The organism is Halomonas salsilacus (assembly GCF_051216275.1).
In the GTDB taxonomy this organism is placed as follows: Bacteria; Pseudomonadota; Gammaproteobacteria; order Pseudomonadales; family Halomonadaceae; genus Halomonas.
In genome coordinates, this window is record NZ_JBPKAQ010000002.1 from 1 (window position 1) to 110,850 (window position 110,850).

General features: G+C 66.8%; 102 protein-coding genes, 1 tRNA gene and 3 pseudogenes (1 of these 106 only partly in view). 48 read left to right on the top strand and 58 right to left on the bottom strand.

Going from position 1 to position 110,850, the window contains the following annotated elements:
* Window positions 1-358: pseudogene (locus ACR80S_RS03335) on the bottom strand (transposase); the annotation flags it as partial.
* A 66-nt stretch (window positions 359-424) separates the two neighbouring features.
* Here ACR80S_RS03335 and ACR80S_RS03340 point away from each other — a divergent pair.
* Together ACR80S_RS03340 and ACR80S_RS03345 are read left to right on the top strand one after the other, a co-directional pair.
* The gene (locus ACR80S_RS03340; RefSeq protein ID WP_435401768.1) at window positions 425-781 is read left to right on the top strand and encodes a transposase; all 357 of its coding nucleotides are present in this window, start codon (window positions 425-427) and stop codon (window positions 779-781) included.
* Window positions 782-1,238: 457 nt separating this feature from the next.
* Window positions 1,239-1,865 (top strand): hypothetical protein, encoded by a 627-nt coding sequence (locus tag ACR80S_RS03345; protein WP_435401758.1) that lies wholly within the window; start codon window positions 1,239-1,241, stop codon window positions 1,863-1,865.
* Window positions 1,866-2,031: 166 nt separating this feature from the next.
* Here ACR80S_RS03345 and ACR80S_RS03350 read toward each other — a convergent pair whose 3' ends face one another.
* Window positions 2,032-3,027 (bottom strand): nuclease-related domain-containing protein, encoded by a 996-nt coding sequence (locus ACR80S_RS03350; RefSeq protein ID WP_435401757.1) that lies wholly within the window; start codon window positions 3,025-3,027, stop codon window positions 2,032-2,034.
* 599 nt (window positions 3,028-3,626) lie between these two features.
* Between ACR80S_RS03350 and ACR80S_RS03355 the strand changes: the two genes are divergently transcribed.
* The gene (locus tag ACR80S_RS03355) at window positions 3,627-4,205 is read left to right on the top strand and encodes a GNAT family N-acetyltransferase (RefSeq protein ID WP_435401756.1); all 579 of its coding nucleotides are present in this window, start codon (window positions 3,627-3,629) and stop codon (window positions 4,203-4,205) included.
* Window positions 4,206-4,311: 106 nt separating this feature from the next.
* On the opposite strand, the pseudogene ACR80S_RS03360 reads toward ACR80S_RS03355, so the two are convergent.
* A pseudogene (locus ACR80S_RS03360) lies at window positions 4,312-4,716 on the bottom strand (transposase); the annotation flags it as partial.
* Window positions 4,717-4,799: 83 nt separating this feature from the next.
* Between ACR80S_RS03360 and ACR80S_RS03365 the strand changes: the two are divergent.
* Window positions 4,800-4,886, top strand: a pseudogene (locus tag ACR80S_RS03365) (hypothetical protein); the annotation flags it as partial.
* Window positions 4,887-4,912: 26 nt separating this feature from the next.
* Here ACR80S_RS03365 and ACR80S_RS03370 read toward each other — a convergent pair.
* Complete coding sequence (locus tag ACR80S_RS03370; RefSeq protein WP_435401769.1) at window positions 4,913-5,344, bottom strand: hypothetical protein; 432 nt, start codon at window positions 5,342-5,344, stop codon at window positions 4,913-4,915.
* A 177-nt stretch (window positions 5,345-5,521) separates the two neighbouring features.
* On the opposite strand from ACR80S_RS03370, the gene ACR80S_RS03375 reads away from it, so the two are divergent.
* From ACR80S_RS03375 to ACR80S_RS03390, 4 genes are all read left to right on the top strand, one after another.
* Complete coding sequence (locus tag ACR80S_RS03375) at window positions 5,522-5,839, top strand: hypothetical protein (RefSeq protein ID WP_435401755.1); 318 nt, start codon at window positions 5,522-5,524, stop codon at window positions 5,837-5,839.
* Window positions 5,840-5,924: 85 nt separating this feature from the next.
* Complete coding sequence (locus ACR80S_RS03380) at window positions 5,925-6,044, top strand: CPBP family glutamic-type intramembrane protease (protein ID WP_435402751.1); 120 nt, start codon at window positions 5,925-5,927, stop codon at window positions 6,042-6,044.
* A complete protein-coding gene (locus tag ACR80S_RS03385; RefSeq protein ID WP_435401753.1) occupies window positions 6,035-6,397 on the top strand; it encodes a hypothetical protein in 363 nt (120 codons plus the stop codon). Before ACR80S_RS03380 ends, ACR80S_RS03385 begins: the two co-directional genes overlap by 10 nt.
* Window positions 6,398-6,696: 299 nt before the next feature.
* Window positions 6,697-8,478, top strand: coding sequence for a serine hydrolase domain-containing protein (locus ACR80S_RS03390; protein ID WP_435401752.1), 1,782 nt, complete (start codon window positions 6,697-6,699; stop codon window positions 8,476-8,478).
* A gap of 108 nt (window positions 8,479-8,586) precedes the next feature.
* On the opposite strand, the gene ACR80S_RS03395 is transcribed toward ACR80S_RS03390, so the two are convergent.
* From ACR80S_RS03395 to ACR80S_RS03405, 3 genes are all read right to left on the bottom strand, one after another.
* Window positions 8,587-9,360 carry a DUF6544 family protein gene (locus ACR80S_RS03395; protein ID WP_435402752.1) on the bottom strand — a complete coding sequence of 258 codons (774 nt, stop codon included), beginning with the start codon at window positions 9,358-9,360 and terminating at the stop codon, window positions 8,587-8,589.
* Window positions 9,361-9,444: 84 nt separating this feature from the next.
* Window positions 9,445-10,134, bottom strand: a complete 690-nt coding sequence (locus ACR80S_RS03400) for a DUF6064 family protein (RefSeq protein ID WP_435401751.1) — start codon at window positions 10,132-10,134, stop codon at window positions 9,445-9,447.
* A 46-nt stretch (window positions 10,135-10,180) separates the two neighbouring features.
* A complete protein-coding gene (locus ACR80S_RS03405; RefSeq protein WP_435402568.1) occupies window positions 10,181-10,333 on the bottom strand; it encodes a DUF4113 domain-containing protein in 153 nt (50 codons plus the stop codon).
* A 442-nt stretch (window positions 10,334-10,775) separates the two neighbouring features.
* On the opposite strand from ACR80S_RS03405, the gene ACR80S_RS03410 reads away from it, so the two are divergent.
* Together ACR80S_RS03410 and ACR80S_RS03415 are read left to right on the top strand one after the other, a co-directional pair.
* Window positions 10,776-10,976 carry a hypothetical protein gene (locus ACR80S_RS03410; protein WP_435402569.1) on the top strand — a complete coding sequence of 67 codons (201 nt, stop codon included), beginning with the start codon at window positions 10,776-10,778 and terminating at the stop codon, window positions 10,974-10,976.
* Window positions 10,973-11,626: a hypothetical protein gene (locus ACR80S_RS03415; RefSeq protein ID WP_435401748.1), complete on the top strand. Its 654-nt coding sequence runs from the start codon at window positions 10,973-10,975 to the stop codon at window positions 11,624-11,626. The genes ACR80S_RS03410 and ACR80S_RS03415 overlap by 4 nt, the downstream gene beginning before the upstream one ends.
* Before the next feature lie 79 nt (window positions 11,627-11,705).
* Here the strand turns inward: ACR80S_RS03415 and ACR80S_RS03420 are convergent, their stop codons facing one another.
* The 3 genes from ACR80S_RS03420 to ACR80S_RS03430 all read right to left on the bottom strand — a co-directional run bounded on the left by ACR80S_RS03420 (window position 11,706) and on the right by ACR80S_RS03430 (window position 14,480).
* The gene (locus ACR80S_RS03420) at window positions 11,706-11,951 is read right to left on the bottom strand and encodes a DUF4113 domain-containing protein (protein ID WP_435401747.1); all 246 of its coding nucleotides are present in this window, start codon (window positions 11,949-11,951) and stop codon (window positions 11,706-11,708) included.
* A 71-nt stretch (window positions 11,952-12,022) separates the two neighbouring features.
* Complete coding sequence (locus tag ACR80S_RS03425) at window positions 12,023-13,183, bottom strand: Fic family protein (protein WP_435401746.1); 1,161 nt, start codon at window positions 13,181-13,183, stop codon at window positions 12,023-12,025.
* A gap of 163 nt (window positions 13,184-13,346) precedes the next feature.
* Window positions 13,347-14,480, bottom strand: a complete 1,134-nt coding sequence (locus ACR80S_RS03430; RefSeq protein ID WP_435402570.1) for an alkene reductase — start codon at window positions 14,478-14,480, stop codon at window positions 13,347-13,349.
* Window positions 14,481-14,718: 238 nt separating this feature from the next.
* Between ACR80S_RS03430 and argE the strand changes: the two genes are divergently transcribed.
* Together argE and ACR80S_RS03440 are read left to right on the top strand one after the other, a co-directional pair.
* Complete coding sequence (argE, locus tag ACR80S_RS03435) at window positions 14,719-15,873, top strand: acetylornithine deacetylase (protein ID WP_435402571.1); 1,155 nt, start codon at window positions 14,719-14,721, stop codon at window positions 15,871-15,873.
* A 20-nt stretch (window positions 15,874-15,893) separates the two neighbouring features.
* Window positions 15,894-16,298: a type 1 glutamine amidotransferase family protein gene (locus ACR80S_RS03440; protein ID WP_435402572.1), complete on the top strand. Its 405-nt coding sequence runs from the start codon at window positions 15,894-15,896 to the stop codon at window positions 16,296-16,298.
* Between the two features lie 114 nt (window positions 16,299-16,412).
* Here the strand turns inward: ACR80S_RS03440 and ACR80S_RS03445 are convergent, their stop codons facing one another.
* Complete coding sequence (locus tag ACR80S_RS03445; protein WP_435401742.1) at window positions 16,413-18,122, bottom strand: DEAD/DEAH box helicase; 1,710 nt, start codon at window positions 18,120-18,122, stop codon at window positions 16,413-16,415.
* A gap of 455 nt (window positions 18,123-18,577) precedes the next feature.
* On the opposite strand from ACR80S_RS03445, the gene ACR80S_RS03450 reads away from it, so the two are divergent.
* Entirely contained in the window at window positions 18,578-19,027 is a 450-nt protein-coding gene (locus ACR80S_RS03450; protein ID WP_435401741.1) for a YaiI/YqxD family protein, read from the top strand.
* A 23-nt stretch (window positions 19,028-19,050) separates the two neighbouring features.
* On the opposite strand, the gene ACR80S_RS03455 is transcribed toward ACR80S_RS03450, so the two are convergent.
* Together ACR80S_RS03455 and ACR80S_RS03460 are read right to left on the bottom strand one after the other, a co-directional pair.
* Entirely contained in the window at window positions 19,051-20,055 is a 1,005-nt protein-coding gene (locus ACR80S_RS03455) for a glutathione S-transferase family protein (RefSeq protein ID WP_435401740.1), read from the bottom strand.
* A 95-nt stretch (window positions 20,056-20,150) separates the two neighbouring features.
* Window positions 20,151-21,068 (bottom strand): LysR family transcriptional regulator, encoded by a 918-nt coding sequence (locus ACR80S_RS03460; RefSeq protein WP_435401739.1) that lies wholly within the window; start codon window positions 21,066-21,068, stop codon window positions 20,151-20,153.
* A 114-nt stretch (window positions 21,069-21,182) separates the two neighbouring features.
* Between ACR80S_RS03460 and ACR80S_RS03465 the strand changes: the two genes are divergently transcribed.
* From ACR80S_RS03465 to ACR80S_RS03475, 3 genes are all read left to right on the top strand, one after another.
* On the top strand, window positions 21,183-22,028 hold the full coding sequence (locus ACR80S_RS03465; protein WP_435401738.1) for a pirin family protein: 846 nt from the start codon (window positions 21,183-21,185) through the stop codon (window positions 22,026-22,028).
* Window positions 22,029-22,255: 227 nt separating this feature from the next.
* Window positions 22,256-23,965 (top strand): peptidoglycan DD-metalloendopeptidase family protein, encoded by a 1,710-nt coding sequence (locus tag ACR80S_RS03470; RefSeq protein WP_435401737.1) that lies wholly within the window; start codon window positions 22,256-22,258, stop codon window positions 23,963-23,965.
* A 124-nt stretch (window positions 23,966-24,089) separates the two neighbouring features.
* Window positions 24,090-25,943 carry an ABC transporter ATP-binding protein gene (locus ACR80S_RS03475; RefSeq protein WP_435402753.1) on the top strand — a complete coding sequence of 618 codons (1,854 nt, stop codon included), beginning with the start codon at window positions 24,090-24,092 and terminating at the stop codon, window positions 25,941-25,943.
* A gap of 17 nt (window positions 25,944-25,960) precedes the next feature.
* On the opposite strand, the gene ACR80S_RS03480 is transcribed toward ACR80S_RS03475, so the two are convergent.
* Window positions 25,961-27,577 (bottom strand): L,D-transpeptidase family protein, encoded by a 1,617-nt coding sequence (locus ACR80S_RS03480; RefSeq protein ID WP_435402573.1) that lies wholly within the window; start codon window positions 27,575-27,577, stop codon window positions 25,961-25,963.
* Between the two features lie 146 nt (window positions 27,578-27,723).
* Here ACR80S_RS03480 and ACR80S_RS03485 point away from each other — a divergent pair, with 146 nt between their 5' ends.
* The 3 genes from ACR80S_RS03485 (at window position 27,724) to ACR80S_RS03495 (ending at window position 31,211) form a co-directional block, all read left to right on the top strand.
* On the top strand, window positions 27,724-28,443 hold the full coding sequence (locus tag ACR80S_RS03485; RefSeq protein ID WP_435401735.1) for a murein L,D-transpeptidase catalytic domain family protein: 720 nt from the start codon (window positions 27,724-27,726) through the stop codon (window positions 28,441-28,443).
* 84 nt (window positions 28,444-28,527) lie between these two features.
* Complete coding sequence (locus ACR80S_RS03490; protein ID WP_435402574.1) at window positions 28,528-29,553, top strand: patatin-like phospholipase family protein; 1,026 nt, start codon at window positions 28,528-28,530, stop codon at window positions 29,551-29,553.
* A gap of 257 nt (window positions 29,554-29,810) precedes the next feature.
* The gene (locus tag ACR80S_RS03495) at window positions 29,811-31,211 is read left to right on the top strand and encodes a PhoH family protein (RefSeq protein ID WP_435402575.1); all 1,401 of its coding nucleotides are present in this window, start codon (window positions 29,811-29,813) and stop codon (window positions 31,209-31,211) included.
* A 78-nt stretch (window positions 31,212-31,289) separates the two neighbouring features.
* Here the strand turns inward: ACR80S_RS03495 and ACR80S_RS03500 are convergent, their stop codons facing one another.
* From ACR80S_RS03500 to ACR80S_RS03545, 10 genes are all read right to left on the bottom strand, one after another.
* Window positions 31,290-33,107, bottom strand: a complete 1,818-nt coding sequence (locus ACR80S_RS03500) for a proton-conducting transporter transmembrane domain-containing protein (protein WP_435402576.1) — start codon at window positions 33,105-33,107, stop codon at window positions 31,290-31,292.
* Window positions 33,104-34,609: a complex I subunit 5 family protein gene (locus ACR80S_RS03505; RefSeq protein ID WP_435402577.1), complete on the bottom strand. Its 1,506-nt coding sequence runs from the start codon at window positions 34,607-34,609 to the stop codon at window positions 33,104-33,106. The genes ACR80S_RS03500 and ACR80S_RS03505 overlap by 4 nt, the downstream gene beginning before the upstream one ends.
* A complete protein-coding gene (locus ACR80S_RS03510) occupies window positions 34,606-36,054 on the bottom strand; it encodes a complex I subunit 5 family protein (protein WP_435401730.1) in 1,449 nt (482 codons plus the stop codon). The genes ACR80S_RS03505 and ACR80S_RS03510 overlap by 4 nt, the downstream gene beginning before the upstream one ends.
* Window positions 36,051-36,692 carry a hydrogenase subunit MbhD domain-containing protein gene (locus ACR80S_RS03515; protein WP_435401729.1) on the bottom strand — a complete coding sequence of 214 codons (642 nt, stop codon included), beginning with the start codon at window positions 36,690-36,692 and terminating at the stop codon, window positions 36,051-36,053. Before ACR80S_RS03515 ends, ACR80S_RS03510 begins: the two co-directional genes overlap by 4 nt.
* A gap of 46 nt (window positions 36,693-36,738) precedes the next feature.
* Window positions 36,739-38,091, bottom strand: a complete 1,353-nt coding sequence (locus ACR80S_RS03520) for a sensor domain-containing diguanylate cyclase (RefSeq protein ID WP_435402754.1) — start codon at window positions 38,089-38,091, stop codon at window positions 36,739-36,741.
* Between the two features lie 40 nt (window positions 38,092-38,131).
* Window positions 38,132-38,800, bottom strand: coding sequence for an alpha/beta hydrolase (locus ACR80S_RS03525; protein ID WP_435401728.1), 669 nt, complete (start codon window positions 38,798-38,800; stop codon window positions 38,132-38,134).
* Window positions 38,801-38,902: 102 nt separating this feature from the next.
* Window positions 38,903-40,672, bottom strand: coding sequence for an SLC13 family permease (locus ACR80S_RS03530; protein ID WP_435401727.1), 1,770 nt, complete (start codon window positions 40,670-40,672; stop codon window positions 38,903-38,905).
* 253 nt (window positions 40,673-40,925) lie between these two features.
* Window positions 40,926-41,132: a cold-shock protein gene (locus ACR80S_RS03535; RefSeq protein WP_435401726.1), complete on the bottom strand. Its 207-nt coding sequence runs from the start codon at window positions 41,130-41,132 to the stop codon at window positions 40,926-40,928.
* A gap of 212 nt (window positions 41,133-41,344) precedes the next feature.
* Entirely contained in the window at window positions 41,345-43,027 is a 1,683-nt protein-coding gene (locus tag ACR80S_RS03540; protein WP_435402578.1) for a GMC family oxidoreductase, read from the bottom strand.
* 17 nt (window positions 43,028-43,044) lie between these two features.
* Entirely contained in the window at window positions 43,045-44,556 is a 1,512-nt protein-coding gene (locus tag ACR80S_RS03545) for a CoA-acylating methylmalonate-semialdehyde dehydrogenase (protein ID WP_435402579.1), read from the bottom strand.
* Window positions 44,557-44,735: 179 nt separating this feature from the next.
* Between ACR80S_RS03545 and ACR80S_RS03550 the strand changes: the two genes are divergently transcribed.
* On the top strand, window positions 44,736-45,644 hold the full coding sequence (locus ACR80S_RS03550) for a LysR family transcriptional regulator (protein WP_435402580.1): 909 nt from the start codon (window positions 44,736-44,738) through the stop codon (window positions 45,642-45,644).
* Between the two features lie 28 nt (window positions 45,645-45,672).
* Window positions 45,673-46,455: a TSUP family transporter gene (locus tag ACR80S_RS03555; RefSeq protein ID WP_435402581.1), complete on the top strand. Its 783-nt coding sequence runs from the start codon at window positions 45,673-45,675 to the stop codon at window positions 46,453-46,455.
* A gap of 2 nt (window positions 46,456-46,457) precedes the next feature.
* Here ACR80S_RS03555 and ACR80S_RS03560 read toward each other — a convergent pair whose 3' ends face one another.
* The 5 genes from ACR80S_RS03560 to ACR80S_RS03580 all read right to left on the bottom strand — a co-directional run bounded on the left by ACR80S_RS03560 (window position 46,458) and on the right by ACR80S_RS03580 (window position 51,240).
* Entirely contained in the window at window positions 46,458-47,240 is a 783-nt protein-coding gene (locus ACR80S_RS03560; RefSeq protein ID WP_435402755.1) for an ABC transporter permease, read from the bottom strand.
* Between the two features lie 31 nt (window positions 47,241-47,271).
* The gene (locus ACR80S_RS03565) at window positions 47,272-48,159 is read right to left on the bottom strand and encodes an ABC transporter permease (RefSeq protein ID WP_435401721.1); all 888 of its coding nucleotides are present in this window, start codon (window positions 48,157-48,159) and stop codon (window positions 47,272-47,274) included.
* Window positions 48,152-49,309, bottom strand: coding sequence for an ABC transporter ATP-binding protein (locus ACR80S_RS03570; RefSeq protein ID WP_435402582.1), 1,158 nt, complete (start codon window positions 49,307-49,309; stop codon window positions 48,152-48,154). Before ACR80S_RS03570 ends, ACR80S_RS03565 begins: the two co-directional genes overlap by 8 nt.
* A 27-nt stretch (window positions 49,310-49,336) precedes the next feature.
* Complete coding sequence (locus ACR80S_RS03575) at window positions 49,337-50,452, bottom strand: substrate-binding domain-containing protein (RefSeq protein ID WP_435402583.1); 1,116 nt, start codon at window positions 50,450-50,452, stop codon at window positions 49,337-49,339.
* Between the two features lie 221 nt (window positions 50,453-50,673).
* Entirely contained in the window at window positions 50,674-51,240 is a 567-nt protein-coding gene (locus ACR80S_RS03580) for an NnrU family protein (protein ID WP_435402584.1), read from the bottom strand.
* 165 nt (window positions 51,241-51,405) lie between these two features.
* Between ACR80S_RS03580 and ACR80S_RS03585 the strand changes: the two genes are divergently transcribed.
* Complete coding sequence (locus ACR80S_RS03585; RefSeq protein ID WP_435401717.1) at window positions 51,406-51,960, top strand: gamma-glutamylcyclotransferase; 555 nt, start codon at window positions 51,406-51,408, stop codon at window positions 51,958-51,960.
* Between the two features lie 100 nt (window positions 51,961-52,060).
* On the opposite strand, the gene epsC is transcribed toward ACR80S_RS03585, so the two are convergent.
* The 3 genes from epsC to ACR80S_RS03600 form a co-directional block, all read right to left on the bottom strand.
* Window positions 52,061-52,981, bottom strand: coding sequence for a serine O-acetyltransferase EpsC (gene epsC, locus ACR80S_RS03590; RefSeq protein ID WP_435401716.1), 921 nt, complete (start codon window positions 52,979-52,981; stop codon window positions 52,061-52,063).
* Window positions 52,982-53,111: 130 nt separating this feature from the next.
* A complete protein-coding gene (chrA, locus tag ACR80S_RS03595) occupies window positions 53,112-54,476 on the bottom strand; it encodes a chromate efflux transporter (protein WP_435402585.1) in 1,365 nt (454 codons plus the stop codon).
* Between the two features lie 143 nt (window positions 54,477-54,619).
* Complete coding sequence (locus tag ACR80S_RS03600; RefSeq protein ID WP_435402586.1) at window positions 54,620-55,456, bottom strand: tellurite resistance TerB family protein; 837 nt, start codon at window positions 55,454-55,456, stop codon at window positions 54,620-54,622.
* A gap of 196 nt (window positions 55,457-55,652) precedes the next feature.
* On the opposite strand from ACR80S_RS03600, the gene ACR80S_RS03605 reads away from it, so the two are divergent.
* The 4 genes from ACR80S_RS03605 to ACR80S_RS03620 all read left to right on the top strand — a co-directional run bounded on the left by ACR80S_RS03605 (window position 55,653) and on the right by ACR80S_RS03620 (window position 60,508).
* Window positions 55,653-56,903 carry a threonine ammonia-lyase gene (locus ACR80S_RS03605; protein WP_435402587.1) on the top strand — a complete coding sequence of 417 codons (1,251 nt, stop codon included), beginning with the start codon at window positions 55,653-55,655 and terminating at the stop codon, window positions 56,901-56,903.
* A gap of 128 nt (window positions 56,904-57,031) precedes the next feature.
* Window positions 57,032-58,765 (top strand): isocitrate/isopropylmalate family dehydrogenase, encoded by a 1,734-nt coding sequence (locus ACR80S_RS03610; RefSeq protein WP_435402588.1) that lies wholly within the window; start codon window positions 57,032-57,034, stop codon window positions 58,763-58,765.
* Window positions 58,766-58,892: 127 nt separating this feature from the next.
* Window positions 58,893-59,138 carry a hypothetical protein gene (locus ACR80S_RS03615; protein WP_435401712.1) on the top strand — a complete coding sequence of 82 codons (246 nt, stop codon included), beginning with the start codon at window positions 58,893-58,895 and terminating at the stop codon, window positions 59,136-59,138.
* 83 nt (window positions 59,139-59,221) lie between these two features.
* The gene (locus ACR80S_RS03620; protein ID WP_435402589.1) at window positions 59,222-60,508 is read left to right on the top strand and encodes a phospholipase D-like domain-containing protein; all 1,287 of its coding nucleotides are present in this window, start codon (window positions 59,222-59,224) and stop codon (window positions 60,506-60,508) included.
* 92 nt (window positions 60,509-60,600) lie between these two features.
* Here the strand turns inward: ACR80S_RS03620 and ACR80S_RS03625 are convergent, their stop codons facing one another.
* Window positions 60,601-60,837: a hypothetical protein gene (locus tag ACR80S_RS03625; RefSeq protein WP_435401762.1), complete on the bottom strand. Its 237-nt coding sequence runs from the start codon at window positions 60,835-60,837 to the stop codon at window positions 60,601-60,603.
* 431 nt (window positions 60,838-61,268) lie between these two features.
* On the opposite strand from ACR80S_RS03625, the gene ACR80S_RS03630 reads away from it, so the two are divergent.
* Window positions 61,269-61,958, top strand: coding sequence for a pirin family protein (locus tag ACR80S_RS03630; protein WP_435402590.1), 690 nt, complete (start codon window positions 61,269-61,271; stop codon window positions 61,956-61,958).
* A gap of 19 nt (window positions 61,959-61,977) precedes the next feature.
* Here the strand turns inward: ACR80S_RS03630 and ACR80S_RS03635 are convergent, their stop codons facing one another.
* The 3 genes from ACR80S_RS03635 to ACR80S_RS03645 all read right to left on the bottom strand — a co-directional run bounded on the left by ACR80S_RS03635 (window position 61,978) and on the right by ACR80S_RS03645 (window position 64,003).
* Entirely contained in the window at window positions 61,978-62,538 is a 561-nt protein-coding gene (locus ACR80S_RS03635) for a cysteine hydrolase family protein (RefSeq protein WP_435402591.1), read from the bottom strand.
* Window positions 62,539-63,110: 572 nt separating this feature from the next.
* Window positions 63,111-63,629, bottom strand: coding sequence for a pilin (locus ACR80S_RS03640; protein WP_435402756.1), 519 nt, complete (start codon window positions 63,627-63,629; stop codon window positions 63,111-63,113).
* A 297-nt stretch (window positions 63,630-63,926) separates the two neighbouring features.
* Window positions 63,927-64,003: transfer RNA gene (locus tag ACR80S_RS03645), tRNA-Ile, on the bottom strand.
* Between the two features lie 264 nt (window positions 64,004-64,267).
* Here ACR80S_RS03645 and ACR80S_RS03650 point away from each other — a divergent pair.
* Window positions 64,268-64,930, top strand: a complete 663-nt coding sequence (locus tag ACR80S_RS03650; RefSeq protein WP_435402592.1) for a hypothetical protein — start codon at window positions 64,268-64,270, stop codon at window positions 64,928-64,930.
* Window positions 64,931-64,967: 37 nt separating this feature from the next.
* Here ACR80S_RS03650 and ACR80S_RS03655 read toward each other — a convergent pair whose 3' ends face one another.
* Window positions 64,968-66,545: an NAD(P)H-dependent oxidoreductase gene (locus tag ACR80S_RS03655; RefSeq protein WP_435402593.1), complete on the bottom strand. Its 1,578-nt coding sequence runs from the start codon at window positions 66,543-66,545 to the stop codon at window positions 64,968-64,970.
* A 304-nt stretch (window positions 66,546-66,849) separates the two neighbouring features.
* Here ACR80S_RS03655 and ACR80S_RS03660 point away from each other — a divergent pair, with 304 nt between their 5' ends.
* Window positions 66,850-67,065: a hypothetical protein gene (locus tag ACR80S_RS03660; RefSeq protein ID WP_435401705.1), complete on the top strand. Its 216-nt coding sequence runs from the start codon at window positions 66,850-66,852 to the stop codon at window positions 67,063-67,065.
* A gap of 67 nt (window positions 67,066-67,132) precedes the next feature.
* Here ACR80S_RS03660 and ACR80S_RS03665 read toward each other — a convergent pair whose 3' ends face one another.
* Window positions 67,133-69,004, bottom strand: coding sequence for an ABC transporter ATP-binding protein (locus tag ACR80S_RS03665; RefSeq protein ID WP_435402594.1), 1,872 nt, complete (start codon window positions 69,002-69,004; stop codon window positions 67,133-67,135).
* Window positions 69,005-69,121: 117 nt separating this feature from the next.
* Here ACR80S_RS03665 and ACR80S_RS03670 point away from each other — a divergent pair, with 117 nt between their 5' ends.
* The 4 genes from ACR80S_RS03670 to ACR80S_RS03685 all read left to right on the top strand — a co-directional run bounded on the left by ACR80S_RS03670 (window position 69,122) and on the right by ACR80S_RS03685 (window position 74,308).
* Window positions 69,122-69,997 (top strand): AEC family transporter, encoded by an 876-nt coding sequence (locus ACR80S_RS03670; protein WP_435402595.1) that lies wholly within the window; start codon window positions 69,122-69,124, stop codon window positions 69,995-69,997.
* Between the two features lie 147 nt (window positions 69,998-70,144).
* Window positions 70,145-71,320, top strand: a complete 1,176-nt coding sequence (locus tag ACR80S_RS03675; RefSeq protein WP_435402596.1) for a PQQ-dependent sugar dehydrogenase — start codon at window positions 70,145-70,147, stop codon at window positions 71,318-71,320.
* 106 nt (window positions 71,321-71,426) lie between these two features.
* Window positions 71,427-72,911, top strand: coding sequence for a sensor histidine kinase (locus tag ACR80S_RS03680; RefSeq protein ID WP_435402597.1), 1,485 nt, complete (start codon window positions 71,427-71,429; stop codon window positions 72,909-72,911).
* The gene (locus ACR80S_RS03685) at window positions 72,899-74,308 is read left to right on the top strand and encodes a sigma-54-dependent transcriptional regulator (protein ID WP_435402598.1); all 1,410 of its coding nucleotides are present in this window, start codon (window positions 72,899-72,901) and stop codon (window positions 74,306-74,308) included. Before ACR80S_RS03680 ends, ACR80S_RS03685 begins: the two co-directional genes overlap by 13 nt.
* Before the next feature lie 224 nt (window positions 74,309-74,532).
* Here the strand turns inward: ACR80S_RS03685 and ACR80S_RS03690 are convergent, their stop codons facing one another.
* Window positions 74,533-74,865: a hypothetical protein gene (locus tag ACR80S_RS03690; protein ID WP_435402599.1), complete on the bottom strand. Its 333-nt coding sequence runs from the start codon at window positions 74,863-74,865 to the stop codon at window positions 74,533-74,535.
* A 358-nt stretch (window positions 74,866-75,223) separates the two neighbouring features.
* Between ACR80S_RS03690 and ACR80S_RS03695 the strand changes: the two genes are divergently transcribed.
* Both ACR80S_RS03695 and ACR80S_RS03700 read left to right on the top strand, forming a co-directional pair.
* A complete protein-coding gene (locus tag ACR80S_RS03695) occupies window positions 75,224-75,649 on the top strand; it encodes a universal stress protein (protein WP_435401698.1) in 426 nt (141 codons plus the stop codon).
* Between the two features lie 51 nt (window positions 75,650-75,700).
* The gene (locus tag ACR80S_RS03700) at window positions 75,701-77,365 is read left to right on the top strand and encodes a BCCT family transporter (protein WP_435401697.1); all 1,665 of its coding nucleotides are present in this window, start codon (window positions 75,701-75,703) and stop codon (window positions 77,363-77,365) included.
* A gap of 124 nt (window positions 77,366-77,489) precedes the next feature.
* On the opposite strand, the gene ACR80S_RS03705 is transcribed toward ACR80S_RS03700, so the two are convergent.
* The 3 genes from ACR80S_RS03705 to ACR80S_RS03715 form a co-directional block, all read right to left on the bottom strand.
* Window positions 77,490-78,212, bottom strand: a complete 723-nt coding sequence (locus tag ACR80S_RS03705) for a 3'-5' exonuclease (RefSeq protein WP_435401761.1) — start codon at window positions 78,210-78,212, stop codon at window positions 77,490-77,492.
* Complete coding sequence (locus ACR80S_RS03710) at window positions 78,212-80,134, bottom strand: DUF294 nucleotidyltransferase-like domain-containing protein (protein ID WP_435402600.1); 1,923 nt, start codon at window positions 80,132-80,134, stop codon at window positions 78,212-78,214. Before ACR80S_RS03710 ends, ACR80S_RS03705 begins: the two co-directional genes overlap by 1 nt.
* A 219-nt stretch (window positions 80,135-80,353) precedes the next feature.
* Window positions 80,354-80,737 (bottom strand): DUF4168 domain-containing protein, encoded by a 384-nt coding sequence (locus tag ACR80S_RS03715; protein WP_435401695.1) that lies wholly within the window; start codon window positions 80,735-80,737, stop codon window positions 80,354-80,356.
* Window positions 80,738-81,062: 325 nt separating this feature from the next.
* Between ACR80S_RS03715 and ACR80S_RS03720 the strand changes: the two genes are divergently transcribed.
* The 3 genes from ACR80S_RS03720 to ACR80S_RS03730 all read left to right on the top strand — a co-directional run bounded on the left by ACR80S_RS03720 (window position 81,063) and on the right by ACR80S_RS03730 (window position 83,755).
* The gene (locus ACR80S_RS03720) at window positions 81,063-81,983 is read left to right on the top strand and encodes a DMT family transporter (RefSeq protein ID WP_435401694.1); all 921 of its coding nucleotides are present in this window, start codon (window positions 81,063-81,065) and stop codon (window positions 81,981-81,983) included.
* Between the two features lie 165 nt (window positions 81,984-82,148).
* Complete coding sequence (locus ACR80S_RS03725) at window positions 82,149-82,280, top strand: hypothetical protein (protein ID WP_435402601.1); 132 nt, start codon at window positions 82,149-82,151, stop codon at window positions 82,278-82,280.
* The gene (locus tag ACR80S_RS03730; protein WP_435402602.1) at window positions 82,280-83,755 is read left to right on the top strand and encodes an FAD-dependent oxidoreductase; all 1,476 of its coding nucleotides are present in this window, start codon (window positions 82,280-82,282) and stop codon (window positions 83,753-83,755) included. The genes ACR80S_RS03725 and ACR80S_RS03730 overlap by 1 nt, the downstream gene beginning before the upstream one ends.
* Here ACR80S_RS03730 and fdhF read toward each other — a convergent pair.
* The 5 genes from fdhF to ACR80S_RS03755 all read right to left on the bottom strand — a co-directional run bounded on the left by fdhF (window position 83,695) and on the right by ACR80S_RS03755 (window position 91,202).
* Window positions 83,695-86,538 (bottom strand): formate dehydrogenase subunit alpha, encoded by a 2,844-nt coding sequence (gene fdhF, locus ACR80S_RS03735; protein WP_435402603.1) that lies wholly within the window; start codon window positions 86,536-86,538, stop codon window positions 83,695-83,697. The two genes, ACR80S_RS03730 and fdhF, sit on opposite strands and share 61 nt — an antisense overlap.
* Window positions 86,539-86,549: 11 nt before the next feature.
* A complete protein-coding gene (locus tag ACR80S_RS03740; protein ID WP_435402604.1) occupies window positions 86,550-88,268 on the bottom strand; it encodes an NADH-ubiquinone oxidoreductase-F iron-sulfur binding region domain-containing protein in 1,719 nt (572 codons plus the stop codon).
* A gap of 35 nt (window positions 88,269-88,303) precedes the next feature.
* A complete protein-coding gene (mtgA, locus tag ACR80S_RS03745) occupies window positions 88,304-89,005 on the bottom strand; it encodes a monofunctional biosynthetic peptidoglycan transglycosylase (protein ID WP_435402757.1) in 702 nt (233 codons plus the stop codon).
* 153 nt (window positions 89,006-89,158) lie between these two features.
* A complete protein-coding gene (gene fghA, locus ACR80S_RS03750) occupies window positions 89,159-90,016 on the bottom strand; it encodes an S-formylglutathione hydrolase (protein ID WP_435401690.1) in 858 nt (285 codons plus the stop codon).
* A gap of 76 nt (window positions 90,017-90,092) precedes the next feature.
* Window positions 90,093-91,202, bottom strand: coding sequence for an S-(hydroxymethyl)glutathione dehydrogenase/class III alcohol dehydrogenase (locus ACR80S_RS03755; protein WP_435402605.1), 1,110 nt, complete (start codon window positions 91,200-91,202; stop codon window positions 90,093-90,095).
* A 127-nt stretch (window positions 91,203-91,329) separates the two neighbouring features.
* Between ACR80S_RS03755 and ACR80S_RS03760 the strand changes: the two genes are divergently transcribed.
* Genes ACR80S_RS03760 through ACR80S_RS03770 form a run of 3 tightly spaced genes read left to right on the top strand, consistent with a single transcriptional unit; the run spans window position 91,330 to window position 93,193 of the window.
* On the top strand, window positions 91,330-92,286 hold the full coding sequence (locus ACR80S_RS03760) for a LysR family transcriptional regulator (RefSeq protein ID WP_435401688.1): 957 nt from the start codon (window positions 91,330-91,332) through the stop codon (window positions 92,284-92,286).
* A 50-nt stretch (window positions 92,287-92,336) separates the two neighbouring features.
* Complete coding sequence (locus tag ACR80S_RS03765; RefSeq protein WP_435402606.1) at window positions 92,337-92,750, top strand: hypothetical protein; 414 nt, start codon at window positions 92,337-92,339, stop codon at window positions 92,748-92,750.
* Between the two features lie 53 nt (window positions 92,751-92,803).
* A complete protein-coding gene (locus ACR80S_RS03770) occupies window positions 92,804-93,193 on the top strand; it encodes a c-type cytochrome (RefSeq protein ID WP_435401686.1) in 390 nt (129 codons plus the stop codon).
* An 18-nt stretch (window positions 93,194-93,211) separates the two neighbouring features.
* Here ACR80S_RS03770 and ACR80S_RS03775 read toward each other — a convergent pair whose 3' ends face one another.
* The 8 genes from ACR80S_RS03775 to ACR80S_RS03810 all read right to left on the bottom strand — a co-directional run bounded on the left by ACR80S_RS03775 (window position 93,212) and on the right by ACR80S_RS03810 (window position 101,048).
* Complete coding sequence (locus ACR80S_RS03775) at window positions 93,212-94,018, bottom strand: ABC transporter permease (protein WP_435401685.1); 807 nt, start codon at window positions 94,016-94,018, stop codon at window positions 93,212-93,214.
* A complete protein-coding gene (locus ACR80S_RS03780) occupies window positions 94,009-94,779 on the bottom strand; it encodes an ABC transporter ATP-binding protein (RefSeq protein WP_435402607.1) in 771 nt (256 codons plus the stop codon). Before ACR80S_RS03780 ends, ACR80S_RS03775 begins: the two co-directional genes overlap by 10 nt.
* Window positions 94,776-95,783, bottom strand: coding sequence for a PQQ-dependent catabolism-associated beta-propeller protein (locus ACR80S_RS03785; protein ID WP_435401683.1), 1,008 nt, complete (start codon window positions 95,781-95,783; stop codon window positions 94,776-94,778). Before ACR80S_RS03785 ends, ACR80S_RS03780 begins: the two co-directional genes overlap by 4 nt.
* Complete coding sequence (locus ACR80S_RS03790) at window positions 95,771-96,988, bottom strand: ABC transporter substrate-binding protein (RefSeq protein ID WP_435401682.1); 1,218 nt, start codon at window positions 96,986-96,988, stop codon at window positions 95,771-95,773. The genes ACR80S_RS03785 and ACR80S_RS03790 overlap by 13 nt, the downstream gene beginning before the upstream one ends.
* A 102-nt stretch (window positions 96,989-97,090) precedes the next feature.
* On the bottom strand, window positions 97,091-97,747 hold the full coding sequence (locus ACR80S_RS03795) for a hypothetical protein (protein WP_435402608.1): 657 nt from the start codon (window positions 97,745-97,747) through the stop codon (window positions 97,091-97,093).
* Window positions 97,744-98,586: a quinoprotein dehydrogenase-associated putative ABC transporter substrate-binding protein gene (locus ACR80S_RS03800; protein ID WP_435402609.1), complete on the bottom strand. Its 843-nt coding sequence runs from the start codon at window positions 98,584-98,586 to the stop codon at window positions 97,744-97,746. Before ACR80S_RS03800 ends, ACR80S_RS03795 begins: the two co-directional genes overlap by 4 nt.
* A 54-nt stretch (window positions 98,587-98,640) precedes the next feature.
* Window positions 98,641-99,120, bottom strand: coding sequence for a c-type cytochrome (locus tag ACR80S_RS03805; protein ID WP_435402610.1), 480 nt, complete (start codon window positions 99,118-99,120; stop codon window positions 98,641-98,643).
* Window positions 99,121-99,224: 104 nt separating this feature from the next.
* Complete coding sequence (locus tag ACR80S_RS03810) at window positions 99,225-101,048, bottom strand: methanol/ethanol family PQQ-dependent dehydrogenase (RefSeq protein ID WP_435401678.1); 1,824 nt, start codon at window positions 101,046-101,048, stop codon at window positions 99,225-99,227.
* 385 nt (window positions 101,049-101,433) lie between these two features.
* Here ACR80S_RS03810 and pqqA point away from each other — a divergent pair, with 385 nt between their 5' ends.
* The 7 genes from pqqA (at window position 101,434) to gfa (ending at window position 108,188) form a co-directional block, all read left to right on the top strand.
* The gene (gene pqqA, locus ACR80S_RS03815) at window positions 101,434-101,505 is read left to right on the top strand and encodes a pyrroloquinoline quinone precursor peptide PqqA (RefSeq protein WP_435401759.1); all 72 of its coding nucleotides are present in this window, start codon (window positions 101,434-101,436) and stop codon (window positions 101,503-101,505) included.
* A gap of 105 nt (window positions 101,506-101,610) precedes the next feature.
* Complete coding sequence (gene pqqB, locus ACR80S_RS03820; protein WP_435402611.1) at window positions 101,611-102,540, top strand: pyrroloquinoline quinone biosynthesis protein PqqB; 930 nt, start codon at window positions 101,611-101,613, stop codon at window positions 102,538-102,540.
* Window positions 102,541-102,613: 73 nt separating this feature from the next.
* A complete protein-coding gene (gene pqqC, locus ACR80S_RS03825; protein ID WP_435401676.1) occupies window positions 102,614-103,393 on the top strand; it encodes a pyrroloquinoline-quinone synthase PqqC in 780 nt (259 codons plus the stop codon).
* Window positions 103,390-103,680, top strand: a complete 291-nt coding sequence (gene pqqD / locus ACR80S_RS03830; protein WP_435401675.1) for a pyrroloquinoline quinone biosynthesis peptide chaperone PqqD — start codon at window positions 103,390-103,392, stop codon at window positions 103,678-103,680. Before pqqC ends, pqqD begins: the two co-directional genes overlap by 4 nt.
* Window positions 103,673-104,824 carry a pyrroloquinoline quinone biosynthesis protein PqqE gene (gene pqqE, locus ACR80S_RS03835; protein WP_435402612.1) on the top strand — a complete coding sequence of 384 codons (1,152 nt, stop codon included), beginning with the start codon at window positions 103,673-103,675 and terminating at the stop codon, window positions 104,822-104,824. Before pqqD ends, pqqE begins: the two co-directional genes overlap by 8 nt.
* On the top strand, window positions 104,821-107,388 hold the full coding sequence (locus ACR80S_RS03840; RefSeq protein ID WP_435402613.1) for an insulinase family protein: 2,568 nt from the start codon (window positions 104,821-104,823) through the stop codon (window positions 107,386-107,388). The genes pqqE and ACR80S_RS03840 overlap by 4 nt, the downstream gene beginning before the upstream one ends.
* Window positions 107,389-107,456: 68 nt before the next feature.
* Window positions 107,457-108,188 (top strand): S-(hydroxymethyl)glutathione synthase, encoded by a 732-nt coding sequence (gene gfa / locus ACR80S_RS03845; RefSeq protein ID WP_435401672.1) that lies wholly within the window; start codon window positions 107,457-107,459, stop codon window positions 108,186-108,188.
* 107 nt (window positions 108,189-108,295) lie between these two features.
* On the opposite strand, the gene ACR80S_RS03850 is transcribed toward gfa, so the two are convergent.
* The 3 genes in view from ACR80S_RS03850 to ACR80S_RS03860 are tightly spaced (at most 58 nt apart) and all read right to left on the bottom strand, a layout consistent with a single transcriptional unit that may run on beyond the window.
* Entirely contained in the window at window positions 108,296-109,249 is a 954-nt protein-coding gene (locus tag ACR80S_RS03850) for a branched-chain amino acid ABC transporter permease (RefSeq protein ID WP_435402758.1), read from the bottom strand.
* Between the two features lie 38 nt (window positions 109,250-109,287).
* Complete coding sequence (locus ACR80S_RS03855) at window positions 109,288-110,175, bottom strand: branched-chain amino acid ABC transporter permease (protein WP_435402204.1); 888 nt, start codon at window positions 110,173-110,175, stop codon at window positions 109,288-109,290.
* Window positions 110,176-110,233: 58 nt separating this feature from the next.
* On the bottom strand, window positions 110,234-110,850 hold the 3' portion of the coding sequence (locus tag ACR80S_RS03860) for an ABC transporter substrate-binding protein (protein ID WP_435402614.1). It continues 604 nt past the right edge of the window; the window shows 617 of its 1,221 coding nt (coding positions 605-1,221); the start codon falls outside the window, past its right edge; the stop codon is at window positions 110,234-110,236.

Below are 110,850 nucleotides of genomic sequence, written 5' to 3' on the forward strand. Positions count from 1 at the left end.
CTTGCTGCTCGAAGCGACACAGGGTGGACTGGCTGGCCAGCACGCCGTCGGTATCGACGGCGGTCTGCAGGGCGATGTCGTGACGCAGCGCATGATGGTCGTTGAGGCCCTCGTAGCCCAGCGCCAGGCCGAACACGCGCTGTCGGACCAGGGTTTCCGTGCGGTGCTAGCAGCGCTGAGGGTCGCGTTCATCGCTCAGCCGGCGAGCGATAGCGCGGGTCAGGCCCATCTCGCGATCGAGCTGACGCAGCAGCAGGATGCCGCCGTCGGAAGTGACATCGCCGCCATCGAAGCGGGCGGTGATCTGACGGCCTTTGCAGCGTGGAAAGGAAGCGGAAGGAATGGTACATTTTGTCATGGCGGCTGAGGCGGTTGGTTCTGGTGTAGTAGCTTGAATCATAACCGATTTTCAGCCGATTTTTTCATGCCCGGTGCAATATCCGGGCTAAAAGTCCTCCGGTGGGCGGTCTTGAAGAACCTGGATAACGGCAACCTGACGGCCAGCCAGATCACCGCGCTTCATGAACTGGTGGCAGTCCAAGGGGCCACCGGCGACGCCTGGGTGATCAAGGAAAAGCTGCGCTGGATCCAGAAGGCTCCGACGCCGCGTGCCGCCCGGTGGCGCATCACGAACTACCTCAAGGTCATGCAGGCGACGGTCTCGGAGAAGCCTCTCCTGAAGCCGATGGGGAAGGCCCTGACGACGCTGGAGCGGCACGCCGAGCAGGTGGTAAGACGCTGGATCTCCGGCCTGACCAACGCACGCCTGGAGGGCATGTAAGGTCTGTTTAACGCGCCCCAATCACGCGCACGCGGCTACCGAAACGAGGCCAATTTCATCGCGATGATCTACCTGATTGGCAGCCCCGTGGGTCGGGTTCAGGATCAGGCCAAATCCACATGAAACGTCGAATAACCAAAAAAGCGCCGACGTTGGCGTTATTTCTTTGCACGCCCCTGCTGACTGACTAAACTTTTAACAGTAGGTCGTCAATTAGCCGGCTTGCTGAAGGAGATTGTCATTCCAGAGAATTATGCTCTCTTTTCGAGAAGAGCAGGGGTCGCTTTTCGGCTTCGATATGAAATCTCTAAGAATGGAAAACGCAATAATGAATAACGGCCACTGTCACGCATCAAGACGGTGACCTGCGTCGGGAAGGGAGGTTTGGAGAACGGTAGTAACTGCATCAAAAGAGACGTGGTCGACATTCAGTTAGATGGACACAGAGGATAACGTCATGGCCATGGCAAACAGCAACATGGATTACAATAACTGTGTTGCAAACTGTAAGAGTCTGTTCCCGAATAGCGAGGCCGCATTGGTCGCTTGCATCAATGGATGCGCCAAAGTGAATGCCCCGTCACAATACGGCGTTTCCGCCGTGGCCGATCAGCTCCAGGCGGAGATCCAGAAGCTAGGCAAGCGCGAATTCGTAAGGCATGTCAGGGTTGCCGCCAAGCGGGCTTTCGCCAGCCTGCCGGATGAAAGCGAAGTCGAGAAGCTCGACGCCGTGTCCCGGCAGTACATCGAGGGGGTTTCGTCCCTCATCGAGACCGGCTTGAAATGGTCCGACTCGGATGATGCGGCAATTGCTCGGTTTGCGCAGGATTTGGCCTGGGCCAAGCTGAGCACGGATATCGCTGTGTCCGCCATGGCACGCAAGGCGGGCGATGGCGGCGGAGGCACGGGGCCAACCTGTGTCACGCAGTGTGCCCAAGAATACGACAAGTGCGTCAGCGAGAACGGGTGCGATACCTCGGGGTGGATCTGTCTGTGCTGTTCCCCATGTAGCCTTCAATATATGGGCTGTGTCGCGAGGTGCGTCACGGTAGGTGGCGGGATAGGTGGTATCGTCATCGCCTGAGGCAATGTCCACTCTCGTGTCCGAACTCACATAGCGGCGGGTGAAGCTGGGATCGTGGCGCTAGGTGGCCTGGATCATGCGCGGCTCGTCGGGGTGGAGGCGATGGCGTCAGGGTACACCAGCACCGCCGGGGATGGGGGGCGGCGAAGCACAGCGGCTAGCTGCATCATGTTGCCTGGAAAACGACCAATTCAGTGCTGCAGTCACTGCAGGACGCCGTGTAGGTGCCACCGCGCTTACTGATCCTGACGTTTCTACTCCCACATGCCTGGCACGCTGTCTTCATCGAGGTGTTTGTCCCGCAGGCACGGCATTGCACATAGTAGCCAAATTTTCCATACCTACCCTCAAGGGCCGTTGATCCGTTGCAGTTTTTGCAGCACAGCCTCGTCTCGTTCACGTCGTCTGCCGGCTGCTCGCTGGTGGTAGGCTGCTGTTTCGGCTGCTCCACCTCCCTTGCCCAGGTAGGGTCAGCTGCCGGTGTCGCCGTTGCAACCGGTGCAATATCGGCCCTTGATACCTGCCGATTCTCCGCATCATGGTCCAGAAGGAAGCGCCCCATGGCGTTCATTTCACCCATCGAGAATTTGGGCTTCGTGCTGAGAATGGAGAGCGCGCCGGTGGAGCCGACGATCTTTCGCACGTGCTCGGCGATGAACTCTGATTTCACCACCACCTTGCCGATTGGCTTCGGCATATCCTCCCGATTCAGAATAGCGCTGCTGGACACGGCGCAAAGCACGTCCCAAGTCCGCCCGCGGACCCCGCCTTGAATTCCCAGCATCTTGCCGATGAAGCGCTCGGCGTTGTCGCGAAGCAGGTTCTTGAGCAGCGACTGCTGCAGTTCTGCCTGGCGAATCGGAGATGGCATCCCGGACCACTCACCGCGGTAGCTGCGGGACCACTCGCCCTGCGCATTGACGCGAACTTCACCATGAATGCTTTTCGATTCGATCACGATGAAGCCGTAGGGGTGAATCACCAGATGGTCGATCTGCGCATTCTCTTCGCCATGGCAGACCAGCAGGTCATTGATGATTAAAAACTGTTCATCATTCGCGTACTCTCGCCGCAGATAAAACGCAACATCTTGCTCCTGCTTATGCCCATAGTAGCCTCGCCTGTCATTCCCGGTGAAGGCGTCCTTCTCCTTGAGAATCATGCTTCCCTCGCGTTGTGCTCGGCAGTGCGCGCCCTTCGGCCCTTGCCATGTCTGAATTTTCGGCAACATTAGCACGCCATGTTTAAGGTTGCTCTACCCACTGGTCATCACGGCGTCGCCACCGCCGGCGAAGCCGGGGGCGGGATGAGAAGCGACGGCAGATAGGACGGCTCCGCGGCGAGGGTGGCGCGAAGCGCGACCCGAACACCAACGCAGCGCCGTGGCCGAGGCGTGGCCGGCTGGCCGTGGGTTGGGCGAGCCGCCACGCCCGAGGCCGCAAGCGTTGTGCACGGGCCAACGTCGGCAAGAACGTCATGCGAAGCGACGTGCCGCCTGGGGCGCACGGGGCCGGGGGTTGGGCGCGGTGTGACCCGGAGCGGCGCGAGCGGCGAAGTCTGGCGCCGACACGAGGTAGCATGGCGTCAGCCGTGCGGGCCTGGGGTTGGCCCCGGCGCGCAGCGCGGGGGGGATGGTGTCCACGACTGCTGGGTAAGATCACAGCGACCTGGGTCGCCCACCACCGTCGGATGCTGCGCACCTTGCATTCTGGTTCATATTTGGCTCAACTGGTTCCACTTCGCCCCTTCGGGAGAGAGAAGATGGGTCACCCTATCCGCGTCGCTTCGCCTTCTGAAATGAACGAAATCGCTGAGATCATGGACAAGGGTTTCGAAACGGATCCTACCGTCAATTGGGTGTTGACCGAACGGGATTTTATGACATCTCACTGTAAGTTCGTCGAGGTGTGCGCCAGGCCCGCGTTCAACGTTGGCGGAGTTCACGTCATCACCGATTTTTCCGGTGCCTCAATCTGGTATCCCCCCGGCGTCGGGCTCGATGAGGCCGAACTGGCGCGGGTCTTTGAGAATTTAGAACGACAGGATCGGATAGCATCCTTTTTTTCCCTTCTTGATGCATGTGCGGAGTTCAGGCCCGAAAAGCCCTATTGGGAACTTGAGTTACTTGCAGTTGATCCGGGACAGCAGAGACAGGGGCTCGGAGCAAAGTTGCTGGAGTATGGCTTGCAGAACTGTGATGGCGAACACGCCTTGGTCTACCTCGAGTCCAGCAATCCCGCCAATCTGTTGTTCTACCACCGCCATGGTTTCGAGCTTTTGGCGGAAGTTCAGTTGCCAGGAACGCCGAAACGTTTCCCGATGCTGCGTGCGGGCGGGTAGTCCACTTTGTGCGCATATCCGAAATTCGAGACCACGAAGTGAAGTGGACCCCTTCCTTCGGACCACCTGACAGGTCATCTAAGCTCTAATCAGTAGATCATAGGCGTCAGGCCGCCTGGGTCAGTGGTTGTTGGAAGTACATCTCATCGGGTGTCGCATCGTCCAACCCTTGATGGGGTCGCTCCTGGTTGTACCAGATAAAGTAGTCCCTCAGCTCTCGCTCCAGGTGGGCGCCATCCTTGAAGGCTTTCAGGTACACGCATTCGTGCTTCACGCTGCGCCAGAGCCGCTCCACGAAGATGTTGTCCCGGTAGCAGCCCTTGCCGTCCATGCTGATCTGAACCCCGTGAGCCTCCAGGACGCCGGTGAAAGCCTGGCTGGTGAACTGACACCCCTGATCCGAATTGAAGATCTCGGGTGGTCCATGGCGTGCCAGCGCCTCTTCCAAGGCATCGATACAGAAGTCCGTGTCCAGCGTGTTAGAGACCCGCCAGGACAGCACGCGGCGGCTGCCCCCAGTGTCAGGATGAGTGTCGTACCCTCTCTCTGATACCCTGTTCTTATAAACCGATCAGGGGGCGAAAGGAGACACTTATGCCTCGTTACTCCGAGGAGCGCCGACAAGCCGTGGTGGCCAAGCTGCTGCTTCTCCACAACCTGTCCCCGCAGGTGATTGCGGAGCAGGAAGGGATCACGCTGGGCACCGTCTACAAGTGGCGCAAGGAGGCCCAGGCCGAAGGGCGTTGCCTGCCTGATGCGCTGGAGATTCCACGCGCCGCGATCGTCGGCGCATCCGCCTGGGCGGCGGCAGAGGCATCCGTCGGTAGCGGAGTACGCAGGTAGCCAAATCGCGACATGGCGATGAGCTGCAGGCCCTCCCCTGCCAGCGGCTCGAGGGCATCCAGGCCCTGATCGAAGCCTCCGCCGGCGCCATGCACCACCAGCACCGGAATGCCCTCGCCGGCGACGGCATACTCGATCAGCCCGCAGGGGGTCTCGACCACCTGACTGCCGACGGTGATGCGTTCCCGAGCATGGCGGATATCACGTTGATAGAGGGCCGTGACGACCACCAGCGAGGCGACCAGCAGCAGACTGATCAGGATCGCCGCCGCGCGTCCGACGCCCAGCCCTCCCATCGGCTTCCTCCTGTCGACGCCTTCGGCCGGTTCATCGGCCATCGCCCTGCGTTGTCACTCTTCCGAGTGTAGGTGCCGTCTCGGAGACGGACACATAACCACCTGGAGGCAGGATTCGCTAGAGTGAAAGGGACGACGTTCCCATCGGGACGTGTGGTCTACGCGAGCACTGCCACCATGGCCATTCGGCACTTCCATGCCTTTGTTGCGCTCACCTTCGCCAACTCCTGGGGGCTTCCCGGCCTTGGCCTGCTCCTCTCTCGCCTGGTGCCGGGCTTTCCCTTCAGCCTCTACATGTACTCCCCGCTCTACTACGCGGGTGTCTGGGGGCAGCCCTGGCCGCGCTCCTGGTGCTGGGGTACGCCCAAGGACGCAGCGGCCTGGCTGCTTTTCTCAGACGACTTCTCGACTGGCGGTTCCCATTGCGCTGGTGGCTGTTCGCGCTGCTCGGGGTACCGCTGCTCTATTTTCTGGCCGCCGTGGGGCATTGGCTGACGGCCCCCCCGGTGCCATGACCGGCTGGAACCTGTCCGTGGCATATTTCCTTGGCTCCACTCTGGCCCGGGCCAGCGCCGGCCCGATGGAAGAGCTGGGATGGCGAGGCTTCGCCGTTCCCCTCTTGCAGCGCAGGCTACACCCCTGGACCGTGATTCTGGTCGTAACGGGGTTGCATAGTCTATGGCATGCCCCGTGTTCCTGATCGGCCAGTTCGCTCATTTCGGTAGCGAGCTCCCCTTTATCCTGGCGCTTCTCCGCTTCACCCTCCAGATCTTGGCCGTCACCGTAATCTTATCGATTGCCTATAACGCGACGTCTGGAAATTTCACCCTCGCGATGTTCATCCACCTGATGCTGAATCTCGCCTACCCGTGGAAGGGGGACTTGGACCTGTTCACCGGCCAGACCTTGATGCTGGGCCTCGCGGCGATGCTGATGGTCGCCCTGGTCGGCAAGCGCTGGTTGAACCCGACCCGGACAGCCACGGCCATCACCCCGGGGGTGCCGGAAGGCGGAGAGGGCCTGGCGGACCCCGGACGCGGCGCCTTGTCATGAGGGGCAACGCCAGACATGAACTTACGCTCGAGACTGATTCGACCAACCCGATAGCGCGAATCTAGCGGCGCCGCGGTTTCAGCCTTGTTGTAAGCTCAACATGAATGACCCGCCCTGGGAGTGACGCGATGGATTGCCGACGCCTACTGCTTCTCTTGTTGCTGTTGGGATTCACCCTCCTAGCCTGGGCGGAAAGCGAGAACCTGCCGTCTGGCCCCATACCGGTGGCGACGGCTGACGCCTCACGCGAGGATTCAACAGCGACCCCTTCATCCCTGACGACCCTGCTGGACGGTGCCTTGGGCAGCCTGCGGCAGGAACATGACCTGGCGGGGATCACGGTGGCGGTAGTGCGCGATGACGCCCTGCAGGTCCTGAGGGGCTATGGCCAGGCGGATCTGGCGACTGCCCGGCCGGTCGAGCCCGCCACGTCCCTGTTCCGGATCGGCTCCGTGTCCAAGACCTTCATCTGGACCGCCGTGATGCTGCTCGTCGAACGCGGGGAGCTGGATCTGGATACCGATGTCAACGCCTACCTGCACGAGGTTGAGGTCAATGAAGCCTTCGGAGAGCCGGTCACCCTGCGCCAATTGATGGCGCACCGTGCCGGCTTCGAGGACTCGCTGCAGCTGTTCACCGTGGCCGATGACGATCCGCGACCTCTGGCGGAGCTGCTGATCGCCCATCAGCCCAGGCGGATCTATCCGCCCGGCGTTCGGACCGCCTACTCGAACTGGGGAGCCGGGCTTGCCGCCCAAATCGTCGAGGATGCCGCCGGCCAGGCTTATAGGGAGTTCCTCCAGCAGGCACTGCTTACCCCCCTGGGCATGCAGCACACCACCTGGCAGGCACCGAGAAGCATGGAGGCGGCAAGCCGGGAGCGGCTCGCCACCGGCTATCGCCCCCGCCACGGCGGGCTCGGCCTGCAGGACTACCTGCAGCTCGGCGCCTACTGGCCGGTGGGAGGCATGGCCTCCACCGCCACGGACATGGCGCGCTGGATGCGCTTTCATCTCAATGGCGGCGAGCTCGACGGCATCCGGCTGCTGGCCCCGGATACCCATGCGCGGATGTGGCAGCGCGCCTACGACGACCGCCCCGACGCCGCCGATGTGGCACACGGCTGGCAGGACATGCCCTATCGCGGCCTGCGCACCCTGGGCCATGGTGGCGGCACCGCGGCCTTTCTGACCAACCTGGTGCTGGTTCCGGAGCTGGACCTGGGCGTGTTCGTGTCGCAGAACAGCGCCCACACCATGGTGCCAATCACCCAGCTGCCGACACTGCTGATCGACAGGTTGACGGGCATCGACCCTGTGCCGCTGTTCATCGACGACATCGACCCGGATGCGCTGGCCGAGCTGGCCGGCAGCTACCGGAACAACCGCCGCGTGTTCTCCACCTTTGCCGCCATGCTGGCTGCATTTAACGTCACCCGGCTGACGCCCGTATCGCACGAAAGCTTCGAACTCAGCCACCCCATGGAGGGCAGCGACTACTATCGCCGCCTCGACGGAGCCGCGGATGTCTTCGAGAACGCCAGTGGCGGGCGCGTCGCCATGGTGCGTGACGCCGATGGCGATGTGGTCGCGCTGGCCGACGCCATGGGGGTGCATACGCTGGAGCGGCTCGGCATCTGGGAGCATCCCAACACCTTGATGACGCTGGTGGGCCTTGCCAGCCTGCTCACGTTGACCACGCTACTCGGGGCCTGGCGGCGAATCGGTCGCGGCGGTGTCGGCACGCTGCCGGGGCGGGTTGCCGGCACCATCGGCATCACCGCTTGTGTCGCGCAGGGCCTGTTCATCGCCGCCGTGGTCGTGCTGGCCATGGGGTTGGCGGACTTCGACCTGAGCCGTCTGGTCGACCACTATCCGGCCACCGGGATGTTCCTGCTCCACTATGCCGGCTGGCTGGTAGGGGGTATTGCCCTGCTCATTCTGCTGGCGCTGTGGCCCGCCTGGATCGGCTCCGGCTGGAGCCTGTGGCGGCGGCTGCATTTCAGCCTGTTTGCGCTGGCCCTGCTGCTGGTTAGCCTGCAGCTGTGGCAGTGGCGGATCATTGGCGCTGACGTGATTTAACGGCCTCTTTTTCCTTCTTCATTCCTTCAACACCGAGGCCATCCAGCGGTCACGCAACGTGGCGGCACTGCCACCCCATGCCGGTCCCTACCCGGGCTGCTCACCGCTTCAGTGGTCGAACTCGTACTGCACATCCTCGATACGCCCCTTCCAGACCAACTGCAGGGTTCCACCGTCGTGCCAGCCCACTTCACCATAACGGGGGACGCGCATGCCCCCTCGGACCTGATAGTCCCGAAAGCGACCTTCCCAGGGGACTCTACGGTAGTCACCATCGAATCGTCCGAAGCGCCCGGGGCTGTAGATACCGATCACCTCGCCGGCGTCGTTGAAGCGAAATTCCAACGACACCGTCGCTCCCCTGTCGGTCAAGGTGGCCATCGCCGTGTGATCATCGATGGGGCGCCACATGACGCCGGCCCGAGGCAGCAGCGCGGTGGGGCACCAGACGGCCTCGGCCAGATAACGGTGCAAGGCGCCCGAATTCAGTGCCGGGTTACCGGCATCCGAGGCAACGGGCAAGGCAGACAGCAGGCTGACACGCCCCGCCCCCACGCCGTCGATGTAGCCATCCATCACACGCATGTGTGTCGCCAAGGGCATATCGACCCGGGCATTCCAGAGAAAGCCGACAGCAGGCGGCACAACGAGGTGACGTGCCGTGAATGGCAACCATCGCGCTGCTGTCGTACTGGTGCGCAGCACTCCCGCCTGTCGAATTCTCGCCGTCCTGATCTGCTTTCGCTGATTCATCAACACGTGCCTGAAGTAGCGAGCAACGGGGTCAGGAAGCTTGGAGAAGGAGGCACCATCGAACGCCCCAGTGTCCAGTCGGGATGCGCTCCGAATGAGTGCAGCTTCCATGCGCCTTGCCTGTGCCATGTCGCGTGCCCGACCGGCGCAGACCGCCCTGGCAGCCACCACAAAGATGACGCCGCTACCGATCAACAGCCACTGCACCACTGGTCAGCTTCCTCGCCACAATAAGACGATTCCCACCAGCCCCGCCACGATCAACGAGAGGTCCTGAGGCACACCCAGAAAGAAGGCGGCCTGAGCCCCAATGAAGCTCCAGAGTATGGGTACAAGGTGCGGGCTTCGTGGGTAGGGGGGCACAAGCAATGCCAGCATCCCTATCGTGAACAAGGTTGTCGGACAAGGCAGGCCGAAGGTCGGCAGGTACGGGTAAGCATGGCCCGCCGCCCAAGACCATGCCGGATAGATCACCAGCGAGAAGACAACCAGCAGAGCGCCAATCCATGACCGAATGCCCCCGCGCCATGCGAACCGGAGCCTTTGGTGAATGACTCCCTCCCACGCAAAAATTGCGGCACCGGCAAGCGAGATGACCGCGAATAGATAGGCCAGCGGGTTGATCGGCGAAAAGTACGCGTAATGATAGGCCACCGCGACCCATGCCCATAGCAATGCCAGCACCCCTGACACACCAGCCCCGCTCCAGCGGTGCGGTTTGATCACGAGTGCGATCGCGATAATCGCCAAGCCAATCAGCAATAGTTGCGCCGGCCAGACCGACTCATTGTAATCTCGAAACACGGCATAGAACGCTTCAACGGTAAACGGCAGCTGCATAATTCCACCTTGACTCACAACGCCACAGTGAATGGCCAGCACCGTTCCCAGGATGGCATTCAAGCCAACATAACCATCATCCGGCCTTATGAATGCGATTCATTTGTTCTCACGACCTCACCTTGACCAGCTCTTCCCACCGCGTCGTATATCTCGGTGTCCTCCGCTCACACCTTAACGCCCAGGCATTGCCATGTCTCGGTAAACCCAGTCTGACGGCATCGCGAACCAGCTCCCGGTTCAGCTTATCCACGGTGGCCATCAGCTGCAGGCCGCGCTGGCGGTCGGCCTCGCTCTGCGGGGTCTCGTCCTGGGAGAGCTGGCGATAGGCACCGGTCTACACGCCCGAAACGATGGGGCACAGCGTCAACAGATTGCGCGCAGCAAGAAGCTTCGGTCCATTGAAACGTCAGCAGCGATCGGCATTGACACGCCATGGGCAGGCTGGTTACCTTTCATGAAGCGCCGATTTGAACCATCAGCTTGCGGGCGCTCTACAAATGCAGCTAAAGCGACGCCTAAAGGCCCGCTTAGCTATGCAAGCGGGTTTTTTTGTTGTCCGGCCTTCGGGCCACCGCCGATTTAAGCACCAACTTGCGGGCGGGATAGAAATGCAGCTAAAGCGGCGTGCGACTCCACTCCCCTGGGTCAGCGCTTGCCGAATCACGCTTACCAAGGCACCACAGGGGTAATGGAGACCGATCATGACCCACCAAACCTACATCCGCAGCCACAACGCGGCTGCCGACGCCGCGTCACTTCCCAGTAGCCTGGCCGCCCTGCTCGCCCGGGACGACATCGTACGCCCGGAGCTGCGAAATGCCGCCATCCTCGGAGCGCAGCACGCATCACGAGGCAAGCGACATGTCGCCCGGGACCACCTCACGCTGGCGAGTAGGTCATGACCATGAACCTGCCACAGGAACTACTGTTCAGAACCCAGCACCTGGCAGATCTCGATGTTCTCCGCGGCATCGGCTACACGACGGCGGACGAGGCGGCCTTGGCGCATTTGCGCGCCATCCGGGCGAGTCCCTATCTCGGTCTGGAGAAGGCGTATCGAGATGCCCGCTACGGCGAGCGCGGCTTCCTCGAGGCGCTGTGCAGATGCGCGGGACTCGACCAGGCGGAATCCCTGACCGCCATCGAGGGTGTGGCCGAGCGACTCGCCGAGGACGGCGCCGCCTTTCGCCACTGGCTGTTCGCCGATACCGACTATGTGCGCGGCCCCGGCACGCCGATCTTCGCCATGGCCTTCACCGAACACTTCCGGCGCCTCAAGTTTCCCATCGGTTTCTGGCGGCTGCCCTGGGAGGAGCGACTGGCGATCGCCTGCCAGAAAACCCGCGACCACATGCAGGAGAGCGGCGGCAAGCTGGTCACCTGGGGCGTGATCAAGCGCTATCACTACTGCTTTGCTGAAAAGTGCAGCATCGTTATCTCGACGACGGGCGAGGTGATCGGCGAGCAGGAGGACTTCGACCCGCCCTGTGCCACCTTGAGGCTGGCTGATGATGACCGGAATCTCGGCGATCTCTTCGATAGGGAAGACTGAGTTTGCGTGGCCTTGCCTGCTGACTGGCAAGGCCCCCCACCGGGCCGAGCGAAGCCCTTTCCAACATCGACGACCTGCCTCAGGCTCGAGCAGTCATCAGTTCTTCCCATGGTGTCGTATACCTGGGCGACCGTCGCTCGCAGCGTAGCGCCCAGGCGTTACCCTTGCGCGGCAGTCCGAGACTCATGGTGATCTTCCCCTGCCCGCGGGTCAGCTTGTCCACGGTGGCCATCAGCCGCTGGCTGCGCTGGCGGTGGGCCTCGCTCTGCGGCGTCTCGTCCAGCGACAGCTGGCGGCAGGCATCGGCGCTGAGGTGCAGCAGCATCTGCTAGTAGTAGTTGCGCAGCTCCAGGCCCGAGCGGCCGGTGAGATCCGGCCAGCGGGCGCTGTTCTGGGTCATGAGGTGTCCTGATTGAGAATGTCGATGTAGGCCCGGTAGGCGTAGATCCGGTTGCGCTTCTGCCCGGTAAGCTCGTGGACGATGCCGAGCGTCTCCTCGAGGGGGGACAGCACACGGCCGACGGTGGCCGGTGTCAGTCCCGTGCGCTCGCTGAGGTGGGCGACATTGGCGATGGGCTGCTGGAAGAGGGCATCGAGCAGCAGCCCCGCCGAGCCAGCCTGGCGACCCAGCTCGCCGAGACGTGCCTTGTCCTGCTCGCGCAGCTGGTTGAGCCGCCGTGCCGTCGCTACCGCCTGGTTGGCGGTAGCGGTCACGGCATCCACGAAGAACAGCAGCCAGGCTTCCCAGTCACCGGTCACTCTCACCTGCTGAAGCCGCTCGTAGTAGGTCTGGCGGTGCTTCTTGAAGAACACCGACAGGTACAGCAGGGGCTCGTGAAGGATGCCCGCCTCGACCAGGATCAGGGGAATGAGCAGGCGTCCCAGGCGCCCGTTACCATCCAGGAACGGGTGAATGGTCTCGAACTGCACATGGGTCAGCGCGGCCTTGATCAACGGATCGGTGGCCTCGGGGAGGTCATTGATGAAGCGTTCCAGGGCCGACCAGCCGTCGGCGATGGATTGAGGCGGAGGGGGCACGAAGACCGCCTCATCGGGGCGGTGCCCCCCCAGCCACACCTGGCTGCTGCGAAACTCGCCCGGTCCGTAGTTGATACCACGCCCCGAGGTCATCAGCGCGGTATGCACCTCCATTACCAGCCGGTGGCTGATGGGAAAACCTTCGCGGATGCGTTGCATGCCCAGCGTCAGCGCGTTGACGTAACAGGAGACCTCCTGCACGTCATCCATGGGCACCCCGGGCATGCCCTCCATCTCGTAGAGCATCAGGTCACTGAGCGAGGATTGGGTGCCCTCGATCTGCGACGACATGACCGCTTCCTTGCGCACATAGCTGTAGAGGAAGAGCGAAGCGTCTGGCAGCAGGGTACTGATGGCATCCAGGCGTCCCAGCGCCAGCATCGCCTGGTTGATGCGGCCCTGCAGCTTGCCATCCAGCGCCAGGGGCGGCCGGGGCGGCAGCGGGTCGGGGATGAATGCCTGACAGCGCACGCCGCCGGCGATGCTGTCGACATAGTGGCCTGTGAGTCCACGATCCATGGGGCTCTACCTCACCGCTCGAAAGCGGGTCCGAGTAAAATAGCGTCACGCCTTATTTTAAGTCATGCCCGAAATTAAAATAAGGCTCGGCGTTATTTTAACTTCACCCCATCAGCAAGAAGCCCGGCACATGGCCGGGCTTCTCTCGGGACGGGGCGGACATTCAGCCGCGCCGGTCGTAGCCGTTATCGAGGAAGGGATAGTCGGTATAGCCCTTCTCGGCGCCGCCGTAGAAGGTGCTGTGGTCCGGCTCGGTGAGTGCCGCGCCAATGCGAAAGCGCTCGGGCAGGTCGGGGTTGGCGATGAACGGGCGGCCGAAGGCCACGGCATCGGCGGTGCCCTCCGCCAGGCGCTGCCGGGCGCGCTCCGCATCATAGCCGCCGCAGTAGATCAGGCCGCCGCTGAAGCAACGGCGCATCTCCTCCCGGAAACCTTCCGGGTAGGTGATGTCGGCACCCGCGAAGCCGGGCTCGTTGAAGTGGAGGTAGGCCAGGCCGCGCCGGTCGAGCTCGCCAGCCAGGTAGAAGGCCATTGCCTCGGGCTCGTCATCGGTCAGGCCAAAGAGTTCCAGAAAGGGCGTCAGGCGGATGCCGACCCGCTCGGCGCCGAACACCTCGACCACGGCATCGACCACCTCCAGCGGGAAGCGCGCGCGGTTCTCCAGCGAGCCGCCGTACTGGTCGGTGCGCTGGTTGGTGCCGGTGGCCAGGAACTGGTTGAGCAGGTAGGCGTTGGCCGCGTGCACCTCCACCATGTCGAAGCCCGCCCGCCTGGCGCGCTCGGCGGCCTGGCGGTAGTCCTCGACGATGCCGGGGATCTCGTCGGTCTGAAGCGCCCGCGGCGTGCTGGTGGGGTGCGGCCCCGCGGTGCCGTCCTCGAACTCGACGAAACACTCGGCGCCCTCGCCCTTGAGGGCGCTGGGCGCCACGGGCTGTTCGCCGTTGGGCTGCACCATCTCATGGGAGACGCGCCCCACGTGCCACAGCTGCAGCGCGATGCGCCCGCCCTTGGCGTGAACGGCCTCGACGACCTCCTTCCAGCCCGCTTCCTGGGCGTCGGTCCAGATGCCCGGGGTATAGGCGTAGCCGAGGGCCGTGGGCGAGATATTGGTGGCCTCGCTGATGATCAACCCGGCACTGGCACGCTGGCCGTAGTACGCCTGCTGAAGCTTGCCGGGTACGCTGTCCGGTGTGCGCGAGCGGGTCAGCGGCGCCATGATCACGCGGTTGGGCAGATTCAGGCTGCCAAGCTGTAACGGGGTCAAGAGCCCCGGGGTGAAGAGAGATGAGTCAGGCATCGAGACGCCTCCTGCTGAAGAAATGGATGTACGCGTTTGAAAATCAACGATCTACATTGTAAGCCTGTTAACGATACGTGTCAGGAAAAGTGGTGAATCGTCTGGATAGCCTGGGGCTATCCCTGTCTGAAGCGGGCCCGCGGGGCGCCCTGCCTTATCATCCTCCGCCTTCGGCAGGCCCTGCGGGCGTGATAGGCTTTTCTTCTCTGGTACCCCCACCGTCACCAAGGAATGCGCCATGACCGCCGCCGAGATGCTCGACCGCCTGGTGGGCTTCCCCACCGTCTCCCGGGAGTCCAATCTGGACCTGATCGCCTTCGTGGAGGGCCTGCTCGATAAGCACGGGGTCGCGCACTGGCGGGTGGAGAGCGACGACGGGCGCAAGGCCAACCTGCTGGCGCGCATCGGGCCGGATGAGGCCGGCGGCGTGGTGCTCTCGGGCCACACCGACGTGGTGCCGGTGGATGGCCAGCCCTGGTCCACCGACCCCTTTTCCCTGGTCGACAAGGGCGACGGGCGTCTCTACGGCCGGGGTACCTGCGACATGAAGGGCTTCATCGCCTGCGCCCTGGCCGAGGTGCCGCGCTGGGTGGATCTCGAGCTGAAGAAGCCCATCTGGCTCGCGCTCTCCTACGACGAGGAGATCGGCTGCATCGGCGCGCCGCGCATGATCGAACGGCTCATGGCTGAGCATCCGCTGCCCGCCGCGGTGATCGTCGGCGAACCGACCCTGATGCATCCGGTGGTGGCCCACAAGGGCGCCACCAACCTGCGCACCACCGTCACCGGTCGCGCCAGTCACTCCAGCCAGGTCAACCAGGGGGTCTCGGCGATCCACGTGGCAGCCCGGCTGGTTTCCTATATCGAGGAGGTGATGGCCGAGCTCAAGGCGGAGGGGCGCGTGGACGAAGCCTTCAACGTGGTGCACTCGAGCCTGCACGTGGGCAAGATCAGCGGCGGCACGGCGATCAACATCATGGCTCGGGAGTGCACCTTCGAGTGGGAGATCCGTCACCTGCCGTCGGATCGCTTCTCGGACCTGCTGGGCCGGGTCAACGACCGGGCGGCCAAGCTCGAGGCCGAGATGCGCAAGCGCGCGCCGGAGGCGTCCATCGTCACCGAGGCGCTCAACGAGACAGTGCCGGCCCTGGCCGACGACAACAACGCCGAGGTGCTCACCCTGTGCAATGCCCTGCTTGGCGAGCGCCCCGCCGGCGCGGTGGCCTACGCCACCGAGGCGGGCCAGTTCCAGCGCAAGGGGCTGCCGACGGTGATCTGCGGGCCGGGCAGCATCGGCCAGGCCCACCAGCCCGACGAATACATCGAGGGTGAGCAGCTCAAGGCCGCGGTGCGTTTCATGGTGGCGCTGGGCGAACGACTGTGCCACGACTAGACCCCGTCAAGGAGAGATCCATGCCCCGACTGCTGATCGTCAAGACCGGTGATGCCTTCCCCGAGGTGGTGGAGGCCCACGGCGACTTCGAGACGCTGTTCCAGCAGGCCCTGGCCCGCGCCGGCTTCTCGGCAACGGTGTTCGATGCCCGCCATGAGCCGCTGCCCGCCCTCGAGGAGATCGACGGCCTTTACATCACCGGCTCCCACGCCATGGTGAGGGACGCCGAGCCGTGGAGCGTGCAGTTCCATCCTGAGTTCACGGTCGAGGTGATGCGCGCCTACCTGACCCGCCAGGTGGCGGCGCTGCGCGACCAGGCCCAGGACCCGGAGGCGCTGATCGCGGGCGTCACCGCCACGCCGGAGGCGAGTTCTCTGCTGGCGCGCTTCGCCGAGGCGGTGGCCAGAAGCGACAAGACCGCCTGAGCGGCGAGTCTCGACACTCTCTTCATAAACAGCAGCGCCCCGCACCGTTTCCGGTGCGGGGCGCTGGGCGTTCAGGCCGGCGGCGAGGGCCGCCGAACTGTCAGGCGCTAACCATCAGGCGAGTGACGGACGACGAATCGGCGCGTCACCCTCCTCGCGACGACGGCGCGGGGCACGCTCGGGAGCACCGCCGTCTTCGCTGATCTCCAGGGCACGGCCGGCGACGCGAGCGCGGGCCATCTTGGCCAGGATGCTGGCCGGCAGGGAGCTGGGCAGTTCCACCACGGAGAAGGAGGTGCGGATATCGATGCGGCCGATACGGGCCCCTTCGATGCCGCCCTCGTTGGCCAGCGCCCCAACCAGCTGGCCGGGCTTGACGCCGTCCTTGTGACCCACGGCCACGCGGTAGCGGGTCATGCCTTCGCTGGGGCCGCGACTCTCGCGACGCGCCGGCTTGCCATCGCGGGAGTCGCGGTCGTTGCGGGTCTCCTTGCGTGGCGCCTGCATGCGGCCGATGGGGGACTCGTCGGCACGGGCCAGACGGGCGAAGGAACAGGCCAGCTCGATGGGGTCGTAACCCTCTTCGACCAGACGGCCGACCAGGGCACGCTGCTCCTCGGCACCGGCGGTCAGCGCGGCGATCACCTTCTGATGGAAGACCTCGTCGCGGTGAGCGCGGATGGCGGCCTCGTCAGGCACCTCCATCTCGCTGAGCTTCTGGCCGGTGGCCTGCTCGATCCAGCCCACCTTGCGGCCTTCACGGAAGCCGACGAAGGTGATCGAGATGCCGGTACGCCCGGCCCGGCCGGTGCGGCCGATGCGGTGGGTGTAGGCCTCGGCATCCTGGGGCAGGTCGTAGTTGAAGACGTGGGTGATGCGCGGCACGTCGAGGCCGCGGGCGGCCACGTCGGTGGCGATCAGCACGTCGACCTTGCCGCGCTTGAGGCGCTGAATGGTGCGCTCGCGCAGGCTCTGGTCCAGGTCACCGGAGAGGCTGGCCACGTTGACGCCGCGGGCGGAGAGCTGCTCCATCAGGGTGGTGCAGGCGGCCCGGGTGCGAACGAAGACGATGGCGCCGTCTACCGGCTCCACCTCGAGGATGCGCGACAGCGCCTCCAGCTTGGCACCGCCATCGACGCGCACCAGGCGCTGCTCGATGTTCTCGCCGGTGGTGGTGCCCGTCTCGATGGCCACCTTCACCGGGTCAACCAGGTAGCGGTTGACGATGCGCTCGATCTCGGTCGGCAGGGTCGCGGAGAAGAACACCCGCTGGGCGGTCTTGGGGGTATCGGCGACCACGCGCTTGACATCGTCGATGAAGCCCATGCGCAGCATCTCATCGGCTTCGTCGAGCACCAGGGAGGTGAGGCCGTCGAGCTTGAGGCTGCCGCGATCCAGGTGATCGATGACCCGGCCCGGAGTACCCACCACCACCTGGGCGCCGCGCTTCAGCGCGCCCAGCTGCTCGCGATACTCCTGGCCGCCACACAGGGTAGCGACTTCCAGGCCCTGGAGGTTCTGGCCATACTTGCTGAAGGAGACGGCCACCTGCTGAGCCAGCTCACGGGTCGGAGCCAGCACCAGCACCTGGGGCTCGCGGCGAGTCAGCTCGATGCGCGACAAGATCGGCAGAGCGAAGGCAGCTGTCTTGCCGGTGCCGGTCTGGGCCTGACCCAGCATGTCGCGACCTTCCAGCAGGGCCGGAATGGTCTGGATCTGGATCGGCGAGGGAATCTCGTAGCCCAGAGTCTTGACGGCAGAGAGAACGGCAGGCAACAGAGCGAGGTCGCCGAAGCTCGGCGAGGCGACAGAAGTCGAGGTCATCAATCACACCTTGGTAGGCCGGGATCACCGGCATAAATTCATTGGCGTCCCTGACGCGAACAATACGGTCAGGCGCGCTGAGCCCTCGAGGGGTCGCAGCACGGGACATCGGAGTCGGGGACGCCGGTCGCACCTAGCATCGGCTCCTTGCCATCGAGGATGGCGACCAGGAACCCTGTGGCGACCATTTGCGCCGATCTCGCCAGCGTGGCGGGATCTCGGTTGGCGCTCCATCTACACAATTCGAACGCTTGTGGCAGTCAGCGATGACGCTGGGCCTGGCGTTGCGGCGCCTATCCTGTGTTCGGTCGATGACCGGCAGCGATGGCGTCGTACATGATGGTGGGGTCAGCACATGCGAGGAAGGCGCATGCTACCATCGTCGCCCTCCCCTGGCCAGCCCTTTCGCCGGGGCCGCTCTTCTTTCCACTCCGTTACCGTCAAGGATACGCTCCATGCCGACGCTGTGGGTCGACGCCGATGCCTGCCCCAAGGTGGCACGCGATATCATCGTGCGCGCCGCCGAACGCACCTCGACCTCCGCCTGGTTCGTGGCCAACCACGCGGTACCGCTGCCCCGCTCACCGTGGGTGAACGCAATCGCGGTGAGCCAGGGCTTCGACGCCGCCGATGACGAGATCGTCGAGCGCATCGCGGCCGGCGACCTGCTGATCACCTCGGACCTGCCGCTGGCCATGGCGGCCATCGAACGCGGGGCGAAGGTGATGACCACCCGCGGCGAGGCGCTCAACGAGAACAATATCCGCGCCCGGGTGCAGATGAGAGACTTCATGGAGACGATGCGCGCCAGTGGCGAACACACCGGCGGCCCCAAGGGCTACACCGATGCGGATCGCCGCGAATTCGCCAATGCACTGGACCGGTGGCTGGCGAAAAACGGCTGAGCCATGGCGCTCGGCGCCCGGGGTTACCCCCTCTCGCGGATGCCCTGGCCCGGCAGGCGCTCGCGGTCGTGGGGGCGCTCCAGATCCAGCAGCGGGCCGTGGGGCACGATGCGGGTGGGGTTGATGTTGTCGTGGCTGTAGTAGTAGTGGCGCTTGATGTGGTCGAAGTCCACCGTCTCCGCGATGCCAGGCCACTGGTAGAGCTCACGCACGTAGTTGGAGAGGTTCGGGTAGTCCTCGATGCGCCGGAGGTTGCACTTGAAGTGGCCGTGGTAGACGGCGTCGAAGCGGATCAGGGTGGTGAACAGGCGGACATCGGCCTCGGTGAACCACTCACCGGACAGGTAGCGATGCTCCGCCAGGCGTGCCTCCATGCGGTCAAGTGCCTCGAACAGCGCCACCACGTGCTTCTCGTAGACTTTCTGCTCAGTGGCGAATCCCGACTTGTAGACGCCGTTGTTGATGTGCTCGTAGACGTCGTCGTTGACCGCATCGATGGTTTCGCGCAGGTCCTCGGGGTAGAAGTCCATGCGATTGCCGGTCAGCCCATCGAAGGCGCCGTTGAACATCCGCAGCAGCTCGGCCGACTCATTGTTGACGATGCGCCCCTGGGACTTGTCCCACAGGGCCGGCACCGTCACGCGCCCGGTGTAGTGGGAATCGGTCAAGGTATAGAGCTGGTGATGGAAGTCGACGCCGTTGATCGGGTCGCCGCTGGCGCCCTCGGCCACGTTGTAGGTCCAGCCTTCGTCGAGCATCAGCGGGCTGACATGGGACAGGCCAACGAGCTCCTCCAGCCCTTTGAGCTTGCGCAAGATCATGCCGCGGTGGGCCCAGGGGCAGGCCAGCGAGACATAGAGGTGATAGCGCCCTGCCTCGGCGGGCAGGCCCGGCTGGCCATCCGGACCTTCGCCGCCATCGCGAGTGATCCAGTCGCGCAACTGGGCGGATTCGCGCACGAACTCGCCGCCGTGCTTGTCGGTGTCATACCACTGGTCGTGCCACTTGCCGTCGATCAACAGGCCCATGGAATTTCTCCTTTGCTGGCGGCGGGACGCCGCCGGTTGGATAATTCACATCATCTTAGTGCGAAATCATCGACGCTTCAGCGCTTATTCTGAGCTCAATCTTTCGATAAAATTGGACATTCTTCGGGCGCACTGCCGCTTGCCTCCCTCAGCAGCACCTCGGCCATGGCCCGGGTGGCGGGGCCGGCACGGTCGCGGTCGCGGTGGATGAGCTGCACCGGGATCTCGCGCACGCCGCCGGCGGAGAGGGCCAAAGGCTTGAGCCGGCCCGCCGCCAGCGCGTCCTGGATGCGTGTCTCGGGCAGCCAGGCGAAACCCAGGCCGCGTTCCAGCATGTCGATGGAGGTCTCCAGGTGGCTCACGGTCCAGCGCTGCTCGGCCTTGAGCCAGCCGGCATCCATGGACTGGCGCAGCGCCGAGTCGCGCACCACCAGCTGGCGGTGCTGCACCAGATCGCGCAGGTCGAGGGCGCGCTCCAGGTGATGCAGGGGGTGATCGGGGTGGGCCACCGCCACGAAGCGCACCGTGACCAGCGGCTCACCCAGGAAGCCCTGGGCCGAGAGGCCGGAGATCACCAGGTCGGCGCTACCGTCGTAGAGCATTTCGATGCCGCCGTTGAGCACCGTCTCGTGGAGCTGGACCCGCACATAGGGATAAGCCTCGGAGAAGTCATCCAGGGCGCGGGCCAGGGCATCGGAAGGGAAGACCTGGTCCACGGCCAGCACCACTTCCGCCTCCAGCCCCTCGGCGAGCCGGCCGGCCACATCCTCCAGGGCGGCGGCACTCTCGATCAGCTGGCGGGCACGGCGCAACAGCAGCTCGCCGGCCTCGGTCAGGCGCACCTGCCGGCCGACGGGTTCCAGCACCTGCACACCGAGCAACTCCTCAAGCTTGTGCACCGCATGGTTGAGGGTGGAGGGGCTCTTGTGGATCGCCTCGGCGGCGCGGGCAAAGCCGCCGTGGTCGACCACCGCGGCCAGCATCTGCCATTGGGCGAGGGTGACGCGTGACATTTCGAACTCCTCGAATGAATGAAGCGAAACATTGCGCTTAAGTTTCGAAAAAATCGGCCTACAATGCCAGGCAAGAGTTCATGATGCATTTGTCACGCCCCGGAGGCTCCTGCCATGACGACACTTTCGCTTCGCCAGGTCGATCACCTGCAATCCAGCCAGCCCAGCCAGGACGGCGACGGCGTCAAGATCAAGCGGATCCATGATTTCGGCGGTGGCCTTGATCCCTTCCTGATGCTGGACGAGCTCGGCTCCGATCGGCCGAACGACTACATCGGCGGCTTTCCGCCCCACCCCCACCGCGGCATCCAGACCCTCACCTACGTACTCCACGGCGGCCTGACCCATGAGGACCATCTGGGTCACTCGAGCACGATCAATGCCGGCGACGCTCAGTGGATGCACACCGGGCGCGGTATTATCCATTCCGAGATGCCGCTCACCGACAGCCATGGCCTGCACGCCTTCCAGCTGTGGCTGAACCTGGCCGCCAGCGAGAAGATGAGCCCGGCAGACTATCGCGATGTGCGCGGCGGCGAGATGCCTCGCCTTGCCGGCGGCGGTGCCGAGCTGGTCGCCCTGGGCGGTCGCTGGAACCGTGACGACGGCGAGACCGCCGAGGGACCGCTCGATGCCCTGGCCGGCAACGGCAACGTGGCTCACGTGCGTCTCGAAGCGGGTGGCGAGCTGACGCTGCACACCGACGCCCCTACCCTGCTGGCCTATGTGTTCGAGGGGAAGTTGGCGGTGGGCGATGCCCTGGTGCCGGCGGGCCATCTTGCACGGCTGAGTGCGGGCGACCACCTGGCGCTGGCCAGCGCCACGGGAGGCCAGGCCCTGCTGCTGGCGGGCACGCCCCATGAGGAGCCCGTCGCCCACTACGGGCCCTTCGTGATGAACAGCCACGCGGAGCTCGAGCAGGCGTTGCGGGACTATCGCGACGGCACCCTCACCGACTGAGCCCGACTTCCGCGCCATGGGTCTTCCGTGCCCTGGGGTTGATTTCCTGAGTCTCCCGGGATTTAATAACACTTGGTAACAAATGGCCTTCATCTTGTCTCCCGCACGGCAAAAATTCCGGCGCGGGAGGTTTACTGTGAATATGTACAGGATAGGCAGGTCAAACTGCATGGGTTATGGTTCACGTGCCCTTTTATGTCTTTTCCATTATTCACTGGCCATTACCTATGTTGCGAATCCTTCATTCGCTGCCCCGCACGCACAAGTTGTTGCTGTTACCGGTTGCCACCATGGTTACCGTGCTGGGCGCACAGAAAATCGTCACTACCTACCAGGATGTCCAGCGCGAACACCACACGCTCGACACCGTGATCGTCCCCCTCGAGATGGATGCCAGCCCTGGCCTCCCCTCGCTCAGTTTCCAGCGCAGCCCCCTTGGGGATGCCATCGAGATCGCCAGCCAGGCGCTGGACGCCACTCGCCATCACCTCCCCCTGACAAAGCTCGCCGATAGCAAGGCCCTCGATCTTGACCTGATCGACAGCGCCTCGGCCGACGGCGACCTGCCCCTGGCGCTCACTCGGCCAGCCACCAGCCAGCCTGGGGCCGACGCCGCCGAAGAGGTGCTTGTCGGCCCCAGGCTCGACCAGGGCGCCATTCATATGGCGGTGGTGGTGGGCACCCTAGGCAGCGGCATGCTCGACCATGACGGTACCCTGATGGCCGATGCCACCTCCTATGAGCCCGTGCCGGATGAGGAGCTCGGGTTGTTCGAGGAGGGCCCCGTGATCCTCGAAAAGGAGATCGCCGCCACCAAGCCCTTCGTACCGGAGTGGCAGACCTACACCGTCAAGCAGGGCGATACCTTCGCGGTGATGGCCCAGAACCGCCTCGGTATGGGCTACAGCGACGTGATGCGGCTGCTCGACGAGCTGCCCGACAAGAATGCCCTGGCCCGCTGGCGGGCCGGCAACAGCTTCGACTACCAGCTCGACGAGGACGGCAAGCTGCTGACCCTGCGCATGATGCGCAACGCCCGCGACGGTTTCCTGGTGGAGCGCGAGGAACACGGCTTCGAGGTCGCCACCATCGAGCGCACCGGCGAGGCCTCCCAGCGTTTGTTTGCCGGCACCGTCAGCGGCAGCTTCACGCGCTCGGCGCAGGCCACCGGCCTCTCCAGCGTGGAGATCAGCGAGCTCTCCCGCGTGCTGGGCAAGAAACTCGACTTCCGCCGCGACACCCGTCGCGGCGATCGTTTCCAGGTGCTTGTGGAATCCGACATCATCGACGGCTCGAGCTTCGATCCGCGGGTGCTGGCCGTGCAGTACGAGGGGGAGCGCCTCGACCTGACCCTGGTGCGCAACGGCAGCGACAGCAACTTCTACACCCCCGATGGCGAAAGCCTCGACCCGGCCTTCAACCGCTACCCCTTCGAGGGCAGCTATCGGCTGAGCTCCGGCTTCAACCCGCGCCGCACCCACCCGGTCACCGGCCGCGTGAGCCCCCATCGCGGCACCGACTTCGCCATGCCCATCGGCACGCCGGTCGTGGCGCCGGCGGATGGCCGCGTGGAGAAGGTGGCCAACCACCCGACGGCCGGCCGCTATGTCGTGATTCGTCACGACAACGGCTACCAGACCCGCTACCTGCACCTCTCCCGCCCGCTGGTCAGCCGCGGTGATCGCGTGACCATGGGCGAGCGCATCGCGCTCTCCGGCAACACTGGCCGCAGCACCGGCCCGCACCTGCACTATGAGATCCTGGTGAACAACAGCCAGGTCAATGCGATGACCGTGTCCCTGCCCGAGAACAAGAGCCTCTCGGGCGACAACCTGGTGGCCTTCAAGCGCCAGGCCGAACCGCTGCTGGCTGCCCTGCAGAGCGGCGACACCGGCACGGTGGTGGCAAGCCGTCGAGGCGACGACGACGAGGGCTGAACCATCGTCTGACACCACCCAGCCCAGCGCCCCGCCTGACAGCGGGGCGCTGCGGTTAGGGCCCCTGCCAAGTCGCTGCTGACCTTCTCTCCAGGCACGGAGACACCGCTTGTCCTCGCCCCATATGCGCCACACCCAACCCGCTGCCCCGCCCGCGAACCGCCTGGCGGCCTTCTTCGGCGTCTTTCGCTACAGCCGCCGCGCGCTGGCCCTGGTCTGGCAGACCTCGCGGCCACTCACCGTGGGCCTGGCGCTGTGCACCCTGGTGGCGGGTGTGCTACCGGCAGTGGCGGCCTGGATCGGCCAGCTGATCGTCGACGCCGTGGTGGCGGCCATGGCCTACCACCGTGAGACCGGCGCCGCCCTCACCCTCGAGAGCACCTGGCCCGTGCTGCGCTATGTGCTGGCCGAGGCAGGGGTGATCGCCGCCATCGCCATGGCTCAGCGTGGCCTCTCGGCCCAGCAGTCACTGCTGCGTGCCCTGCTCGGCCAGAAGGTCAACGTGATGATCCTCGAGAAGGCCGGCACCCTGAGCCTGGCCCAGTTCGAGGACTCCGAGTTCTACGACAAGCTGACCCGCGCCCGCCGCGAGGCGTCGATCCGCCCGCTGGGGCTGGTCAACAAGACCTTCGGGCTCGCCCAGAATGGCATCTCGCTGATCAGCTTCGGGGTGCTGCTGGTGCAGTTCTCCCCCTGGGCCCTGCTGATCCTGGCCGTGGGCGCGCTGCCGGTCTTCCTCTCCGAGGCCAAGTTCTCCGGCGACGCCTTCCGGCTGTTCCGCTGGCGCTCTCCCCAGACCCGCATGCAGATGTACCTGGAGACGGTGCTGGCCCGAGAGGACAGCATCAAGGAGGTCAAGCTGTTCGGCCTGGAGCCGCTGCTGCTTGCGCGCTACCGGAAGATCTTCGACACCCTCTACGGCGAGGATCGCCGCCTGACGATTCGCCGCGAGAGCTGGGGCTTCGGCCTCGGGCTGCTCGGCACCCTGGCCTTCTACGTCGCCTATGCCTGGGTGGTGGTGGAAACCATCTCCGGCGGCCTGACCCTGGGCGAGATGACCATGTACCTGATGGTCTTCAAGCAGGGCCAGGCGGCGCTCTCGGCGAGCCTGACCTCGGTGAGCGGGATGTACGAGGACAACCTCTACCTCTCGAACCTCTACGAGTACCTGGAGCAGCCGGTGGCGGCCCAGGCCGGCACCCTGACCCAGGGCGCTCGCCCCGGCGATGGCATTCGCTTCGAGAATGTCGGCTTCACCTATCCCGGCGCCGAGACGCCGGCCCTCTTTGGCATCTCGCTGCACCTGCCCCCCGGCGAGAGCCTGGCACTGGTGGGCGCCAACGGCTCCGGCAAGACCACCCTGATCAAGCTGCTCACCCGGCTCTACGAACCCGGCGAGGGGCGTATCCTGCTCGACGGCAGCGACCTGCGCGAGTGGGACGTGCAGGCCCTGCGCCGACGAATCGGAGTGATCTTCCAGGACTTCGTGCGCTACCAGCTCAAGGTGGGCGAGAACCTGGGCGCCGGCGACGTGGCGGCCTTTGACGACGAGGCGCGCTGGCAGGAAGCGGCGCGGCGCGGCCTGGCCGATGACTTCATCGCCTCGATGCCCGGCGGCTACCACACCCAGCTGGGACGCTGGTTCAAGGGGGGCCAGGAACTCTCCGGCGGCCAGTGGCAGAAGATTGCCCTGTCCCGGGCTTACATGCGTGAGAGCGCCGACATCCTGGTGCTCGACGAACCCACCGCGGCCATGGACGCCGCCGCCGAAGCGGCGGTATTCGCCGACTTCCGCAAGCACAGCCACAACAAGATGACCATGCTGATCTCCCACCGCTTCTCCACGGTGCGCGCCGCCGACCAGATACTCGTCATCGACGGCGGCGAGATCCTCGAGCAGGGCAACCACGAGAGCCTGATGGCCGCCAACGGCCGCTATGCCCGGTTGTTCCGGCTGCAGGCGAAGGGGTATGAGTAGCGCCCGTCACGAGCTCATCAAAGCGCCAGCGGGCGATTGAGCGCCCGCAGCAGGTCGCCGTCGCGCTCGTAGATATCCGGGCGGAACACCAGTTGGCCATCCTCACCCGGGTGCACCGTCCAGTAGTGCAGGATCACTGGCATGGGGATGGCGAGCGGCACGTTGCGGGTCTGGCCGCTGGCGGTCAGCGCCCGCATGTTCTGGTCAGATCCGGTATCGTCGATCAGCAGCTGGGCGAACTCCAGCACGCCCTGCACGCGGATGCAGCCGGAGCTGAAGGCGCGCTGTTCCCGGGCGAATAGCCCCTGGGCCGGGGTGTCGTGCAGGTAAACCAGGTGGTCATTGGGGAAGCGGATCACTACCTGCCCCAGGGCATTATGTGGGCCCGGATCCTGGCGGATCATCACGTTGCCCGGGTTCCACCAGTCGATCTGCCACGGATCGAGCCGCTGCCCCGAGGGGCTGAGCACCCGCATGTTCTGGCGCTGGAGGTAGCTCGGGTCGCGGCGGATCGCCGGCAGCACGTCCTCGCGCAGGATGGTGGGGGGTACCGTCCAGGTGGGGTTGACGGTCATGTGGGTGATCTCGGAGCGCAGCGATGGGGTGCGTCGATAGGGTTGACCCACCACGATGCGCGAACGCCAGATCTCGCCGTTGGGGCGAAAGTAGCTGAGCCGGTAGCCGGCGATATCCACCAGCACGAAGGCCTCCGGCAGGCCGTTCAGCAGCCAGCGGGTACGCTCCAGATTGAGACGGATCTGATCGATGCGCGCCGCTACCGGCACGTTCAGGGCCGTGCGGGTCTGGGGCCCGACGATGCCATCCGCCTCCAGCAGATGGCGCCGCTGGAAGCGCTTCACCGCTGCCTCCAGAGGAGCATCGAAGCGCCGCGGATCGGGGGTCTCGAGCTCGGCACCCGGGAAGGCGCCAGGGTAGGCGGCCATCACCTCGAGCTCGCCTTCCATGGCCAGCCGCTCCCGAAGCCGGCCGACCGCCTCATCCACGTCGCCCTGACGCAGCACGCGCGGCTCCTCGGGGAGCATCGGCCAGCCTCCCACTCGCTCGATGTTGCGGTAGCGGGCCAGGCCGCTGCGCAGCCGCTCGTAGGGGGCATAGGCGGGGCGTGCCTCGCCGAAGACCTGCTCGAAGCGCTGGCCGTCCACGGCCCGGGAAATGCTCTCGAGATCGAGCTGCGCCGGCGCCACCGGGATCTCCCACTGGGGATCGACTCGGCGCGGGTCGAGCCGGCCACGCTGCAGGTGGCGCAGGGCGGTCAGCAGCAGCGTCGAGGTCTGCAGGTCGAAGCGCGCCTGCTCGGCCATCGCGGCACCCGCCTCGTGAAGTTGCCGATGCTCGGCCACCAGGCGGTCGGCCCGATAGTCGCGCGGGTCCAGGCCATCGCCCTCGAGGGTCTGAAGGGCTTCGGCGAAGGCCGCCACCTGCTGGTGCTCCGCCCAGGCCAGGCGATGATCACGGGCCGCGTAGAACCTGCCCAGTTCGGCATCTTCCTCGACCAACAGGCGGGCGATTTCCGCCTCCAGGCTGCCAAGCGAGACTTCGCGCGGCTGCTCAGCGCTGGCCGAGACGGATACCATCAGCGCCACGATGGCGAGGATGGCGACAAATGACCGCATGTTCGATTCCTTTATCGTTTAAGGCTAAATTGGCTTTCCTTGGCTCTCTCTCCATACTAGCCCCATGCGCGGGGACACAGGGAAGCAGGCCCCGCCTCACCTTTCCTGGCACCCGGCCAGTTACCGACTCTCAAGGTACCGTCTTCATGACCCGATCACTGCTCCCGTTTTCCCTGCTTGCCGGCTGCGCGTTGCTCGCTTCCGGTCAGGCTCATGCCGATACCCTCCTCGCCCAGGCTCTGCATTCCGAGGCACTCCACGGCCAGACCCTGAATCAGCGACTCACCCGCCTGGCACCCGGGGCCGACCCTCAGGTGCTGTCGCTGGCCGCCAATGCCCTGGCCTGTGCCGACCCGCACGCCGAGCGCCTGGCGGTCATCGACTACTCGCTGCCCTCCACCGAGCCGCGCCTGTGGGTCTTCGACCTGAACCGCGACGAGCTGATGTTCGAGGAACTGGTCTCCCACGGGCGCGGCTCCGGCGACGCCATGGCCACCACCTTCTCGAACATTCCGGAGAGCTACCAGTCGAGCCTGGGGCTGTTTCGCACCATGAACACCTACTACGGGCGCAACGGCTACTCGCTGCGCCTGGAGGGGCTCGAGAACGGTATCAACCACCTGGCCTACCAGCGCGCCATCGTCATCCATGGCGCCGACTACGTGAGCGAATCCTTCATCGAGCAGACCGGCCGCCTGGGCCGCAGCCACGGCTGCCCGGCGGTGCGCCAGGACGTCACCTACCCGCTGATCGACAGCATCAAGGAGGAGCAGTACCTCTTCGTCTACTACCCGGACCCGGAGTGGCTCGAGGGCTCCGCCTACCTGGCCTGCGACCGCGACGACCAACAACTGGCAATGCGCTGAGGCGAGCGGTTTCGGTTGCGTCTGTCTGGCCGAGGGTTATGCTGATGCCTTGTGCAGCGCACCAACGCCAAGGACAGGACACCCATGACCGACACCAAACGTATCGACCTGGCGCTTCAGGGCGGCGGCTCCCACGGCGCCTTCACCTGGGGCGTGATGGACCGACTGCTGGAAGACCCTCGCATCGAGATCGAGGGGATCAGCGGCACCAGCGCCGGGGCCATGAACGGCGTGGTGATGGCCGACGCCCTGACCCGCGGCGACCGTGACACCGCCCGCCAGGCGCTGCACGACTTCTGGGAAGCGGTCAGCCGCGCCGGCAGGTCCAGCCCCATCCAGCGCTCCCCGCTGGACAAGCTCATGGGCAACTGGAGCCTCGACCACTCGCCGGGCTATATCGCCATGGACCTGATGAGCCGACTGGTCTCGCCCTATCAGCTCAACCCTTTCGACCTCAATCCGCTACGCGATATCGTCAGCGAGAGGGTCGATTTCGAGCGGGTCCGCTGCTGCCCGGACCTCAAGCTGTTCGTCACCGCCACCAACGTGCGCAGCGGCAAGCAGCGCATCTTCACCCGCGAGGAGATGAGCGTGGATGCGGTGATGGCCTCGGCCTGCCTGCCCACGGTGTTCAAGGCGGTGGAGATCGACGGCGAGGCCTACTGGGACGGTGGCTACATGGGCAACCCCTCGCTGATGCCGCTGATGGAACACTGCGGCTCCCGGGACATCGTGGTCGTGCAGATCAACCCCATCTACCGCGAAGAGCTGCCCACCAGCGCCGCGGCGATCATGAACCGTCTCAACGAGATCACCTTCAACGCCGCCCTGATCAAGGAGGTGCGCATGATCGCCTTGGTCCAGCGCCTGCTCGGGGACCATGGCGTGGACATCGGATGCTTCGAAGGCACCCTCTTCCACCGCATCGCCGGGGACGACACCCTGGGCAAGCTCTCGGTCTCGAGCAAGCTCAACTCCGAGTGGCCCTTCCTCTGCTATCTGCGCGACGAGGGTCGGCGCACCGCCGAAGCGTGGCTGGCCGAGAATTTCGAGGAGCTGGGCAGCCGCTCCACTCTCGACGTGGAGAGCGTATACCGGGATACGGAGTAGCGCTCCGCTTGCGTTGACGCTTCGCTAAGCGCTCACCTTGCCGAAGTACCGCGAGCCATACCATGCTCGGCGTTAGGCGGGAACGCACCCTGAGCCCCGCTCGCTGTCGAATGTTTCAGGATGAGACCACCGGAGGGAGTAGAAGCGCTGAACGACACCGTCAGCGGCTGTCACCTTCCTGACATCGCGCGCTGACAGTGTCGACATCGGGACGTCATAAACGACGTCCGCTCGAGACAATCAGGAGAGCTGCGCCGATGGTACGCATCGACAAGAAGGCCACCCGCCTCTACGTGCTGGACACCAACGTCCTGCTGCACGACCCCGCCTCCCTCTATCAGTTCGACGAGCACGAAGTGGTCATCCCCATGACCGTGCTCGAGGAGCTGGACAAGCACAAGAACGGCGTCCGCGAGATCGCCCGCACCGCCCGCCAGGTCAGCCGCACCCTGTCCGACCTCACCGCCAACGTCGACCTCGAGCAGATTCGCAGCGGCATCCCCATTCCGCGCCTGAGCGGCCCCCCGGGGCGCCTGCGCCTGCTCTGCTACACCGACCTGAAGTCCCTGGAGCCGCTCGAAGAGACCCCCGACAACCGTATCCTCGCCGAGACCTGCCGGCTTCGCCAGGAGCGGCCGGACGCCTCGGTAATCCTGATCACCAAGGACATCAACCTGCGGGTCAAGGCCGCCGCCCTGGGCGTGCCGGTGGAGGACTACCTCAACGATCGCGCCTTCGACGACAGCGACGCCATGCTGGAGGGGGTGCGGGTCTACCCGGACGCCGGCAGCGAGCTGTGGAATGGCTTGGCGCTTGACGTCAGCGTCGAACGCGAGGGTCATCGGGTGATCTATCACCTTGGCGGCGAGATCCCCGCGGAGTGGCATCCGGGCATGCTGGTGGCGGACAGCGACAACGAGGGCGGCTTCGAGGCCATCGTTCGCGAGGCGAGCGGCCAGCAGGCCCGCCTCGAGCTGCTCACCAACTACCGCCACGGAGCCAGCGTCTGGGGCGTGCATGCCCACGACTGCCGGCAGAACTTCACCCTCAACCTGCTGATGGACGACGACATCGACCTGGTCACCATCGCCGGCAGCGCCGGCACCGGCAAGACCTTCATGACCCTGGCCGCCGCCTTCCAGCAGACCCTCGACACCAAGCGGTTCGAGCGCATCGTCTTCACCCGGGCGCCGATCTCCATGAGCGAGGACATCGGCTTTCTACCCGGCACCGAGGAGGAGAAGATGTCGCCCTGGATGGGCGCCTTCCACGACAACATGGACAACCTGCTGCGCGACGAGAACGGAGAGTCCAGTTGGGACAACGGCGCCACCCGCCAGCTGCTCGGCGCCCGGGTGCAGATCCGCTCACCCGGCTTCATGCGCGGGCGTACCCTCAACGACACCTTCCTGATCATCGACGAGGCCCAGAACTTCACCCCCAAGCAGCTCAAGTCCCTGGTCACCCGGGCCGGGCGCAACACCAAGATCGTCTGCCTGGGCAACGTCGGTCAGATCGACACCCCCTACCTGACCGCCAACACCTGCGGCATGGCGGCGCTGGTCCAGCGCTTCCGGGACTGGCCCCACGGCGGCCATATCACCCTGAAGAGCGTCGAGCGCTCGCGCCTGGCCCTGGCCGGCGAGGAACTGCTGTAGCCATTGCCGCAGGGCCGACGCCACCCTGACACCCGCCTGACGCCCCCACCCGGGACTGACACAAGCACCCAGGGGGCGTCAGGCGGCGCTGAACAGCAGCACCAGGGCGAGTCCCACGGCGACCGCCATCATCAGCACCGCGGCGTGGCGACGCAGCCACCTCTCGCCCCCTCCCAGCGCCTCCAGCGCCGAGGTGCCTGACCGCTCCAGCGCCACCCACCAGGCCACCCAGGCCGCCTTCGCCGCGGCCAGTCGCTCTAGCCAGGGCCAGGTGGCCACCCACAGGCGACTCAGGCCACTCGCCAGCGGCCACCACAGATCCCCCGGCGGCAGACGCCGCTTGGCCAGCCGCGGCAGCCGGTAGTGAACCAGCCCACCGCCCACCAGGGCCAGCGCCACCCCCAGCGGGGCCGGCCACCAGAGGCCGGCGAGCTCTGCGACTGGGGGTGCCTCCGGTCGCATGCCCAGTACCGGCAGCCACAACGGCAGCGTCAGGGCGCTGACCACCAGCAGCAGCCAGGCCAGCGGCATGGGGGCGCCAAGCGGCACCAGGCCGTCGTGGCGCGCCTGCCGCTCGCCCTGCCACTGGCACCACAGGGTGCGCGCCATCAGCGCCGTGGTGCCCACCGCCGCCAGGGAGAGCCAGGTCACCAGGCCCGAATGGCCGCCCTTGTAGAGTGCCGCCTTGAAGGCCCACTTGGTGGCCAGCCCCGAGCCCAGCACCCCCGCCAGTGACAGCGCCGGCAGCGCCAGCAGCAGGGCCAGCACCCAGGCGGGCAGCCGCGGCGGGTGCTCGCCGATGCCCACGCCGAGAAACAGCGCCCCCTTGGTCAGGCCATGATGGGCGGCGAACAGCACCACCGCCGGCGCCAGGGCCGCCCACAGCGCGGGGGCCACGAGGCCGGTTCCCACCAGGGCCGCGAGCATGCCCAGCTGGCTGACGCTGGAGTAGGCCAGCACCGCCTTGGGGTGGCGCTGCCAGACGCCCAGCAGCGCCGCGCCGAAGGCACCCACCAGGCCCACCAGCAGCATGGCGCGCCCCAGCCCGACGAAGGCCGCCTCGGCGGCGGGCTCCCCCAGCGGCAGGGTCGCCACCCAACCGACCACCCCGGCCTTGACCATGGCGCCGCTGAGCACGGCGCTGGCCGGCGTGGGGGCCACCGGGTGGGCCAGGGGTAGCCACAGGTGCAGGCCCGCCACGCCGGCCTTGACCCCGAAGCCGAGCCACAGCAGCAGGCCGATCCAGGCGCCGTGGGGAGCGGTGGCGAGCCCCTCGCGGAACTCGCCCAGGGTCAGGGCCCCCAGGGTGCCGGCGCCCCACAGCAGGCCGCCCAGGATCAGCCCTTCGCCAACTACCGCCATGATCAGGTAGGCGCGCCCACCGGTCAGGGCATCGCGGGTGCCGGAGTGGATCACCAGGCCGTAGGCGGCGAAGGTCATCACTGCGAAACCCAGGTAAAAGCTGGCGATATCCTCGGCCACCAGCAGCAGCAGGTTGCCGGAGAGGGTCAGCGGCCAGAGCACGGCGAAGCGCGAAAGCCGCGCCGCCGAGGCGTCGTTGCCGGCATTCGCGCGGTCACGCTCTCCCACCAGGTAGCCCCGGGCGTACCAGCCGGAAAGCAGCCACAGCAGCGCCGTGAACGCCAGCAGCACCCGGCGCGGCTCGTCCAGCACCCAGGCGCCGCCCAGCAGCCAGGCCGACAGCGACAGGCTGCCGTCGGGCCCCAGCAGCGCCAGCGCCAATGCCGGCAGTGGCGCCGTGGCCCACAGCGGATCGAGGGGGAATCGCATCTCGCCGCGCCCGGTCAGCGCGGCCATCAGCGGTTCGCGCAGCACCAGCACCAGTGGCCAGAGCAGCGCGGCGATCATCAGGACCACGAAGATCACCTGGCTCATGGCAGATACTCCAGGGTGGCCACCCGGGTCGCCCACTCAAGTGGGCTGTAGGGCATGCCCGCCAGCAGGCCCGCCATCACGCTGAACAGCGCCGTGGCCAGCGCTGGCAGCAGCAGCCAGGTGCTGGTCTCGAAGCGGCCGAGATGGCGCTCCTCCGGCCAGGTGCCTACGCCGTGGTCGGGGCCGGGGCAGAACCACAGGCGGTAGAGGATCGGCAGGAAATAAGCCGCGTTGAGCAGGCTGCTGACCACCAGCACGGCAATCACCCAGGGCATGCCCGCCTGCACCGCCCCGGTACCCAGGTACCACTTGCTGAGGAATCCCACCATCGGCGGCAGGCCGATCATGCCCAGCGCGCCCACGCTGAAGGCCAGGCTGGTGAGGGGCATGCGCCGCCCCGCTCCGTCGAGCTCATCGATGCGATGAATGCCGAGCTCCTCGGCATAGTTGCCGGCGCAGAAGAACAGGGTGATCTTCATCAACCCCTGGTGCAGCAGATGGGAGAGCGCGGCGATGGTGCCCAGCGGCCCGAACAGTCCGATGCCCAGAACCACATAGCTCACCTGGCTGACCGTGGAGAAGGCCAGCCGAGGCTTCAGCTCCTCCTGGGCCAGGGCGCGCAGCGAGGCATAGAGGATGGTCACGCTGGCGATGACGGCGAGCCCGGTGAGCAGCCCCAGCGCCTGGCTGAGATCCGCACCGTAGACGTCATAGACCAGCCGCACGATGCCGAAGGCGCCGGCCTTGACCACCGCGACCGCATGCAGCAGGGCGCTGACCGGCGCCGGCGCCACCATGGCCCGCGGCAGCCAGCCGTGCAACGGCACCAGCCCTGCCTTGACCCCGAAGCCGGCGATCAGTATCCAGAAGATGGCGATCAGGGCACCGTGATGCTCCGGCGCGAATTCGGCGAGGATCTCGCGCTGTCCGAAACGAATATCACCGGCCACGGTGTGCAGCGCCACCATCCCGATCATCAGGACGAGCCCCGCGGTGAGGGTGAAGCGCAGGTAGAGGGTGGCGGCGGCCAGCGCCTTCGGGGTGCCGCGGTGGGCCACCAGGGGATAGGTAGAAAGCGTCAGCAGCTCGTAGAAGATCAGGAAGGTGAAGAGGTTACCGGCCAGGCTGATGCCCAGGGTGCTGGCGACGCAGAGGCTGAAGAAGCCGAAGAAGCGGCGCCGGTTGGGAGAGTCCTCCAGGTAGCCGATGGCATAGATGGTGGTGAACAGCCACAGCAGCGAGGAGAGCCCGGCGAACATGATGCCCAGCGCATCGGCGCGCAGCACGAAGGAGAGCCCCTCCACCACCGGAAACTCCACGGAGTAGGCCTGGCCCTGGCTCAGCCCGCGCACCATCCAGGCCACCAGGCCGATCTTGAGCACCGCAGCGGCCAGGTTGAGCCCGGTACGGGCGCGGACGGCCCCCTCCGGCAGCAGGAAGATGATCGCCGCCGCCGCGAGCGAGGTGGCCAGGGTGGCGACCGGGAAGAAGGCGGCGCTCATGGCACCCCTCCCTGGCGCAGCAGCGCCAGCGGCCACTCCGCCACCAGGCCCAGGCCCACGGCGGCCAGGGCCAGCAGCAGCGGCACCAGGTCCATCCCCCTCGGCAGCGTCTTGAAGTCATGGCGCGGGGCCTCCTCCACGAAGGAGCAGCGCAGCACCCGGAACACATAGGCGGCGGTCAGCAGGGTGCCGAGCACCAGCACCACCACCCAGGGCCACTGGCCCGACTGCAGGGAGGCCTGCAGCAGCAGCCACTTGGCGGTGAACCCCGCGCTGGGCGGCAGGCCCATCAGGGTCACCGCGGCGATACCGAAGGTCATCAGCGACAGCGGCAGCCGACGGCTGGTGCCGGCCAGGTCGGCGAGGCGGCTGGCGCCGGTGGAGAGCATCAGGTTGCCGGCGGCCATGAACATCGCCGCCTTGGCCAGGGCGTGGCCGGCCAGCTGCAGCCAGGTGGCCTGCCAGGCCAGCGCGGCCACCGACGCCGCGGTGCCGGCCAGCAGCGGGAAGAGCAGCATCAGGTAGCCGAGCTGGCCCACCGTGGACCAGGCCACCACCTGCTTGAGCGAATCGGCCCGCCACGCCTTGAGCCCGCCCCACAGCACCGCTGCCGCGCCCAGCAGCCCCAGCGCTCCGGCCGCCATCTCGGCCTCCGGCAGCAGCAGGCGCCACAGGATAATCAGGATGAAGAAGGAGGCCTTCACCACCAGGGCGCCGTGCACCGCGCTGACCGGGGTCCAGGCGCTGGCGTGGACCGGCACCAGCCAGCCGTGCAGCGGGAAGATCGCCGCCTTGAGCAGCAGCCCTCCGGTCAGCAGCGCCATGGCGATGCGGGTGGTGGCATCGGGCTCGACCACCGCGGCCAGGCCGGCCAGTTCCAGGGTGTCCCAGGCGCCCAGCAGCAGCGCCACGCCCAGCAGCCAGGCCAGCGACCCCACCAGCGCATAGAGCAGGTAGCGCAGGCCGGCGCGAATCGCCTCGGCCTTGCCGGGCAGCAGCAGCATGCCCACCGCACACAGGCCCATCAGCTCCAGCCCCGCATAGAGCAGCAGCAGGTCCGCGGCCACCCAGATCACCCCCAGGGCAGACCCCAGCCCGCCCAGCAGCGGCCAGAGGCGAGCATGGGCGGCCTCGGTGGGCAGCGCCGCACGGCGGTGCCCCACGGCATAGGCGGTACTGGCCAGCAGCACCAACTGGGTCAGCAGCAACAGCAGGGCCGACAAGGCATCCAGCCGCCAGTGCAGCGAGAGCCCACCCAGCGCCAGGCTGCCGTGCAGTGCCCCCTCCCCCGCCCGGGGTAGCAGCCAAAGCGTCGCCAGCGGCAACCCCCCACCGGCCAGCACCACTCCGCGCATATGGCGAGGCGGCCTCCACCAGGCCAGCAACCCCAGCAGGAGCGGGGCCACCAGCATTAGCCACAGCAGCAGGTTGGCGGCTGACGTCATGGGCCGCCCTCGGGCTCGAGGGTCACGCTCCCCTCCAGGGCATGCAGGCGGCGTACCAGCATCACGCCCAGCACCGAGCCGACCAGCGCCACCGCCAGTCCCACCAGTATCAGACCCTGTACCTCCGGGCCAGTGCCGGCGAGTCCGACCAGCAGCAGGAAGACGCCGGATCCGAGCACGTTGAACGCCAGCAGGCGGCGCAGGAGGTGGCGATGGTGGGAGAAGGCCCATAGCCCCAGCGCCACTACCAGCAGCCCGACAGCCACCAGGGCAAGCTCGGTATCTCCGACGAACGACAGCCGCCCGGAATGCAGCAGCCCCACCAGCGCCAGCCCAGCAAGCACGAACCAAGCCAAGGCGGCCAGCCAGCGCACCACCGCCTCGCCGCCGCGGCGGGGCGCGGCGTCACGCGGCGGCAGGCGCGGCACGTCCCCTGCCCGGCCCAGTGCATGCAGCAGCGCGGCGCCGGTGAGCAGCGCCCCCAGCAGCGCCTCGACGGCGGCCAGCCAGGGGGCACTCAGCTGCCACCAGGTGAACGACATCATCAGGGCGAAGACGATGAATGCCAGGCAGGCACGGCGCAGATGCCGATCCAGCAGGCAGAGAAGTGCCAGTAGAATCAATGCGATTGAGGTCATGAACAGGATCCTGACCATTTCCCGGCGCGATTGCCAGGCCACACCCTCACGCTGGGTCAGCGTCACTGAAGGGCGAAGACAGGCCGTCGGCCCCGCAGATCCGGTTGCGCCCCTCATGCTTGGCCCGGTAGAGGGCTCGGTCGGCGTCGCCCAGGGCGATATCCAGACTGCCGTCGGGAGGGAGATTCGCCAGGCCCAGGCTGACCGTGAAGCGCAGGGACTCCCCCCCCTCCACCTCCAGGGTGATCGCCTCCACCGTCCGGCGCAGGCGCTCGAGAATGGCCCAGGCCTCGGCGAGCGAGGTGTCCACCAGCACCACCACAAACTCCTCGCCGCCGATGCGGGCGAACAGGTCGTAGGGGCGCAGGCACTCGCGGCAGGTCGCCGCGAAGACCTGCAGGGCAAGATCGCCGGCCGCGTGGCCGTGGGTATCATTGAGGGCCTTGAAGTGGTCGAGGTCGAGCATCGCCAGGGGCAGGGCCTCGCCGTGCCGCAGGGCGCGTGCCTGGACCGCCGCCCCCTGCTCGAAGAAGGCGCGGCGATTCAGCGCTCCGGTGAGCATGTCGGTGCTGACCAGCCGGCGGATCTTGGCTTCCTCGACCTTGCGCTCGGTAACCTGGACCAGCAGGCCGTCCCACAGGATGCTGCCGTCGCGGCGGCGCTGCGGCCGGGCACGGACCTCCACCCAGCGCAGGCCGTCCGGCAGGTCGAGGCGAAGCTCCAGCTGGCAGGGCGCCAGGCTCACCGCCGACTGGGCCAGGGCGATCTCGAGCCGCCGGCGATCCTCCTGCAGGATCAGCTCGAGCAGCCGCGCGGTATCCTCCATCGCCTGCTCCGGCGTCAGCCCCGCCAGCGTCTCGAGACCCTCGCTCGAGTAGAGCAGCTCCAGGTGCCCGGCGGCATTCTGGCACAGGCGAAAGATCGCCCCGGGCAGGCGCGAGACGGTGTCATCGAGCCTGGCCAGCAGCTGGCGGTCGTGGAGCTCCCGCTCGCGCATGCCGGTGACGTCGTACTGGATCACCAGCCGCCGCCAGGGCCCGCCGGGGCGCGCTTCCAGAGGCTGGATCATGGTGGTCTGGTGGCGCAACTCGCCGTTGGCGCGACGGCAGAGCAGCACGCCCCGCCAGGGCTGGCGGGTGGTGCGGCAGTGGTCCAGGGCGAGAGCGAAGCCGCCGTGCAGGGGGTCGGCATCCAGCGTCACCGCCCGCCGGCCAAGGAGCTGGTCGGGAGCATGGCCGGCATGCCGTTCAAACTCGGGATTGACCTGCAGCACCACGCCCTCATCATCGAGCAGCATGACCGCCCCCGGGTAGCGCTCCAGAAACAGCTCACCCAGGCCGGAAGCGACGCGCTCCTCACCGGCCCACCAGCGATGCCATGCCCGCCTGACTCTCTCCATGCTCAAGCCACGACACTCCTTGTGTCCAGTGGGAAAGAGCTCAGCGCGCCAGGCGCTGGCTCAGCCAATGGCCGATATCCGCCACCTGCTGGGGACAGACCGCGTGGGCCATGGGGTATTGGCGATAGTGGGCCGGATAGCCCAGCGACTTGACCCGCTCGAAGCCCGCCCGCCCCAGCGCCTCGGGCACCACCGGGTCGAAGCTGCCGTGGTGCACCTCGACGGGCAGCTCTCGATTGGCCTCCGCCAGCGCGATGCTCTCCGCGGTGGCAAAGTAGGTGGAGAGCGCCAGCAGCCCGCCCAGCGGCTGTTCGAAGGAGAGCGCGGCCTGGTAGGCCACGGCACCCCCCTGGGAGAAACCGGCCAGGATGATGCGACGGCTGTCGATGCCATGGTCGATCTGCTCGCGCACCAGGCCCTGGATGCGCTCGGCCGAGGCCATCAGCTGGGGCTCGTCGACACGGCGATCCAGACTCATCTCGAGGATGTCATACCAGGCGGGCATCACCATGCCGCCATTGATGGTCACCGGCAGTCGTGGCGCATGGGGCAGGATGAAGCGCACGCTGGCGTTTGCCGGCAGCGAGAGCGCCGGCACCAGGGGTTCGAAGTCGCTGCCGTCGGCGCCCAGGCCGTGGAGGATGAAGACGCAGGCGTCGGCGGGCTTGGCGCCCTTCGGGTCGATGATCAGCTCACCGGGTTGGCTCATGGGGTGGGTTCCGTTGGTCGGGGAAATCAGACTCGACACCCTACCGCAAAGCCCCCTCGACGGCGAGATGCCCCCTCGGACGAATCGAGGAAGCCGGCAGGTTCAGAAGGGCCAGACCAGCGGAATCAGCGTGAGCACCACGACGCCGGTGATCAGGTTGAGCAGCCCACCCACGCGCAGGAAGTCGCCGAAGCGATACCCGCCGGGTCCATGCACCATCAGGTTGGTCTGGTAGCCGATCGGCGTCAGGAAGCTCGCCGAGGCGGCGAACATCACCGCCACCACGAAGGGCATGGGGCTGACGCCGAGGCTCTCGGCGCTGGCCATCACCACCGGGAAGGTGATCACCGCGGCGGCATTGTTGGTGACCAGTTCGGTCAGCATCGCCACCAGCAGGTAGGCCCCGATCAGCAGCAGCAGCGGATTGCCATCGGCCAGCCCCAGGGCACCCCCGGCCAGGGCCGCGGCGGCCCCGGAGCTCTCCAGCGCCGCCCCCAGGCCGAAGGAGGCGGCAATGGTCAGCAGCACCTGGGTATCCAGCCCGCTCTTGGCCGCCCCGATCGAGCAGCAGCCGGTCAGCAGCACCAGGGCCGCCCCGAGCATGGCCGCGTTCAGCATGCTCATCACCCCGAGGCTCGCCAGGGCCACCACGCCGGCCAGGATGCTCCAGGCCAGCCAGGCCTTCTCGTGCACGGGGCGGGCGGCACCGTTGAGCTGGCTGATCAGCAGGAAGTCCCGCGACTGACGGTGGCGCTCGATGAAGGGCGGTCGCGCCTCCAGCAGCAGCACATCGGCGGGTTGCAGGCGCACCTGACCGAGGTTGCCGGCAACCCGCTCGCCGCCGCGACACACCGCCAGCACGGCGGCGCCGTAGAGGGTTCGGAAATGGCCGTCGCGGATGCGCTGGCCCACGAACTGGCACTGGTTGGAGACCACCGCCTCGACCAGGCGTCGCTCCTTGAAATCCTTCTCCAGGCTCGACTCGCCTTGGCGTGAGGGCATCAGGCCCCGCACCTGCTGCAGCTCCACCGCGCCCTCGCTGGTGCCGGCGAACACCAGGCGGTCACCGCCCTTGAGGCGTTCGCCGGGGCCGACCACGCTGACCACGTTGCCGTCGCGCTCGATCTCCACCAGGAACAGCTCCTGCAGGTGGCGCAGCCCCGCCTCCTCCACGCTGCGGTTGACCAGCGGCCCGGCCGGGTCGACCTCCATCTCGATGGTGAATTCCCGGGGATTCTCGAAGGCCGCCGCGGCGCCGCGCCGCGCCGGCAACAGCCGCGGGCCGAGCAGGATGAGATAGGCCAGGCCGATCACTGCCACCGGCACCCCCACCCAGGCGAGGTCGAAGAGCCCCATGGCAAGCTCCGGCGAGCGATCCACCAGCAGGCCGTGCACCACCAGGTTGGTGCTGGTGCCGAACAGGGTGATGGTGCCACCGAGGATGGAGGCGAAGCTGAGCGGCATCAGCAAGCGGTGGGCCGGCACTCGCACGCGTCGACTCCAGCTCAGCACCGCGGGAATGTAGGTGGCCACCACCGGGGTGTTGTTGAGAAAGCCGCTCAGCGAGGCCACCGGCAGCAGCAGGCGCAGCAGCGCCCCGGTCTCGTTTCGAGGCCGGCCGAGCACATGGCGGATGATCAGGTCGATGCCGCCGGTCTGGCGAATGGCGGTGACCAGCACGTACATGAAGGCCACGGTGAACAGCCCGGTACTCGAGAAACCGCCCAGGGCCTGGGAAGGCTCGATGATGCCAAGCGTCAGCAGCAGGATCACCGCGCCCATCAGCACCATATCGGGCCCGAGGCGGGAAAAGGCCATCAGCGGAAAGACGGCGATCACGACGGCCAGCGAGATCCAGGCGTCCAGGGGCATGGCGAGCATCCAGTCGACAACAGGACCCCATTGTGACGCCAGATGCGTATTCTAAAAAGTTCTTTGTGGAAATCTTTTTATGCAATTCAGCGCTATAAGACCCAACCTTACCGTACCGGACCAAAACCAGGAAGCGCTGTAACGTCCAAGAGGCCGTCGTGTATGGCGCCCACGCAAAAAGGCCCACACGAGGCGGGCCTTTCTGGTGACTCGACCGGGTTAGCGGAGGAGTCGCATCAGGGTCACATGGCGTTTAGCCGATGACCTTGATGTTGGAAGCCTGGAGGCCTTTCTTGCCCTGGGTGACGTCGAAGGAAACCTTCTGGCCGTCTTGCAGGGACTTGAAGCCTTCGGACTGAATCTCGGAGAAGTGAGCGAACAGGTCGTCACCGTTGTCGTCCGGAGAAATGAAGCCGAAGCCTTTGGTGTCGTTGAACCACTTGACGGTACCGGTAGCCATTATCGAATTCCTCTAATAGCGTTTTGATTTGCCGGGAAATACCCGAGTTACAGTGGGTAGAACAAGAAACTTTCACCGGGAAATCGATGCCAAGAGCGTTTCGATGACCACTTGCGATGTTCGACTTGCTAACCTACTGCGCACATCCTGCCCCCTTCACGGGTGCAGGTCAAATATTATTTGCCGTGGGTTTGCCGTAAGCGACCGGAATGTCACTCCCCGGCGAGAATCCAGGCCGCCGCCTTCTCGGCGACCATCAGGGTCGGCGAGTTGGTGTTGCCGCTGGTGATGGTGGGCATGATACCCGCATCCACCACCCGCAGCCCTGCCACTTTGCGAACACGCAGCCGGGAATCCACCACCGCCATGGGGTCGTCGTCACGCCCCATCTTCGTGGTGCCCACCGGATGGAAGATGGTAGTACCGATATCCCCCGCCAGGCGGGCCAGGTCATCGTCGCTCTGGTATTGCACACCGGGCTTGACCTCCTCCGGCGAGTACTTGGCGAAGGCGGGCTGCTCGGCGATGCACCGCGTGACCCTCAGCGAGTCTGCCGCCACCTGGCGATCCTCCGGCGTGCTCAGGTAGTTGGGTGAGATGGCGGGGGCCTGGCGCGGGTCGGCGCTCTTGATGCGCACCGTGCCGCGGCTGGTCGGGTTAAGGTTACACACGCTCGCCGTGATCGCCGGAAAGTCATGCAGCGGCTGACCGAAGGCCTCGAGGCTCAGCGGCTGGACGTGGTACTCGATATTGGGATGCTGGTATTCGTCGGAACTGCGCGTGAAGGCACACAGCTGAGAGGGCGCCATGCTCATGGGGCCTGAGCGCTTGAGCAGGTACTCGAGCCCGATACCGGCCTTGCCGACCAGGGAGTTGGCCATGGTGTTGAGGGTCTTGGCCCCCTTCACCTTGTAGACCGAGCGGATCTGCAGGTGATCCTGCAGGTTCTCGCCTACGCCGGGCAAGTCGGCCACCAGCGGGATGTCATGCTCGGCGAGCAGGTCCGCGGGGCCGATGCCCGAGAGCTGCAGCAGCTGGGGGGAGCCGATGGCGCCGGCGGCGAGAATCACCTCGCGCGCCGCCAGGGCCACCGTCTCCTGGCCGCCGCGCTCGAGGCGCACGCCGGTGCAGCGCGGTTCTCTACCCTGGCCCTGGCCGCCCTCGCCGGCTCGCTGCAGTTCGAGTCCCAGCACCTGGCTGGAGTGCCACAGGGTGAGGTTGTCGCGCTTCTCGACCCCACGCAGAAAGGCCTTGGCGGTGTTCCAGCGCCAGCCCTTGCGCTGGTTGACCTCGAAGTAGTCGACGCCCTCGTTGTCGCCGCGGTTGAAGTCCTGAGTCCGCGGGATGCCGGCCTCCACGGCCGCGGTGGCGAAGTCATCGAGCACCTGCCAGCTGAGGCGCTGCTTCTCTACCCGCCACTCCCCACCGCTGCCGTGGAAGTTACGGTGGGCAGCATCGGCCTTGCCGGGGGCATCCAGGCGGTGATGGTCCTCGTGCTTCATGAAGTCCGGCAGGCAGTTCTCCCAGCGCCAGGCGTCGTCGCCGGTGAGCTCGGCCCAGCCGTCATAGTCGCGGGCCTGACCGCGGATATAGAGCATGCCGTTGATGCTGGAGCAGCCGCCCAGGGTCTTGCCTCGCGGGTAGATCAGCGAGCGGCCGTTTAGCCCGGGGTCCGGCTCGGTGCGAAAGCACCAGTCGGTACGCGGATTGTCGATGCAGTAGAGGTAACCCACCGGGATATGGATCCAGTGGTAGTTGTCGCGGCCGCCCGCCTCGATCAGCAGCACCCGGTTGGCGGGATCCTTGCTGAGGCGGTTGGCTAGCAGGCAGCCGGCGGTGCCGGCGCCTACCACGATATAGTCGAACTCTTGCTGGTCCTGGAATTGTTCAGCCATGGCGTGCAACCTCCCTCTTACTTATGCGTCGGCATGGCGAACTCGGCCCCGGCGTTGATCGAATCGGACCAGCGCTGCATGATCGACTTCTGCTTGGTATAGAAGCGCACGCCCTCCTCGCCGTAGGCATGGGTGTCGCCGAACAGCGAGCGCTTCCAGCCGCCGAAGCCGTGCCAGGCCATGGGCACCGGGATCGGCACGTTGATGCCCACCATGCCCACCTGGATGCGGCGGCCGAACTCGCGGGCCACATGGCCGCTCTCGGTGAAGCAGCTCACGCCGTTGCCGAACTCGTGGTCGTTGATCAGCTGAATGGCAGTGGCGATATCGGGCACCCGCACGCAGACCAGCACCGGGCCGAAGATCTCTTCCTTGTAGATGGTCATCTCCGGGGTGACATGGTCGAACAGGGTGCCGCCCATCCAGAAGCCCTCGGCGCAGCCCTCACCGGTATCGGCGGCATCGAAGTCGCGGCCGTCCACCACGAGCGTGGCGCCCTCGCTCACGCCCTTGTCGATATAGCCGGTGATACGCTGGTGGGCCTGGGCGGTGACGATCGGGCCCATCTCGGCGTCGAGCTCCATGCCATTCTTGACCTTGAGCGCGCGGGCACGCTCGGCCAGCTGCGGCACCACCTGGTCGGCCACGTCGCCCACCAGCACCGCCACGCTGATCGCCATGCAGCGCTCGCCGGCAGAGCCGTAGGCGGCGCCGATCAGCGCATCCACGGCCTTGTCGAGGTCCGCATCGGGCATCACCACCATGTGGTTCTTGGCGCCGCCCAGGGCCTGGACCCGCTTGCCGTGACGGGCACCACGCTCGTAGATCAGGTTGGCGATGGGCGTGGAGCCGACAAACGACAGCGCCTTGACGTCGGGGTGGTCGAGGAGCGCCTCCACCGAGTCCTTGTCACCCTGCACCACGTTGAAGACACCATCGGGGAGCCCGGCCTGCTTGAGCAGGTCGGCGAGCAGCAGCGAGGCGCCAGGGTCCAGGGGGCTTGGCTTGAGGATGAAGCTGTTTCCGGCGGCGATGGCCACCGGGAACATCCACATCGGCACCATGACCGGGAAGTTGAACGGGGTGATGCCCGCCACCACGCCCAGCGGCTGGCGCACCGTCCAGTTGTCGATGCCGGTGCCGACCTGCTCGGTGTAGTCGCCCTTGAGCAGCTGCGGGATGCCGCAGGCGAACTCGACGATATCGATGCCGCGCGCGACCTCACCCTGGGCGTCGGTGAACACCTTGCCGTGCTCTTTGGTGATCGCCTCGGCCAGCTCATCCTTGTGCTCGTTGAGCAGCTGGAGGAACTTGAACATCACCCGGGCGCGACGGATCGGCGGCGTATCGGCCCAGGCCGGAAAGGCGGCCTGGGCCGCGGCTACGGCGGTGTCCACATCGGCCTGAGAGGCCAGCATCACCTGACCTGTGACCTCGCCGGTGGCCGGATTGAAGACGTCCTGGCTCAGGCCGGATTGACCGGCGGTCATTTGTCCATTGATATAATGCGGGATGCTAGTGGTGTTCATGGCGGCCTCGACTGCTTATCGCGTGCTGCGGTCCGGGAGTGCGCCATTCGATGATTTCATCAAGGCAGGCGCACGATGATGACTCACCAGACTAGCGCGATCCCCGCCAGGATCAATTGAGTAATTCAACATCACGATATAAATTAAGCTGATAACACCCCGCCGCGAGGCCAACCCCCATGCAGGACCTCCAGACCCTGCGCGCCTTCGTCACCGTGGCCCGGGAGGGCAGCGTCTCCCGTGCCGCCGAGCGCCTGCACCTGACCCAGCCGGCGGTCAGCCTCAAGCTCAAGCGGCTGCAGGAAGGACTGGAGCTGACGCTCTTCCGTCGCCGTCCCCAGGGGCTCGACCTCACCGAGGATGGCCAGGCGCTGCTGCCGGCCGCCGAGAAGGCCCTGGCGGCGGTAGCCGCCTTCGACCAGAGCGCCCGGGCGCTGCACAGCACCCTGCGCGGACGCCTGAAGATCGGCACCATCGTCGACCCGGAGTTCATCCGCCTGGGGGCCTTCCTGCACCGGCTGGTGGAGCGCGCCCCGCAGCTCGAGACCGAGCTTTCCCACGGGATGAGCGGCAGCGTGCTGGAGCGGGTGCGCCAAGGCGAACTGGACATTGGCTTCTTCCTCGCCCCGCCCGGCGAAGGGCCCGGCGGGGAGGCCCCAGAGGTCGCCCACCGCGAACTCACCCACTTCCACTACCATGTGATCGCCCCGGCTGGCTGGGGCAGCCGCCTCGCCGGCGCCGACTGGACGCGACTGGCCCGGCTGCCGTGGATCGTCACGCCGCCGGACTCCGTCCACCACCGGCTGCTGCACGGGGTGCTCGAGCCGCTGGGCCTCGTCCCCAATGGGGTCGCCCAGGTGGACCAGGAGGCCTGCATGCTCGATCTGGTGCGTGCCGGCGTGGGGCTGAGCCTCGCCCGGGACGCCCTGGCCATGGCCGAGCGCCAGGAGCGCGGGCTGGTGGTGGCCGAGGGGGTGCGACTGCCCTGCGCGCTCAGCTTCATCTGGCGGCGCGACCGCGGCGAAGAGGCGGTGATCGCCGAAGCGCTGGAAGTGCTCAACGGGGTCTGGGGAGCGCCGCCGACATGACAAGTCGCCTGAAGGGAATAGTGCGCTGATGGCCGAACTCTCGATCCTCCACCTGATCCTGATCGGACTGGTCTTCGTCTGGAGCGGCTTTGTCCGCACCAGCCTGGGGTTCGGCGGCGCCGTGCTGTCGCTCCCCTTCCTGCTGCTGTTGCATGACGAACCGCTGGTCTTCCTGCCGATCATCGCCATCCACCTGATGATCTTCTCGAGCTGGATCGCCTGGCGCGGCCACCGCCAGCTAGTGGCCGAGAACGGTGGCCGACCACCGGCCGAGAGCAACATCGACTGGGCCTATCTGGTTCGCGCCATGAAGGTGATGATCGTCCCCAAGCTGATCGGGGTGGTGGGGCTACTTACCCTTCCCGGCAACGTGATGACCAGCATCATCTTCGTGATCGTGCTGGTCTACGCAGTGGGCTATTTGTTCGACAAACCCTTTCGCAGCAACAACCGCTACCTGGATGCCCTGCTGCTGGCCCTGGGCGGCTACGTCAGCGGCGCCTCGCTGATCGGCGCGCCGCTGATCATCGCGGTATTTGCCACCCACGTGGCGGCCCACCAGCTGCGCGATACCCTCTTCGTGCTGTGGTTCATCCTGGTGCTGATCAAGATGATCTCCTTCGTGGTGGCCGGCGTCGACCTGCAACTTATCCACCAGCTGTGGCTGCTGCCCTGTGCGCTGGTCGGCCACCTGATCGGAGAACGCGCCCACCGCTATATGCTGGCCAGCCGCACCAACCTCTACTTCCGTGTCCTCGGTGCGGTGCTTATCCTGGTCAGCGTGGTGGGGTTGCTGGCGCCGACCGGGTAGGCCTATGAGGCCTGGTGGGAGGCCTCGTGGCGACGCTTGACCTCGTAGGCGATGGCCAGCAGCACGGTCACCAGGATCAGGATCAGCCCCAGCGCATTGACCGCCGGGGTCAGCCCGGTGCGCACCTTGGAGGCGATGTAGACGGTCAGGGTGGTGTCGTAGCCGACCACGAACAGGGTGGTGTTGTAGTTCTCGAAGGATTGCAGGAAGGCGATCACCGCCGCCGAGAGGATCGCCGGCTTCAGATAAGGCAGCAGGATGCGTCGGAACATCTGCCACTGGCTGGCGCCGAGGTCCAGGGCGGCGCGCTCCATGGTGCGGTCGAAGCGCTGCAGCCGCGCGGTGACCATCAGCATCACATAGGCGGCGATGAAGGTGGCCTGGCCCAGCACGGTGAGGAAAATGCCGCCGCTCACTCCCCACTGCCGCCAGAAGATCAGTGTGGAGATGCCGATAATCACGCCAGGGGTGAGCAGCGGCGAGAGGATCAGCGCATAGAGGAAGGGCTTGGCGCGGCTTGAGACGGTATTCAGGAACAGCGCGGTGGCGATCCCGATAGGTACGGCCACCACCAGCACGCCGGCGGCCACGATCAGGCTATTGGTCAGCGCCTGCCACATGCCGCCGTCCGCCCACAGCTCGCCGAACCAGCGCAGGGTGGTGCCGTCCCAGGGCGTCACCGTGGGGAAGCGACTGTCGTTGAAAGTCGCCGCCGACATGATCGCCAGCGGCAGGAACAGGTAGCCGAAGAAGACCACCACGTAGAACCGCAGCCCGAAGGCCATCAGCCGCTGCGAGGTCACGCCTGTCTCTCCATCATTTCGCGATGTCTCCCAGGCCCACCTTGAAGATCCGCATCACCAGCGACATGAATCCGATGCACAGCACCAGCAGCAGAAAGGCGTAGGCGGCCCCCTGGTTCCAGTTGCCACCCTCGAAGAACCAGTTGTAGATGATCTGAGTGAACCAGCGGCTGCCCGGCGAGCCGAGCAGCGCCGGCACCGCGTAGCTCCCCGCCGCCAGCATGAAGGTCATGATGCAGCCGGTGGCGATGCCCGGCTTGGCGTGGGGAATGACGATGCGCCAGTGGGTACGCACGGTCCCTGCCCCCAGGTCCCGCGCCGCCCGTACCTGGTTGTCGTCGAGGCTCTCGATGGCGTTGTAGACGGGAAAGACCATGAACAGGATGTAGGCATAGACCATGCCCACCATCACCCCGCCATCGCCGCTGAGGAAGCGGATCGGCCGGTCGATCAACCCCAGCATCATCAGCATCTCGTTGAGTGGCCCGCGGAACGACAGGATGATGAACCAGGAGTAGGTCCGCAGGATCTCGTTGATCCAGAACGGGATGATCAGCAGCAGCAGACACAGCGCCGCCTGCCGCGGCGTGGCCACCTTGGCCAGGTACCAGGCCAGCGGATAGCTCACCCCCAGGGTCAGCAGGGTCACCAGCACGCTCGACCAGAGCGTCTTGAAGAAGATGGCCCGGTGGATCTCGTTGTTGAACAGGGTGACGTAGTTGGCCAGGGTCAGACGATCGTCGGGGCCGCCCACCTGAGCCGGCAGCAGGTTGGGACGCAGCGAGTACTCGATCATTTGCAGCTGCGGCAGGGTCACCATCACGATCAGCCAGATCCCCAGCAGAGTCAGGATGGCCGCCGCCAGCGGTCCGCCGAAGCGAGCGCGCAGCTGCCTAAACATGGGCGCCTCCCGCCGCCGCGACCACCTCGCCGGTGGCCTCGTCGACCACCGGGCTGCCGTCCTGCGGCAGCACCACGGCATCCGCGGGGTCATACCCAAAGCGGATTCGCTGCCCCGGGGCCAGGGCTTCGGTATGCTGGCGCGAGAGCTCATGGCCGAGCTGAACCCGCAGCCGCTCGCCGGAGGCGTCGAGCCGTGTCTCGAGCATTACCCAGGCGCCCTCGAAGTGCACTGCCTCGACGGTCGCCGCAAGCGTCGGGCCACCATCGCCCTCGGCCAACGGCCGCAGGTGCTCGGGTCGCACATAGAGTGCCACCGCCTGGCCGTTGGCCAGCCGAACGTCCGGGCCGGCACGCCCGGCCAGCTCGCCCAGGCTCCCGCCATCCAGACGCACCCGCTCGCCCTCGCGATCGATCACCCTGGCCTCGAGCCGGTTGTTCTCGCCGACGAAGGCCGCCACGAAGCCGTTGGCAGGCTCGCGATAGAGCGTCATGGGGACATCCACCTGCTGGATGCGCCCCGCCGACATCACCGCCACCCGGTCGGACATGGTCAGCGCCTCGCCCTGGTCGTGGGTAATATAAATGAAGGTGATGCCGGTCTTGCGCTGAATGGCCTTGAGCTCGGCGCGCATGTGCTGGCGCAGCTTGAGGTCCAGGGCGGAGAGCGGCTCATCGAGGAGTAGCACCCTCGGTTCCACGGCCAGGGCCCGGGCGATAGCCACCCGCTGCTTCTGGCCGCCGGAGAGCTCGCCGATCCGCTTCGGCCCGCTGCCCTCAAGGGCCACCAGCGCCAGCAGCCGTTCGGAAGTTGCGCGGCGTGTCTTGCGGTCGACGCCGCGCACCTCCAGGCCGAACTCGATGTTCTCGAACACCGTCATCAGCGGGAATAGCGCCAGGTTCTGGAAGATCATCGCCGTGGGCCGACGATTCACCGGCACCCCGGCCACGGGGTCACCGCCGATGAACACCTGCCCCTCGCTGGGCGTCAGAAAGCCGCCGACGATGTTGAGCAAGGTAGTCTTGCCGCAGCCGGATGGGCCGAGGAAGCTGAAGAACTCCCCCGACTCGATGGCCAGCGACGTCCTCTCGATGGCGGTGAAGTCGCCGAAGCGCATCACCACCTCCTCCAGCCGGACGCTTCCGTCCATGGTCACCTCGAACTCGACGCTCCGCGATCAGGCAGAGAGGTAGCGGTCCTGGTACTCGTTGCGCAGTGCCACGTACCAGGGCTCCTGGATCGGCCACCACCAGAGGTTGGCCAGGTCCTGCTCGGTATAGGAGTCCGTGAAGAACCGTCGCGTCGCCTCCGGCAAGAGCTCTGTGGCGCCCTTGGCGGTGGAGTTGTAGCCGGTGGCCTCGACGAACATCGCCCCGGCCTCGGGGGTGTAGTACCAGTTGATCAGGTCGTAGGCGGCATCCGGATTGCGGGCGTTGCGCGGGATCACGAAACCCTCCATCCACGCCAGGGCCCCCTCCTTCGGCGCGCCATAGGCGATGTCTTCGCCCTCCTGCTGCAGGCGGAAGGCGGTGGAGTCCCAGGTCTGGCCGATGATCGCCCCGTTGGTGCGGAAGGCCGCCTGGGCCTCGTTCTCGGTGTCCCAGAACTGCACGAGCATCTGCTTGTGCTTGACCGCCTCCTCGACGATGACGTCGAAGTTGGCCCGCATCGCCTCCTCGCTCTGGTAGGAGTCGAGCAGCGGGAAGGGCAGCCTGCCCTCGTGCTCCAGCCAAAGGCCGATACCGACCAGCGCGGAGTGGCCACGCACGGTGACACCCTGGCCGTGTTCGGGGTTCCACAGGTCCGCATAGCTGAGGTTGGCGCGGTCGACATCGGCAAAACGGCGATGCCAGGTAATCGCCTCGGTGCCCCAGTCGCTGGGGGCGAAGTATCGCTTGCCGTCCACCACGCCACCCACCTCGGACCCCTGGATGGCACTCTCCAGGGCGCCGCTCCAGTTGATGCGCGACTCGTCCAGGGGCTGGATCAGGTTGTAGTCCAGGTAGCCCGGCACCCGGTCCACGGTGGGCATGATCACGTCGAAGCCGCTGCCGTCACTGGCGCGCAGCGAGTTCATCAGCTCGTCGTTGGTGCCATAGGGGGTGAAGGTGGCAGGGATGCCGGTCTTCTCGGTGAAGTCCTCCAGCATCCGGTCCGTGAAGTAGCCCGCCCAGGCATAGATGCGCAGGGGCTCCCGTGCCATCGCCCGGTTGATGTAGAAGGAGGACGGCAGGGTAGCGGCGGCCCCGGCGGCCAGGGATCCCTGCAGGAAGCGGCGACGCGTGATCGACATGACGAGATTCTCCATGAAGGTAGGGAGCTAAGGCTGCCACAAGCCGGCAGACCCTTGCCGTTATCGCGCGGCAGGATGTCAGCTGGATGACACTGCCCGTCCACTGCCTAACCCTAGAGCATCCCCCCGGACCCTTCCGGAAATTCTTCAACTAAACGGCCGGCCCTCAGAGGGACAACCGCGAGGCGGTCATGACCTTCTCCGTGGCGCAGCCAACGGCGTCACATCACCGGCACGCCGGTGACCCAGACGTGCAGGTGGAAGGCAAACAGGTAGTAGGCGACCAGGCCGACCACCACCGTGATGGCGGTACGCGCCATGCTCGGGGTCTGCACCGCGGGCGCCGGGCGGCGACGCGCGGAGCGGAAGTCGAACACCGCCCAGAGCAGGAAGGCGCCGAAGAAGACGATATCGCCCAGCCGGCCGTTGGCCAGCAGGTGGGCGAAGGCCCATATCTTCACGGCGATGATCATCGGATGCCCCAGCTTCACCTTGAGGTGGTTGCCCGGCACATAGGCGGCCACCAGCAGGATGAACGCCGGGATCATCAACAGCGACACGGCATGACGCAGCCCCACCGGCGGGAACCACACCCAGGTGGGGTCGAGACGCATCTGGCCATAGCCCCAGATCGCCAGCGCCAGGCCGATGATCGAGACCACCGAGTAGGCGGCCTTCCAGGGCAGCTCGCCCAGGCGCCTGATCTGGGCGCTGCGCCAGTCGTCGGCGACGATGCGCACCGAGTGCACCCCCAGAAAGATCAGCAGGCCGAGAATCATCACGGTCATGAGAGGAACTCCATCAGTAGAAAGTGAACAGGCCGCCAGCCTACCGCACCCGCATGACGGCGTCGCGCACGTCGGCAACGTCCTTCGACTTTCTCTGCCCTTCGACTTTCTCCGCCGAGGGACGCATCATGGGGAATTCCCTCCACCACCGGCTGCACGACCACCATGGCCCTGGACACCACCGCCCTCAACCGCCAGATGACCCACTTCGACGGCCACGACGAGATCTGGCTGTTCGGCTACGGCTCGCTGATCTGGAAGGTGGACTTTCCCTACCTGGAACGACGCCCCGCCGTCATCCACGGATGGTCGCGGCGCTTCTGGCAGGGCTCCCACGACCACCGCGGCACCCCGGAGGCGCCGGGGCGGGTCGCCACCCTAGTGCGCGAGCCGGGCGCGGTCTGCCACGGCATGGCCTACCGGATCACCCCCGAGGTGCTCGCGCCCCTGGATGTGCGCGAGAAGAACGGCTACCTGCGCGAGGTGGTGGCGCTGCACTTCAATGATGGCGACAGCGCCGAGGGGCTGATCTATCTCGCCACCGAGGAGAACGCCGCCTTCCTCGGCGACGCCCCGCTGGAGGCCATCGCCGCACAGATCGCCCGCGCCCACGGCCCCAGCGGCCCCAACCGCGACTACCTGCTCAACCTGGCCGAGGCACTGCGCGAACTCGAGGTGGACGACCCCCACGTGTTCGCCCTGGCCCGGCACCTGTCCTGATACGCCCGATCCACAGCCGGGTGTTTCTGCCCGACGCCCGGGTGGCCAGTGGCTGACGGCGGCAAGCCGGCACCCGAGCCATGCCGAGGGAAGGTGTCACTCAGCGGGTCTGGCGCAGCGTCGCCTGGGTGATATTGCTGCCGGGGGGCACGCTGCGCGTGAGCCAGACGTTGCCACCGATGATCGACCCCCGGCCGATGGTGATGCGGCCGAGCACCGTGGCACCGGCGTAGATGACCACGTCGTCCTCGACGACGGGGTGACGGGCCTCGCCCTTCTTCAATCCTCCCTCGTCGTCCTCGCTGAACCTGACCGCGCCCAGCGTCACGGCCTGATAGAGCCGCACACGGTCACCGATCACCGCGGTCTCACCGATCACGACACCGGTGCCATGGTCGATGAAGAACTGGCGGCCAATGGTGGCGCCGGGATGGATGTCGATCCCGGTCACCGAGTGGGCCTTCTCCGACACGATGCGGGCGATGATCGGCAACCCCGACCGATAGAAGACGCTGGCGATGCGGTGGTGAATCACCGCGAAGATCCCCGGATAGCAGAGCAGGATCTCGTCGACACAGGTGGCGGCTGGGTCGCCCCGGTAGGCCGCGACCACGTCCTGGTCCAGTTGACGGCGCAGTTCGGGCAGCAACAGCGCGAAGGCCCGCACCAGCCCACGGGCCTCCTGATCATGGTCAGCCGGAGAGACGCCCTGGAGCCGATAGTTGAGCTCCAGCTTGACCTGCCCGTGAAGCATCGTGAGGGCATGGCCGAGCCGATGGCCCACATAGTAGTCCTCGCTCTCCTTGCTCAGGTCAGAGGGCCCCAGGCGCATGGGGAAGAGGATGCCGCAGAGGTCGTCGACCACCTCATGAACGGCGTGAAGCGCCGGGAGCTCCCGGCTGCCCAGGTCGCGCTCTCGCCCCTGCTGTTCCCGCCACTCATGGCGTACCTGCCGCAGTTCCGCCACCACACTGTCCAGCGGCCAATCCGCCGCTCTGTCCTGGGAAGGGTTGTCGTTCACCGCGAACTACCTCTGTCGTCGAGACCGGAATGCCATGTTACCTCATCGGCCAGTCGGCTCCGACGGTGCGCCGCGCTGCCTCGGCGCTCACCGCGTCGTCCACCCTGGCCGACTGCCAAGGAGGGCGAAGTCAGAAGAACGAGACCAGCATGCCCAGCAGGGCACAGCCGCCCAGCACCTTGAGCATGTCGACCTTGAACCGGAAGATCGCCAGCAGCGCCCCCGCGGACAGCAGCAGGGCGAAGAGATCCAGCGTGGTGACATCGGGCAGCAGCAGGCGGATGCCGAACCCGCGCCACTCGGTGATCTCGGCGAAGATCACATGCAGCCCGAACCATACCGCCAGGTTGAGGATCACCCCGACCACCGCGGCGGTGATCGCCGCCATGGCGCCGCTCAGGGCGCGGTTGTCACGCAGGCGCTCCATGTAGGGCGCGCCGAGGAAGATCCACAGGAAGCAGGGCACGAAGGTGACCCAGGTGGTGAGCACGGCGGCCAGGATTGCCGCCAGCATGGGGTCGAGCCCGACCGCCTCGCGATAGGCGCCCATGAACCCGACGAACTGCACCACCTGAATCAGCGGCCCGGGGGTGGTTTCCGCCATGCCCAGGCCATCGAGCATTTCCCCCGGCGCCAGCCAGCCGTAATGCTGCACCGCCTCCTGGGCCACGTAGCTGAGCACGGCGTAGGCGCCGCCGAAGGTGACCACGGCCATCTTGCTGAAGAAGGTGGCGATCTGGCTGAAGACGTGGTCGCCCCCCAGGGCCAGGATCAACAGCAATACCGGGGTCAACCACAGCAGCAGGAAGATCACAGCGATGCGCAGCGACCAGCCAGGATCGGGGCGCGCATGGGCCGGCAACCCCTCGCCGAGCAGCGAGTCGCGATCGGCCAGGCCCGAGACCTCGTCGGCCCCATGGCCCCCCCCGACCCGAAAGGCCGCGACGCCCTGGCGGCCACCCCAGTAACCGAACACGCCCGCCGAGAGGATGATCAGCGGAAAGGCGATATCGAGAAAGAAGATGGCGACGAAGGCGGCCGCCGCCAGGCCCAGCATGACGCGGTTTCTGAGGGCGCGTTTGCCGATGCGCACCACCGCATTGAGCACGATGGCCAGCACCGCGGCCTTGAGGCCGAAGAACAGCCCTTCGACGATGCCCACGCTGCCCAGCACCGCATAGAGAACGCTCAGCACCAGAATGGCCAGGAAGCCCGGCAGCACGAAGAGGCTGCCGGCGACCAGCCCGCCTTTGGTGCGATGCATCAGCCAGCCGATGTAGATCGCCAGCTGCTGGGCCTCGGGTCCGGGCAGCAGCATGCAGTAGTTGAGCGCGTGCAGGAACCGCTTCTCGCCGATCCAGCGTTTCTCCTCGACGAGGATGCGGTGCATGACGGCGATCTGCCCGGCGGGCCCACCGAAGCTCAGCAGGGCGATGCGCAGCCAGACGCGCACGGCCTCGCCGAAGGGAATCCGAGGGGGCAAGGGCATCGACATAGGGGATCTCCACGCAGACCAAAAAACGCCAACCCGGCGTCTGCGGGTTGGCGTGACAGGATAGCGCAATGACATGACAGTCACTCGCGGAGGACGATCAGGCAGGACGGCTCACCCTGGCGATGGCCATCCGCGGACCCCCATCAGTCGGCCTCTCTGGCCTGGCGTTCAAGCTCCGTGACCACCTCGGCGGGCAGCGCCAGGGCCTGGCCGAGCTGGTCGAGCCAGGCCCGCTCCATGGGGTGCTGCTCGTCGACCACCGCCACGCTGATCAGGTACATCTCCCGGGCCGCCTGGGGGGAATCGACCCGAGCAGCCAGGGCGCTGGCATCGAGCGGCGCCTTGAGCTGACGCTCCACCCAGGCGTGCAGTTCCTGATCCGCCCCCAGGGCATCGATCTGACCCGAGATAAGCTCGCGTTCCTGATCATCGATATGGCCATCCGCGCGGGCCGCCATGATCACCGCCTGCAAGAGCTCCAGGCTGCGCTCCTCGAGGGCCTGGCCGCCCAGACGCTCCACCGGCGCCCCCTCGGCGGACGCCTCACCGCCCTGGCCGCGGGCAGTGGCGCCGGAAGGGTCGCGGGCATTGACGCGGGCAGTGGCGCGGGAAAGGTCACGGGAATCGTCGCGGGAATCGTCACGGGAACTGGCTTGAGCGTTCTGCCAGGCCTTCCAGGCCATCATGCCCACGCTGGCGATGGCGCCGTACTTCATCGCCTTGCCCCCCGCCTTGCGCCCACTGCCGGAGCCCAGCAGCAACCCCAGGGCACCGCCGCCCAGCAGGCTCTTGACGTCCACGCCCGAGCCACCGCCCTGCCCCGAAGCGCCACCACCGCCGCCCAGCTGGCGGGAGAGGCCGCCCAGCACCCCCTTGATATCCAGGCCAGCACCGCCCCGCCCGCCCGTGTTGCCGGATTGGCCACCCGATTGGCCGGCCGCCTGCTGCATCAGCTGCTCCAGAATCTTGCTGGCATTCATCATGTTTTCCTCATGAAAACCATCAGGGCAGAAGGATCTGCCTGGGTTAACTCTACTCCAGCCACCGGGTTGCGACATCGGCCGCGCCATCAGCCTTTTACATGGACTTTGGCATCAGCGTTGACCTCAGCTTCGACAGCAGCAGGGCAACGTCGCATCATGGCTGCCACACCAGAAACACCGGAGCCGCCCCGCCATGAGCGTCACCCTCGCTGACATCCGCGCCGCCGCCGCCCGCATTGCCGGAAGCGTCGAGCGCACCCCCTGCCTGCACTCTCACACCCTGTCGCGCATCACCGGCTGCGAGCTGTACATCAAGTTCGAGAACCACCAGTTCACCGCCGCCTTCAAGGAGCGCGGTGCGCTCAACCACCTGCTGAGCCTCAGCGCGGCGGAGCGTGCCCGCGGCGTCATCGCCATGTCCGCCGGCAACCACGCCCAGGCGGTGGCCTACCACGCCGCCCGGCTCGGTATCCGCGCCACCATCGTCATGCCCCGCCACACCCCCAACCTCAAGGTGCGCAACACCCGCGAACTGGGCGCCGAGGTGCACCTGGAGGGCGAAGGCGTGGCCGAGGCCGGCGAGGTCGCCCACCGCCTGGCCGAAGCCCACGACCTGGTGTTCGTGCACCCCTACGACGACGAACGCATCATCGCCGGGCAAGGCACCATCGCGCTGGAGATGCTCGAGGAGGCCCCGGACCTCGACGCCCTGGTGATCCCCATCGGCGGCGGCGGACTGATCGCCGGCAACGCCATCGCCGCCACCGCGCTCAAGCCGAGCATCGAGGTGATCGGCGTGCAGACCACGCGCTTCCCCGCCATGAAGCAGGCCCTGGCCGGCGAGCCGATCCAGTGTGGCCACGCCACCCTGGCCGAGGGCATCGCGGTCAGGCAGCCCGGGCGGCTCACCCTGCCCATCGTGCGCGAGCGGGTGCGCGACATCGTGCTAGTGGACGAACCCGAGATCGAGCGCGCCATCCTGCTGCTGCTGGAGATCGAGAAGACGGTGGCCGAGGGCGCCGGCGCCGCCGGGCTCGCCGCGGTGCTGGCCGACCCCGAGCGCTACCGCGGCCGCCGGGTGGGCTTGATCCTGTGCGGCGGCAACATCGACATGCTGGCCCTCGCCTCGGTGATCCAGCGCGGCCTGGTGCGCACCGCCCGCATCGTGCGGGTGCGGGTGGCGATTCCCGACGTGCCCGGCGCCCTGGCCGAGCTGACCCGGCTGCTCGCCGACCAGCGCGCCAACGTGATCCAGATCGCCCACCAGCGCACCTTCACCGACCTCGCGTTGCGCGCCACCGAGGTTGAGGCGACCCTCGAGACCCTGGGCGGCGAGCACACCCGCGAGGTGATCGCGGCGCTGCGCGCCGAGGGCTACGACCCGGTGCTGCCGGCCAACGAGGTGCACCCGGACGAGCGCTGGTCCACCCGCACCCCGGTCTAGCCCAGCGCCGCCGCCCGCGCCTTACGGCTTTCTGCGCGTAGCGCCCTCAGGTCAGCAGGCGTATCCTATTGGCCTCCGAAACATCGTAACGATCCTCACCGATCGATCACCATGAACAGGGAACCGGCATGACCCAGAAGATTCGCGTCGACGCCCCTCTCGTCATCCTCCACGGCGACGAGATGGCCCAGGTAGCCTTCGAGAAGATCCTCGATACCTTCGTGACCTCACGACTGGAGATTCCGCTGGTGGAGATCGACCTCTCCGCCGAGAATCGCCTGGTCACCAACGGCCAGGTGATCGTCGACGCCATCGAGGCGCTCAAGGAACACGGCGTCGGCATCAAGAATGCCGGCATGACGGTCAATCGCACCCAGCTCGGCGAGATGCTCGCCAAGCACCCCGAGCTCGACGTCACCCGCCTGCACCCGCTGGCCACCAAGTCCCCCAACGGCGCCATCCGCAAGGGCATCGGCGGCAACATCACCCGCGAGGACATCGAATTTCGCAACCTCAAGGTCTCGCGCCCGGAGTGGATCGGCCGCGATATCGAGGTGGACACCATGGAGACCGGCGGCATCAAGGAGAGCTTCAACGAGCTCTCCCGGGCCACCGGCGTGGTCAAGCTGATGTTCGTGGGCGAGAGCGGTGACCCGGTGGAGCTGCACCGCCGCGAGGTCAACAAGGGCGACCCCTGGCTGCTGGCCACCAACGACGTGGAGGACGTCAAGGCCTGGGCCCACCGCTTCTTCCAGCGCGCCATCGACGAGAAGCGCGACATCTACCTGGGCCTCAAGGACACCGTGATCGCCGGCTACGACGGCGTGATGCGCGCCGCCATTGAAGACATCTTCGAGAGCGACTACCGCGAGCAGGTGGAATCGCTGGGGCTCCACTACCACTACGAGCTGATCGACGCCCAGGCCGCGCGCCTCGTCGCCAACCCGCCGGAGCGAGCCCTGTGGGGCGTGCCGGACAACACCACCGGCCGCAAGCTCTTCAAGCTGGTGGAAGAGCTCAAGCGCTACGGCATTCCCGCCCGCAAGGCCCAGGTCTCCATCTCGCGCATGAGCGCCGGCGGCGGCGACCAGTACGGCAGCTTCAACGCCCCCGCCAGTGAAGACGGCATCCTCAAGGTGATCGTCGATGGCGAGGAGAAGCACGCGCGACGGGTCAAGAAGGGCGACGCCATCCTGCTGATGTCCAACGACCAGGCGGCGATCAAGGACTGGGTGCTGCAGGTGTTCCGCGACGCCTCGCGCAAGGACAAGGAAGTCTACTTCGGCCTCAAGCGCGAGTACATGGAATACGACGAGGTGTTCAGCACGGCGATCACCGACGTGCGCCGAGAGCTCGCCGAGACCGGCACCCCGCCGCCCTCCTTCATGATCATGCGGCCCTCCAGCCAGCTCACCAAGATGATCACCGACCCGCCCCGCAACGCCCTCTACCCGGCCCAGAACCTGGACGGCGACATCTTCTCCGATATCTCCGCGGCCCTCGGCGGCAGCCTGGCCACCGCCAGCTCGATCATCGAGAGCAAGGACGGCACCATGCTGTTCGAGGCGCCCCACGGCACCGCCCACGATCTCTACCTCACCTACCTGGAGACCGACGGCAAGCAGGCGCACTTCAACTCCTCCGCCCTGCTGTTCGCCGTGGCCAACGCCCTGGAGACCCTGGGCGAGCGCGAGGCCAACGACGCCCTGATCGACTACGCCCTCTCCCTCAAGGCGGCGCTGATCGACACCGTGGGCGCCGGCATCATCACCGGCGACCTCAAGGGCAAGACCAACGACCCGGCAAGCGAGACCCTGGTCGACATGAACGGCTTCCTCGACGCCGTGGCCAGCCGGCTGTAACCCACTCTCGCCACACCGACACCCCCGGGGCCTGCCTGCGCGCAGGCCCCGCGGCGTTGGCGCTCTCGCCTCTTGTGCCCGGAACGCCGATACTGCAGGCAGGACACCCGCCACCGGAGCCACCCCCATGAGCGAACACGAACGCACCATCATGGCCGTCGACGATCAGGGCCGAGAGGTGATGATCGACATCCAGATCAGCGTGAAGGAGCTCGGCGAGCTCACCCCCGCCGGCCCGGTCAGCGGCGAGCCCGCCCTGCGCACCCGCGAGGGGCACCCGGTGACCTACCTGGGCGGCGGCGAGTTCTCCGTCACCCTGCCCGGCGATGAGACCGACCTCATCGTGCGCACCGACGACCCCGATTTCACCTGAGCCTTTGAGGGCTCTGCGATCATGGTACCGTGAAGCGCTGACGGAGCGCGTCTGGCCCATGCTCAGGCCTCCGAGGGGGGGACATGACGAACAGGTTCAGGATCTGGTTGATCGCCGTTGCCGCAGGGGCTGTGCTGACCACGGTGGTGGCGTTCCTGATCTACGCCAACGCCGTACCCGCCCCCATGCGGGTCTCCGAGCCGATTTCCTCTATTCCGGCCATTGATTCCGAAGCGTTTCGCCACCTGCAGTCGGTCGTCCTGGGGAGCACCGCCACCCCGGGGAACCGCATCGATATCCTCGAGAATGGCGAAGAGATCTTTGAGGCCAAGCTGCAGGCCATCAACCAGGCCACCCGAAGCATTACCTTCGAGACCTTCGAATTCTGGGGTGAGGAGATCGCCGGCGATTTTGCCGAGGCGCTGGCCAACGCCGCGCAGCGCGGGGTCGCCGTTCACGCGATCTTCGACCATGTCGGCTCCGTGAAGGCGAGCCGTGACACCTTTCGCCGGATGGAAGACGCCGGCGTGGACGTGGTGCGCTGGCGGTCACCCACCTGGTACCAGCTGTCTCGTTTCAACCACCGCACACACCGCAAGCTGCTGATCGTGGACGGCACGATCGGCTTCACCGGCGGGGCCAACGTGGCCGACCCCTGGCAGGGCAATCCCGACAGCGGCGGCTATCGCGACAACCACTATCGCTTCGAAGGCCCGGTGGTCGCCCACCTCCAGCACTCCTTCATGATCAACTGGCTCGATGCCACCAATCAGCTACTGTATTCGACGAAATACTTGCCCAAGCTCGAAGCGCGGGGCGAGCTTGGTGTCAAGGTGGTCGACGGGTCACCGCGCGAGGGGACGCAGCGCATCAGGCTGGCGTTGCTCCTGGCCATCGCCGGCGCGCGCGACAGCATCCGCCTGGCCACGCCGTACTTCTACCCCGATGACATGATCCTGGAGGCGTTGATCGACGCCCGTGAGCGTGGCGTCAGCGTGGATCTGCTGCTGCCTGCCGAAGGGTATTACAGCACCCTCGTGAGGGAGGCCTCGAGGAATCGCTGGGGCCCGCTGCTCGAGTCCGGTGTGAACATCCATGAATATCAGCCATCGAAGTACCACGCCAAGCTCTACCTGATCGATGACTACTGGGTCTCCATCGGCTCGTCCAACCTCGACAACCGCTCCTTCCGGCTCAATGACGAAACCAACGTCATCATCATGGATGGCGACCTGGCGGCGACGTTGACCTCGATGTACGACCTCGACCTCGAACAGACCAAGGCCTACGACCTGGACGCCTGGAACAACCGCCCCCTGACACGGCGCCTGCTGGGGTGGATGGCCATGACCATCGGCTGGCATCTCTGACGGTGGCGGCGCGCTTCTGCCCAACAAAGGCGGGGGACAATGGGGGCAGGCCCCCATCCTCCCTTCCGGCGGTGACACCAGGCGCGGCGGGATCAGCGGCGCCGACGCCCCAGGTCGATGTCGTTGCGATCGGTGGCGGCCCCGGCGGCGGCACCCAGGCCCCCACCGATCACCGCCCCCTTGCTGATGCTGCCGCCGGTCATGGCCGCAGTCCCGGCGCCGGCGGCCGCGCCCAGGCCGGCGCCACTCAGCGCGCGCTCCCCCGTAGTGGTACCGCAGCCGGTGAGCCCCAGGGCCAGTACGCCGGTCAGCAGGCCGATAGATAGCATTCGCATGTCATGTCCCTCCCAACAAGGTTAATCGTGTTCCCTCACCCAGTTCGATCTCGTGGGCTGCCTACCTTATACCGCCCCCACCGGAAAACGGCTCTACCCTCGGCTCATGATCCACGCTCTTTGAGAATTTCAGGCTCCGGAGTAGCGAGTTGGCGACAGGGGCGGAAGGGGTCCACTTCACCGAGCACCGAGCACCGAGCACCGACCCAAAAAAAACGCGCCCGGTTTGGGAATGGGGACGGGGGACGAAGGAATCGCAGAAAAGCGCGTGCAAGCCCCTCTTCCCCCAGCGCCGGCAGGCCGCATGCAGGGCGATCGTCAGCGTCCATTTCGCCAATGGCCTGTTCATGAGCAACAATGGCGATGAGTTCGCCCTCTCCCCGCTGTCCTGACGCACGCCAACACCACTCTGGAGGAATAACCCGATGATCATTCGACATGCCAACGAGCGCGGCTACGCCGACCACGGCTGGCTCAAGTCTCGCCACACCTTCTCGTTTGCCGACTACTTCGACCCGGCCCACATGGGCTTTCGTGCGCTGCGCGTGATCAACGAGGATCGCGTTCAGGGCGGCCAGGGCTTCGGCACCCACCCCCACCGGGACATGGAGATCCTCTCCTACGTGCTGGAGGGCGAGATGGCCCACAAGGACAGCCTGGGCAACGGGGCGATCATGCGCCCCGGCGATGTGCAGCGCATGTCGGCCGGCACCGGCGTTCGGCACAGCGAGTTCAACAACGCCCCGGACCGGGAGCTGCACTTCCTGCAGATCTGGATCGAGCCGATGCAGCGCGGCATTCCCCCCAGCTACGAACAGAAGGCCTTCCCCGTGGAGCAGCGCCAGGGGCAGTGGCGGCTGGTGGTCTCCCAGGAAGGGCGCGATGGCTCGGTGAGCGTGAACCAGGACGTCAACCTCTACGCCGGGCGGTTCGATGCCGGCGAGCAGGCACCGACGCCCCCGGTGCGCCATGCCTGGCTGCACCTGGTGCGTGGCGAGGCACGGGTCAACGGGCAGCGGCTCTCGGCCGGCGACGCCGCCGCCTTCGAGCCGGGGGAGCCCATCGACGCGGTCGGCGTGAAGGACGTGGAGATCCTGCTCTTCGACCTGGCCTGAGGGTTCTTCCCCTCCCCGATTACCCCTGCTGCTCAAGCCACCCGGCGGTGTCGGTGACCTCGGCATAGGCGAAGGCGAGGCCGGCCATGAAGGCCGCATGCACCTGGGCCGCCGGCACCGTCACCCCATTGAATGCCTGGTCGTGGGTCGCGCAGGCGTCCTGCAGCACCGTGACCGCATAGCCGAGATCCGACGCGGCGCGGGTCGCGGCATCGATGCACATATGGCTCATGGCGCCGGTGATGACGAGACGCTCGATGCCTCTTTCCTGAAGGTGCTCGTGCAGCGAGGTACCCAGGAAGGCGTTGACGCTGTTCTTGAGGATCACGGCTTCGCTGGGGGCGTCCTTTGGCGCCATGGAGGCGTGAATGCGCGCCCCGTCGCTGCCGGGCACGAAGAACGGCGCCTCCTCCGAGGGGAACTCGTGACGCACATGCACGATGGGCAGCGACTGCTCGCGGAACCACCCGAGCACGCGGGCGGCCTTCTCGGCGGCCGGTTCGATGCCCACCAGCGGCCACTTGCCGGCCGGAAAATAGTCGTTCTGCAGATCCACGATGACCAGGGCGGTGGTGCTCATGCGGCGTGTCTCCTTGAAGGCGGTAGCCCGCATCATGACAGGCATCGCCCCTCGCCCACCAGCACCGCCTTGCCGCTCACCCGGATGACGCCCTTCAGGGCGACGCGCAGGCCGAATACAGCGCTAACGATAGCGCCAGGGCAGGGAACCCATCGGGGAGTTGCGTGCAAACGTCAACCATCACCGCCGCCTCATCGATGCCGGCGGTAAAGGCGCGTTATGCAAAGGGCGTCAAGAAAGGAACGTTAAGGAGGGATCGTCAAGAGAGAAACGTCAAGCAAGGAACGTGACGAAGGCAACGTTATAACAAGCGCTGCAAGAAGATCGAGTGGCAGCCGATCAAGGCTAGTCAAATAGACGACCCGTCAAGACGTGAGCGCTGATGCCAGTGCGGCGGCGCTGAATGATGCGCTCTGCAGCTGAACAGCCAAGCACCATCCGAAACGCAAAAACGCCAGCGGCCGGCATCTCTGCCGACCGCTGTGTGGTCTTCAGGCTAGGTGGGGAATGAGAAACTGTTCCCGATTAGCCCATCCGTTTAGCCTTTATTTCAGGCTAGTATGTGTACACGATTAATTTGCAGGCACATTTCCTACGGTAGTTTGACCACCTTCACAGGCATCGGGACGTGCTGCGGAATTATTATCGACGACGTCAGTACCATCATCCTGCTCACCGAGGGTAGTATAGCAAGCCCAACCATCAGCATTTGAACGAGCCAGCCAAATCCCGTCGTCATCAGTAAACACTGAATCGTCACCACTGAATGTATAAACTATAACGGGCTCCGTACCGTCAGCCGGGAGTCCATTAACTACAGTGATATTACCATACTCATGCGCTGAAACTTGAGCCGCATCGTCGCCAGTAACATTAGTTAAGCCAAGGGAAGCAGGTGAAACGACCTGGCTTCTTAAAACGAGATCTTCAGCTATAGTTTGAACGCCGCGAATAGTTGAAAGTGCAGTTGCAGCCTGAGAACGGGCAATATATCCCTGATACCTCGGAATCGCGATCGCCGCCAGGATACCGATGATCGCCACGACGATCAGCAGTTCGATCAGGGTAAAACCACCCTGAGTATTCTTCATTCTCGTCATAACGCCTTGTGTCTTCATTGTTGTGCCCCTTGAATTCTTGTCCGCCCCGGCAGGTTTCTGCCCCTGCGGCTATGCCCTAGCTTGGCTGCCAAACGCCGCCACGCTGCCTTTTCTTAGCGGAGTATCAGCTTGATGGTACTCCTGAGCATTACCTTACGTTACGGTTTGTAATCCTGCAAGCGCCGCGTTCACCTTTTTGCACGTTCGCCTGCGCCGCTCACCGGCGGGGAGCCTCCACCCACAAAAAAGCCCCACGCCCTTTATCCTTGGGGCGTGGGGCGTGGTGTCTGGTGGGCCCAGTAGGACTTGAACCTACGACCAAGGGATTATGAGTCCCCTGCTCTAACCAGCTGAGCTATAGGCCCTTTCAGAAAGGTGCGCCAGGGCGCCGGCGTATGATAGCGAATGGCGATGAGGGTGGCCATAGCCCGCCGGCTCTCGCAACGATCAGGGCGCTGCTCGTGGCGCTGTACAGGGCATTGCCCGTTGCATTGCCCGTTGCATTGCCCGTTGCATTGCCCGTTGCGCTGAACTGGGCACTGCCCGTTGCACTGGCCGCTGCCCCGCCCGGGGCACTTACTGGCCCGGCCGCGGTCTTCCATGGGCCCGCCCCTTCTGGAGATCCGCCGGTGCCCCTTCGCGCTCTTTCTCGTCCGTTCGTCCCTTTTCGTACCCGCTCGTCCGTGCTCGGCGCTGCTCGGGTCGCCCTGCTGGCTCGGCTCCCGGCGGCGCTGCTGGTTGCGCTCCTGGCTACACTGCCCGCGGCGGCGGCCTGGGAGCTGGACCCGGCCCAGTCGCGGGTGGCCGCCACCGTGATCCAGATGTCCCCCGAGGGCCCCATCCCCCGCCAGCACGAGGTGCGTCGGCTCTCCGGCGCCGCCGAGGCGGACGGCACCCTGGTGCTGCCGCTGCGCCTGGCCCAGAGCGACGTGGTCGAACGCCTGGGGCCGCTGCCGCCCTGGCTCTCAGGCCTCACCGAGCGGCCCCTGGCCACCGTGACCACTCGATTTCCGCCCCAGCGCCTGGCGCGGCTGGCGGTGGGCGAATCCCTGGTGGAGGTGCTCACCCTCTCGGTGCAGAGCGGCAACAGCACCCGCAGCGAGCCCCTGGCGGTGCGCTTCACCCGGGAATCGCCGGCGCGGGTGCGGGTCACCAACGCCGAGCGGGTGGCGCTGGATGGCCGCGAGCTGATGGCCGACCCGACCCTGCGCTCGGTCATGCTGCTGCTCGGCTACGAGCAGATCGGCGACGAGGTGCCCGTCACGCTGGACGCCGTGCTGATTCGCCGCTGACGGGAGGCGGCGACGGGTGCCGGGCCGTTGAACGCTGTCATGCCAGCCGAAACAGCGGCCACAGCCCGAACCACAGCACATAGCCGAGCGAGACGGCCATCAGGCCATCGATGCGCCCGGGCGGGCGGGCCGATTGAAGGTGCCGGGTCAACCGCCACGCCAGCCAGGCGCCGTGGGGCACGACCACCAGGGCGATGCCCCCGTAGGCGCCCGCTGCCAGGCCCGTCAGCGACCAGGCCAGCGCACAGGCGGTGGCAAGCAGGGTGAAAACGAGCGCGACCCACACGGCGCCCCGGTGCCCCAGCCGCACCGCCAGGGTGCGCTTGCCGACGTCGGCATCGGCCTCGAGATCGGGAAGGCCCGACAGGGTGATGGAGGGGAGGATCGCCAGCAGCAGCGGCAGGCTCAACAGCCACGGCAGCGGATCGCGCCAGCCCCCGCCGAGAAACACGAAGCCGCACAGCAGCACGCCGATGCTGTGGGTGACGGCGACATCCAGCTCGCCCAGGCCGCGATAGCTGAGCATCAACGGCGGCAAGGTATAGCCAAGGGCCAGGACCGCCAGCACCCCCAGCACGCCGATCACCGCCGCCGGGGACACCGCTGCCACGCCTAGCAGCCAGGCGGTGCTGCCCACCAGGCCCAGCAGGGCGACGATGATCCCGGCCTTGACCTCCCGCAGGCTCAGCACGCCCTCCACCAGCACTCGCGAACCGCCGGTGAAGGTGCTGAAGAAGCGGTTGGCGCGATCGGTGCGCAGGTCGACCACCTCGTTGATCAGTACGGTGGCCACCTCCAGCAGGAACAGGCAGAGGTAGCCGAGCCAGAACACCGGGTTGCCGAACACGCCCCCGCCCGGCGAGGCGGCCAGGCCGCCCACCGCATAGGCCACCCAGGTCATGGGGTAGAACTGCAGGCGCAGGGCGCGCAGCCAGGCGCCGGTCTTGTGCGTGAGCCGTTCCCTCGGGGTGATCCGGCCTCGCGCCAGCTCACGCCCCAGGCGGTTGGCGCGCGCGAGCCAGGCCTGGCGCTGCGCCAGGCTGGCCTCCTTGACCGACCCCAAGGCGAGCGAGCGCACCGGGCGCACGCCGCAGAAGCCCAGGGTCGCCCGGGCCATGGCATTCCTGCCCGGCTCGCGATAGAGCAGCCGGTGAATCAGCGGCGGGGTGTCCATGGTGGTGATCAGCTGCGCCGAGCGGCCGTTCAGCAACCCCTGATAGCCGATCCCTCCTTCGCAGGTGCTGAACGCGAACCCCGGGGCCATGAGACGGTCCAGGAAGCCCTTGAGCAGCGCGGGGACCGACCCCCACCAGGTGGGGTAGACGAACACCAGATGCTCCGCCCAGGCAACGAGTTCCCGCGCCCGTGAGAGGTCGGCCTCAAGGGGTTGATCGTTGGGCGACGACGTGTGGAGATGCGGATCGAACGCCAGGGTCGCGAGATCCAGCCGCTGCAGCTGCGCTCCCGCCGCCAGGGCGCCCTCGCCGTAGGCATCCGCCAGGGCGCCGCAGAGACTGTCGGTTCGCGGGTGCCCCAGGATGACCAGCACCTTGATCGGCGGCCGAGCCGGTTCCCCTTCGGCGGCGGGCGCGCCGTTCTTCCTGAACGTTGTCATGGTTTAGTGTCACCCCGTTGTCGTGTCTTCGCATCGTCTTTCGAAGAGACGCGAGGAGCATGGCTGTCATCGAGCAGGGCGCCGGTTGAGTGCCATCGCCCGAGCCCCCCCCCCGACCCCGCTGGCGTCCGAATCCGTGGCGACGATGACCCCTCCGCCGTGGCCCAACGCATCACTGCGCCTTGAATGTAACAAATCGTGTACTATTGTTACTAAAGGTCGGTATACGTAAGCGTATGGTGAGTATGGCCAGGGCGCCTGTCACCGCCACCTGGACGCAGGTTTCGTCGAACCGGAGGGACTCATGATCATTCATCGCACCGCCAGAAAAATGTTCAACGCCTTGCTGGGCGGCCACCCGGCCAGCGCGGAAGGACGGGCAATCGCCGTCGTGCAACGCCAGCCAGACGAGGGGCCCATGAGCGTCATCCATGCCGCCAATGCCCGTCGAGATGCCGAATACCTGGCCCGGCGCAATGGCCTCAAGGAGCCTCTTCTTCAGCTCTGGAAGGTCAACTGACGCGACCCGGCCATGACAGGGTGGTCCTATGGGAGCGCTCCCATGGGACCGCTCCCACAGGACCACTTCAGTATGTCGCGGGCCCCATCTGACCCACTGCCTCGTCGGCGCTCAGTGCCCCGGTCTGCACCCGCCACTGGGCGGCGTAGCGGCCATCGGCCTCGAGCAGCGTCCCGTGGGTGCCGCGCTCCACCACCCGGCCGCCCTCGATCACCACGATCTCGTCGGCGTGGACGATGGTGGAGAGGCGGTGGGCGATCATGATCACGGTGCGGCCGTGGGCGATCTTGCGCAGCGAGCGCTGGATGGCGGCCTCGGTCTCGTTGTCCACGGCGCTGGTGGCCTCGTCAAGCACCAGGATCGGCGGGTCCTTGAGCAGCGCCCGGGCCAGCGAGAGCCGCTGACGCTGGCCGCCGGAGAGGCGCACGCCGCGCTCGCCCACCGGGGTGTCGAGCCCCTGGGGCAGCGCCTGAATGAACGCCCAGGCCTCGGCGGTTCTCGCCGCCTCGATCACCTCGGCCTCGCTGGCCTCCGGCCGGCCGTAGGCGATGTTGTCGCGCACGCTGCCCTCGAACAGGTAGACGTCCTGGCTGACCAGGCCGATGGCGCCGCGCAGCGAGGCGAGGCTCACCTCACTGATGGGCTGGCCGTCGATCAGCACCCGCCCCGCGCTGGGGTCGTAGAAGCGCAGCAGCAGCTTGACCAGGGTCGATTTGCCGGAGCCGGTGGCGCCCACCAGGGCCAGGGTATTGCCGGCCGGCACCCGCAGGCTCACGTTGTCCACGCCGACACCGCTCGTCGCGTAGCGAAAGCTCACCCCCTCGACGCTCACCTCGCCGCGCACCGGTGCTTTCAAGGGCGCATCGTGGTTGTCGCGCACGGTGATCGGCACCGCCAGCAGGTCGAGGATGCGCCGGGTGCTGGCCATGGCGCGCTCGAAGAGATCGATCACCTCGGCCAGCCCCGTCAGCGGCCAGAGCAGCCGCTGGGTGAGGAACACCAGCACGCCGTAGGCGCCCACGTTGAGATCGCCGCGCAGCGCCAGCATGCCCCCCACGGTGAAGGTGGCCAGGAAGCCGGCGAGGATCGCCATGCGGATCACCGGGATGAAGGCGGAGCTGACCCGGATGGCGCGGCGGTTGGCCTCCACGTAGGCCTCGCTCACCTCCCGCAGGCGGGCCGCCTCCCGGGCCTCGCTGGTGAAGCTCTTGATGGTGGCGATGCCGGCCAGGTTGTTGGAGAGCCGGCTGGCGAGGTCGCCCACCTTCTCGCGCACGTCGGCGTAGAGGGGGCCGGCCTTGCGCTGGAAGAAGAAGGCGCCCCAGATGATCAGCGGAATCGGCGTGAAGGCGAGCAGCGCAATCAAGGGCGAGATGACGAAGAACACCGCCCCCACCGCCACCACGGTCACCCCCACCTGGATCAGCGAGTTGGCGCCGCCGTCGAGGAAGCGTTCGAGCTGGTTGACGTCGTCGTTCATGGTGGCCACCAGCTGCCCCGAGCTTCGCGACTCGAAGTAGGCCATGTCCAGGCGCTGGGCGTGCTCGTAGGTATCCAGGCGCATGTCGGCCTGGAGGCGCTGGGCGAGGTTGCGCCACAGGATCTTGTAGAGGTACTCGAAGATCGACTCGCCGGCCCAGATGAAGAAGGTCAGGATCGCCAGAACATAGATCTGCTCCTGGGGCGTGTCGAAGCCCAGCCGCGCGACGAAGCTGCGCTCCTGGTTCACCACCACGTCGATGGCCACGCCGATCAGGATCTCCGGGGCGATATCGAAGAGCTTGTTGATGATCGAGCACGTGGTAGCGGCGATGATGCGCCGCCGGTAGCCGCGGGCGTAGCGCAGCAGGCGCACCAGCGCCTGGAAGCTGTTGGGTGAGCCGGGCTTGGGTGAGGCGGGCTTGGGTGAGGCCGCCGCGGGTGGGGAGGCGTTCGTCATGGAGGTTCCTTGAGCCTAGCAAACGGTGCTTAGCCAGCGAAGCATAGCCGAGGGCGCTTGCCAGCACACCCGGCGATTCAGGACAATGGCGCGCCCCGAGCCCCCGAGGACCTCTCCATGATCGCCGAACTCTTCGCCGTGATGGCACCGGTGCTGACTGGCGCCGGCCTGGGCTACACCTGGATCCGCCTGGGCCATCCCTACCCGGTGGAGTTCGTCACCCGGCTGGTCTTCAACATCGGCACCCCGGCGCTGATCATCGCCTCGCTGGCCAACGCCGAGATCGACGCCGGCAGCGTCGGGCGCACCATGCTCGCCGCGGCCCTGGTGATGATCGCCATGGCCGCCGCGACGCTGCCCATGGCGCGCCTGCTGGGCCGCGACTGGCGGGTGCTCCTGGCGCCCATGATGTACCCCAACACCGGCAACATGGGGCTGCCGGTGGTGCTCTACGCCTTCGGCAGCGCCGGCTTCGCCTTCGGCATCACGGTGATGGTCACCGTCTCGCTGTTCCAGTTTACCGTGGGCTCGGTCATGGCAAGCCAAGGCAAGGCGCTCAGGACCCTGGCGCGCACCCCCACCGTCTACGCCATCGTGATCTCGCTGGCCCTGCTGCTCACCGAGACCTCGCTGCCGCGCTGGCTGAACAACAGCGTCGACCTGATCTCCGGCTTCACCGTGCCGCTGATGCTGATCACCCTGGGGGTGTCGCTGGCCAGCATCCAGGTCCGCAGCCTCAAGTCCGGGGTCGGCTTCAGCCTGCTGCGCATTCCGGTGGCGGCGGGGCTGGCCTGGGGCATCGGCACCCTGTTGGGCCTGCCGCCCCTGGCCCAGGGCATCCTGGTGCTGCAGATGAGCATGCCGGTGGCGGTGTTCAACTACCTGTTCGCCCAGAAGGCCGGCCGCGAGCCGGAGTACACCGCCAGCCTGGTGTTCTGCTCGACCCTGATGTCGCTGCTCTATCTGCCGCTGCTGCTGATCTGGCTGATGTAGCCGGAAGCGTCGCCTTATAGCGTCGCCTTTATAGCGTCGTCTTATAGAGACAGGGAACACCCCCGCCCCCGAAAAGTCCCTATGCTGGTAGGTGAGAACGCATGAACCTATCGATGACGACATCGCAATGACCAGGGGGAACATGGAATGCCTGCCTATCCGAGAAGACTTCCCGCCGCCCTGCTGCTGGGGGGCCTGGCCATCGGCGGCCAGGCGCTGGCCGCCGAGAGGATGCCCGAGACGATGCCCGAGACAATCGACGAACGGATCGACACCGCCCACCACGACCTGCGCCTGGAGCGCGTGGCCACGGGGCTCGAGCACCCCTGGGCGGTGGCCCAGCTGCCCGACGGCAGCTTCCTGGTCAGTGAGCGCCCCGGCCGCCTGGCCCATATCGGCGAGGCGGGCGAGATCACCCACCTGGGCGGCGTGCCCGAGGTCAACGCCCGCGGCCAGGGCGGCCTGCTCGACGTGGTGCTGCATCCCGACTATGGCCAGGCGGGTGGCGAGCACGACTGGGTCTACGTCACCTGGAGCCAGGCCGGCAGCGGCGGCACCGCCACCACCCTCTCCCGGGCCCGCCTGGAGGGCGACGCCCTGGTGAACGTCGAGGAACTCTTCGTCCAGGACCGGTTCTCCGGCCCCGGCCGCCACTACGGCTCGCGCCTGGCCTGGCTGCCGGATGGCACCCTGCTGATGAGCATCGGCGACCGCGGCAGCCACCCGCCCCGCGCCCAGGACAAGGGCGACCACGCCGGCAGCGTGCTGCGCCTCACCGAGACCGGCGAGGCGGCAGACGACAACCCCTTCCTGGATGACGCCGGTGCCCTGGACGCGCTGTTCAGCATCGGCAACCGCAACATCCAGGGCATGACCGTGGCCGCCGACGGCCGCGCCTGGGCCACCGAGCACGGCCCCCTGGGCGGCGACGAGCTCAACCTCATCGTGGGGGGCGAGAACTACGGCTGGCCCGAGGTGAGCCTGGGCGTGGACTACTCCACCCGCCGGCCCATCGGCGCGGACGCCCTGCCCGGCATGCGCGACGCCCAGTACATCTTCGAGGGCCGCTTCGCCCCCTCCGGCCTGGCCGAGGTGAGAAGCGAGCAGTTCCCGGAATGGGAAGGCAACCTGCTGGCCGGCGGCCTGCGCAGTGAGCGGCTCGAGCGCCTGGTGCTGGACGGCGACGCCGTGGCCGAGAGCGAGGTGATCCTCGACGGCGAGATCGGACGCATCCGCGACGTGCGCCAGGGCCGCGACGGCGCCCTCTACCTGCTCGACGACGACGCCCGCGGCAGCCTCTATCGGCTGGTGCCGGCGGATTGACAGTATGTCGGGCAAGCGCCGGGCAAGCGTCCGGCCTCCCCGCCTCCCTGCGCCTCTCCGGCCCCGCCATCGGCGGGGCCGGCCTGCGCCAGCCACGGGACTTTGCATGCGACTGCGCAACCTCATCATCCTCACCGTCATCGGGCCGCTGTTCCTGAGCCTGGTGGTCTTCAGTCTGGTGGCCATCCACTCGCTGGAGGACAACGTCCGGACCAAGCTGCAGACCGAGGTCCAGATCATCACCCACGCCATCGGCACCTCGCTGGGCTACGCCATGGCCCGCGAATCGTCGGAGTCGCTGGAGGAGTCGCTGCACGCGGCCTTCTCCTTCCACCGCATCTATGGTGCCTATGTGTTCGACCTCGAGGGCCGCGAGACCTATGGCCTGGGGCTCGGCGAGACGCTCTTCGAGCCCGAGGAGATCCGCGAGGTGGTCACGGCCGGGGAGCCCACCGGCGACTATCGTCAGCACGATGGGTGGACCTACTACTCGGCGCTGATGCCGCTGACCACCCCGGACGGCGAGGTACGCGGGGTGCTGCAGGTCAACCGCCTCAACACCGGCATCGAGAACTACACCGGTTTTTTGACCCGGGTGGCCGGCCTGGCCTTCCTGTTCGGCTCCGCCGGTATCGTGCTGGGCATCTGGTGGGGTTTCAGGCGCCATATCGAGCGCCCCATCAACCGCCTGCTGGAGGTGATGGCCCGGGTCGAGGGCGGCGACCGCGAGCAGCGCGCCGCGGCCCGGGGCCCCGAGGAGTACCGCCGCCTGGCGGTGGCCCTCAACGGCATGCTCGACGCCATGGCCGAGAAGGACGCCAACATCGAGGCGCGACGCCTCAACGAAATCGCCCTGGAGAAGCGCCTGCGCAAGTCTCGCAAGCTCGCCGAGCTGGGGGTGCTGGCCGCCGGGGTGGCCCACGAGATCGGCGCACCGCTCACGGTGATCAATGGCCAGGCCCAGCGCCTGGCCCGCCGCGAGGTGATCGGCGACGACGAGCGACGCCGCCTCGGGCGCATCCGCGGCGAGGTGGCGCGCATCGTCGCGATCGTTCGCCAGCTGATGGAGCTGGGCCGGCGCCATAACGTCGAGAAGGAGTGGGTGGGGCTGGAGCTCCTGCTGGAGGGCGCCCGCGAGCTGGTGGAGGAAGAGCTGGAGCAGCATGGCACCCGGCTTCAGGCCGAGTTGCCCGCCCCGCCCCCGCGGCTGCTGGCCAACGGCCAGCAGCTGACCCAGGTACTCACCAACCTGCTGCGCAACGCCGCCCAGGCCGAGGGCACCCGCTGCGTGCGGCTGCGCGCCGAGACCCGCGGCGGCCAGCTGCAGCTGTGGCTGGAGGATGACGGCAACGGCATCCGCGAGGCCGACAAGCCCCGGGTCTTCGACCCCTTCTTCACCACCAAGCCGGTGGGCCAGGGCAGCGGCCTGGGGCTCTCCATGGTCCACCGCATCATCAACGACCACGGCGGGACCATCGGTGTCTTCGACAGCGAGCTCGGTGGCGCCGGGTTCGCCATCACCCTTCCGTTGGACGACACTCTGGAAGGCGCCGACACCGCCCGCCATGGACCGCGAGGATGCCAACCGTGACACGAAAGGACGCCGTGCCTGCCTGCCCCATCCTGGTCGTCGAGGACGACCCCGCCATCCTGGAACTGCTCGAGGAGGAGCTTCAGGAGGCCGGCCACGCCACCCTGGGGGCGGCCAGCGCCGAGGAGGCCATCGCCATCCTCAGCCACACCCCGGTGGCCATGGTGATCAGCGACGTGCGCCTGCCCGGCATGAGCGGCCTGGCGCTGCTGGAGCAGCTGCGCGGCGAGGGCAGCGCGCTGGGCTTCATCGTCATCACCGCCTTCGGCACCATCGACCAGGCGGTGGAGGCCCTCAAGCTCGGTGCCGATGACTTCCTGACCAAGCCGCTGGACCTGGAGACCGTCCGGGAGGCGGTCTACCGGGTGCTGGAGCACCGCCGGCTGGCCGAGCGCTTCCGTCAGGACGGGTCGCCCGGCCACTTCCACGGCATCATCGGCGAGAGCGAGCCGATGCAGGCGCTGTTCCACGATGCCGCCCGCCTGGCGAAGAGCGACGCGCCGATCCTGGTGCTGGGGGAGAGCGGCACCGGCAAGGAGCTGCTGGCCCGGGCGATCCACGCCGAGAGCCCCCGCTCCGGTGGCCCGTTCGTGGCGGTCAACTGCGCCAGCATCCCGGCCGAGCTGATGGAGAGCGAGTTCTTCGGCCACGTGAAGGGGGCCTTCACCGGGGCCAGCGATCACCGCCAGGGGCTGTTCCAGTCGGCCCGGGGCGGCAGCCTGTTCCTCGACGAAATCGGCGAGATGCTGCCGGGGCTGCAGGCCAAGCTGCTGCGCGCCCTGCAGGAGAAGACCGTGCGGCCGGTAGGCGGCGAGAAAGAGGAGCCGGTGGACGTGCGGATCATCGCCGCTACCCACCGCGACCTGGGACAGGAGATCGAGGCCGGCCAGTTCCGCAGCGACCTCTTCTACCGACTGGAGACCTTCTCGCTGCGCCTCCCGCCGCTGCGCGAGCGCGAAGGCGATCTGGAGCGGCTGATCACGGCGCTGATCGACAAGCACGCCGACGCCCAGGAGAAGCCCATCGAGGGCATCGAGCCCGCCGCCCTCCAGGCGCTGCTCGCCTACGCCTATCCGGGCAACGTGCGCGAGCTGGAGAACGCCATCATGCGCACGGTGACCCTCGCCGACGCCGGCGAGATCCGCCACGCCGACCTGCCCGAGCGCCTGCGCGAGCAGGCCGAGGCATCACGCCGCGAGAGCGGCGACGAACTGGCCGGCCGCCTGGTCACCGGCGTCTCGACCCATGCCCCGACCCAGGCCTGGCCCCGGCTGGAGGAGGTCGAGAACCGCTATATCCGCAAGGTGCTCGAGGCCACCGGGGGCAACAAGCGCCGCACCGCCGAGATCCTGGGCATCGCCCGACGCACCCTCTATCGGCGCCTCGACGACGATTGATTCTACCCTGTGCGACGCGCCCCTCGAGCAGCCAAAAAAAACCCCTGCACCTGGCAGGGGCTGAAAAGCGCGGTCTGGTCCTGGATGCCGAGGGATGGCGAACGCATCGACCGGCCGCGCCAGGGAACACCGTAGAAACTGCATCATTCACAAGATGGACCGGCGTGACGTTCAGAATCGACGTTCAGAAACGTCAGGCCGGTAGGACAGGAAACAGCGATCCATCAAAGGCTGCCGCGTTCCTCATCCTCTTCCATCTCGTCCATCATCGGCTCCTGGTTATCCATGGGATCCATGGGCTCCTCGCTCATGGCGGGGTCCTGGTCCATGCCCGGCTCATCGCCCATCGCCGGCTCATCGCCCATCGCCGGCTCATCGCCCATCGGCGCTTCCTGGACCGGCTGGTCCATGGGGGGATCTTCCGGCTCCATGGGCGGCAACTCGTCGTCATTATTGCCGCAGCCGGCCAGGGCCAGGCTGCCCAATGACAGGGCCGCGATGGCGACAAGCGCCTTGAGGCGACGATGACGGGGCATGTGTTGGGTATCTTCGGACATTCGCTCGTTCTCCTTTTCGAGGGATGCTGTCCAAGATGCTGCAGTTAGCATGCCACCCGGGGCGCAAGCGAAAATTAGTAATTCAGATCATATAATTACAAAAACGAGAGGCAATGGCGCACGACGCCATCAGACGCGCCAGGGTGTAGCAGAGTGGCACATGAGACAGGGATGACCCGGATCGATTCGGCAATATCACCCTGTTCGTGTATCGTTGCTGTCCAAGAAAAGTTGTCCAAGAAAAGTTGTCCAGGAAAAGTTATCCAAAAAAACCGCCAGCATCGCATCGGCGGGTCGTTGTCTACGCTAAGGGCGCGGCCCCCGCCGCCTAGCCTCGCCCTCATCAGGAGATAACACGATGTATCACAAGATCATGGTGCCGATCGATCTCGCCCATATCGAGGTCATCGAGCCGACGCTGCAGACCGTGGCCGACCTGGCGCGGCACTACGACGCCGAGGTGTGCTACGTCGGCGTGACCTCCAGCGCACCGGGTAGCGTCGCCCGCACGCCGGAGCAGTTTGCTCAGAAGCTGGAAGCCTTCGCCCAGAAGCGCGCCGAGGTGCATGGCCAGCCGGTGAGCATCCATACCATCGTCAGCCCCGACCCCATCGCCGATCTCGACGACGACCTGATCGAGGCGATCAAGGAGGTCGGCGCCGACCTGGTGGTGATGCCCACCCACCCGCCCAAGCACCTGGACGTGATCATGCCGTCCCATGGTGGCAAGGTGGCGACCCACACCGATGTCTCGGTGTTCCTGGTACGCCCGAGCAAGACCTGAACCGGCCACAACGCATTCACCCCAAGACGCCAAGCAAGGGAGAGAGCCATTATGGCCAACGACGAGAACCCCAACGAGAAGCCCCAGGCTTCCGAGGGTATTCCCGCCCCGGAGGGGGCGGCGAACCTCATTGATACCGACTATGTGATCGGTCAGGACAACATCACCGCCTCCCCCATGGGGATCGACGTGGACCTGCACGGCAAGGTCTTCATGTTCTCCGCGATCGTGATCCTGCTGTTCGTGATCCTGACGCTGGCCTTGCAGGATCAGATGGAGCCGATCTTCAACAACACGTTCAGCTTCCTGACCACCCACCTGGGCTGGGTCTTCCTGCTCGGGGCGAATGTGTTTGTCTTGCTCGCGATCGTGCTGATCTTCACCCCGCTGGGCAAGGTGCGTATCGGCGGCGCCGACGCCACGCCTGACTTCGGCTACGCCGGCTGGTTCTCCATGCTGTTCGCCGCCGGCATGGGCATCGGCCTGATGTTCTACGGGGTGTCGGAACCGCTGGGCCACTACGGCACCGCCTTAGGTGGCATCAGCCTGGGCGAGGATGGCCTGCGTACCGACTGGGCCCCGCTGGGCGGTGCCGAGGGTGACCAGGCCGGCGCCATCGCGCTGGGGATGTCCGCCACCATCTTCCACTGGGGCTTTCACCCCTGGGGGGCCTACGCCATCGTCGGCCTGTCGCTGGCGATCTTCGCCTACAACAAGGGCCTGCCCTTGACCATGCGCTCGATCTTCTACCCGATCCTGGGGGAGCGCATCTGGGGCTGGCCGGGGCACGTGATCGACATCCTCGCAGTCTTCGCCACCCTGTTTGGCCTGACCACCTCGCTGGGCATCGGCGCCACCCAGGCGGCCGGGGGCCTCGAGTACCTGTTCGGCATCCCCACCGGCGACACCACCCTGGTGCTGCTGATCCTGGGCATCACGCTGGTGGCCCTGGGGTCCATCATGCTCGGCGTCGACAAGGGCGTGCAGCGCCTCTCCCAGCTGAACATGGTGCTCGCCCTCATGCTGTTGCTGTTCGTGATTCTCGTCGGCCCGACGCTGCTGATCGCCACCGGCGTAGTCGAGAACCTGATCGGCTACGTGACCCACCTGCCGGCGCTCTCCATGCCGTTCGGGCGCGAGGACGCCAACTTCAGCCAGGGCTGGACGGCCTTCTACTGGGCCTGGTGGATCGCCTGGTCGCCGTTTGTCGGCATGTTCATCGCCCGGGTCAGCCGCGGACGCACCGTGCGTGAGTTCCTGATCTCCGTGCTGGTGGTGCCGACCCTGGCCTCGGTGGTGTGGATGACCGCCTTCGGCACCACGGCCATCGACCAGGTGGTCAGTTCGGGCATCACCGAGGTTCAGGACGCGGCCCTGGAACTGCAGCTCTTCACCATGCTGGAGTACCTGCCGCTGACCGCCATCACCTCCTTCGTCGGGATCACGCTGGTGATCGTGTTCTTCATCACCTCGTCGGACTCCGGGTCGCTGGTGATCGATTCCATCACCGCCGGCGGCAAGGTGGACGCACCCAAGCCCCAGCGCATCTTCTGGGCGCTGATCGAGGGGGCGCTGGCCATCGCCCTGCTGCTGGGTGGCGGTCTCGCCGCCCTGCAGACGGCGGCCTTGACCACCGGCCTGCCCTTCACGCTGGTGCTGCTGGTGGGCTGCTACGCCATCGTCAAGGGGCTGATGAGCGAGCCGAAGGCGAAGTGAAACCGAACCCGACACATTCGGTGTGACAGTCAAGAGGGCGGCCAGTGGCCGCCCTCCTTGGTTCAGCATTCACATTCAGCGTTCAGCGTTCAGCGTTCAGCGTTCAGTTTTCAGTTTTCAGTACTCAGCTCCACAGTTCGCTCACGGGTGTCTCGGAGGAGTAGCGGCCGGCCACCTGGGCCTGCAGCAGCTCGGCGGTGGCCAGGGCGTCCACCACGGCATGGTGGCCCTGGTAGGCGGGCAGGCCGTAGCGCTCCCGGCTGTTGTGCAAGCGGATCGAGACCGGCGGGCGGCCCATCCAGCGGCGCAGGCGGGCCCACGGCGACTGGCGGTGCAGCCGCGCCTCCAGCGACATGGTGTCGATCAGCGGAAAGCGCAGCCCCTCCCCCAGCCGGGCCTGGATGCCGGTGTCCAGGAAGGGGCGCTCGATCTGGCGATAGTGCACCACCACGACCCGCCCCCTCAGCAGCTCGAGCAGCTCGGGCAGGATCTCGGCGAGATCGGGGGCGTGCTCCACCTCGGCGTGGGTGATGCGGTGCAGGATCACCGACTGCTCGGTGAGCTCGCGAGCCGGCTTGAGTACCCAGTAGCGCCGCTCGCGCAGCGGGATGCGCGACAGGCTGAAGGGCACCACCCCGACGCTGACGATGGCGTGGCGGCGCGGGTCCAGCCCGGTGGTCTCGATGTCCAGGGCGACCAGGGGCACCTCACCGATGGGGGTGGCCGGTTCGGGACAGCCCGCGGCGAAATAGGCCTTGAGCAGCGGGTGCCGGACCCGGGCGGCGCGGTCGGCCAGGTACTCGGGCCAGCCGGGGGCCTGCTGCCGCGTCGTGGCAGGCAGCCGAATCACCGGGGCCCTCGCGGGCGGCGAGCCGCGGCGGCCGGGACCGGATAGCGGAACTTGAGAAACTTCTGGGCGTTGCTGAGCACCTGGAAGGCGTCCTTGAGGGTGTGGCGCTCGGTGTCGCTGATATTCTCCGGCTCGATGGTGTTGTCCGGGGTGCGCTCGTGCTGCAGGTCGATCACCTGGTGGTGGATGCGCGCCATGGAGAGAAACTCCAGGGCGTAGCGCAGCTTGTCGCTGACCCCCTGCGCCAGCAGCTGGGTGCGGTCGATGTCATCCAGGCGCGCGAAGCTGTTCTGGGCCCGGGAGCCGCAGGCCAGCGCGTGGACCCGGATCAGCTCGGTGAGCGGCGCGGTGCCGCGGCGCTTGAGGTTGATGGTGTTGTTCTGCTTGCCATCCTTTTCCATCACGAAGGTGCGGAAGAACCCCAGCGGCGGCGTGCGGTTCAGGGCGTTGCGGGCCATGGCGGCCAGGAACAGCGCGCTCTGCGGGGCCTGTTCGGCCACCAGGTCCTGGAGCTGCTCGACGTAGACGTTCTCGCCGTAGACGGCGTCGAGGTCGAAGAAGATCGAGCTGTGCAGCAGTCGCTCCGGGGTCGGGTCGCGGATCCAGTCCCGGAAGTAGCCCTTCCACACGGCGAGCGGCTGCCGCCAGCGCGGGTTGGTGGCCATGATGTCCCCGCTGCAGTAGGTATAGCCGCAGGCGTGCAGGCCATCGCTGACGATCTTCGCCATCTCCCGGAAATAGGCGTCGTGGGCCTCGGGGTCGAAGGCGTCATCCAGCACCAGGGCGTTGTCCTGGTCGGTGACCAGGCTCTGCTCGTTGCGCGCCATGGAGCCCATGGCCATGAAGCAGTAGGGAACCGGCGGTGGACCCAGCGCCTCCTCGGCCAGTTCCAGCAGGCGGCGGGTGAAGCTGCGGCCGATGGTGGAGAGGGCGCTGCCGATCATGCGGGAGTCGGCGCCATCCTCCACCATGCGCACGAAGGCGGCACGCACGTCCGGCGCCAGCTTGGCCAGGCCTTCGGCCGAGGACTGATTGAAGATGTTGCTGACCAGGTAGAGGCTGGAGTGGGTCTCGTAGCGAATGATATCGGAGAGGTGCACGATGCCCACCGGACGGCGGCGGTGCATCACCGGCAGGTGGTGGATGTTGTTGCGCAGCATGGTGAGCATCGCCTCGTGCACCGACTCGTCGGACTGGATCGCCACCAGCCGGTCGCCCACGATCTCCCCCACCGGGGTGCCGGGTTCGCGTCCCTCGGCCACCAGGCGGCGGAAGTCGCTGTCGGTGAGGATGCCACGCACCTGCCAGGCGCGCTCCTCGCTGTCGCGGAAGGTATAGCGGGGGGTGTCGCCGGGGGCATCCAGCACCAGCACCGCCGAGGCGCCGGAGTCGCTGATCTGGCGCGCGGCCTCCTGCACCGTGGTGCTCGCTTCGACCATCACCGGGTAGCGGGTCAGCAGCTTGCGCACCCGGGTGATCATCATGTCGTTCTGCTTCTTCTGGTGCTCGACCGCAGATTCGAGGCGCGGACGCTCCAGCTCCACGAAGTCGGCGAAGTGCTCGTCCTTCTCACAGAGGCGCTGGAAGAGCGTATCCGGGAGGAAGTAGATCAGGCTGTCCTCCAGGGCACGCACGGGATAACGGACACGATGGTTCCGCAGCAGGCTGAAGTGGCCGAAGATATCGCCTTCACCGCGGCGATCATAGAGGTCGCCGTTGCGTCGATAGACCTCCACGGCCCCGCTGCGGATGAAGCCGAGCTCGTGAATCTCTTCATCGAGCAACAGGATGTCGCTGCCGGCCCGATAGTAGGCGACCTCCACCTGGCCCGCGATCTCGTCGAGCAGGTCGTCGGAGAGGGCATCGAAGGGCGCAAAGCGGCCCATGTGCTGGCGGATGTCCAGCAGTTCCACTTCCATCGGTCACGCTCCCTTCCGGCGGGCCATCTGGGCCAAGTCTGGGAGTTCGGCGGTGCCCTGTAAAGCCGGCCCGGAGCGGCGCCTCGACGGCCACGGACAGCAGCGACCCGCGCCTACGCAAACGGCCACCCCGAAGGGTGGCCGTTTGCGCTGCCGATGTGAGTCGGCATGGGATCAGGTCTGTCTTAGGATCAGGACTGTCTTACGACTGAACCCTCCTTACGACTGAACCATCTCCTGGATGCGCTGCATCAGCTCGGGGTCCTGCTGGATGGCCTGGCCGATGGCGTTGAAGGTATCCACATCGAGTCCGCTGTCCTCGACCACTTCCACCATCCTGTCATTGGCTTCCATGCGGACTTCCTGCTGGGTCGCCTCGTCCTCGGCGGCGTGCAGGCGCTCGGTGTAATCCTGGGAGAGCACGGCAATCTCTTGAGAGGCATCGGCAAACTGCTGAAGCTGATCATCGGAGAAGTCCATGGCCGGAGCGGCGGCCTGGGGCTGCTCGGGGGCGGCCGCCGGGTCCTGCTGGGCGTGGGCGGTGGCGGACATCAGGCCGGCGCTGAGCAGGGCGGCAGAAAAGAGAGCGGTGATTCGATTCATGAATTCCTCCAATGGAAATGAGAACCCCGACGGGGCATTGCGTACAGGTGGCAACTGTGACGGCCGTAAGCCGGCAGTGTTCAGAATTTTCATGTAAAAATTCGAAACATGAAGTATTCACAACGCTACATTCGTCAGCAAAGAGAGACGCCCTGAGCGACCACTCCGCCAGGCGGCCCGGCATCAGCGCCCTCCGGGAATCCCAGGGGCATGGTAATGACTTTCATTTCCTCATGGAGGCTGAGCCATCCTCTCGGGGACTAGGCGAAACTCGAGCGGCACAGTATGGTCTGTGGCACCCCAACCCCCGACATGGACGTTTTACATGCCCCCCGCTCCTGCTTCTCGCGCCGCCAGCCTGTGGCTCGCTGCCATGCCACTGTTGTTCGTGGCGCTGTGGAGCACCGGCTTCATCGGTGCCAAGTTCGGCCTGCCCTACGCCGAGCCCTTCACCTTCCTGTTCATCCGCTTCGCCTTGACCCTGGCGCTGCTCATTCCGCTGGCCCACTGGCTCTCCGGCGAGTGGCCCCGGGGGGCCCGGCTGTGGGGACATATCGCCGTCTCCGGCCTGCTGGTGCACGGCGGCTATCTGGGCGGGGTCTTCTACGGCATCTACCTGGGCATGCCCGCGGGGCTCGCCTCGCTGCTGGTGGGGCTGCAACCGCTGCTGACGGCCGGGCTCGCCGGTCCGCTGCTGGGGGAACGGCTGGGAGGTCGCCAGTGGTTGGGGCTGGTGCTGGGGCTGGTCGGCGTGGTCCTGGTGCTGGGTGGCAAGCTGGACCCGGGCGAGGCGCTGTTCCAGGGCTTCGGCGTCGGGGCCCTGCTGGCCATCCTGGTGGCCCTGGTCGGCATCTCCTGCGGCACCCTCTACCAGAAGCGCCACTGCACCGGCATGCCGCTGCTCTCGGGCACCGTCGTGCAGTACCTGGCCGCGGGCGCGCTGCTCGGGCTGGGCGCCCTGCTCTTCGAGGAGCGCAGCGTGGACTGGACGCCCACCTTCGCGCTCACCCTGGGCTGGCTGGTACTGGTGCTCTCCATCGCCGCCATCCTGTTGCTGATGGCGCTGATCAAGCGCGGCGAGGCCTCCCGGGTCGCGAGCCTCTTCTACCTGGTGCCGCCGGTCACCGCCCTGCAGGCCTGGTGGCTGTTCGACGAGGCCCTGCCACCCATCTCGCTCATCGGCATGGCCATCGCCATCGCCGGCGTGGTGCTGGTGGTCCGGGGCAAGCCGCCCACCAGGACCTGAACCGAGGCGCCCCCGCTGACGCCGAAGGCGCTGGCGAACTCGGCGGAACTGGACCACTATCGTTGTGGATGACGACATAAAAGGTCTATGAATACCGGGGCGACACACACGATGAAGCCAACGACAACGCGCCGCCGGTTCCTGTCAAATTCGGGTTGGGCCGGGATGGGTCTTCTGCTGTTTTCTTTCACCACGATCGGTGTTGCCGGCACCCGGCCGGCGCCCCCCAGCGTCAAGCCCGGCGATTCTGCGCCGGTCATGCGCCAGGGCTGGCTGCTCAATCAAGACGATCTCTGATGTACATTCCCTTCGAGGCACTCGGTAAACCGGGTGACGAGGTGGATGTCTGCCTTATCGGAGGCGGTGCCGCCGGTGTGACCATGGCCGTCAAGCTGGCGCGTCAGGGCCATCGTGTCCTGCTGTGCGAAGGTGGCGACCAGACCTTTAGCGAGCGCTCACAGGCGCTCTACGAAGGCCAGGTGCAAGGTGACCCCTACCCCGCCTTGGAAGACACGCGGCTTCGCTACCTGGGGGGCTCGACGAACCATTGGGGGGGCATCAGTCGCCCGCTGGACCGCTATGATTTCGCGGCGAAGCCTGCCGCTCCCGACACGGCATGGCCGATCGAGCGGGAGACACTCGATCCGTACTACGCCGAAGCCGCCGACATTCTCGACCTGCAGCCCATCCCACCGGACCAGGACATTGCCGAGGCGAGCCTGAAGCGGATTCACTTCTCCCGTGGCCAACCGATGCGAGTCACGAAGAAATATTCGTCGGACATTAACGATTTACCCACCTTGAAGTGCTGTCTGTCGGCTAATCTGTTCGGCCTTGAAACCCAGGAAGGCAGGATAAAGAGCGCCACCTTCAGGAACTACCGGGGCAGCTTTCGCCGGGTACGGGCACGCTACTTCGTGCTGGCATGCGGGGGTATCGAGAATTCGCGACTGCTGCTGTGGTGCAATCGACAGACACAAGAGCGCCTGATCCCGCAACCCGCCACGCTCGGCCGCTACTGGATGGAGCATCCCCATGCCACGGTCGGGCACGCACTGATCCTCGACCCTGCCCCGCTGGACCTGGTGGATCACCCTACTGTCTTCCTGTCGCCGACCGCCGAGGCCATCACCAAGCACGGCATCCTCAATTGCGGACTGCGTCTGCACCGTATGGACGACGTGGTGACCCAGCGGTTGATCGATGACCTCTCGACCCTTGCGCCGTCACTGGCGCGCCGCTTCGACGCCCTGAACCGTCAAGGCCAGGGGGTCTATAGTCTGTTGCTGCGTGCCGCCTGGGAACAGGAGCCCCGCCTCGAAAACCGTATCGAACTGACCCGCGAGGTCGACAGCATCGGCATGCCACGCGCCAGGCTGGTCTGGCGTCAATCGACGCTGGACTTGCACACCATCCGCGACAGCACATTGCTGTTCGGTAATTATCTGCGCAACCACGACATTGGGCGTCTCCAGCTCGCCGACTGGCTGACCACCGCACCCATACGCCCACCGGCCGAGGGGGAGTTGGCCGGGCGCCATCACATGGGCGGCACCCGCATGAGCCATTCCCCCGAGCACGGCATCGTCGATCGAGACTGCCGGGTTTTCGCTCAGGACAACCTGTATATCGCCGGTTCCAGCGTGTTTCCCAGTGGCGGGCATGCCAACCCGACACTGACCCTGGTGCAGCTGGCGATACGTCTGGCCGCTCACCTGGAAGGACGGCTCAGCCGACAGGCCGCGTACTTGAACTCGGGAATCTTGCCGTAGGGGTCAAGCGCCGGGTTGGTCAGCAGGTTGGCCGCCGCCTCCACGTAGGCGAAGGGCACGAAGACCATGCCATCCGGCATGCCTGGATCGACCCGGGCCGCCAGGGTGATCTCGCCGCGGCGGGTCACGATGGTGATCGCCTCCCCCGGGACCACGCCGAGGCGGTTGAGCTCCCCGGGCGAGAGGCTGGCCACCGCCTCGGGCTCCAGGGCATCCAGCACCGTAGCACGCCGCGTCATGGCACCGGTGTGCCAGTGCTCCAGCTGCCGACCGGTGGTGAGCACCGTCGGGTAGTCGGCATCCACCGGCTCGTCCGGCGGCAGTGGCCGAGTCGGGGCGAACCTCGCCCGCCCACCGGCTCGGGGGAAGGCGTCGCTGAACACCACGTCCTGGCCCGGGGCATCATCGGCAGGACAGGGATAGGTCACCGACCCCTCCCGCGCCAGGCGCTCCCAGGAGATGTGATCCAGGGAGTGCATGCCTCGCTTCATCTCGGCGAAGACCTCGCGGGGATGGGCGTAGTCCCAGGCCAGGCCGAAGCGCCGGGCGATCTCCTGAATGATCCACCAGTCCGGCTTGGCCTCCCCCGGCGGCGCCACGGCGGCGCGGCCCAGCTGAACCTGTCGGTTGGTATTGGTCACCGTGCCCTCCTTCTCCGGCCAGGCGGTGGCCGGCAGGATGACATCGGCGAACTGGGCGGTCTCGGTGACGAACAGGTCCTGCACGACAAGGTGCTCCAGCGCGGCCAGCGCCTGGCGAGCGTGGTGGAGGTCCGGGTCGGACATGGCCGGATTCTCGCCGAGGATGTACATCCCGCGGATCTGGCCGGCCAGGATGGCGTCCATGATCTCCACCACGGTGAGCCCCGGCTCGGGGTCGAGCTCGGCGTTCCACAGCTCCTCGAAGGCAGCGCGCAGCTGGGCATCGCCCACCGGCTGGTAGTCGGGCAGCACCATGGGAATCAGGCCGGCGTCCGAGGCGCCCTGGACGTTGTTCTGGCCGCGCAGCGGGTGCAGGCCGGTGCCCGGGCGTCCGGTCTGGCCGCAGGCCAGCGCCAGGGAGATCAGGCAGCGGGCGTTGTCGGTGCCGTGCACGTGCTGGGAGATGCCCATGCCCCAGAAGATCATTGCCCGCTCGGCGGTGGCGTAGGCCCGGGCTATCTCGCGGATGGTGTCGGGTGCCACGCCGCAGAGCCCGCTCATCGCCTCGGGGGTCATGTCCACCACGCCGGCCTTGAGGGCCGCGAAGCCCTCGGTGTGGGCATCGATGTAGGCCGTGTCATACAGCCCCTCGCTGACGATGACGTTGAGCATGGCGTTGTAGAGCGCCACGTCGCCGCCGGGGGCGAAGCGCAGGCTACGCCAGGCGTAGGCGTCCAGCGCCTGGCCACGAGGGTCGAGGATGATCAGCTTGGTGCCGTTCCTCGCCGCCTGCTTGAAGTAGGTGGCCGCCACCGGGTGGTTGATCGCCGGGTTGCAGCCGGTGAGGATCACCACGTCGGCCTGCAGCGCCTGCATGAAGGAGGCCGTCACCGCGCCGGAGCCCAGGCACTCCATGAGGGCGGCCACGGAGCTGGCGTGGCAGAGCCGGGTGCAGTGGTCGACGTGGTTGGAGCCGAAGCCTACGCGCACCAGCTTCTGGAACAGCCAGGCCTCCTCGTTGGAGCACTTGGCGCTGCCGAAGCCGGCCAGCGCCCCGGGCCCATGGGCCGCCTTGAGATCGACGAGCCCACCCGCGGCCAGTTCCAGCGCCTCCTCCCAGCTGGCCTCGCGAAAGTGGGTCAGGGGGCTGGCCGGATCAAAGTCGGGGTCGAGCCCCTTGGGCACCCCCTCGCGGCGGATCAGCGGCCGGGTCAGCCGCGCCGGATGGTTGGGGTAGTCGAAGCCGAAGCGCCCCTTCACGCACAGGCGATTCTCGTTGGAGGGGCCATCCCGGCCCTCGACGAAAAGGATGCGTTCGCCTTGTTCGGGGTCGTCCTTCACGTGGTAGGTGAGCTGGCAGCCCACGCCGCAGTAGGGGCAGACGGAATCCACGCGGCGGTCGGCTATCTTCGAGTCGCCTCGACCTTGCGCGTCGATCAGGGTGGCCGGCATCAGCGCCCCGGTGGGGCAGGCCTGGACGCACTCGCCGCAGGCCACGCAGGTGCTGTCACCCATGGGGTCGTCGAAGTCGAAGACCACCTTGGAGGCCGCGCCGCGATGGGCCAGGCCGATGACGTCATTGCCCTGGACCTCGCGACAGGCGCGCACGCAGAGGCCGCATTCGATGCAGGCGTCGAGGTCGACGTTCATCGCCGGGTGGGAGGCATCCTGGAAGCGCTGGTGGTCGCGGGGTCGCACATGGTGCACCGTGGGCGCGGCGCGTTCGGCCCGCGCTGGTAGCCGCTCGCGCTGTGCCGTGGCATCGATGGCGAGCCCATCGGCCATGGCCCAGAAGTGGCTGGACCGGTCCGGGCTCGCCCCGCGCTCGGGCTGGTCGGCAAGCAGCAGTTCCATGACACCTTCACGCGACTCGCGGGCCCGCGCGGAGCTCGCGCTCTTCACCACCATGCCGGGCGTCGCCTCGCGGATACAGCTCGCGGCCAGCACCCGCTCGCCCTCGATCTCCACCATGCAGGCGCGGCAGTTGCCATCGGCCCGGTAGCCGGGGGCGTCCTTGAAGCACAGATGCGGAATGGTCTCGCCGGCACGCTTGGCCACCTGCCAGAGGGTCTCGCCCGGCCGGGCGCTCACGTCGACGCCGTCCAGGGTCAGGGTAAAGGTCTTGGCTTGCGGGGTCTGCATGGGTTGCCTCCCTACCCTTTCACGATGAGATTCTGGGCGGCGAGCTCGCCGCGGAAGTCGCGCAGCAGGCTCAGCACCGGATTGGGGGCCGCCTGGCCCAGGCCGCAGATGGAGGCGTCCATCATCACCCGGGAGAGCCGTTCGAGCTGCTCGGTGTCCCACGCGTCGCGTTCGAGCAGAGCCAGCATCTTCTCGGTGCCCACCCGGCACGGCGTGCACTGGCCGCAGGATTCATCGGCGAAGAAGGCCAGCAGGTTGGTCGCCACGGCACGCAGATCGTCACGGTCGGAGAGCACGATGATCGCCGCCGACCCGATGAAGCAGCCGTGCTCCTGCAGGGTGTCGAAGTCCAGCGGGATGTCGGCCCTGCTGGCCGGCAGGATGCCGCCGGAGGCGCCGCCGGGCAGGTAGCCGGCAAGGCGGTGGCCCTCGGCCATGCCGCCGCAATGTTCTTCCAGCAGCTCGGCGAGGGTGATGCCGGCGGGAGCCAGATGCACCCCGGGGCGCGCGACTCGGCCGGAGACCGAGAAGCTGCGCAGCCCCTTTCGCCCGTGGCGCCCCTGGCCGGCGAACCAGTCGGCGCCCTTCTCGTGGATCACCGGAATCCAGTAGACGGTCTCGACGTTGTTGACCAGGGTCGGCCGGCCGAAGAGCCCCCGCTGTGCCACGAAGGGGGGGCGATGGCGCGGCTTGCCGGGCTTGCCCTCCAGGGACTCGATCAGCGCCGACTCCTCGCCACAGATATAGGCGCCGGCGCCGCGGCGCAGGACCACGAAGCCGGACGCGACCAGGCCCGCGGCCTCGAGCTCGTCGATCGCCTCGCGCAGCACCCGGTGCAGGCCGGGGTACTCGTCGCGCAGGTAGACATAGAGCGCGCAGGCCTCCACCGCCCAGGCGCCGACCAGGGCGCCCTCCAGGAAGCGATGCGGCTCGCGCTCGAGATAGTAGCGGTCCTTGAAGGTGCCGGGCTCGCCCTCGTCGGCGTTGATCACCGCATAGCGGGGACCGGGCTCGGCGCGTACCGCCTGCCACTTGCGGAAGGTGGGGAAGCCGGCCCCGCCCAGGCCGCGCAGGCCTGAATGCTCCAGTGTCTCGGTCAGCGCTTCGACGGTGACGGCGCCCGCGCGGCACTCGGCCAGCAGCCGGTAGCCGCCCTCTGCGCGGTAGTCGACCAGGCGCTGCCAGAGGATCGCCTCGGGATGGAAGTGCCCGGTATCCACCACCGCCTCGACCCCCTCCGGGGTGGCGTAGAGCAGGTGGTGATGGCCCACCTCCACCACCGGGGCGGTCTCGCAACGCCCCATGCAGGGGGCACGCACCACCCGCACCGCCTCGGGGTCGAGGCCCGCCGCAAGCCGCTCGCGCAGGGCCTCGGCGCCGGCGAGCTGGCAGGAGAGTGAGTCGCAGACCCGCACGGTGACCTCCGGCGGCGGCGCCTCACCGTCATGGACCACATCGAAGTGGGCGTAAAAGGTGGCGGTCTCGTAGATGGCCGCCATGGGCAGGTTCATGTAGGCGGCCAGCGCCCGCAGCTCCACCATGGAGAGGTGGCCGTGGGTGTCCTGGAGGCGGTGCAGGTGCTCGATCAGCCGGTCGCGGCGGCGCAGGCTCGGGGCCTCGCGCTCGTCGCCCAGCAGCACGCGCAGGGCGGCCAGGGCCACCGGCGCCAGTTCACGGCCGCGGGGCTTGCCGCGGAAGGGGCGCTTGGGTGTGACGGTCGATTCGGTCATGGCACACGGCTCCCGGATTGGGTGGGCGAGCGGGGCTAGAGTCTTTCAAGATAGGCCGCCCCGCCCAGGTTGTTCATCTGCTGACGGATCCAGGCACTGCGCCGCTCCACGTGGGGGCCGGGGCGCGCCGCATCCCAGCTTCGCGGGTTGGGCAGGATGGCCGCCAGGCGGCTGGCCTGGGTGGCGCTGAGCTGGTCTGCCGGGACACCGAAGTAGTGCTGGGCGGCCGCCTCCAGGCCGAACACGCCGCTGTCCCACTCGGCGATATTGAGATAGACCTCGAGGATGCGCTGCTTGGGCCACAGCGCCTCGATCAGCAGGGTGAACCAGGCCTCCAGCCCCTTGCGCGTCCAGCTGCGCCCGGTCCACAGGAAGAGGTTCTTGGCGGTCTGCTGGCTTAGGGTGCTGGCCCCCCGCAGGCGCCCGCCGGCGCGGTTGGACGCCCAGGCGCGGCGCATCTCCACCAGGTCGAAGCCGCGATGCTCGGGAAAGCGCTGGTCCTCGGCGGCGATCACCGCCAGCTTGGCGTGGTCGGCGAGCTCCCCCCAGGGGCGCCACTGATGGCGAAGTTCGATGGGCTCCCGGGCGATCCAGGACTGCACCTTGCGCTCCACCATCACCATGGAACCGAACACCGGCGCCTGGCGGAACAGCAGCACCAGCAGCACCGAGAGCACCACGAAGCCCAGCAGCGTGCGCCACAGCCAGCCCCACAGGCGGCGCCCCCATGCCTTGATGGTCACCCTTCCCCCTGTCGCTCGACCCACTGTCACTCGCCCCCGCGAACCCGACGCTGAGCCGCCAGTATACGGGCTCGTTCGGCGGCACGGGAGGCGAGAGGCCGGCGCTGACTCAACGGGCTAGCCTCACCGCGCGCAAGCCTCAACGCGCTAGCGCTTCTTGTGCAGGCGTTCGGCGTGATAGCGCAGGTGGTCCTCGATGAAGGAGGCGATGAAGAAGTAGCTGTGATCGTAGCCTGGCTGACGACGCAGGGTCAGCGGGTGGTTGTGCTCGGCGCACACCGCCTCCAGCCGCTCGGGCCTGAGCTGCTCCTCGAGGAAGTCATCGGCCTCGCCCTGGTCGATGAACAGCGGCTGGCTGGAGGCACCGCGGGCCACCAGCTCGCAGGCGTCGTACTGGGTCCACTTGCCACGATCCTCACCCAGGTAACCCTCGAAAGCCTTCTGGCCCCAGGGGCACTCCGATGGATTGACGATGGGCGAGAAGGCCGACACCGAGCGGTAGTGGCCGGGCCGCCGCAGGGCCATCACCAGCGCACCGTGGCCGCCCATGGAGTGGCCGCTGATCGACTCGCGGCCGTTCACCGGAAAATGCTGACGCACCACCGAGGGAAGCTCCTCGGTGACGTAGTCGTACATGCGGTAGTGCTTCTTCCAGGGCTCCCGGGTGGCGTTGACGTAGAAGCCGGCGCCGCTGCCAAAGTCGTAGCTGTCGTGCTCGCCGGGCAGGTCGGTGCCCCGCGGGCTGGTGTCGGGGCAGAGGATGGCGATGCCCAGCTCCGCGGCCAGGCGGTGGGCACCCGCCTTCTGCATGAAGTTTTCATCCGTGCAGGTCAGCCCGGAGAGCCACCAGAGCAGCGGCACCCGCTCGGTCTCGGCCTGGGGCGGCAGGTAGATGGCGAAGACCATCTCGCAGTCCAGCGCCCTGGAGCGATGGCGGTAGCGCTTGTGCCAGCCGCCGAAGCTCTTGTTGGCCGATACCAGCTCGAGGTTCTCGGTCATGCTCATAACGATCTCCAGACGCTCCAGTGTTGACCCCTTCGCGCACCACGCAGCGTCGGGCGTGAGTCAAAAGCGGCGCGGGTTAATAGTGAAGCACGGTGCGGATGCTCTTGCCGGCATGCAGCAGGTCGAAGGCCTCGTTGATCTGCTCGAACGGCATGTCGTGGGTGATGAAGTCATCGATGTTGATCTCGCCGTTCATGTACTGCTCCACGTAGCCCGGCAGCTCCGTGCGCCCCTTGACGCCGCCGAAGGCGGAGCCCTTCCACACCCGGCCGGTGACAAGCTGGAACGGGCGGGTGGAGATCTCCTCGCCGGCCCCGGCCACGCCGATGATGACCGACTCGCCCCAGCCCTTGTGGCAGCATTCCAGTGCCGAGCGCATGACGTTGACGTTGCCGATGCACTCGAAGGAGTAGTCGACGCCGCCGTCGGTCAGGTCGACGATCACCTCCTGGATGGGATCACTGTAATCCTTGGGGTTGACGAACTCGGTGGCACCGAACTGCTCGGCGAGCGTGAATTTCTCCGGGTTGACGTCGATGGCGATAATGCGTGACGCCTTGGCCATGACGGCACCCTGGATCACGGCGAGGCCGATGGCGCCGAGGCCGAAGACGGCCACGGTCGAGCCCGGCTCCACCTTGGCGGTGTTCATTACCGCGCCGATACCGGTGGTCACGCCGCAGCCAAGCAGACAGATCTTGTCCAGCGGCGCCTCCCTGGAGACCACCGCCAGGGAGACCTCGGGCAGCACGGTGTACTCGCTGAACGTGGAGGTGCCCATGTAGTGATGCAGCATCTTGCCGTCCAGCGAGAAGCGACTGGTGCCGTCGGGCATCAGCCCCTTGCCCTGGGTCGCGCGCACCGCACCACACAGGTTGGTCTTGCCGGAGAGGCAGAACTTGCACTTGCCGCATTCTGCCGTATAGAGCGGAATGACATGGTCCCCGGGGCGCACGCTGGTGACCCCCTCACCCACCTCCTGGACAATCCCGGCCCCCTCGTGGCCCAGCACCGCCGGGAAATTGCCCTCCGGGTCGGCGCCGGAAAGGGTGAAGGCGTCGGTGTGGCAGACGCTGGTGGCGACAATCTTCACCAGCACCTCGCCGGCCTTTGGGCCCTCGACGTCGATCTCGGCGAGTTCCAGCGGCTTACCTGGCTCCAGGGCGACAGCGGCACGTGATTTCATGGCGATATCCTCGTTGACGATGGACAGAAGGTGGAATCAGTGTAGGCAAAGGTCTGTCTTGGGATAAACTGCATTAAAGACATGACATTATTGCTCATCAACAACAATCCTTCCTCACGAGGTGGCCATGCAACGCTGGGACAGGGTAGAGGCGTTCGTCGAGGTGGTGCGGCTGGGTACCTTCGCCGCCGCCGCTCGACACCTCAAGGTGTCCAATTCCCATGTCAGCCGACTGGTCAGCCAGCTGGAGGCCCAGTTGGGAACCACCCTGCTCTACCGCACCACCCGACAGATTCGGCTGACCGATGCCGGGGCCCTCTACTACGAGCACTGCCACCACCTGTTCGACGGCCTGCGGGATGCCGAAGCCGCCATCAACGACCTGCAGGCGCAACCTCGCGGCGTCCTCAAGCTGACCTCCGCGACCACCTTCGGCGAGCGTTTCGTGGCGCCGCTGATCAATGATTTCATGCGGCTCAACCCGCAGCTCGAGGTGCGGTTACACTTCACCAACCGCCAGGTGGATATCATCAACGAGGGCTACGACATCGCCATCCGCATGGGCACGCTGAAGGATTCGACGCTGATCGCCCGTCGGCTCTGCGAACGCCACGAGTATGTCGTCGGCTCCCCGGACTACTTCGCCCGCGTTCCGGTGCCGCATACCCTCTCGGAGCTCTCCCGGCATCGCTGTCTGGTCGGCTCCCGGGACCAATGGCGGTTCGACATACACGGCGTCCGTCGCGAGGTGCGCGTCGAGGGCCCCTGGGAGGGCAACTCCGGCCCCGCCCTGCTCGATGCGGCCCTCAAGGGCCTGGGACTGGCCCAGCTTCCCGACTACTACGTGGATCCCCACCTCGCCAGCGGCGAGCTGATCTCGGTGCTCGATACCTACCGGCATGACGATACCGCGGTCTGGGCCGTCTATCCTCGCCACCGTCACCGCTCACCCAAGGTCTACCGGTTCATCGACTACCTGGTGGAGCATATCGAGGAGCTGCTTCCGGTGCGCCGAAACGCCAAGCCGCATCAGAAAACCTCATCAAGGGCCGACACGGTGGAAAAAACCGGCAAGGTGCCATAGCTTGAAGAGGTATCGACACTGGAGCTTCACCATTACTCCCCGAGGTCCCGATGAAGCGCACCATGTTCCCGTCGGGCGCTGCCCGCTCAGCCGCCCTCCCCCTGCTGGCTCTCTTCCTGTTCGGCAGCCCCCTCGTCCTGGCCAACGACTCTTCCAAGGGCAATCCCACGGACTCTCCCAAGAGCAATACCACGGACTATCCCACGGAGAGCCGGGTCGATTATGTAATAGGCTGCATGGCCGCCAATGGCAACGCCTACCTGACCATGCAGAAGTGCGCCTGCAGCATCGATGTGATCGCCGAACACCTCAGCTACGAGACCTATGAACAGGTCGCCACGGTGCTGAGCATGCAGGACCAGCGAGGCGAGTTGGGCGTGCTGTTCCGAACCGAGCGCGGCATGCAGGACCAGCTGCGGGCACTGCACCAGGCCCAGGCCGATGCCAATCTGCGCTGCTTCTGACGCCCGTGGCTCAGCGACCCTTGCCCTCATCTCGCCACCGGCTCCTGACTGGCGTGGCACTCGCCGCGGTCCTGGCGTCCGCACTCTCTGCGGCCCTGGCCTCGCCGCCCACGACGGCCAGTGACCCCGACCGCATCCAGGGGGAGCGGCTGTTTCGCAGCCAGTGCGTCGGCTGCCACAGTCTGGCGCCCGGCGTGCATATCGCGGGGCCAAGCCTGAACGGCCTGATCGGACGCCCGGCAGGCAGCCTGGAGAATTTCGGCTACTCGCCAGTCCTGGAGGCTGCCGATTTCGTCTGGGATGCCGAGACCCTCGATGCCTTCCTGGCCGGCCCGGCCGACTTCCTGCCCGGCAACCGCATGGTGCTGTGGGGGCTCACCGAGGGGCCGCGCCGACAGATCATCCGCTATCTCGACGCCCTCGCGGCCGACGCCAAGCCCTGAGCCCACAACGATCCGCGTTCAGTCGCCGCCGCCCTTGCGCGCCATCAACCCGCGGGAGGGGTTGTAGCCGAGGATCGCCAGCGCCAGCAATACCAGAGCCACCGCTACGCTGATCAGGATCGCCTCCGGGTTCACGCGCTCATACAGGGCGAAGCGGATCATCTCCACCGCCTGGGTGAAGGGATTCAAGGCGGCGATCTGGTAGACCAGATAGCTACCCTCGCGGATGCGCCACAGCGGATAGAGCGCCGAGGAGAGGAAGAACATCGGGAAGATCACGAAATTCATGATCCCGGCAAAGTTCTCCAGCTGGCGCACGAAGGTCGAGAGCAGCAGGCCCAGGGCACCGACCATGAAGCCGGTGACCAGCAGCGCCGGCAGAATCCACAGATAGCCCATCGACGGCGCCTGGATGCCATACCACCAGGCGATGGCCAGGAACACATAGACCTGCACCACCGAGACCAGGGTGCTGGCCAGCAGCTTGCAGACCAGCAGGTACCAACGCGGGAAGGGGCTGACCAGCAGCACCCGCATGCTGCCCATCTCGCGGTCGTAGACCATGGAAAGCGAGCTCTGCATGCCATTGAACAGCTGGATCATGCCCACCAACCCCGGCACGATGTAGACCTCGTAGAGGATGTAGGTCTGGTAGGGCTCGGTCATGGCCACGCCCAGCGCCATGCGAAAGCCGGCGGCGAACACGAACAGCCAGACCAGCGGCCGCACCAGGGCGGCGAGGAAGCGGCTGCGCTGGTGCAGGAAGCGCAGCAGTTCGCGCCCCACCACGCCGCGCAGGCAGTGCCACCAGGGCATCAGTCGCATGCGACCTCCTCGTCCCCGACCAGGAGATCGAAGGCCTCGCCCAGGGTGGCGACGCCGAACCGAGCGGTGAGCGTCTGCGTCGTGCCGTCGGCCAGCAGCCGCCCGCGGTGCAGCACCAGCACTCGATCGCCGGGGCGCACCTCGTCGATCAGGTGGGTCGCCCAGAGCACCGCCACGCCCTCCTCGACGCAGAGTCGATGGGCATGCTCGACCAGGTCACGCCGGGAGGCGATGTCGAGCCCCACGGTGGGTTCGTCGAGGAGCAGCAGCCGCGGCGCATGGAGCAGGCCCCGGGCGATCTCCACGCGGCGGCGCTGCCCTCCCGAGAGCTGCCGCACCCGGACCCGCCGGCGATCGGCGAGCCCTACCCGGGCCAGCTGGACCTCGCCGCGCCGGCGGGCCTCACCGGGCCCCATGCCGTGCAGGGCCGCATGGTAGGCGAGGTTCTGGGCCACGCTGAGATCCAGATCCAGGGTCGGCTGCTGGAAGACCACCCCGATGCGGGCGTGGGCCTGCACCGACTGGCGCCTCACATCGAAGCCACCGATGCGGATCTCGCCCTGGCGTCGGTCGTGCAGCCGAGTAATCAGCGAGAAGAGCGTGGTCTTGCCGGCGCCGTTGGGGCCCAGCAGCACGACGAACTCCCCGGCCGCGATGGCCAGGGAAATCGCGTCCAGCACAGGACTGCCGCCATAGGCGAAGCTCAGGTCGCGGATTTCGAGGGCCGACTCGCCCCCGTCCCCGGCGGTCACGTCACTCACGGCTCGACGATCACCCCCCAGGGGAAGCGCCCCACCGGGATCGAGCGGATCGCCCGCAGACCATCGACCTCGATCACGGTGACATCGCCGCTCACGCCGTTGGTGGTGTAAAGGCGGCTCTCGTCGCCGTTGAGGGCCAGGTGCCAGACCCGCTGCCCCACCAGGAGGTAGTCGAGCACCTCGTAGGTCTGCTGGTCCACCACCGCCACCCGGTTGGAGGGCCCCAGCGCCACGAAGGCGTAGCGTCCGTCGGAAGTCAGGGCGATCCCCACCGCCTGAACGGTCTCCCGGGGTACGCCCGGCACGTCGAAGCGCAGGGTGTGCTTGACGTCGAAGGTCTCCTCCATGTCGAGGATCGACACCGTGCCGGCGATCTCCGCCGAGACCCAGGCCTCGCGGCCATCGTGGGTGAATTCGGCGTGCCGCGGTCGCGCCCCCACCAGGCGATGGTGAACCGCTTCCATGGACTCGGCATCAATGATGTGGGCCATGTTGGAGGTCTCGGTGGTAGCAATCAGCCAGCGGCCGTCGGGACTGATGCCGAGCCCCTCGGGCTCCACGCCCACGGGAATCTCGGTGACCAGGGTGCGGGCCTCGTAGTCGAGCACCGAGACGATATTGTCGTCCTCGTTGGAGACGTAGATGTAGGGGCGGTTGGGGTCGACGCGGATCACCTCGGGGTCTTCGCCGGAGGCCTGGCTGCGCACCACCTGGAGGCTCTCCAGGTCGATCATGTCGATGGCCTCGTCATCGCCCACCGCCACGAACAGCTCGCTGCCGTCGCTGCTGAAGGCCATGGAGCGCGGCCGACGACCGACGCTGATGGTCTCCACCACCTCGAGGCTGGCACCGTCGATTACCGAGATGGTGTTGTCCTTCTCGTTGGAGACGAAGATGCGCTCGGCCTGGGCTGCCAGGGGCAGTGCCAGCAGGCCGCCCAGGGTCAACCCGAGCAGGGCATGCCGGGAAGCGGGGATCCAGCCCCGCGGAGTCAGAAGCGACATGATGATTCCCCCTCATCGGCGCCGAGTGTATCGAGTGGTGTGCGAGGATGCAGATAGCCCTCCTGGGGCGAGACAGATGCCACCATGCGCGGGCCGGTGATCAGGATCGGCTGGCGCAGCTGGTGGTTCCAGGTGCGATAGCTGACCGGAAAGCCGAGGTAGCCGGCCAGTTCGAACTCCTCACCGAGCATGTACTCGAGGACTGTTTCTCGTTCGACGGAGCCGGTTCGGGCCGCCGCCTCGCCCAGCGAGCGCACGGCGAGCCAGGCGCCGAAGTCACGAGGGGTCATCCAGCGGTCGGCCAGCTTCTCGAAGCGGCGCTGCAGCTGCACTGCCCCCCAGGATTCATGGGCGCGATGCCAGGAAGTGGCGATCAGCCCCTGGGTGCCCACCACCGGGCGCGGCGTCCAGGTCTGGAAGGGGAAGTACTCACCGAAATAGTCGGTCTCGTCGGCGATCACCAGGACGTCGTGCTCCGGGAAGTCCTGCACGAACACCGGGATCTCGCGCTGGATGGCGTGGAAGCCCCCCTCGGCGCGACGCGCCATGGGGTCATGGGGCCACATCTTGTCGCCGACGATACGATGGCCGTAGCGCTCGGCCGAGGCGCGCAGGGTCTCGGCCAGCAGGCGATCCTCGTCGGTATTGCCGTAGACCAGCGCCCAGCGCTCCCACTGCTTGTAGCCGAGGAACTGGGCCAGGGCATCGGCCAGCATCCGTCGGCTCGGCGTGGTGTGGTAGAGGTTGGGGTGACAGGACTCACGGCGCAGCGCGTCATCCGGTGCCCAGGCGTTGAACACCACGCGATCGCCCAGGGCGGGGTGGGCCATCAGCTCCTGCAGCGCTTCGGCAGGCAGGCCGCTGATGATCCAGTCGGCCCCCTGATCGATCAGGCCCTGCAGCGCCTCGCCGACGTCACCACCATCGGCGACCTCGGCCTCGTGCAGCAAGAACTCCTGATCCAGAAACTGCGCCGTGGCATTGTTGTCGTTGATCCCCAGTCGAGTCCCCTGGCGCCCCTCGTCGTCGAGCACCGGGGCCAGTACCGAGAGCGGTTCCTGATCATCCGGCCGCTCCATGCCCAGGTAGCCGAGGGTGATGGTCGCCGGGGCGTCGGCCGGCAGCGTGGCCGACCAGCCCAGGCCGATGATGACCCCTCCCACCGCCAACCAGCGTGGCAGAAGAAATCGTGGCAAGGTTTTCATGCGTTCTCCTCAGGCAGCCGGGGCTGCCGCTATCCATGATCTTGTTGTTATCGTCGGACTCACCGTCGTGACGGCAAGCGTCTGCCGCGGCCGGCATGCCCGCTAGGGCATTCGCTCCATGATCACTCGCACCATGAGGCCGAGTGTCTCCTCCAGCAGGTAGGGCTGCTCGCACATGGCCGGCAGCGTCTGCTGGCGCATCTGGAAGGTGCGCTGCTCCCAGAACAGCGCTTCCGAGAGTCGCTCGATGTCCTCCGGATCCGCTCCCTCATCGGCGCGCAGCGCCTCGAGTTCATTCACCATGGCGGAAATCGTGTCGAGCCGGGCCACCTGGGCACGGGCCGACTGACGAACGGCATCGATGGCCCGGCCGCGCTGGCGGTCGGTGAGCTCGAAGAGCCCGGCGAACAGCAGCGTGAGCCGCCGCTCGGCCTCATCATCGTCCAGGGAGGCCACGAACCCACGCACCCGCTCGAGGGCCTGGGCGTTGGGGGTGTCGCGAGACGTGGCGAAGCGCGCCACTCGGCCGACCTCTTCGTCCTCCCACCAGCGCTTCTCCAGCTCATCCAGGGAGGGCCCCGTCCAGATGGTGCCCCAGGCCAGTTCGGGGATCAGGCGCTGCACGCAGGGCCAGTCGGGAGGCCCCGCCGCCGCACGCTGGGCCTCGACCCGCGGACTCCCGGAGAGCAGCAGGCCCGCGCCGAAGGTCACGATCAGCAGCGGGACCGCAAGCCTGGAGGTGGGGATGGGCCGCCTCATGATCCACCTCCATCGGGACCGGAAAGGGGCTGGCCACGCCGGTCGAGCAGCGGCACCCCGTACTCCGCCAGGATGGCGTGGATCTCGTCCTGGCGACGGTCGATGAAATCGTTGATCCAGTCCTTCCAGTGTGGCTCACCCTGGCGGATGCCCATGGAGATGCGGTAGTCCAGCCGCGCACCGGAATCGTCATCGACCAGCGGAATGACCCTGAGCGGTGGAGTTGCGCGGGCGGCATAGTAGCCCGCCAGGGGGCCCCAAAGCACAGCCGCCTCGGTACGGCCGGCCACCACGTCCTCGATGGCATCGCGAACCGGGGCCCGGACCCGAGTGTCGACCATCAGCGGATAGCTCTGGATGATGGCGCCGGTGCGGCGCAGGGGGACCAGGGGCGGCGTCTCGGTCACCACGCCGATGCGCCGACCCTGCAACGCCGGATCCGTCAGACGGCTGGCCTCGAGCTCGGAGTCTTCAGGCACCACCAGGGCATAGACCGAGCGATAGACCTCGTTGGTGTTCTGCACGAACCCATAGCCGGCCACGGCGCCGATCATGACGTCGCAAACCCTCAGCTCCAGGGTATTACGCACGAACCCCATCACCTGAGGCGACCAGACGTAGTCCAGGGGCACGCCCAGGTCCTCGGCCATCAGTTCGGCGATACGGTTCTCGAAGCCCTCACCGGCCTCGTTGCTGAAGGGGAGGTTGTTGCCATCGGCGCAGACCCGCAGCACCTCGCGCTCCAGGCGTTCTGGCAGGTCGGCCACCGCCGGGGCACCGGCGCAGCCGATGAGAAAAGCGACCAGCAGCGGCCACCGTCGCAGCATTCCTTCACACATGCGTCCTCCGATCCCGGAAAGGAAAACCAGGCCGTGTGTCGCTAGCCCTCGGCTCTACTCATCATCGTTGCTATCGACGTTGTCTGCCTCCTCCTGCATCGACTCGATGATCCGGGGGCGGCCTCGGCCCAGGCCACCCTCGCCGCGGGCACGCATGTAGCTGAAGATATAGGGAATATTGCGCATGACGTAGGGGTCGTCGGCAAAGGAGGGCATGACCTGGCCCGGCTGCACCTGACGCCCCGCCGCCACGGTGCCGGCGAACTCCGCCCAACCGCGGCGCTCCGCGGCGCGAATCAGGCTAGGGGCGAACGAGGAGCCCAGACCGTCCGGGCCATGGCAGGCCATGCAGGCACGGGTGTAGACGAGATAGCCCTCGTAGGTGTTGGGATCGACCTTGCCATCCTCGACCCTGTAATCACCGGGTCTGTAGGGTGCCTCCCCCAGTTCCTTCGCCACCGCAGGGGAGACAAGGAGCAGCCCCAGCAGAACGACCAGCAGTGGATGGCAGTGAGTGCGCTGGAATAACGTCATTCAGCGTTACCTTCTCGTAGCACCGGGGTCTTGCCCCGGGATCGAATAGGACGACGGGGCACGGGCGACCGCTCGTGCCCCGTCGGGCGGGCTTGGGACGTCGCTCAATCCGGCAGGGCGAAGACCGTCAGCACCCCGCCGAGGTTGGTGTACTCGCTGATGCCAGCGAAGGCACTCACGGCACCCAGGCCCTCCTCGGGATCCTCCAGCCCTGCCGCCAGGCCGATCCCTGCCCAGCCGCCGACCCCGGAGAGCACGGCCACGTACTGCTTGCCCTCATACTGGAAGGTGTTCACGTTGCCGATGACCCCTGAGGGGGTCTTGAAGCGCCACAGCTCCTCGCCGTTCTCGATGTCCACCGCCTTCACATGGCCCTCGAGGGTGCCGTAGAAGGCGAGGTCGCCGGCCGTGGCCAGGGCGCCGCTCCACACCGCGAAGCGCTCATCCACCTCCCAGACCACTTCACCGGCCACCGGATCCCAGGCGATGAAGCTGCCCATGCGGCCTTCCATGCCACCGTTTTCCACCGGCGCCGGCATCATGGTCAGGGTCGCTCCCACATAGGGCTGGCCCGCCACGTAGTCGGTCTCGTAGGGCTCATAGTTCATGCAGATCCGGTTGATCCCGGCATAGAGGAGTCCGGTCTTCGGCGAGTAGGCACTCGGCTGCATGTTCTTGGCGCCCATGGCGGTGGGGCAAATGTCGGTGGTGTTGACGTTCACCCCCTGGCGGTAGGTGCTGTATTCCTCGTTGACGTTGGGGCGGCCGGTCTCCATGTCGTAGCTGTCGGCCCAGTTGGTCTCGGCGGCGAACTTCTCGGCCACCAGCAGTTCACCGGTCTCGCGATCCAGCAGGAAGCCGAAGCCTGTGCGGTCGATGATTGCCAGCCCCTTGCGCTGCTCGCCGTCGAATTCGACGTCGATCAGCTGGTTCTCGTTGACCCCGTCATAGTCCCACTCGTCGAAGGGCACCTTCTGGTAGACCCACTTGGTCGAGCCATCGTTGGGGTCACGGGCGAAGACGGTGATCGCCCACTTGTTGTCGGCCGGCTCGCCATCCTTGGTACGCTGTTCGGGGTTCCAGGTCCCCGGGTTGCCGGTGCCGTAGTAGATCAGGTCGAGATCGGGATCATAGGTGACCCAGCCCCAGGGGGCCCCGCCACCGCGCTCCCACTCTCCCTCGGGCCAGGTGGAGACCCCCAGGTCGGCCTCGCCGATAGGCTCGCCCATCATCAGGGTGGTGTCCGGGTCGAGCAGCACCTCGTCATCGGACCCCTGCGAGTAGCCGCGCCAGGCCATCTCACCGGTCTCGACGTCGTAGGCGGTGATGTGGCCACGGATCCCGAATTCGCCGCCGCTGATGCCCACGATGACCTTGTCATGGACCACCAGCGGCGACATGGTATTGGTCTCACCGACGGTGTGGTCCCCGTTACTGACGTCCCAGAGCAGCTCGCCGGTCTCGGCATCCAGCGCGATCAGGGTATTGTCGGCCTGGCCGAGGAAGAGCCGCCCATCGGCATAGGCCAACCCCCTGTTGACCGTATCGCAGCACATCACGGGAATGACCCGGGAGTCCTGGTCGGGTTCATAGCTCCAGACGATGCGCCCCTCATCCTCCAGATCGAGGGCGAATACCTTGTTGGGGAACGGCGTATGGATGTAAAGACGCCCGTCGCCGACGTAGAGAGGGCCGCCCTCGTGGCCGCGCAGGACACCGGTGGAGAACTGCCACACCGATCGCAGCTCATTGACGTTGTCGCGATTGATCTGGTCCAGCTGGCTGTAGCGGTTGCCCTGGTAGTTGCCTAGCTGGGTAGGCCAGTATTCAGGGTTTTCCTGCAAATCAAGGAGGTTCTGATTGGCGTGGACAATGGCTGCCGAGAGCAACCCGGCAGCCGCTGCCGTGTAGAGGATGGGACGAAACATGGCGTGTCTCCGAACGTCGCGCTGAAAGGCGTGCCAGGGTTGTGCACACCTGATTTATGGTTGTTGTCCTGATTCGGCGTTGACAGTAGAAGGTCTAGCACATCTTTCGGTGCCACCCGCCCTGGCGGGCGGAAATACGCTCTCCCTTGGCGCAAAAGACTTTTGCCTCTCGGCAACAGTGGCGCCGAATCCCTGCCGAGGCGCATGGCGACGGGGCACCGCCTCCCTCCCCGGACATCGATACCCGCCTGCTTTCCGAGGTATGCGACCTTGGTCGCAAGGCAGATTCCGCCGGGCATGCTTGACTGAGAGGTGCAGTCTGGCAAGAACCGATCAACTACCCGTGATCAACTACTCGCGATCAACTACCCGTGGAGGTACGCCCATGTGGACCAAGCCCGCCTATCAGGACATTCGCCTCGGCTTCGAGGTAACGCTGTACATTTCCAATCGCTGACCTCTACCTTGAGGCGGTACCGATACGGCTGACGTTGCCTGAGAGGACGTCGGCCTTTTCTTTGCCTTGGTGCCAGCAGGGCGAACCGGACTTGGGGAGAGTGACATGCAGGTACTGGTGCTTGGCGCTGCGGCGGGGGGGGGCTTCCCGCAATGGAACTGCAATTGCCGGCTCTGCCTGGGTGTACGCAGTGGCGAGCTAGCAGCCAGGCCGCGTACCCAGTCCTCGATCGCCATCAGCAGCGATGGCGAGCGCTGGCTGCTCTGCAATGCCTCGCCCGACATCCGCGCCCAGCTGGCCGCGACCCCCGAGTTGCACCCGAGGCGGGCTCCCCGGGACAGCGGCGTCGCCGCCGTTTTGCTGGTCGACGGCCAGATCGATCACGTGACGGGGCTGCTGTCGCTGCGCGAGGGATGCCCGCTCGACGTCTGGTGCACGCCCAACGTTCACCAGGACCTGAGCAGCGGCTTCCCGCTCTTCCCGATGCTCGAGCACTGGCAGGGCGGCCTGACCTGGCAGCGCATCGGGATCGATGACGACAATCTGGAGGCCAGCTTCGAGGTCCCGGCCTGCCCGGGCCTGCACTTCACCGCCGTGGCCCTGACCAGCAATGCCCCGCCCTACTCGCCTCGGCGGGGGGCGCCCACACCGGGCGACAATATCGGCCTGCTGATCGAGGACAGGCAGCGGGGCTCCCACCTCTTCTATGCCCCCGGCCTGGGCAAGCTGGATGACCGGGTCCGCGGCTACCTGGCCCGGGCCGACTGCGTGCTGGTCGACGGGACACTGTGGCTCGACGACGAGCTGATCCGTGCCGGTGTCGGCAGCGCCACCGGGCGCGACATGGGGCATCTGGCGCTGGCCGGCGAGGGCGGGCTGATGGAAGAGTTGAACGCCTTACCTGCGACCACCCGACGGGTGCTGATCCATATCAACAACACCAACCCGATCCTCGATGAGCACTCCGAGGAGCATGCCACCCTGACCGCGGCGGGCATCGAGGTGTCCCACGACGGCATGCGCCTGGAGGTGTGAACCCTTCGGTTGTCCGCGCCGTCTCACGCAGCAAGGGGCCTGACGTGGTCAGGCCCAGCAAGAGGAGTCCCGCATGACTCGCATCGCGTCGACCACGATGGCCTCGCAGGAAGACGCCATGAGCCCGTCAGCCTTTCGCGAGGCCCTGATGGCCAAGGGTGCCTACTACCATATCCACCACCCCTATCAGATCGACATGGCCGAGGGACACGCCAGCCCGGAACAGCTGCGAGGCTGGGTGGCCAACCGCTTCTACTACCAGATCAACATTCCCCAGAAGGATGCCGCCCTGCTGGCCAACTGCCCCGACGCCGGCTTCCGGCGGCGATGGATCCAGCGCCTGCTCGACCACGACGGCCATGACGCCGACGGCGGCGGCATCGAGGCCTGGCTGACCCTGGGCGAGGCGGTGGGCCTGAGTCGAGAAGCGCTGTGGTCTCAGGAGCATGTCCTGCCGGGGGTGCGTTTCGCGGTGGACGCCTACGTCAACTTCGTGCGTCGCGCGGACTGGCGCGAGGCGGCGATCTCCTCGCTCACCGAGCTCTTCGCCCCGGAGGCCCATCGCAGCCGCCTGGCCACCTGGCCGACCCACTACCCCTGGATCGACGCGTCGGGCTACGGCTATTTTCGCAAGCGCCTCACCGAGGCAAGACGAGACGTGGAACACGGGCTAGAGATCGCCCTGGCCGTCTGCACCACCCTCGAGGCACAGCGGCAGGCCCTGGAGATCCTGCAGTTCAAGCTCGACGTGCTGTGGTCGATGCTCGACGCCATGACGCTGGCCTACCAGCTCGACCGACCGCCCTACCACACCGTCACCGACCAGCGGGTCTACCACCGGGGGCTGTCATGATGGGGGCCCTCATCCACGGCACCAGCGTCTGTCGCCTGCGCCCGGGTTGGCGTCTCCAGTGGGAGGAGGCTCAGCAGCGCCATGTGCTGCTCTATCCCGAGGGCATGGTGCAACTCAATGACACCGCCGGCGCCATCCTCGGCGAGCTCGATGGCCAACGCGACATGGATGCAGTGATTCGCCAGCTCGAGGCACGCTTTCCCCAGGCACCGGCCGGGGCGATCGCCGATGACGTGCGGGATTTTCTCGTCGACGCCTCGCAACAGGGATGGATCCAGCATGACTGATCGTACCGACATCGCTGCCGCCAGCGGCCATACCGGCGCCCCGTTCTGGCTGCTCGCCGAACTCACCTACCGCTGCCCGCTGCAGTGCGCCTACTGCTCCAACCCCCTGGACTTCGCCGGAGTCGGGGCGGAACTGACCACCGACGAGTGGTTCGACACCCTGGCTCAGGCCCGCAAGATGGGCGCCGTACAGCTGGGCTTCTCCGGTGGCGAACCCTTGGTGCGCCGGGACCTCGAGCAGCTGGTGGCCGAGGCGCACCGACTGGGTTTCTACACCAACCTGATCACCTCGGCGCTGGGCCTCGACGAGGCACGCATCCTGGCGCTGCGCGAGGCCGGGCTCGACCACATCCAGATCAGCCTGCAGGCCTCCGACCCCGACGTCGCCGCGGCAGTGGCGGGCTCCTCGAAGGCCCACGCCCGCAAGCTGGCCATGGCCCGGGCGGTCAAGGCGGCCGGCTACCCCATGGTGCTCAACGTGGTCCTGCACCGCCACAACATCGACCAGCTCGACGCCATCATCGCCCTGTGCGACGAACTCGGCGCCGATGCCGTGGAGCTGGCCAACTGCCAGCTCTACGGCTGGGCGCACCTCAATCGTGCGGGGCTGCTGCCGAGCCGCGAACAGCTAGAGGCCGCCGAGGCGACCACCCTTCGCTGGCGGGCGAAGCTTGCCGAGCGGGGACGCGAGATGCGTCTGCTGTTCGTGGTGCCCGACTACTATGGTGATCGACCCAAGGCGTGCATGGGCGGCTGGGGCTCGATCTTCATGACCGTGGCCCCGGATGGCGCCGTGCTGCCCTGCCACAGCGCCCGGATGCTGCCGATGGCCTTTCCCAGCGTGCGCGACCGGCCCCTGTACGAGATCTGGTACGAGAGCGAGGCCTTCAACCGCTACCGCGGCGATGCCTGGATGCAGGAACCCTGCAGCAGTTGCGACGAACGCCACCGGGACGTCGGCGGCTGCCGCTGCCAGGCCTTCCTGCTGACCGGCGACCCCGCCGCCACCGACCCGGTGTGCGCGCTGTCACCGGATCATCACCTAATCGAGGCGGCCCGCCGCGAGGCCGCCGGCATCGGCGGTACGGCCGGTGAGCTGACGCCGCGCAATGTCCACGAGTCCCGGATCTTCTGCCGGTCATGAGCGAGGCGGTATCAACCGGCGCCTCGGACAAGGCCCTGCTGGAGGCCGGGCTGCCCCTCGGCAGCCGGTGTGCCATTCACCGACTGTCCAACGGTCTGCGGATCGTGGCGGCAGAGGTTCCCGAGGCTCGGCAGCTGCGTCTGGTAGGTGCGGTCGGCGTCGGCTACCTCGACGAGCCCACCGGTTGCCGCGGCCTGGCCCACCTGCTCGAACACGGGCTCTTTCTGGGCTCCGCCGATTCCCCCGCCGAAGGCGAGTTCGTCGCCTGGGTCGGCGAGCAGGGTGGCCGCTACAACGCCCACACCGACGAAGGGGTCACCGACGTCCACCTCCACCTGCCGCCGGAGGCCGCCGACGAGGGACTGCGGCGCCTCATCGACCTGCTGGCCCATCCGCGCCTCGATGCCGAACGCCTCGCCCGGGAGGTCGGCGTCCTCGACGCGGAATTCCGGGCGCGGCTGGCCGACCCTGCCCTGCACCGCCTCGCCGCCCTGGGTCGGTTCTTCCGTCCCGATCACCCTGCCCGGCTCTGTCATGCCGGCCACCGTGGCACCCTCGGCGGCTCGCCCGAAGCGCTGGCGGCCAGGCTGGACGTCTTCCACCGCCGCCACTATCGCACCGAACGGATGGCCCTGGCGACGCTGGGCCCGCTGCCGCTGGAGGAGCAGCTCGCCCTGCTGGAACGCCACGGCACCCGGCTTCCCTCGGGGGGCAGTGACCCCGTCCCGGCCGCCTGGCGCTGGAGCTACCCCGGCGCGCTGGCCTGGTGCCCACCCGCACCAACACCTCCAGGGGCCGGCACGACGCTGGAGCTGATCTGGCCGCTTCCCGACGCGGTAGCCAGGACCTACCGCCGCCAACTCATGGCCCTGACTGCACGGCTGGCCAATGGCCACCTGGCGGCCAGGCTTCAGGCCACGGCCGCCCTGCATGACCTCATTATCGATACGGCCCCCGAGGGTACCGGCCCCGCCCTGGCCCTGCGTCTGGCACTGGAGGAGCCGGCTCCCGACCTGTCTGACTTGTTGGCCGTCTGCCGCCAGGCCCCGACACAGTGCCTGGCGGGTCCACTCCCCCCACCGCCAGCTCCGCCCATCGACCTGGATGCCTGGCCGCGGCACCAGGCGTGCCGGCTCGCCGTCGATGCCGCCTCGCCAGCCGACGAACCGCCACTGGCCCACTGGCTGGCCGGTGACCGCTGCCGTGTCCTGTGGCGGTGCGAACCGCAAACGAATGCCTCCTGGTCGACGCTTGGCGAGACGGGGACCTGCTGGCGGCCTCTCTCCCTCCCTTCTTCCCTGCCTTCTTCCCTGCCTTCCTCTTCTGCCGAGGCCGACCCGCCACGGCGCCCTCCCCCGCCCCTCCACCTATCGCCCGAACCGGCGCCCGCCGGGGGCCCCACCCCGGGATGCCTTCGCCGTGACACCCGTCTCACGCTCTGGTGGGGCGGGCCGGCCTGGCCGCACCCCACGGAGCAAGCGAGTTGGTGCCTGGGCTGGACCGCCGACCCTGCCGGCCACGAGGCCCGGCTTCGGCGCTGGCACCGACACACCCTGACGCTGCGCCAGGCCGCCGCTTCCCGAGGATTCACCCTGGACCTGGCCTCGGATGCCGGAGGCGACTGGCTCATGGCCCAGGGCGATCCTCGACGAATCGCCTCCCTGGTGGAGCAGGCGATCGCCGCCTGGACGACGGACCCCGCCGATCGCCGCGCGACCTCGCCGGCGGAAGGCCTGCTCGCCACGACCCTGCTGCTGCAACTGGAGAGCGGCTCTGTTCACAGGGATGCGCGCCCACGCCTGCTCGGCTGGGCCAGCGGCAAGCTCGGCCCACAGGAGGTCGCGCGGGATGCAGAGCGCTTCGCTGATACCCTGGCAGCGCCTGCCGATCTCTCCCCCGCGCCTGCCCCCGCCACTGCGGAGGCGATCGGCGAGACCTGGCTGCCCCCCCAGGGCGAGGAGCGCGCGGTGATGCTGGAGGTGAGGGGAGTCGATACCAGCCCACGGACCCGCTGGGTGCTGAAGCTGTTGGCCACCTGCCACGACGCCGCCTTCCATCACGAGATGCGCCAGCGCCACGGCTTCGGCTACGTGGCGGCGGTGCGCTACCGAGAGGCCGCTGGCTGGCCCAGGCTGGGCTATGTGGTGCAGTCCCCATGGGCCAGCGTGGCCGAGCTGAATCGGGCGATCGACGACTTCCTGCTCCGGCAGGGCGAGCCACTGGCCCGGCTCGACGAGGCCGGACTGGCACGCCTCAAGCGCGGCCTGCTGGCTCGGCATGGCGCACCCGAGACTCGCCGGGAAGCCATCGAGCGCACCTGGCAGGCCCTGCGCCATCACCACGTCAGCGCAGAGCCAACAGGATGGATGGCCCCCTGGGAAGCGGAGCTTGTGGTGCTGGAGGGGCTCGGCGTCGACGACCTGGCCATGACGGCCGGCGCCCTGGCCGACGCAACGCTGTCCCGTCACTGGTGGTACCACACGCCGGCCACCTCGCCATTGCCATGCAGGAACGCACTAGTGTCGTTGGGGCATAATCTCCCCTCGCGACGCCACCTAGACTGACAGCAGTGCACGCCCCGGTTCCCTGGAGCCGATGCGATAATAACAATCGTCACGAGAGGTGAATGATCATGCTGACACGACTGACGCTGAATGAGGAGCGCAAGCCCATGAGCCTGATGGATACCCTGAAGCGCTGGTTCGGGGGCGAGAGCGCCTCCCCCACCCCAGCGAGCCAGCCCAGGGAGGCCACGGCCAGACCCTCCGCCGTCGCAAGCGCCCAGGCCCCATCGAGCGGCGGCATACGGATTCACCCGGCCGTGGACGGTGGCGTGAAGGCCGGAAGCGACACCTTCAACGGCGGCACCCTGCACTGCCACTGCACCGACAAGCGGGCCGAGGTGACCATCGAGGCGCAGTGCGCCCACAACCATGTGTGCGGCTGCACCAAGTGCTGGAAGCCGGATGGTGCCCTCTTCTCGATGGTCGCCGTGGTCCCCCGCGACAAGCTCAAGGTGACCGCCAACGAGGACAAGCTGGAGGTCGTCGACGCCTCGGCCGCCATCCAGCGCCATGCCTGCAAGGGATGCGGGGTGCACATGTTCGGCCGCATCGAGAATACCGACCACCCCTTCCACGGCCTGGACTTCGTCCATACCGAACTCTCCGACGATACCGGCTGGGCAGCGCCGGAGTTTGCGGCCTTCGTGTCATCGATCATCGAGTCCGGCGCCAACCCGGACAACATGGACAAGGTACGCGGCAAACTGAAGGAGTTGAACCTGGAGCCCTATGACTGCCTCTCGCCGCCCCTGATGGATGCCATCGCCATCCATACGGCCAAGGCCAAGGGCATCCTCTAGGTCCAGCCAGACCGAAAGCCCAGGCTGATGACAGGCTGACAAAGTGAAGGCGCCCCGAGGGGCGCCTTCACTTTTCGGATTGCCAATATCCCGAGCAACCTGGCGGGTTACTTGAAGTTCTTGCGGTAGGACTTGAGGATCTCGCCGACGATGCCGCTGCGGAAGCTCAGCACGCAGACCACGAAGATCACCCCGAGGATCGGCCCCACCCAGTTGCCCAGCGGCGACTGCGCCAGCAGGTGCTGCAGGCTGACCACGATGCCGGCACCGACTACCGGGCCGAACAGCGTGCCCACCCCGCCCAGCAGGGTCATCAGGATCACCTCGCCGGACATGTGCCAGTGGGCGTCGGTCAGCGAGGCCAGCTGGAACACCACCGTCTTGGTGGAGCCGGCCAGGCCGGCCAGGCCCGCGGAGAGGACGAAGGCCACCCACTTGTAGGCGTCGACGTTGTAGCCCAGCGACACCGCCCGCGGCTCGTTCTCGCGGATCGCCTTGAGCACCTGGCCATAGGGCGAATGCACGGCACGCTGGATGATCGCGAAGCCGATCAGGAAGATGGCAAACACGAAGTAGTACATCGCCAGGTTGCTGCGCAGGCTGATGACGCCGAACAGGTCACCCCGCGGCACCCCGTGCAGGCCGTCCTCGCCGCCGGTGAAGGGCGACTGGACGTAGAGGAAGAACACCAGCTGGGCCAGCGCCAGGGTCACCATGGCGAAGTAGATGCCCTGACGACGAATCGACAGAGCGCCGAACACCGCCCCCAGCGCCACCGCGACCAGGGTGCCGGCGATGATGCCCAGCTCCGGGGTCAGCGCCGGGTGGCTGGCCAGCAGGTAGCCGGTGATGTAGCCACCGGTGGCCAGGAAGGCGGCGTGCCCGAAGGAGAGCAGCCCCGCGTAGCCGAGCAGCAGGTTGAAGGAGCAGGCGAACAGCGCGAAGCACAGCACCTTCATCAGGAACACCGGATAGGCCATGAAGGGCGCCACCAGGCCGATGGCGATCAGCACCAGGTAGAGAACGTTGCGGCGCCTATCGGCGCGGCGCTGGCGCTTCATGGAGGGGGTCAGTGTCTGTGTCTGGGTCACGGACATGGTCATGCCTCCTTGCCGAACAGGCCGGCGGGTCGAATCAGCAGCACCAGGATCATCACCAGAAAGATCACGGTGTTGGCCGCCTCGGGGTAGTACACCTTGGTGAGGCCCTCGATCAGCCCCATGGCCAGGCCGGTGAGCACGGCGCCAAGGATCGAGCCCATGCCGCCGATCACCACCACGGCGAAGACCACGATCAACAGGTTGGAGCCCATGGTCGGCGACACCGGGTAGAGCGGCGCGGCCAGCACCCCGGCGAAGGCGGCCAGGGCCACGCCAAAGCCATAGGTGAGGGTGATCAGCAGTGGCACGTTGACGCCGAAGGCCTGCATCAGCGCCGGGTTCTCGGTGCCGGCGCGCAGGTAGGCTCCGAGCCGGGTGCGCTCGATCATGAACCAGGTGAACACGCAGACCACGATGGCCGCCGCCAGCACGAAGGCCCGATACGTCGGCAGGAACATGAAGCCCAGCTGGAAGCCCCCCTGCAGCAGTTCGGGGGTTGGGTAGCGCGCCCCGGAGACGCCGAAGAAGTTGACCAGGGTGCCCTCGAAGATCAGTGCCAGACCGAAGGTCAGCAGCAGGCCGTAGAGGTGATCCAGGTGGGCGATGCGGCGCAGCATGAACCGCTCGAGCAGCATGCCGAACACGCCGACGAAGAGCGGTGCCAGCAGCAGCGCCGCCCAGTAGTTGATGCCCAGGTAGCGCATGCCGAGCAGGGTAGCGAAGGCCCCCAGCATGTACATGGCGCCGTGGGCGAAGTTGACGATCTTCAGCAGGCCGAAGATCACCGCCAGGCCCAGGCTGAGCAGGGCGTAGAAGGCGCCGTTGATCAGACCCAGCAGCAGCTGGCCGAGGAATACCGCCGCCGGCACCCCGAATATCATCGTCATGTCAGGAATCTCCCGTCAGAGGGGGCGGCGGCTTGCGCCGCCGCCGGTCTTGCTCGCTTCAGTTCTGCACCAGCTTGCACTGGCTCTCGGAGAGCGGACGGAACGCCTCCTCGGCGGGAATGGTGGCGAGGATCTCGTAGAGGTCCCACTCATGCTCGGAGTCTTCGGGCGACTTCACCTGGGCCAGGAACATGTCGTGGACCATGCGGCCATCTTCGCGAACCCGGCCGTTGCGGGAGAAGAAGTCGTTGATCGGTTTCTCACCCAGGGCGGCGCGCACCGCCACCGGATCGTCGCTGCCCAGCTCGGCCACGGTCTGCAGATAGTGCATGGTGCTGGAGTAGATGCCGGCCTGAACCATGGTCGGCATGCGGCCCACTCGCTCGTAGTAGCGCTCGGCCCACTCGCGGGACTCGTCGTCCATGTTCCAGTACCAGCCGGTGGTCAGCAGCAGGCCCTGGGTCGTTTCCAGACCCATGGCATAGACATCGTTCAAAAACACCAGCAGGCCGGCGAGTTGCTGCCCTGCCTGGACCACGCCGAACTGGCTGGCGGTGTTGATGGCGTTGACGGTGTCGGCACCGGCATTGGCCAGGCCGATGATCTTGGCCCCGGAGCCCTGGGCCTGGAGGATGTAGGAGGAGAAGTCATCGGTGGGGAACGGATGACGCACGC

Excerpts from the sequence above, each read along its gene's own strand:
- ACR80S_RS03840 (WP_435402613.1), top strand. The coding sequence starts at position 104,821 with ATGAGCGAGGCGGTATCAACCGGCGCCTCGGACAAGGCCCTGCTGGAG.
- ACR80S_RS03660 (WP_435401705.1), top strand. The coding sequence starts at position 66,850 with ATGATCATTCATCGCACCGCCAGAAAAATGTTCAACGCCTTGCTGGGC.
- ACR80S_RS03675 (WP_435402596.1), top strand. The coding sequence starts at position 70,145 with ATGCCTGCCTATCCGAGAAGACTTCCCGCCGCCCTGCTGCTGGGGGGC.
- ACR80S_RS03655 (WP_435402593.1), bottom strand. The coding sequence starts at position 66,545 with ATGACAACGTTCAGGAAGAACGGCGCGCCCGCCGCCGAAGGGGAACCG.
- ACR80S_RS03540 (WP_435402578.1), bottom strand. The coding sequence starts at position 43,027 with ATGGCTGAACAATTCCAGGACCAGCAAGAGTTCGACTATATCGTGGTA.
- ACR80S_RS03550 (WP_435402580.1), top strand. The coding sequence starts at position 44,736 with ATGCAGGACCTCCAGACCCTGCGCGCCTTCGTCACCGTGGCCCGGGAG.
- ACR80S_RS03610 (WP_435402588.1), top strand. The coding sequence starts at position 57,032 with ATGACCCAGAAGATTCGCGTCGACGCCCCTCTCGTCATCCTCCACGGC.
- ACR80S_RS03795 (WP_435402608.1), bottom strand. The coding sequence starts at position 97,747 with ATGAGGCGGCCCATCCCCACCTCCAGGCTTGCGGTCCCGCTGCTGATC.
- ACR80S_RS03805 (WP_435402610.1), bottom strand. The coding sequence starts at position 99,120 with ATGACGTTATTCCAGCGCACTCACTGCCATCCACTGCTGGTCGTTCTG.
- ACR80S_RS03555 (WP_435402581.1), top strand. The coding sequence starts at position 45,673 with ATGGCCGAACTCTCGATCCTCCACCTGATCCTGATCGGACTGGTCTTC.
- ACR80S_RS03730 (WP_435402602.1), top strand. The coding sequence starts at position 82,280 with ATGTACATTCCCTTCGAGGCACTCGGTAAACCGGGTGACGAGGTGGAT.
- pqqE (WP_435402612.1), top strand. The coding sequence starts at position 103,673 with ATGACTGATCGTACCGACATCGCTGCCGCCAGCGGCCATACCGGCGCC.
- ACR80S_RS03850 (WP_435402758.1), bottom strand. The coding sequence starts at position 109,249 with ATGAAGCGCCAGCGCCGCGCCGATAGGCGCCGCAACGTTCTCTACCTG.
- ACR80S_RS03775 (WP_435401685.1), bottom strand. The coding sequence starts at position 94,018 with ATGCGACTGATGCCCTGGTGGCACTGCCTGCGCGGCGTGGTGGGGCGC.
- ACR80S_RS03570 (WP_435402582.1), bottom strand. The coding sequence starts at position 49,309 with ATGGACGGAAGCGTCCGGCTGGAGGAGGTGGTGATGCGCTTCGGCGAC.
- ACR80S_RS03465 (WP_435401738.1), top strand. The coding sequence starts at position 21,183 with ATGACGACACTTTCGCTTCGCCAGGTCGATCACCTGCAATCCAGCCAG.
- ACR80S_RS03740 (WP_435402604.1), bottom strand. The coding sequence starts at position 88,268 with ATGACCGAATCGACCGTCACACCCAAGCGCCCCTTCCGCGGCAAGCCC.
- ACR80S_RS03535 (WP_435401726.1), bottom strand. The coding sequence starts at position 41,132 with ATGGCTACCGGTACCGTCAAGTGGTTCAACGACACCAAAGGCTTCGGC.
- ACR80S_RS03665 (WP_435402594.1), bottom strand. The coding sequence starts at position 69,004 with ATGACGAACGCCTCCCCACCCGCGGCGGCCTCACCCAAGCCCGCCTCA.
- ACR80S_RS03685 (WP_435402598.1), top strand. The coding sequence starts at position 72,899 with ATGCCAACCGTGACACGAAAGGACGCCGTGCCTGCCTGCCCCATCCTG.
- ACR80S_RS03585 (WP_435401717.1), top strand. The coding sequence starts at position 51,406 with ATGGCCCTGGACACCACCGCCCTCAACCGCCAGATGACCCACTTCGAC.
- ACR80S_RS03755 (WP_435402605.1), bottom strand. The coding sequence starts at position 91,202 with ATGAAATCACGTGCCGCTGTCGCCCTGGAGCCAGGTAAGCCGCTGGAA.
- pqqB (WP_435402611.1), top strand. The coding sequence starts at position 101,611 with ATGCAGGTACTGGTGCTTGGCGCTGCGGCGGGGGGGGGCTTCCCGCAA.
- ACR80S_RS03410 (WP_435402569.1), top strand. The coding sequence starts at position 10,776 with ATGACCCACCAAACCTACATCCGCAGCCACAACGCGGCTGCCGACGCC.
- ACR80S_RS03545 (WP_435402579.1), bottom strand. The coding sequence starts at position 44,556 with ATGAACACCACTAGCATCCCGCATTATATCAATGGACAAATGACCGCC.
- gfa (WP_435401672.1), top strand. The coding sequence starts at position 107,457 with ATGCTGACACGACTGACGCTGAATGAGGAGCGCAAGCCCATGAGCCTG.
- ACR80S_RS03620 (WP_435402589.1), top strand. The coding sequence starts at position 59,222 with ATGACGAACAGGTTCAGGATCTGGTTGATCGCCGTTGCCGCAGGGGCT.
- ACR80S_RS03460 (WP_435401739.1), bottom strand. The coding sequence starts at position 21,068 with ATGTCACGCGTCACCCTCGCCCAATGGCAGATGCTGGCCGCGGTGGTC.
- ACR80S_RS03625 (WP_435401762.1), bottom strand. The coding sequence starts at position 60,837 with ATGCTATCTATCGGCCTGCTGACCGGCGTACTGGCCCTGGGGCTCACC.
- ACR80S_RS03695 (WP_435401698.1), top strand. The coding sequence starts at position 75,224 with ATGTATCACAAGATCATGGTGCCGATCGATCTCGCCCATATCGAGGTC.
- ACR80S_RS03450 (WP_435401741.1), top strand. The coding sequence starts at position 18,578 with ATGCCGACGCTGTGGGTCGACGCCGATGCCTGCCCCAAGGTGGCACGC.
- ACR80S_RS03355 (WP_435401756.1), top strand. The coding sequence starts at position 3,627 with ATGGGTCACCCTATCCGCGTCGCTTCGCCTTCTGAAATGAACGAAATC.
- ACR80S_RS03680 (WP_435402597.1), top strand. The coding sequence starts at position 71,427 with ATGCGACTGCGCAACCTCATCATCCTCACCGTCATCGGGCCGCTGTTC.
- ACR80S_RS03480 (WP_435402573.1), bottom strand. The coding sequence starts at position 27,577 with ATGCGGTCATTTGTCGCCATCCTCGCCATCGTGGCGCTGATGGTATCC.
- ACR80S_RS03420 (WP_435401747.1), bottom strand. The coding sequence starts at position 11,951 with ATGCTGCTGCACCTCAGCGCCGATGCCTGCCGCCAGCTGTCGCTGGAC.
- ACR80S_RS03715 (WP_435401695.1), bottom strand. The coding sequence starts at position 80,737 with ATGAATCGAATCACCGCTCTCTTTTCTGCCGCCCTGCTCAGCGCCGGC.
- ACR80S_RS03510 (WP_435401730.1), bottom strand. The coding sequence starts at position 36,054 with ATGACGTCAGCCGCCAACCTGCTGCTGTGGCTAATGCTGGTGGCCCCG.
- ACR80S_RS03515 (WP_435401729.1), bottom strand. The coding sequence starts at position 36,692 with ATGACCTCAATCGCATTGATTCTACTGGCACTTCTCTGCCTGCTGGAT.
- ACR80S_RS03455 (WP_435401740.1), bottom strand. The coding sequence starts at position 20,055 with ATGGGCCTGTTGATCGACGGCAAGTGGCACGACCAGTGGTATGACACC.
- ACR80S_RS03790 (WP_435401682.1), bottom strand. The coding sequence starts at position 96,988 with ATGAAAACCTTGCCACGATTTCTTCTGCCACGCTGGTTGGCGGTGGGA.
- ACR80S_RS03415 (WP_435401748.1), top strand. The coding sequence starts at position 10,973 with ATGACCATGAACCTGCCACAGGAACTACTGTTCAGAACCCAGCACCTG.
- ACR80S_RS03760 (WP_435401688.1), top strand. The coding sequence starts at position 91,330 with ATGCAACGCTGGGACAGGGTAGAGGCGTTCGTCGAGGTGGTGCGGCTG.
- ACR80S_RS03520 (WP_435402754.1), bottom strand. The coding sequence starts at position 38,091 with ATGGAGAGAGTCAGGCGGGCATGGCATCGCTGGTGGGCCGGTGAGGAG.
- ACR80S_RS03765 (WP_435402606.1), top strand. The coding sequence starts at position 92,337 with ATGAAGCGCACCATGTTCCCGTCGGGCGCTGCCCGCTCAGCCGCCCTC.
- ACR80S_RS03630 (WP_435402590.1), top strand. The coding sequence starts at position 61,269 with ATGATCATTCGACATGCCAACGAGCGCGGCTACGCCGACCACGGCTGG.
- argE (WP_435402571.1), top strand. The coding sequence starts at position 14,719 with ATGACCGCCGCCGAGATGCTCGACCGCCTGGTGGGCTTCCCCACCGTC.
- ACR80S_RS03725 (WP_435402601.1), top strand. The coding sequence starts at position 82,149 with ATGGGTCTTCTGCTGTTTTCTTTCACCACGATCGGTGTTGCCGGCACC.
- ACR80S_RS03495 (WP_435402575.1), top strand. The coding sequence starts at position 29,811 with ATGGTACGCATCGACAAGAAGGCCACCCGCCTCTACGTGCTGGACACC.
- ACR80S_RS03560 (WP_435402755.1), bottom strand. The coding sequence starts at position 47,240 with ATGGCCTTCGGGCTGCGGTTCTACGTGGTGGTCTTCTTCGGCTACCTG.
- ACR80S_RS03345 (WP_435401758.1), top strand. The coding sequence starts at position 1,239 with ATGGCCATGGCAAACAGCAACATGGATTACAATAACTGTGTTGCAAAC.
- ACR80S_RS03670 (WP_435402595.1), top strand. The coding sequence starts at position 69,122 with ATGATCGCCGAACTCTTCGCCGTGATGGCACCGGTGCTGACTGGCGCC.
- fdhF (WP_435402603.1), bottom strand. The coding sequence starts at position 86,538 with ATGCAGACCCCGCAAGCCAAGACCTTTACCCTGACCCTGGACGGCGTC.
- ACR80S_RS03505 (WP_435402577.1), bottom strand. The coding sequence starts at position 34,609 with ATGAGCGCCGCCTTCTTCCCGGTCGCCACCCTGGCCACCTCGCTCGCG.
- ACR80S_RS03605 (WP_435402587.1), top strand. The coding sequence starts at position 55,653 with ATGAGCGTCACCCTCGCTGACATCCGCGCCGCCGCCGCCCGCATTGCC.
- ACR80S_RS03700 (WP_435401697.1), top strand. The coding sequence starts at position 75,701 with ATGGCCAACGACGAGAACCCCAACGAGAAGCCCCAGGCTTCCGAGGGT.
- chrA (WP_435402585.1), bottom strand. The coding sequence starts at position 54,476 with ATGTCGATGCCCTTGCCCCCTCGGATTCCCTTCGGCGAGGCCGTGCGC.
- ACR80S_RS03565 (WP_435401721.1), bottom strand. The coding sequence starts at position 48,159 with ATGTTTAGGCAGCTGCGCGCTCGCTTCGGCGGACCGCTGGCGGCGGCC.
- ACR80S_RS03800 (WP_435402609.1), bottom strand. The coding sequence starts at position 98,586 with ATGTGTGAAGGAATGCTGCGACGGTGGCCGCTGCTGGTCGCTTTTCTC.
- ACR80S_RS03575 (WP_435402583.1), bottom strand. The coding sequence starts at position 50,452 with ATGTCGATCACGCGTCGCCGCTTCCTGCAGGGATCCCTGGCCGCCGGG.
- ACR80S_RS03490 (WP_435402574.1), top strand. The coding sequence starts at position 28,528 with ATGACCGACACCAAACGTATCGACCTGGCGCTTCAGGGCGGCGGCTCC.
- ACR80S_RS03485 (WP_435401735.1), top strand. The coding sequence starts at position 27,724 with ATGACCCGATCACTGCTCCCGTTTTCCCTGCTTGCCGGCTGCGCGTTG.
- ACR80S_RS03375 (WP_435401755.1), top strand. The coding sequence starts at position 5,522 with ATGGCCATTCGGCACTTCCATGCCTTTGTTGCGCTCACCTTCGCCAAC.
- pqqD (WP_435401675.1), top strand. The coding sequence starts at position 103,390 with ATGATGGGGGCCCTCATCCACGGCACCAGCGTCTGTCGCCTGCGCCCG.
- ACR80S_RS03720 (WP_435401694.1), top strand. The coding sequence starts at position 81,063 with ATGCCCCCCGCTCCTGCTTCTCGCGCCGCCAGCCTGTGGCTCGCTGCC.
- ACR80S_RS03475 (WP_435402753.1), top strand. The coding sequence starts at position 24,090 with ATGCGCCACACCCAACCCGCTGCCCCGCCCGCGAACCGCCTGGCGGCC.
- ACR80S_RS03580 (WP_435402584.1), bottom strand. The coding sequence starts at position 51,240 with ATGACCGTGATGATTCTCGGCCTGCTGATCTTTCTGGGGGTGCACTCG.
- ACR80S_RS03370 (WP_435401769.1), bottom strand. The coding sequence starts at position 5,344 with ATGGGAGGGCTGGGCGTCGGACGCGCGGCGGCGATCCTGATCAGTCTG.
- ACR80S_RS03810 (WP_435401678.1), bottom strand. The coding sequence starts at position 101,048 with ATGTTTCGTCCCATCCTCTACACGGCAGCGGCTGCCGGGTTGCTCTCG.
- ACR80S_RS03710 (WP_435402600.1), bottom strand. The coding sequence starts at position 80,134 with ATGGAAGTGGAACTGCTGGACATCCGCCAGCACATGGGCCGCTTTGCG.
- ACR80S_RS03855 (WP_435402204.1), bottom strand. The coding sequence starts at position 110,175 with ATGACGATGATATTCGGGGTGCCGGCGGCGGTATTCCTCGGCCAGCTG.
- ACR80S_RS03600 (WP_435402586.1), bottom strand. The coding sequence starts at position 55,456 with ATGAATGCCAGCAAGATTCTGGAGCAGCTGATGCAGCAGGCGGCCGGC.
- ACR80S_RS03785 (WP_435401683.1), bottom strand. The coding sequence starts at position 95,783 with ATGTCGCTTCTGACTCCGCGGGGCTGGATCCCCGCTTCCCGGCATGCC.
- ACR80S_RS03395 (WP_435402752.1), bottom strand. The coding sequence starts at position 9,360 with ATGGCACAGGCAAGGCGCATGGAAGCTGCACTCATTCGGAGCGCATCC.
- ACR80S_RS03615 (WP_435401712.1), top strand. The coding sequence starts at position 58,893 with ATGAGCGAACACGAACGCACCATCATGGCCGTCGACGATCAGGGCCGA.
- ACR80S_RS03425 (WP_435401746.1), bottom strand. The coding sequence starts at position 13,183 with ATGGATCGTGGACTCACAGGCCACTATGTCGACAGCATCGCCGGCGGC.
- ACR80S_RS03430 (WP_435402570.1), bottom strand. The coding sequence starts at position 14,480 with ATGCCTGACTCATCTCTCTTCACCCCGGGGCTCTTGACCCCGTTACAG.
- ACR80S_RS03350 (WP_435401757.1), bottom strand. The coding sequence starts at position 3,027 with ATGATTCTCAAGGAGAAGGACGCCTTCACCGGGAATGACAGGCGAGGC.
- ACR80S_RS03380 (WP_435402751.1), top strand. The coding sequence starts at position 5,925 with ATGGAAGAGCTGGGATGGCGAGGCTTCGCCGTTCCCCTCTTGCAGCGC.
- ACR80S_RS03500 (WP_435402576.1), bottom strand. The coding sequence starts at position 33,107 with ATGAGCCAGGTGATCTTCGTGGTCCTGATGATCGCCGCGCTGCTCTGG.
- ACR80S_RS03445 (WP_435401742.1), bottom strand. The coding sequence starts at position 18,122 with ATGACCTCGACTTCTGTCGCCTCGCCGAGCTTCGGCGACCTCGCTCTG.
- ACR80S_RS03525 (WP_435401728.1), bottom strand. The coding sequence starts at position 38,800 with ATGAGCCAACCCGGTGAGCTGATCATCGACCCGAAGGGCGCCAAGCCC.
- ACR80S_RS03440 (WP_435402572.1), top strand. The coding sequence starts at position 15,894 with ATGCCCCGACTGCTGATCGTCAAGACCGGTGATGCCTTCCCCGAGGTG.
- ACR80S_RS03405 (WP_435402568.1), bottom strand. The coding sequence starts at position 10,333 with ATGGCCACCGTGGATAAGCTGAACCGGGAGCTGGTTCGCGATGCCGTC.
- ACR80S_RS03470 (WP_435401737.1), top strand. The coding sequence starts at position 22,256 with ATGTTGCGAATCCTTCATTCGCTGCCCCGCACGCACAAGTTGTTGCTG.
- ACR80S_RS03530 (WP_435401727.1), bottom strand. The coding sequence starts at position 40,672 with ATGCCCCTGGACGCCTGGATCTCGCTGGCCGTCGTGATCGCCGTCTTT.
- ACR80S_RS03640 (WP_435402756.1), bottom strand. The coding sequence starts at position 63,629 with ATGAAGAATACTCAGGGTGGTTTTACCCTGATCGAACTGCTGATCGTC.
- ACR80S_RS03690 (WP_435402599.1), bottom strand. The coding sequence starts at position 74,865 with ATGTCCGAAGATACCCAACACATGCCCCGTCATCGTCGCCTCAAGGCG.
- pqqC (WP_435401676.1), top strand. The coding sequence starts at position 102,614 with ATGACTCGCATCGCGTCGACCACGATGGCCTCGCAGGAAGACGCCATG.
- ACR80S_RS03635 (WP_435402591.1), bottom strand. The coding sequence starts at position 62,538 with ATGAGCACCACCGCCCTGGTCATCGTGGATCTGCAGAACGACTATTTT.
- fghA (WP_435401690.1), bottom strand. The coding sequence starts at position 90,016 with ATGAGCATGACCGAGAACCTCGAGCTGGTATCGGCCAACAAGAGCTTC.
- ACR80S_RS03340 (WP_435401768.1), top strand. The coding sequence starts at position 425 with ATGCCCGGTGCAATATCCGGGCTAAAAGTCCTCCGGTGGGCGGTCTTG.